Source organism: Bifidobacterium simiiventris (assembly GCF_019331715.1).
Taxonomy (GTDB): Bacteria; Actinomycetota; Actinomycetes; order Actinomycetales; family Bifidobacteriaceae; genus Bifidobacterium; species Bifidobacterium simiiventris.
On the sequence record NZ_JAHBBG010000003.1, the window covers coordinates 1 to 115,343 of the forward strand.

At 62.7% G+C, this 115,343-nt stretch carries 83 protein-coding genes, 5 tRNA genes and 2 pseudogenes; 63 read left to right on the top strand and 27 right to left on the bottom strand.

The features are described 5' to 3' along the window. On the bottom strand, positions 1–554 hold a 554-nt coding region (locus KIH76_RS04240), incomplete at its 3' end, for a single-stranded DNA-binding protein (protein ID WP_219069462.1). A gap of 49 nt (positions 555–603) precedes the next feature. Beyond that, positions 604–900 (bottom strand): 30S ribosomal protein S6, encoded by a 297-nt coding sequence (gene rpsF / locus KIH76_RS04245; protein ID WP_033496384.1) that lies wholly within the window; start codon positions 898–900, stop codon positions 604–606. A gap of 239 nt (positions 901–1,139) precedes the next feature. On the opposite strand from rpsF, the gene KIH76_RS04250 reads away from it, so the two are divergent. From KIH76_RS04250 to rlmH, 3 genes are all read left to right on the top strand, one after another. Next, on the top strand, positions 1,140–2,153 hold the full coding sequence (locus KIH76_RS04250) for a ribose-phosphate diphosphokinase (RefSeq protein WP_219069464.1): 1,014 nt from the start codon (positions 1,140–1,142) through the stop codon (positions 2,151–2,153). Positions 2,154–2,494: 341 nt separating this feature from the next. Continuing rightward, on the top strand, positions 2,495–3,673 hold the full coding sequence (gene glf / locus KIH76_RS04255) for a UDP-galactopyranose mutase (RefSeq protein WP_214372695.1): 1,179 nt from the start codon (positions 2,495–2,497) through the stop codon (positions 3,671–3,673). Between the two features lie 257 nt (positions 3,674–3,930). Continuing rightward, on the top strand, positions 3,931–4,410 hold the full coding sequence (gene rlmH, locus KIH76_RS04260; protein WP_219069466.1) for a 23S rRNA (pseudouridine(1915)-N(3))-methyltransferase RlmH: 480 nt from the start codon (positions 3,931–3,933) through the stop codon (positions 4,408–4,410). Positions 4,411–4,436: 26 nt separating this feature from the next. On the opposite strand, the gene KIH76_RS04265 is transcribed toward rlmH, so the two are convergent. Continuing rightward, positions 4,437–4,991 (bottom strand): hypothetical protein, encoded by a 555-nt coding sequence (locus KIH76_RS04265; protein ID WP_219069469.1) that lies wholly within the window; start codon positions 4,989–4,991, stop codon positions 4,437–4,439. Positions 4,992–5,402: 411 nt separating this feature from the next. On the opposite strand from KIH76_RS04265, the gene KIH76_RS04270 reads away from it, so the two are divergent. Further along, positions 5,403–5,822, top strand: a complete 420-nt coding sequence (locus KIH76_RS04270; RefSeq protein WP_219069471.1) for a glycerophosphodiester phosphodiesterase — start codon at positions 5,403–5,405, stop codon at positions 5,820–5,822. A 368-nt stretch (positions 5,823–6,190) separates the two neighbouring features. Beyond that, a tRNA-Ser gene (locus KIH76_RS04275) sits at positions 6,191–6,278 on the top strand. Positions 6,279–6,502: 224 nt separating this feature from the next. Here the strand turns inward: KIH76_RS04275 and KIH76_RS04280 are convergent. After that, positions 6,503–7,048 (bottom strand): annotated as a pseudogene (locus KIH76_RS04280) (metal ABC transporter solute-binding protein, Zn/Mn family); the annotation flags it as partial. Positions 7,049–7,216: 168 nt separating this feature from the next. Continuing rightward, on the bottom strand, positions 7,217–7,987 hold the full coding sequence (locus KIH76_RS04285) for a hypothetical protein (protein WP_219069473.1): 771 nt from the start codon (positions 7,985–7,987) through the stop codon (positions 7,217–7,219). A gap of 50 nt (positions 7,988–8,037) precedes the next feature. Between KIH76_RS04285 and rpmB the strand changes: the two genes are divergently transcribed. The 7 genes from rpmB to KIH76_RS04320 all read left to right on the top strand — a co-directional run bounded on the left by rpmB (position 8,038) and on the right by KIH76_RS04320 (position 11,368). After that, complete coding sequence (rpmB, locus tag KIH76_RS04290; protein ID WP_219069475.1) at positions 8,038–8,274, top strand: 50S ribosomal protein L28; 237 nt, start codon at positions 8,038–8,040, stop codon at positions 8,272–8,274. Between the two features lie 57 nt (positions 8,275–8,331). Next, complete coding sequence (gene rpmG, locus KIH76_RS04295) at positions 8,332–8,502, top strand: 50S ribosomal protein L33 (RefSeq protein ID WP_101625379.1); 171 nt, start codon at positions 8,332–8,334, stop codon at positions 8,500–8,502. Positions 8,503–8,515: 13 nt separating this feature from the next. Further along, positions 8,516–8,821, top strand: a complete 306-nt coding sequence (gene rpsN, locus KIH76_RS04300) for a 30S ribosomal protein S14 (RefSeq protein WP_101625380.1) — start codon at positions 8,516–8,518, stop codon at positions 8,819–8,821. Positions 8,822–8,877: 56 nt separating this feature from the next. Next, the gene (locus KIH76_RS04305) at positions 8,878–9,135 is read left to right on the top strand and encodes a type B 50S ribosomal protein L31 (RefSeq protein WP_163230094.1); all 258 of its coding nucleotides are present in this window, start codon (positions 8,878–8,880) and stop codon (positions 9,133–9,135) included. Between the two features lie 38 nt (positions 9,136–9,173). Beyond that, the gene (gene rpmJ / locus KIH76_RS04310; protein ID WP_012578244.1) at positions 9,174–9,296 is read left to right on the top strand and encodes a 50S ribosomal protein L36; all 123 of its coding nucleotides are present in this window, start codon (positions 9,174–9,176) and stop codon (positions 9,294–9,296) included. Then, a complete protein-coding gene (rpmF, locus tag KIH76_RS04315) occupies positions 9,296–9,463 on the top strand; it encodes a 50S ribosomal protein L32 (RefSeq protein WP_101625382.1) in 168 nt (55 codons plus the stop codon). Before rpmJ ends, rpmF begins: the two co-directional genes overlap by 1 nt. Positions 9,464–9,670: 207 nt before the next feature. Then, positions 9,671–11,368 (top strand): metal ABC transporter substrate-binding protein, encoded by a 1,698-nt coding sequence (locus KIH76_RS04320; protein ID WP_219069477.1) that lies wholly within the window; start codon positions 9,671–9,673, stop codon positions 11,366–11,368. A gap of 398 nt (positions 11,369–11,766) precedes the next feature. On the opposite strand, the gene KIH76_RS04325 is transcribed toward KIH76_RS04320, so the two are convergent. Beyond that, on the bottom strand, positions 11,767–12,645 hold the full coding sequence (locus KIH76_RS04325) for a LysR family transcriptional regulator (RefSeq protein ID WP_219069479.1): 879 nt from the start codon (positions 12,643–12,645) through the stop codon (positions 11,767–11,769). Positions 12,646–12,814: 169 nt separating this feature from the next. Here KIH76_RS04325 and KIH76_RS04330 point away from each other — a divergent pair, with 169 nt between their 5' ends. From KIH76_RS04330 to KIH76_RS04340, 3 genes are all read left to right on the top strand, one after another. Next, positions 12,815–13,612: an AzlC family ABC transporter permease gene (locus tag KIH76_RS04330; RefSeq protein ID WP_236036822.1), complete on the top strand. Its 798-nt coding sequence runs from the start codon at positions 12,815–12,817 to the stop codon at positions 13,610–13,612. Beyond that, positions 13,612–13,947 carry a branched-chain amino acid transporter permease gene (locus KIH76_RS04335; RefSeq protein WP_219069759.1) on the top strand — a complete coding sequence of 112 codons (336 nt, stop codon included), beginning with the start codon at positions 13,612–13,614 and terminating at the stop codon, positions 13,945–13,947. The genes KIH76_RS04330 and KIH76_RS04335 overlap by 1 nt, the downstream gene beginning before the upstream one ends. Positions 13,948–14,038: 91 nt before the next feature. Then, complete coding sequence (locus tag KIH76_RS04340) at positions 14,039–14,863, top strand: PhzF family phenazine biosynthesis protein (RefSeq protein WP_219069481.1); 825 nt, start codon at positions 14,039–14,041, stop codon at positions 14,861–14,863. A 67-nt stretch (positions 14,864–14,930) separates the two neighbouring features. On the opposite strand, the gene KIH76_RS04345 is transcribed toward KIH76_RS04340, so the two are convergent. Next, the gene (locus KIH76_RS04345) at positions 14,931–16,580 is read right to left on the bottom strand and encodes an RNA-binding domain-containing protein (RefSeq protein ID WP_219069483.1); all 1,650 of its coding nucleotides are present in this window, start codon (positions 16,578–16,580) and stop codon (positions 14,931–14,933) included. Positions 16,581–17,577: 997 nt separating this feature from the next. Here KIH76_RS04345 and KIH76_RS04350 point away from each other — a divergent pair. The 3 genes from KIH76_RS04350 (at position 17,578) to KIH76_RS04360 (ending at position 21,808) form a co-directional block, all read left to right on the top strand. Then, complete coding sequence (locus KIH76_RS04350) at positions 17,578–18,999, top strand: MFS transporter (RefSeq protein ID WP_219069485.1); 1,422 nt, start codon at positions 17,578–17,580, stop codon at positions 18,997–18,999. Positions 19,000–19,187: 188 nt separating this feature from the next. Then, a complete protein-coding gene (locus KIH76_RS04355; protein ID WP_219069487.1) occupies positions 19,188–20,708 on the top strand; it encodes an RNA-binding domain-containing protein in 1,521 nt (506 codons plus the stop codon). Between the two features lie 203 nt (positions 20,709–20,911). After that, a complete protein-coding gene (locus tag KIH76_RS04360) occupies positions 20,912–21,808 on the top strand; it encodes a hypothetical protein (protein WP_236036823.1) in 897 nt (298 codons plus the stop codon). Between the two features lie 673 nt (positions 21,809–22,481). Here KIH76_RS04360 and KIH76_RS04365 read toward each other — a convergent pair. From KIH76_RS04365 to KIH76_RS04375, 3 genes are all read right to left on the bottom strand, one after another. Then, positions 22,482–24,311 (bottom strand): DUF4012 domain-containing protein, encoded by a 1,830-nt coding sequence (locus KIH76_RS04365; RefSeq protein WP_219069489.1) that lies wholly within the window; start codon positions 24,309–24,311, stop codon positions 22,482–22,484. Positions 24,312–24,543: 232 nt separating this feature from the next. Next, positions 24,544–26,601, bottom strand: coding sequence for a PH domain-containing protein (locus tag KIH76_RS04370; RefSeq protein WP_219069491.1), 2,058 nt, complete (start codon positions 26,599–26,601; stop codon positions 24,544–24,546). Continuing rightward, complete coding sequence (locus tag KIH76_RS04375) at positions 26,601–27,212, bottom strand: PH domain-containing protein (protein ID WP_214372681.1); 612 nt, start codon at positions 27,210–27,212, stop codon at positions 26,601–26,603. Before KIH76_RS04375 ends, KIH76_RS04370 begins: the two co-directional genes overlap by 1 nt. A 175-nt stretch (positions 27,213–27,387) precedes the next feature. Between KIH76_RS04375 and KIH76_RS04380 the strand changes: the two genes are divergently transcribed. Both KIH76_RS04380 and KIH76_RS04385 read left to right on the top strand, forming a co-directional pair. Next, positions 27,388–28,926, top strand: coding sequence for a CPBP family intramembrane glutamic endopeptidase (locus KIH76_RS04380; protein WP_214372679.1), 1,539 nt, complete (start codon positions 27,388–27,390; stop codon positions 28,924–28,926). Positions 28,927–29,114: 188 nt separating this feature from the next. After that, complete coding sequence (locus tag KIH76_RS04385; protein ID WP_219069493.1) at positions 29,115–30,284, top strand: beta/alpha barrel domain-containing protein; 1,170 nt, start codon at positions 29,115–29,117, stop codon at positions 30,282–30,284. A 114-nt stretch (positions 30,285–30,398) separates the two neighbouring features. On the opposite strand, the gene KIH76_RS04390 is transcribed toward KIH76_RS04385, so the two are convergent. The 4 genes from KIH76_RS04390 to KIH76_RS04405 form a co-directional block, all read right to left on the bottom strand. Further along, the gene (locus KIH76_RS04390) at positions 30,399–33,119 is read right to left on the bottom strand and encodes a glycoside hydrolase family 2 protein (RefSeq protein ID WP_219069495.1); all 2,721 of its coding nucleotides are present in this window, start codon (positions 33,117–33,119) and stop codon (positions 30,399–30,401) included. 327 nt (positions 33,120–33,446) lie between these two features. Further along, the gene (locus KIH76_RS04395) at positions 33,447–33,941 is read right to left on the bottom strand and encodes an inorganic diphosphatase (RefSeq protein ID WP_219069497.1); all 495 of its coding nucleotides are present in this window, start codon (positions 33,939–33,941) and stop codon (positions 33,447–33,449) included. A gap of 357 nt (positions 33,942–34,298) precedes the next feature. Further along, on the bottom strand, positions 34,299–36,578 hold the full coding sequence (locus tag KIH76_RS04400) for an alpha-1,4-glucan--maltose-1-phosphate maltosyltransferase (RefSeq protein WP_219069499.1): 2,280 nt from the start codon (positions 36,576–36,578) through the stop codon (positions 34,299–34,301). Positions 36,579–37,087: 509 nt separating this feature from the next. Continuing rightward, positions 37,088–38,530, bottom strand: coding sequence for an MFS transporter (locus KIH76_RS04405; protein ID WP_219069501.1), 1,443 nt, complete (start codon positions 38,528–38,530; stop codon positions 37,088–37,090). Between the two features lie 396 nt (positions 38,531–38,926). Here KIH76_RS04405 and KIH76_RS04410 point away from each other — a divergent pair, with 396 nt between their 5' ends. After that, entirely contained in the window at positions 38,927–39,586 is a 660-nt protein-coding gene (locus KIH76_RS04410) for a histidine phosphatase family protein (RefSeq protein ID WP_219069503.1), read from the top strand. A gap of 155 nt (positions 39,587–39,741) precedes the next feature. Beyond that, a complete protein-coding gene (locus KIH76_RS04415) occupies positions 39,742–40,728 on the top strand; it encodes a hypothetical protein (RefSeq protein ID WP_219069506.1) in 987 nt (328 codons plus the stop codon). 76 nt (positions 40,729–40,804) lie between these two features. Here the strand turns inward: KIH76_RS04415 and KIH76_RS04420 are convergent, their stop codons facing one another. The 3 genes from KIH76_RS04420 to KIH76_RS04430 form a co-directional block, all read right to left on the bottom strand. Continuing rightward, positions 40,805–41,590, bottom strand: coding sequence for an ABC transporter permease (locus tag KIH76_RS04420; RefSeq protein ID WP_219069507.1), 786 nt, complete (start codon positions 41,588–41,590; stop codon positions 40,805–40,807). 95 nt (positions 41,591–41,685) lie between these two features. Continuing rightward, the gene (locus tag KIH76_RS04425) at positions 41,686–42,762 is read right to left on the bottom strand and encodes an ABC transporter substrate-binding protein (RefSeq protein WP_219069509.1); all 1,077 of its coding nucleotides are present in this window, start codon (positions 42,760–42,762) and stop codon (positions 41,686–41,688) included. Between the two features lie 795 nt (positions 42,763–43,557). Continuing rightward, positions 43,558–44,622 carry a nucleoside hydrolase gene (locus KIH76_RS04430; RefSeq protein ID WP_214372657.1) on the bottom strand — a complete coding sequence of 355 codons (1,065 nt, stop codon included), beginning with the start codon at positions 44,620–44,622 and terminating at the stop codon, positions 43,558–43,560. A 170-nt stretch (positions 44,623–44,792) separates the two neighbouring features. Between KIH76_RS04430 and KIH76_RS04435 the strand changes: the two genes are divergently transcribed. Next, on the top strand, positions 44,793–45,845 hold the full coding sequence (locus KIH76_RS04435; protein ID WP_214372655.1) for a LacI family DNA-binding transcriptional regulator: 1,053 nt from the start codon (positions 44,793–44,795) through the stop codon (positions 45,843–45,845). Here KIH76_RS04435 and KIH76_RS04440 read toward each other — a convergent pair. Both KIH76_RS04440 and KIH76_RS04445 read right to left on the bottom strand, forming a co-directional pair. Then, positions 45,842–46,393 carry a DUF6036 family nucleotidyltransferase gene (locus KIH76_RS04440; RefSeq protein ID WP_214372653.1) on the bottom strand — a complete coding sequence of 184 codons (552 nt, stop codon included), beginning with the start codon at positions 46,391–46,393 and terminating at the stop codon, positions 45,842–45,844. The two genes, KIH76_RS04435 and KIH76_RS04440, sit on opposite strands and share 4 nt — an antisense overlap. Continuing rightward, positions 46,384–46,965, bottom strand: a complete 582-nt coding sequence (locus tag KIH76_RS04445) for a helix-turn-helix domain-containing protein (protein WP_338023573.1) — start codon at positions 46,963–46,965, stop codon at positions 46,384–46,386. The genes KIH76_RS04440 and KIH76_RS04445 overlap by 10 nt, the downstream gene beginning before the upstream one ends. A gap of 179 nt (positions 46,966–47,144) precedes the next feature. Between KIH76_RS04445 and KIH76_RS04450 the strand changes: the two genes are divergently transcribed. From KIH76_RS04450 to KIH76_RS04475, 6 genes are all read left to right on the top strand, one after another. Beyond that, positions 47,145–48,167 (top strand): glycoside hydrolase family 43 protein, encoded by a 1,023-nt coding sequence (locus tag KIH76_RS04450; RefSeq protein WP_219069511.1) that lies wholly within the window; start codon positions 47,145–47,147, stop codon positions 48,165–48,167. A gap of 229 nt (positions 48,168–48,396) precedes the next feature. Continuing rightward, complete coding sequence (locus KIH76_RS04455) at positions 48,397–49,668, top strand: ABC transporter substrate-binding protein (RefSeq protein ID WP_219069513.1); 1,272 nt, start codon at positions 48,397–48,399, stop codon at positions 49,666–49,668. 166 nt (positions 49,669–49,834) lie between these two features. Then, complete coding sequence (locus KIH76_RS04460) at positions 49,835–50,710, top strand: carbohydrate ABC transporter permease (RefSeq protein WP_236036824.1); 876 nt, start codon at positions 49,835–49,837, stop codon at positions 50,708–50,710. Continuing rightward, complete coding sequence (locus KIH76_RS04465) at positions 50,710–51,570, top strand: carbohydrate ABC transporter permease (protein WP_219069517.1); 861 nt, start codon at positions 50,710–50,712, stop codon at positions 51,568–51,570. The genes KIH76_RS04460 and KIH76_RS04465 overlap by 1 nt, the downstream gene beginning before the upstream one ends. A 4-nt stretch (positions 51,571–51,574) precedes the next feature. After that, a complete protein-coding gene (locus KIH76_RS04470) occupies positions 51,575–52,822 on the top strand; it encodes a family 1 glycosylhydrolase (protein ID WP_219069519.1) in 1,248 nt (415 codons plus the stop codon). A 63-nt stretch (positions 52,823–52,885) separates the two neighbouring features. Then, positions 52,886–54,814: a family 43 glycosylhydrolase gene (locus KIH76_RS04475; protein WP_219069521.1), complete on the top strand. Its 1,929-nt coding sequence runs from the start codon at positions 52,886–52,888 to the stop codon at positions 54,812–54,814. A gap of 8 nt (positions 54,815–54,822) precedes the next feature. Here KIH76_RS04475 and KIH76_RS04480 read toward each other — a convergent pair whose 3' ends face one another. Continuing rightward, the gene (locus tag KIH76_RS04480) at positions 54,823–55,881 is read right to left on the bottom strand and encodes a LacI family DNA-binding transcriptional regulator (protein WP_219069523.1); all 1,059 of its coding nucleotides are present in this window, start codon (positions 55,879–55,881) and stop codon (positions 54,823–54,825) included. Between the two features lie 168 nt (positions 55,882–56,049). On the opposite strand from KIH76_RS04480, the gene gltX reads away from it, so the two are divergent. From gltX to rsmI, 7 genes are all read left to right on the top strand, one after another. After that, positions 56,050–57,600 carry a glutamate--tRNA ligase gene (gltX, locus tag KIH76_RS04485; protein ID WP_219069525.1) on the top strand — a complete coding sequence of 517 codons (1,551 nt, stop codon included), beginning with the start codon at positions 56,050–56,052 and terminating at the stop codon, positions 57,598–57,600. A gap of 157 nt (positions 57,601–57,757) precedes the next feature. Next, positions 57,758–57,830 (top strand) — tRNA-Glu (locus KIH76_RS04490). 86 nt (positions 57,831–57,916) lie between these two features. After that, positions 57,917–58,432: a helix-turn-helix domain-containing protein gene (locus KIH76_RS04495; protein WP_219069527.1), complete on the top strand. Its 516-nt coding sequence runs from the start codon at positions 57,917–57,919 to the stop codon at positions 58,430–58,432. Then, positions 58,432–59,286, top strand: a complete 855-nt coding sequence (locus KIH76_RS04500; RefSeq protein ID WP_219069761.1) for an IS3 family transposase — start codon at positions 58,432–58,434, stop codon at positions 59,284–59,286. Before KIH76_RS04495 ends, KIH76_RS04500 begins: the two co-directional genes overlap by 1 nt. 484 nt (positions 59,287–59,770) lie before the next feature. Beyond that, positions 59,771–59,843, top strand: a tRNA-Glu gene (locus tag KIH76_RS04505). A 38-nt stretch (positions 59,844–59,881) separates the two neighbouring features. After that, positions 59,882–59,956, top strand: a tRNA-Gln gene (locus tag KIH76_RS04510). Between the two features lie 342 nt (positions 59,957–60,298). After that, the gene (rsmI, locus tag KIH76_RS04515) at positions 60,299–61,240 is read left to right on the top strand and encodes a 16S rRNA (cytidine(1402)-2'-O)-methyltransferase (RefSeq protein ID WP_236036840.1); all 942 of its coding nucleotides are present in this window, start codon (positions 60,299–60,301) and stop codon (positions 61,238–61,240) included. Positions 61,241–61,302: 62 nt separating this feature from the next. Here rsmI and KIH76_RS11545 read toward each other — a convergent pair whose 3' ends face one another. Beyond that, positions 61,303–61,641: a variant leucine-rich repeat-containing protein gene (locus KIH76_RS11545; protein ID WP_236036825.1), complete on the bottom strand. Its 339-nt coding sequence runs from the start codon at positions 61,639–61,641 to the stop codon at positions 61,303–61,305. Next, positions 61,638–62,330, bottom strand: coding sequence for a hypothetical protein (locus KIH76_RS04525; protein ID WP_219069531.1), 693 nt, complete (start codon positions 62,328–62,330; stop codon positions 61,638–61,640). The genes KIH76_RS11545 and KIH76_RS04525 overlap by 4 nt, the downstream gene beginning before the upstream one ends. 145 nt (positions 62,331–62,475) lie before the next feature. Here KIH76_RS04525 and metG point away from each other — a divergent pair, with 145 nt between their 5' ends. The 6 genes from metG (at position 62,476) to KIH76_RS04555 (ending at position 76,937) form a co-directional block, all read left to right on the top strand. After that, on the top strand, positions 62,476–64,338 hold the full coding sequence (gene metG, locus KIH76_RS04530) for a methionine--tRNA ligase (protein WP_219069533.1): 1,863 nt from the start codon (positions 62,476–62,478) through the stop codon (positions 64,336–64,338). Positions 64,339–65,327: 989 nt separating this feature from the next. Next, positions 65,328–66,767, top strand: coding sequence for a sugar porter family MFS transporter (locus tag KIH76_RS04535; RefSeq protein WP_338023585.1), 1,440 nt, complete (start codon positions 65,328–65,330; stop codon positions 66,765–66,767). A gap of 182 nt (positions 66,768–66,949) precedes the next feature. Further along, the gene (locus tag KIH76_RS04540; protein ID WP_219069535.1) at positions 66,950–68,575 is read left to right on the top strand and encodes a C69 family dipeptidase; all 1,626 of its coding nucleotides are present in this window, start codon (positions 66,950–66,952) and stop codon (positions 68,573–68,575) included. Between the two features lie 426 nt (positions 68,576–69,001). Then, complete coding sequence (gene rplK / locus KIH76_RS04545; RefSeq protein ID WP_163230130.1) at positions 69,002–69,433, top strand: 50S ribosomal protein L11; 432 nt, start codon at positions 69,002–69,004, stop codon at positions 69,431–69,433. Positions 69,434–69,450: 17 nt separating this feature from the next. After that, positions 69,451–70,143 (top strand): 50S ribosomal protein L1, encoded by a 693-nt coding sequence (gene rplA / locus KIH76_RS04550; RefSeq protein ID WP_152357936.1) that lies wholly within the window; start codon positions 69,451–69,453, stop codon positions 70,141–70,143. Between the two features lie 407 nt (positions 70,144–70,550). Next, entirely contained in the window at positions 70,551–76,937 is a 6,387-nt protein-coding gene (locus tag KIH76_RS04555; RefSeq protein ID WP_219069537.1) for an InlB B-repeat-containing protein, read from the top strand. Between the two features lie 438 nt (positions 76,938–77,375). On the opposite strand, the gene KIH76_RS04560 is transcribed toward KIH76_RS04555, so the two are convergent. Then, entirely contained in the window at positions 77,376–78,242 is an 867-nt protein-coding gene (locus KIH76_RS04560; RefSeq protein WP_236036826.1) for a PucR family transcriptional regulator, read from the bottom strand. Between the two features lie 197 nt (positions 78,243–78,439). Between KIH76_RS04560 and dapE the strand changes: the two genes are divergently transcribed. The 6 genes from dapE to proB all read left to right on the top strand — a co-directional run bounded on the left by dapE (position 78,440) and on the right by proB (position 87,419). Further along, positions 78,440–79,690: a succinyl-diaminopimelate desuccinylase gene (dapE, locus tag KIH76_RS04565; RefSeq protein WP_219069541.1), complete on the top strand. Its 1,251-nt coding sequence runs from the start codon at positions 78,440–78,442 to the stop codon at positions 79,688–79,690. A 460-nt stretch (positions 79,691–80,150) separates the two neighbouring features. Next, positions 80,151–83,240, top strand: coding sequence for an Rne/Rng family ribonuclease (locus KIH76_RS04570; protein WP_219069543.1), 3,090 nt, complete (start codon positions 80,151–80,153; stop codon positions 83,238–83,240). Positions 83,241–83,414: 174 nt separating this feature from the next. Beyond that, positions 83,415–83,723, top strand: a complete 309-nt coding sequence (gene rplU / locus KIH76_RS04575) for a 50S ribosomal protein L21 (protein ID WP_214372636.1) — start codon at positions 83,415–83,417, stop codon at positions 83,721–83,723. Positions 83,724–83,759: 36 nt separating this feature from the next. After that, complete coding sequence (gene rpmA, locus KIH76_RS04580; protein WP_152357956.1) at positions 83,760–84,011, top strand: 50S ribosomal protein L27; 252 nt, start codon at positions 83,760–83,762, stop codon at positions 84,009–84,011. A 338-nt stretch (positions 84,012–84,349) separates the two neighbouring features. Beyond that, positions 84,350–86,029, top strand: coding sequence for a GTPase ObgE (obgE, locus tag KIH76_RS04585; RefSeq protein ID WP_219069545.1), 1,680 nt, complete (start codon positions 84,350–84,352; stop codon positions 86,027–86,029). 262 nt (positions 86,030–86,291) lie between these two features. Continuing rightward, a complete protein-coding gene (gene proB, locus KIH76_RS04590; protein ID WP_219069547.1) occupies positions 86,292–87,419 on the top strand; it encodes a glutamate 5-kinase in 1,128 nt (375 codons plus the stop codon). Positions 87,420–87,797: 378 nt separating this feature from the next. Here the strand turns inward: proB and KIH76_RS04595 are convergent, their stop codons facing one another. After that, positions 87,798–89,018: a polysaccharide deacetylase family protein gene (locus tag KIH76_RS04595; protein WP_214372630.1), complete on the bottom strand. Its 1,221-nt coding sequence runs from the start codon at positions 89,016–89,018 to the stop codon at positions 87,798–87,800. Positions 89,019–89,159: 141 nt separating this feature from the next. On the opposite strand from KIH76_RS04595, the gene KIH76_RS04600 reads away from it, so the two are divergent. The 4 genes and pseudogenes from KIH76_RS04600 to nusG form a co-directional block, all read left to right on the top strand. Beyond that, positions 89,160–90,368: a pyridoxal phosphate-dependent aminotransferase gene (locus KIH76_RS04600; RefSeq protein WP_214372628.1), complete on the top strand. Its 1,209-nt coding sequence runs from the start codon at positions 89,160–89,162 to the stop codon at positions 90,366–90,368. 279 nt (positions 90,369–90,647) lie between these two features. Continuing rightward, positions 90,648–90,723 (top strand) — tRNA-Trp (locus tag KIH76_RS04605). A 35-nt stretch (positions 90,724–90,758) separates the two neighbouring features. Beyond that, a complete protein-coding gene (gene secE / locus KIH76_RS04610) occupies positions 90,759–90,986 on the top strand; it encodes a preprotein translocase subunit SecE (protein ID WP_214372626.1) in 228 nt (75 codons plus the stop codon). Positions 90,987–91,236: 250 nt separating this feature from the next. Further along, a pseudogene (gene nusG, locus KIH76_RS04615) lies at positions 91,237–91,866 on the top strand (transcription termination/antitermination protein NusG); the annotation flags it as partial. Between the two features lie 675 nt (positions 91,867–92,541). Here nusG and KIH76_RS04620 read toward each other — a convergent pair. Then, positions 92,542–94,044, bottom strand: a complete 1,503-nt coding sequence (locus tag KIH76_RS04620) for a C1 family peptidase (RefSeq protein ID WP_219069549.1) — start codon at positions 94,042–94,044, stop codon at positions 92,542–92,544. A 298-nt stretch (positions 94,045–94,342) separates the two neighbouring features. Between KIH76_RS04620 and KIH76_RS04625 the strand changes: the two genes are divergently transcribed. From KIH76_RS04625 to KIH76_RS04660, 8 genes are all read left to right on the top strand, one after another. Then, entirely contained in the window at positions 94,343–95,326 is a 984-nt protein-coding gene (locus KIH76_RS04625; protein ID WP_219069551.1) for an ABC transporter permease, read from the top strand. Positions 95,327–95,371: 45 nt separating this feature from the next. Next, positions 95,372–96,367 (top strand): ABC transporter permease, encoded by a 996-nt coding sequence (locus KIH76_RS04630; protein WP_219069553.1) that lies wholly within the window; start codon positions 95,372–95,374, stop codon positions 96,365–96,367. 21 nt (positions 96,368–96,388) lie between these two features. Next, a complete protein-coding gene (locus KIH76_RS04635) occupies positions 96,389–98,521 on the top strand; it encodes a dipeptide ABC transporter ATP-binding protein (RefSeq protein WP_236036827.1) in 2,133 nt (710 codons plus the stop codon). Positions 98,522–98,577: 56 nt separating this feature from the next. After that, on the top strand, positions 98,578–100,320 hold the full coding sequence (locus KIH76_RS04640; RefSeq protein WP_219069557.1) for an ABC transporter family substrate-binding protein: 1,743 nt from the start codon (positions 98,578–98,580) through the stop codon (positions 100,318–100,320). Positions 100,321–100,737: 417 nt separating this feature from the next. Beyond that, on the top strand, positions 100,738–101,715 hold the full coding sequence (locus tag KIH76_RS04645) for an aldo/keto reductase family protein (RefSeq protein WP_214372616.1): 978 nt from the start codon (positions 100,738–100,740) through the stop codon (positions 101,713–101,715). 507 nt (positions 101,716–102,222) lie between these two features. Beyond that, positions 102,223–104,064 carry an ABC transporter ATP-binding protein gene (locus tag KIH76_RS04650; protein WP_219069767.1) on the top strand — a complete coding sequence of 614 codons (1,842 nt, stop codon included), beginning with the start codon at positions 102,223–102,225 and terminating at the stop codon, positions 104,062–104,064. A 162-nt stretch (positions 104,065–104,226) separates the two neighbouring features. After that, positions 104,227–106,038 carry an ABC transporter ATP-binding protein gene (locus tag KIH76_RS04655; RefSeq protein WP_219069559.1) on the top strand — a complete coding sequence of 604 codons (1,812 nt, stop codon included), beginning with the start codon at positions 104,227–104,229 and terminating at the stop codon, positions 106,036–106,038. A gap of 342 nt (positions 106,039–106,380) precedes the next feature. Next, positions 106,381–108,660, top strand: coding sequence for an alpha-galactosidase (locus KIH76_RS04660; RefSeq protein WP_219069561.1), 2,280 nt, complete (start codon positions 106,381–106,383; stop codon positions 108,658–108,660). 90 nt (positions 108,661–108,750) lie between these two features. Here KIH76_RS04660 and KIH76_RS04665 read toward each other — a convergent pair whose 3' ends face one another. After that, complete coding sequence (locus KIH76_RS04665; RefSeq protein ID WP_219069563.1) at positions 108,751–109,767, bottom strand: LacI family DNA-binding transcriptional regulator; 1,017 nt, start codon at positions 109,765–109,767, stop codon at positions 108,751–108,753. Between the two features lie 301 nt (positions 109,768–110,068). Continuing rightward, positions 110,069–111,166, bottom strand: coding sequence for a LacI family DNA-binding transcriptional regulator (locus KIH76_RS04670; RefSeq protein ID WP_219069565.1), 1,098 nt, complete (start codon positions 111,164–111,166; stop codon positions 110,069–110,071). 294 nt (positions 111,167–111,460) lie between these two features. On the opposite strand from KIH76_RS04670, the gene KIH76_RS04675 reads away from it, so the two are divergent. From KIH76_RS04675 to KIH76_RS04685, 3 genes are all read left to right on the top strand, one after another. Further along, positions 111,461–113,053: a type 2 periplasmic-binding domain-containing protein gene (locus KIH76_RS04675; protein WP_219069567.1), complete on the top strand. Its 1,593-nt coding sequence runs from the start codon at positions 111,461–111,463 to the stop codon at positions 113,051–113,053. Positions 113,054–113,370: 317 nt separating this feature from the next. After that, positions 113,371–114,363: an ABC transporter permease gene (locus KIH76_RS04680; RefSeq protein ID WP_338023575.1), complete on the top strand. Its 993-nt coding sequence runs from the start codon at positions 113,371–113,373 to the stop codon at positions 114,361–114,363. An 18-nt stretch (positions 114,364–114,381) separates the two neighbouring features. Then, on the top strand, positions 114,382–115,335 hold the full coding sequence (locus KIH76_RS04685) for a carbohydrate ABC transporter permease (protein WP_219069569.1): 954 nt from the start codon (positions 114,382–114,384) through the stop codon (positions 115,333–115,335). Positions 115,336–115,343: the final 8 nt, after the last annotated feature.

The following is a 115,343-nucleotide window of genomic DNA, read 5'->3' on the forward strand; positions in this document are numbered from 1 at the left end:
GGTTGTGCGGGAGCGGGGGTCGGGGCGCCGTTGTTGTACGCGGCACCGCCCTGGTATCCACCGTTGCCGCCGGCATATCCGGCACCGCCGGAATAGCCGTTGCCGGCACCGTACCCACCGGCGTTGCCGGCGTTCTGGCCACCGTTGAATCCGCCCTGCGCGCGGCCGGCGAATCCGCCCTGGCCGTTGCCAGACATGCGGGTCACCTGAGCGGTGGCGTACCGCAGCGACGGGCCGATCTCGTCCACGGTCATCTCGACCACGGTACGGTTCGTGCCGTCCTGTGCCTGATACGAGCGCTGGGACAGACGGCCCTGGGCGATCACGCGCATGCCCTTAGACAGGGTCTGGGCGCAATGGTCGGCCAGGTCACGCCAGGCGGAGCAGCGCATGAACAACGCCGGGCCGTCCTCAAACTGGCCGGACTGGCGGTTGTACGTGCGCGGCGTCGAGGCGATGGTGAAGCTCGCGACGGTCGCGCCGGAGCCAATGGTACGCAACTCGGGATCGGCCGTAAGATTGCCGACCACGGTGATGATCGTTTCGCCTGCCATGACGTTACCTTCTTACTTACTCACGGTTCAGCTATTGCTGAGGGAAGCTTTACTTGGCGTCCTTACGAAGGATCTTCGTACGGATCACGGATTCGTTGAGGTTCAGCACACGATCGAGCTCGTCGCTGACGGCAGGCTCGCAGGTGTAGTTGACCACGACGTAGTTGCCTTCGGTCTTGCCGGCGATCTCGTAAGCGAGCTTGCGGCGTCCCCAAATATCGGTGTTCTCAACGGAACCACCTTCCTTGGTGACGAGTTCCAGATACTGCTCGGTCAGCTTCTTCAGACCGCGCTCATCCAGCTCGGGATCGGCAATGAACATCAGTTCGTACTTATGCGCAGACATCACCCACCTCCTTCGGACTATTCGGCCACGGACTTTCCGCGGCAGGAGTGTGTATACGCGTCATCCGCACCTGGGTGCGGGCAACCTGTATAGAATATCGTCACCGCGAGACAGTCCGCGACGACCCGCGTGCGTCCCGCGGCACGTCGGATACAGTGCCGTTGTTATATTGGAAGGTGGCTATTTTTCGACCGTCCGGCTGCGGCCGTGCGGTGACTGACGATTGTGGAAGGCGGATCATGTCGGCGATTCTCGAAGGCACACCGGATAAGCGACTCGTGCTGGTGACGGGTCGCGCGTACCCCGAACTGGCCCACGAAGTGGCGCGGTGCATGGGAATCGACGTCCTCGAAACCACGGCGTACGATTTCGCGAACGGCGAGATGTACGTGCGCTACACCGAACCGGTGCGTGGCGCGGACGCGTTCGTGCTGCAGTGCCATACCGATCCGATCAACAAGTGGATCATGGAGCAGCTCATCATGATCGACGCGATGAAGCGCGCGTCGGCTCGCTCCGTCACCGTGGTCGCGCCGTTCCTCGGCTACTCGCGCCAGGACAAGAAGCACCTCGGCCGCGAGCCCATCACCGCCCGCCTGATCTTCGACCTGTTCCGCGCCGCCGGCGCCGACCGCATGATGACGATCGACCTGCACGCCGCGCAGGAGCAGGGCTTCTTCAACGGCCCGGTCGATCACCTGACCGCGACGCCGGTGCTGCTCGACTACGTGCGCAACAACGTGCCGATGGAGCACGCCACGATCGTCTCCCCGGACGCCGGCCGCATCAAGGTGTCCGAGCAGTGGGCCGCCAAGCTCGGCAACCTGCCGCTCGCGTTCATCCACAAGACGCGCGACACGACGCGTCCGAACCATGCGACCGCGCACGGCATCATCGGCGAGGTCGCCGGCCGTGACTGCGTGGTCGTCGACGACATGATCGACACCGCCGGCACGATCTGCGAGGCCGTGCGCACGCTGCGCGACGCCGGTGCGGCGTCCGTCACGCTGGTCGCCACGCACGGCCTGCTGTCCGGTCCGGCCATCGAGCGTCTGCGCGACTGCGGCGCGCGCGAGATCATCGTCACGAACACCGTGCCGGTGCCGGAGGAGAAGCGCCTGTCGAACATGACCGTGCTGTCGGTCGCGCCGCTGCTGGCCGCGGGCATCCGTTCCGTGTTCGAGTCGCGTTCGGTCATGCACCTGCTGGAAGGCCTGCCGGCGGACATGCGGCCGCGCAATATTTATGCGTGAGTCGTGTGCGCGGTTGCATGGTGCGGGTTTGCGCCGGGCTGCGTGACATGTGCGACCTGTACGGCATGAGTTGCGTCGGACTGCGTGAGCTGGGCGGTTGCTGCTGGGCTGACTGGCATGGCCGATCCGACTTGCGGATTCGCTGATTGTCGCTGATTGCTGACGAGACTCCCCTGACTGTGGTCGGGGGAGTTTTTCATATGCGAACGTGTGCGGCCGTGCGAACGTGTGCGACGATGCGAACGTGTGCGGTGGCGGGCGGCTGGGAGAAAACGCGTTCGATAGCCCCCATACGATAAACTGCTGGGGAAACGAACATCCTGTATGGAAGGTTGTGAGATATGGCGGAAAACGTGCAGTATCCGGATTTGGTGATCGTCGGCGCGGGCCTGTTCGGCCTGACGGTGGCGCAGCAGGCGGTCGAACGTGCCGGCGCGCGCGTGCACATCATCGACGTGCGCGACCACATCGGCGGCAACGCGTACTCGTATTTCGATGAGGAGACGGGCGCGGAGATCCACAAGTACGGCGCCCACCTGTTCCACACGTCCAACAAGCGCGTGTGGGAGTACGTGAACCGCTTCACCGAGTTCACGAACTACGTGCACCGCGTCTACGCGACGCACGACGGCGTGGTCTACCCGCTGCCGATCAACCTGGGCACGATCAACCAGTTCTTCGGCGCGTCCTACACGCCGGACGAGGCACGCAAACTCATCGAGGAGCAGGCGGGCGAGCTGGCCGGCACCGACCCGCAGAACCTCAACGACAAGGGCATCCAGCTGATCGGCCGCCCGCTGTACGAGGCGTTCATCAAGAACTACACCGGCAAGCAGTGGCAGACCGACCCGGCCGACCTGCCGGCCGACATCATCAAGCGTCTGCCGGTGCGCTTCAACTACGACAACCGCTACTTCAAGGACACGTGGGAGGGCCTGCCGAAGGACGGCTACACCGCGTGGATGGAGCGCATGATCGACGACCCGCGCATCACGGTCGAGCTGGGCGTGGACTTCTTCGACGAGTCGCAGCCGTACAACAAGAAAGCGCTGCTCGCCGCGGGCGTGCCGGTCGTGTACACCGGCCCGGTGGACCGCTACTTCGACTACGAGCTGGGTGATCTCAAGTGGCGCACGGTCGACTTCAAGGAAGTGCGCTACGACGAGGACGACCACTTCGGCTGCCCGGTGATGAACTACTCCGACGCGGACGTGCCGTACACCCGCGCGATCGAGTTCAAGAACTTCAACCCGGAGCGCTACGACTCGCAGAACCACGAAAAGACCGTGGTGTGGGAGGAGTACTCGCGCTTCGCGGAGCGCGGCGACGAGCCGTACTACCCGATCAACACGGACGAGGACAAGGCGCTGTATGCGAAGTACGCCGAGAAGGCCGCGGCCGAGCCGAAGGTCGTGTTCGGCGGCCGCCTGGGCACGTACAAGTACTACGACATGCACAACGTGATCGACACCGCGCTCACCGCGTTCGACGAGCAGGTGCTCCCGCTCATCGCGAAGTGACCCGTGTCGTCCCGTTCCTTGTGTCATTTCGACCGAGCGCCAGCGAGCGGAGAAATCTTACGGATGCAACAAACGCCTGAAGATTTCTCCGCTCGGCTTCGCCTCGGTCGAAATGACAGGTAGGTGGGCTGTCTCGGTCGAAATGACAGGTAGGTAGGTTGTCTCGACTGAAATGACCAATAGGCAAGGACGCCTCGGCTGTGCCATACGCGAAGGCATGATGTAATAATCGAGTATCGGATCGAGAGGGGAGCATCATGCAGATCGACATCATCGCCGTCGGCAAGGTCAAGGAATCGTACCTGCGCGACGCCATCGCCGAATACAGCAAGCGGCTGGGTCGCTACTGCAAGCTCGATATCATCGAGGTTGCGGACGAGAAGACCCCCGAGCATGCGAGCGAGGGCGTCGAACGGCAGATCAAAGCCAAGGAAGGCGAACGGATCGCGCGTCATCTGCGCGACAGTGCATACGTTATCGCTCTTGCCATCGATGGCAAGATGCTCACGTCGGAAGGTCTTGCGAACGAAATCAACCAGCTGGGACTGCGTGGCGTGAGCCACATCCAGCTCGTCATCGGTGGTTCGATCGGACTGGACGACGCGATCCTGCGTCGCGCCGACTACAAACTGAGCTTCTCGAAAATGACGTTCCCGCACCAGCTCATGCGGGTCATCCTGCTCGAACAGATCTACCGCGCTTACAAGATCAACGCGCACGAGCCGTACCACAAGTGAGCGTGCGGCTGACTTGTTGCCGGCTGTCAGTCGCGTGGATGCAGCGCGCGATATTGTAGCGAATAGCTGATGCGCGGTGCGCGGGCCGGCGTCTGATCGACTGCGGATGGTTCCTGTGAACCGGCCACGTCGGTCGATGAGGCCGTGCCGGCTGATGCAACGGGATCGGCCGAATCGGAGCGCATGGTCCGGGCCAGCGAATCGGACGTGTTCGCGGCCGCCGATGCTGTGCGGGATGTGACGGAACTGAACGGGGCGGTCCGTGGGGTGTTGGCGTGGACGGCGCGTGCCGGTTGGGTTGCGGCCGGTGCCGCGATGGCGGGCGATGATGTGGCGGGGCGCGCGACGATGATCGGGCGCATGCGGCCGGTGTTGGTGGGGAAGAAGCTCGGCGGAAGCGGCTGCGGGGGAGCGGCGGGGCCTTGCGGTTCTTCGGTTTCGGGTGTTGCGGGGGATTTGTCCGAGACGTCCGAGAGGTCGAATCCTTCATCCTCGAGATCGGAAAGCGGGATCAGGCGGGTCTGCATCGATGTGTCGCGTATATCGTCCACGCGCCATCGCTGGTCTTCAGATTCGGCCATACTCGTCTCCCTACTTTCACACGACTGCACCGAGCGTATCGCGTTGTTCGCTACCGGTCGGTAAGAAACGGCGTATGTACGCAACTTCGCCACCTTATATCCATGTGAATATCACATCCGACACGCCGACGCACAAGAAAAACGAACATGCAGGTTGTGAGATACTGTGCAAGCGAACATGGCTTGATATGGCATACATATCAACGGGTTGACATGTGGCGTGCTGATGTCCGGCAAGTAAAACCGCACAATTATAAGGGTTTTCGCACATGCGATCGGCGGTATCGTAAGAGTTGTCGCGCAAGGCGACATCATAATCGCAGTGATCAGCCGAATGATTTACGTGTTATATATAACATGTTCATGTTCGGTTTACGTAACGGGTATGCCATTCAAGCAAGGGGAATCATCATGGCAAACGATCAAGTGATCGTCGTGAACGAGTCGATGTTCGGGCAGGACGCGGCCGCGAAGACCGCCGAGGCCAACAAGGTGGCCAAGAAATTCGGCATCGGCGACAAGGCGCTGGCCGCCGTCGAGGACTTCAAGCAGGCGCTGACCGACAACAACGCATGGGATCTGCCGTTCATGGGGTACGTGAACGAGGATGGCTACGGCTATGCGTATGTGCCGGACCGCGCGGTCTCGCCGACGACCGGCTGGGACGCGCACAAGGCGTTCAAGGAGCTGCCCGAGGATGTGCAGACCGCGTTCGCGATCCGCATGCTGTTCACGCACCGCGATGTGGATCGGTACGGCGCGGATATGTTCCTGCACTACGAGCGCGGTTTCGTGGTGCGCTTCGAGGGCCCGGGCTCGAACAATTACTGATCGATGGGTCGGATGGCTGCCGTCGGCTGGATGGCTGTCCTCGGTCGGTCGGTTCTCGTTGGTCGTGCGATCTGACGGCCGTGGCTGCCGGCGGCGTGCGGTGTGATTGACGATCTGGCTGACGGTATGGTCTTCGCGGTGTCTTGCGACACGCCGAAGGCCATTTTTGTATGATGGGGGAGATTGGCGGTTATATTGCCTTATAATCGTTGGAAAAACGCGGTTTTTATGGCTGCTGGCTGCTGGTGCCGGGGTGGTTCGGCGAGTTCGAATCTCTTATCCTCCGCCAAATCGATTTGGCGATTTCGAATATCGTGCTAATATATCCAAATTGTGTGCTGACGCGTTCGCGCCGAGGCAACACGAATGGAGGATTCGCCTAGTGGTCTATGGCGCACGCTTGGAAAGCGTGTTGGTGTAACAGCCTCACGAGTTCGAATCTCGTATCCTCCGCCATCGCCGGAACCCTTGATTTTCAAAGGGTTCCGGTTTTTTTCATGTCTCTCCCACGGGCGCTGGTGTCGTTATAGGGTGCTCGTTCTGGGAGCGCCGTAGTCCATCACCATGTCATGCTCCCTCTGCACGGCTCACTCACCGAGCCGGTCATCCCCTTGCTGGGTTATTCCGCAGGGGCACCGCAGCGCCCAGGAGCCCGCATCCGCACTGTCAAATAGAATTGGGCGATCCTCCTTGGCGTGCCAATCCTTGTTGAGCTTGGCGTAGTCATCCTTGTGGCTCGGGTCGGCCTTCTGGTAGGCGGCGGTGATGGCGTCGGCGGTGTTGGAGCGCACCTTGGCGGAGAACCAGACGTGCGGGTTGTCACCTTCCTTGATGCCGGCGGTTTCGGCTGCGGTGACCAGTGTGGCCTTGGTGGACTGTGCGGCCTTGGTGGCCCACGGGTCGTAGTCGGCACCGTTGACCACGGCCACCTTGGCGGTGCCGAACTTGGCGATGTCCTGGCTGGTGGGCTCGTAGTCGTGGGCCTCCACGTTGGTCTTGGTCATGATATTGGCGACTTCGACGTTGCTGCCACCGAGGTCTTCGGCCACGGAACCCCACTGGTTGATGGAGGCCACGACTTCGATCTTGCCGGAGGATGCCGCGGCGGAAGAGCCGGACTTGGCGGAGCCGGCGGCGTTGCTGGAGCCGCAGGCGGCCATCGAGAACAGGGTTGCCGCGGCGGCTGCAACGGCGAGCGCGCGCTTGGCGTTGGACATGATGGACATGATTGGATTCCCCCTCTAATTAGCTGAACGGCCGGGCGATGTTGCTGTTGCTGCATCATCGCCCGGCCACCAACACGACAGAATAATACGTATTGAGAATTATTATCATTTACATTTACGTCGGCGTGTTGCATATGGACGCACACGCCGCACACGCCGAAACCACCATCACAGCGGCGAAACAACGCCGGACGGCTCCCTCACCACATCGGCAAGCCCCACGGTGTGGGCATCCTCGCAGATCAGCGCATCGGCCGAGGCGATCGCCCGGATGATGTCGCGGCATTTGCATTCGCCGTCCGCGTCCAGATGGCGAGCCAGGCAACCGGCACCGACCACCGGCAATTCGAGCACGCACGAGGCCTCACGAATCAAACGGGAAACCACCGCGCCGGTGGATCGCTCGTCATAGACGCCATCCGCCTCACCCATGCCGTAGAGGCACAGCCGGTCGTCGTCAAAGAAGCGCTCCTCGAATTCGTCAAGACCCACGGCATTGGCGATGGCACCCACGAACATCGACTCGCCCCACTCATTGATGCGGAAGGAATCGGCCAGGTACTGCGCGATCGGCGCCGCTTCAAGACCCACCGGCAACGAGACTAGGAATACGCCCGCCTGCCCGCACAGCGACTCCAGCACCCGCTCGAGATCATGCTTGACGGTGCAGCTCAGGCAACACTCCTCGAGCCCGAATGAGTCGGACTCGCCGAACACCACCCCGCTCGCCTGCGGACGCACGATGTTGCGGATGATGTCGAGCCCCGACTCCGCGGCACCATTCGGACGCACGTCATAGGAAATCGAACACACAGACGGGCATGAGTCGACAAGCGAGAACGCCACCGAGTCGGTGCTGAGCCGATCGGCGCCAGTAAGCAGCACCACGGGAGTGCTCCCCTCCGCGTTTCCCTGTGATTGCAATGTCGGATGAATCATGACAGCCTTTCTGATTTGATAATGATTATCATTATGATATAGTCGCAGGCATGTCCAAAACATGTCAAATTCTGGGAACGCGCGCCGGGGTCGGCAACAGCGTCTCCCACTCGCACAGGAAAACACGCCGAACGTTCGCCCCGAACCTGCAATCCAAGCGGTACTGGGTGCCGTCCCTGCAGCGCCACGTCACCCTTACCGTGAGCGCCCGGGGCATAAAGACCATCGACCGCATCGGCATCAAGGCGGCCCTCGCGCGCATTCAGCGCAATCAGGAACTCAACTGACGCGCGCAAGACGCGATCCGCACTCCATACCCTGACACCCGATAGAAAGCACCAATCATGGCAAGCAAATCCGCCGCAGTACGTCCGGTCATCACTTTGCGATCCACCGCAGGCACCGGCTTCACCTACACCACCACCAAGAATCGCCGCAACACACCGGATCGCCTCGAACTCATCAAGTTCGACCCGGTGGTCCGCAAACGGGTGCCGTTCCGGGAAACCCGCTGAGAAGGAGCCAGACATGGCCAAAACCAGTAAGATCAACCGGCAATTGCAGCGCGAACGCATGGTCGCCAAATACGCCGAACGCCGCGCCGAGTACAAGCGCGACAGCGTCAACCCGCATCTGAGTGCCGAAGAACGCGCCGAGGCGATGCGCAAACTGCAGGCACTCCCCCGCGACGCCAGTCCCACCCGCCTGCGCAACCGCGATTCCATCGACGGCCGCCCGCGTGCCTACAACCGCAAGTTTGGACTCTCGCGCATCAACCTGCGTGAGAAGGCGCACAAGGGCGAGCTGCCCGGCGTGGTGAAGTCCAGCTGGTGATTCACCGGCGCGGCCGCAATCCAATAACCATCAATCACAACCAAAGGTCCATAACCATGCAAGAAGGCATCCACCCCGAATACGGCCCCGTGGTCTTCTATGACCGCTCCGCCGACAAGTACTTCCTGACCAAATCCACACTGGTTTCCAAGGCCAACAGTCTGCCGACCATCGACTGGGAGGACGGCAACACCTACCCGCTCGTCAACGTGGAGGTGTCCAGTTACAGCCACCCGTTCTATACCGGCAAGAACGTGGTGCTCGACACCGCCGGCCAGGTGCAGAAGTTCAACGCCCGATACGGCAGGAAGTAGTCCGAACCCACCCCATCCGCAACAAGAAAGGAACGGATATGAAAGTCAAAGCATCAGTCCGCTCACTGGCTCGCAAAGACGGTTCCTATGTTGTCCGTCGGCGCGGCCACCTGTACGTGATCAACAAGAAGAATCCCCACTGGAAGGCAAGGCAAGGCTGATGGCACTGCCCAAATACAAGACGTCCCGAGCCAACACGCATTCTCGCCGAGCCAATTGGAAGGCCAAAGTACCCCAGTTGGCCACGGTCAGAACGCCCGAAGGCGAAGTGGCTCAGGTTCCGCAGAATCTGGCCGCCGCCGTACGAAAGGGGTATATGAAACCATAACCACCATCGATGGATTCCACATCCACCAAGTCTCGCAACAACATGACAGCGGCGGTTCCGCCCCGAATAGTCACGGCACGTGTTCTTCTCCTATTTCCTCCACATGCCGCCGTTCACGAGCGCGAACCGCCGCTACCATATCGACCGACCATCCGCATATATCCACACGCATTTTCGAGAGAAAAACATTAGGTAGAAAGTCAGAGCATGACTGATCCAAATACCAGCCAGCCCTCAACCAACCACTCCAAGAACCATCAGACCGACAGCCCGATTGGCGGCAGTGCATCCGATAGCACCGCGCGCAGCAGCAATGCATCCGCTGTCACAACCACCGTCTCCAAACGCAACACCATCATCGGCATTGTCGTCGCTTTCGTTATCGGCGCCGTACTAGGCGTCTTGATTCTCGGCGCATTCACCTTCCTCAAGCCAAACGGCTCGACTTCATCAACCGTAGGCAACACCGCGAGCCCAGCCGCAGACGCCACCAATGACTCCTGCGACACCACCTTCACCGTGGTCGCCTCAGTCAACCAATGGGGATCCTTGGCCCAACAGCTCGGCGGCTCCTGCGCCACAGTGACTTCGCTCATCAACTCGACCTCCGCCGACCCACACGATTACGAGGCCACCGCATCCGACCTGGCCAAACTCGCCAAGGCGGACATCGTGGTGCTCAACGGCGCAGGCTATGACGGCTGGGCTGAGAAAGCACAGCTTGATACCAAGCGTCAGGCCGTTGTGAACGTGGGCGATCTCATGGGCATCACCGCCACCGAGGAGCACGAGCATGACCACGACCACGCCGACGGCGAGGAAGGACATCATCATCACCACGGTTCCACGAACCCGCACCTGTGGTTCAGCCCCGAAGCCGTGCTGAAAGCCGCCGAGGCCATCAACGCCGCCTATACGGACAAGGCCGGCGCGAGTTCCGCCACCGCCGCCACCACTCAGCGTCACTTCAACGAGTGGAATGGCGAGTACGCCGACTTCGTGACCCTGGTGAACAAGGCCCGCTCCACCGACGTGCAGCGCCGCTATGTGGCCACCGAATCCATCATCAGCTATCTGCTGGAATACATCGGTGCAATCGACAAGACTCCCGCAACTTACACGAACGCGATGAACAGCGAAGCCGAGCCCTCCGCGGCGGACCTCAAGAACGCCATGGACATCGTCTCCGGCAATGACGTGGACCTGCTCGTCGTCAATCCGCAGGAAATGAACGGCTTCGCCAAGAAACTCAACGAGGCCGCGCAATCCAGCAACAAGACGATCATCTCCGTAACCGAACAGCTGCCGGAGAACCAGAAGACGCTGCTTGGCTGGCTCACGCTGATCGCCAACCAGGCTCTGGCCACCGACACCACCAACGGTTACTTCCTGACCCAAGACGTCAAGGACCGCAGCCTGTCCGACTACGAGGGCGAGTGGCAGTCCGTCTACCCGCTGCTCCAGGACGGCACACTCGACAAGGTGATGGAGGCCAAGGCCAAGAAGGGCGACATGACCGCAGCCGAATACACGAAATACTACGACGCCGGCTATAAGACCGATGTGGAAAGGATCGCCATCAAGGGCGATCAGATGAGCTTCACCCGAGGCGGCAAGACGGCCACCGCCACCTATGAGTACAACGGCTTCAAAATCCTCGACTACGCCAAGGGCAATCGCGGCGTGCGCTATCTGTTCACCGCCACCGGCGACGCGCCCGAAGGTGCACCGAAGATCGTGCAGTTCTCGGATCACGGCATCGCGCCAACCAAGGCCGCGCACTTCCACATCTTCATGGGCAATGATTCCCAAGAAGAGACCTTGAAGGAAATGGACAACTGGCCCACGTATTACCCGGCGTCCATGAGCAAGGAGGAAGTAGCCACCGAGATGCTGGCTCACTGATTCCTTCCCTGACCCGCGATGCCGCCTTCTGCCCCGGCAGATACCGGTATCGCACCATGCAATACGGGGATACTTGCGTATGCGCAGGTATCCCCGTTGCCATATTCATCCCGCCGCCAGCATTTGATCCTCAAAGTACATGCTCACACGAAGTACCAGATACCATCCGCATTTCATATGACAATAACTTTGTGTCTGCTGGAATGCACATTCACTGTTTTTGCAGTGGCGTGGCATGACACATATTCCAAGATTACCGAATTCCCACGATTTTCGTGCCACGCGAATGTATAAAGTCCGAAAATGCGATTACGCGGCACAATTGAATGCCACTCCAGTGCGAATCAGACGATTTTACGTTCGTGTGCACACGTGCAACACATCGCTCTCAGATCAGTTCAGGGTAACGTGTCGATGTTATCGCGCAGGTGCTCGATGAACCGTCTGGCCGCCAGTGGAAGCCTTTCGCGATCGGCGTAGGCGATGGCGATGGTGCGTTGCACGGGCGGGTCAGTGGGGCGTAAGGCGAGCTTGTAGTTGGTGCTGGTACGGTGGAGGATGAGTTCGGCGAGGATGCTGAAACCCAATTCGGCCTCGACCATGGTCATGATCGAGTAGTCGTCGTGGATGCGCAGCCGCACGTTCGGTTTGAGCCCGACCGACGCGAATGCCTCCAACGGCTCGGAATAATGTCCCTCCTCCAGCAGGATCATGGGTTCCTCGGCGAGCGCGGCCAGCGGCACCCGATCGAGTGCGGCGAGCGGATGGCCTTGCGGCAGGACGGCAAGCATGGCACCCCGTTTGATAGTGATGGTCCGCACGTCGCGCGCGGCGGCGGGGTTGATGAATCCGAAGTCGATGGTGCCGTTGTGAATCCATTCCTGGATGGTGGTGTAGTCACCTTGATGCAGGACGAACCGCACATTCGGGTGACGTTGCTGGAATCCACTGATGAGTCCGGGCAGCCAGTGGGCGGAGATGCTGGCGATGGTGCCCATGCGGATCACGCCGGTGTCGAGGCCGAGGATTTCGTCGGTCCGTTCTCGGATGCGCAGACCATCCTCCACGTAGCGTTCGATGAGCGGGTAGAGCTGGCGTCCCTCCTCGGTGAGCGTGCATCCGCCGCGTTGCCGGTTGAGCAGGGTGACGTCGAGTTCCTTCTCCAGCGAGGCGATCATCTGGCTGACGGCCGACTGGCTGCATCGCAGTTCGTCGGCGGCCGCGGAGAAGCTGCCGTATTCGACGATGTGCCGCAGAGCGAGATACCGGTTGTCCATGATTGCCCATCATAGGTGATGCATAAGCAACACTTATGCATCCATTAGTAGATTTGATTGTACTTATCACATATACCCGTCATACGATGACCGCTATCGGACACGTCCCGCGCAGTCGGATCGTTCGACACATGCACGGGAACATCAATGAACGAAAGGATCTCCCGATATGGCGTTGTTGCGTACGGCGTTCCGCGCCGCGTTACCGCCCACGCTGCCGATCGCCGCCGGATTCCTGTTTTTCGGCGGATCCTACGGACTGCTCATGCATGCCAAGGGATTCCCGATCGTGTACCCGCTGGCCATGGGCTACGTCATCTTCGCCGGGTCGATGGAATTCGTCACCGTGAATCTGCTGTTGTCCCCGTTCGCCCCGTGGTCCGCGTTCATGTTGGCGATCATGGTCAACGCGCGTCATCTGTTCTATGGCCTGTCGATGCTGGACACATTCCGCGGCCTGGGCTGGAGAAAGCCGTATCTGATCTTCACGATGATCGACGAGACGTTCGCTATCGATTCCAGCATGCATATTCCGGCACTGGTCGACCGGGGATGGTTCATGGTGTTCGTCTCCGCTCTCTGCCGCTCCTACTGGTTCGGCGGCATAGCGTTGGGCTGGCTGGCCGGCGGCGTGCTTCCGTTCGACACTAAGGGCATCGAGTTCGTGCTCGCCGCCTTATTCCTGTCGATTCTCCTCGAACAGTGGGATGACGACCGAAACCGGAAGGAGGGCGACGGCAGTGGCCTGCGCCCACACCCGGCGATCGCGAATCTCGCGGATTCGGCTCGGCCTCATGCGCCTGCGCTGGTCGGGCTGTCGGCCTCCACGATCTGTCTGGCGCTGTTCGGCCCGAGCCGGTTCATGATTCCGTCCATGGCGCTGATGCTGGTGGCGTTCCTGATATTGCGTACGAGATTGGAATCCGCGGACGACGAGCACGGCACCCGAACCGGGGAGGAACAATGATGACCATGACCACATGGCAGGCCGTTGTGACCATCGCGGCGGTCTCGTTGGGCACCATACTCACCCGCTTCCTGCCGTTCACGCTGTTTCCCGATTCACGCCGACCGCCCAGAACCGTGACCTACCTCGGCAGGGTTCTGCCACATGCAATGACCGGCCTGCTAGTGGTGTACGCGCTCAAGGACGTATCTCCGTTCTTCGGATCCCATGGAGCGCCCGAGGCGATCGCGGTCCTCGTCATCGTGCTGTTGCATCGGTGGCGCCACAGCATGCTGGTGTCCGTCGCCGGCGGAACCATCGTGTACATGATGCTCGTCCAGCTGGTGTTTGTGTGACGGTTTTACGGCCTTCCGCCTCGTTTTTTGGGAGGGAGATTCATGGCGACGGACATCCGACGGTAGACAACGAAAGCAATGGGAGATAGGTATGACTATGCGACAGTATGTGGTGGATGCGTTCACGGACAGGGTGTTCAAAGGTAATCCGGCGGCGGTGTGCCTGCCGGAGTCGTGGCCCTCGGACGAGCTGATGGCGGACATTGCGATGGAGAACCGGTTCTCCGAGACCGCGTTCATCGTGCGTGAGCCGTCGGGATGGCATCTGCGCTGGTTCACGCCGGGCGGCGAGATCGACCTGTGCGGGCATGCGACGCTCGCCTCCGCGTATGTGGTGCTGCGGTTCGTGGAGCCGGACGCCGATGTGGTGCGGTTCCGCACGATGAGCGGCGTGCTGACCGTGACCCGGCGGCGGGGCGACGGGCGTGATGGCGACGACCAGGCCGGCGACGTGTTCACCATGGATTTCCCCGCCTTCGACCTGAAGCCCACCCCGGTCACCGACGCGATGGAGCAGGCGTTGGGCGCCCGTCCGGTTGAGGCGTGGCTCGGCCGCGACCTGCTGTGCGTGATGCCCGACGGGCGGACCGTGCGTAATCTCAATCCCGACCAGGGGCTGCTTAAGGGCCTGCCCGGTCTGCTGACCGACGTCACGGCAACCGGAGACGCGGGTTCGGGCTTCGACTGTGTATCCCGCTCGTTCGCGCCGAAGCTCAATGTCCCCGAGGACCCGGTTTGCGGTTCCGGCCACTGCCATATCCTGCCGTACTGGAGCAATCGCCTCGGCAAGAACGCGCTCACCGCGTATCAGGCCTCGGCGCGCGGCGGCGTCATCCACGCCACGGTCGGCGACGGCCGCGTCAGCCTCGGCGGCAGCGCGGCGCTGTTCTCCATCGGCGCCATCCTGCCCGACTGATGGCCGATATGACACTCGCCGCGTTGGCGGCGATGACGAGCTACCGCATTGACGCCAACCGGCACCGCTACACGCCTGTATAACGCACCCACCGGCCACGGCCGACGACTTTCAGACTTCCGGCCTTAACGAGCTTGGACAACTGGTAGTACGCCTGATTGGCGTCGATATGCAGCAGCTCCATGACATCCGCACGCGTGATGCCATGCTGTTCCGCAGCCAATTTCATGATGAGTTCCGGCCACCTCACACGGTCGATGTCCGTCTGACGCACGTATTCGATCGTCTTGCCCGTGCGCCTGTACACCTTGGAGCCCAAGGTGTAGGCACGACGGGAGCCGCTGCCGGACCCCTCAATCAGTCCCGATTCCGTAAGCTGACCAAGCATGGCGCGCAGACGCTGCTCGCTCATATCGAGTTCCCTGCGCATGGTTTCGAAGGTGCAACGCCGCTCGTTCTTGAGCATGTTCAGAATCAGCAAACCATTAACCGGCATCGTCTTACCCGTGCACTCCTGCTCTTCGGCCAGCATCCGCACGAATTCGACGTCGGGCGCGCTACGCTGCAGATACACGGACACGTTGCGCTCGTTCGACGCCGTGTAATCGGGCAATGGGCGGCCGTAATGCAGCGATCCTTCGTAGATACGGTCGATGCCGCGTCCCGCACGCTCGGCCAGCCCCGTGCGCTTGAGCGTGTCCATCAGACAGGGGTTACGCCCGTGAGGCTCGGCGGTAAGCAGGTTGTGGATGTTGATGCCCTCCACGAATCCGCCGGGGTTGGCGATGGTCAGTCCGGCATCGTCCAATTGCACGCGCACACGCCCAAGTAGGGTGTAGTCACGATGGCCGAACGCATTCACCAGCGCCTCACGGAACGCCCTATGGTCAAACTCCGGCACCATCGTGGAGAACAGCCCGACGGATAGCTCGACGCTCGGATTCCAAGGGGAGAACATATCGTTGATCTGCTCAATGGTTTTCAACAACGGCCCGTTGCAGTCCTGATTGACCTTGATGTCCGTACCGGACATGACCTGGAAGGAAGCCCGATGGGTCGGAACGAAACGTTTCAACGATTCCTCCTTGCCCAACAGCAACAGTCCGGTCAGCGTCGGCATGGCTTTGCCATCGACGGTCACCGTCAACTGCAGGGCTTGCTCCAACTCCTCATCAGTAAGCTCCAGCAGATTACGGTCGCTGGACTGGTAAGTACCGATGATTCGGCGCAAGCGTTCACGTTCGAGGGGATCGAAGTCGTCGCGGGTCGCGTCCGGCACCGGCTGCGCCGAGAAATCCAAACGGCCCAAATAGGACAAGCGCGTCGCAATCTCATACGGATACATCGGCACGCTTTCCGGCGTGCTGTCCGCCTTCATGCGACGACGCAACACCTTGCCCGATTTAGTGGAGACCACACTACGCGATTTCGGCACATCGATCTGCATCACCGGCACTTCCGAGGCCCCGACAATCTGAGTGCGAGCGGAGACCGGAGGAACCGTGCGATTGGCGATCATCGCCGCCAGACCGACCGCATCCCGGTGCTCCTTATTGAGTCCGGTCGGGGTGCCATCATCCTCGACGCCCAGATATACCGTGCCGCCATCCGAGTTCGCCAGCGCCACAACCGCATCAAGCAGGTCATCATCAGGCAGGCGCTTCAGATCGCTCTTGAATTCCAACGACAACGTCTCTTTGCCGTATTCATGCGCCATAGCGAGCTCCAATCCGCCAAAATGTTCTCGATACGCTGAATACACTGAATTCAGTGTTGAATAACTGAATTCAGTGTATTCAGCGTAGAATTCAGCGAAAGCGATGCCGCAACACGGCCATCGGCGCAGCGAGTTCACGCGCATCCCACGCCCTGCAGCACCGTAAAAGCCCGTCACGACACGCCGTGGACGTGGTAACGGAGGTGGCGAGGCGAGCGCATGAATCCCGCAAACCCCAAGCGGCAGTAAGGCGGAGCCGGCCTGAAGGTTGAGGTCTCGTATCCTCCGCCATCAGGGTTTTCAGAGCAATCTGAACCCCCTTTTTCGTTTCCGACGGATCCCGAAGTAGCGGTCTCCGATTCGGGATGCATCGGTAAGCGTCCGTTTCCTACCAGAACAATAAGGATAGTAAGGATAAACGGTCTCGTATTGGGTCGGAGGCGTCCGTTTTCTGCTAGGACATGAGAATTACTGGAAGCAAATGGACGCGCGCTGGGGCAGAAGCGTCCGATTCCGGATAGGACAGGAGCCGTTCTGGGGGAAAACGGACGCTTATGGGGCGCCGGGGCGCAAAGGCGGGGATCGCGAAGACCGAGTCCGTATATCGGGTGCCGCGCATGACCGATGGCGGTGGGCTGGTACGGTGGCCCGCATGAGATGTTGCATGATGATTCTGTCATGCGCGATGACGAGGGTTCAGTTTCGTCCGCGCGTGACCGGCGAGCGCGCGTAGCGCGGCTCGCAGTATCTTCTTTTTTACCGCTCCGTGATCAGTTGTGATCCTGCGTTGGTATACGCGGATGATGCATCATGTCCGAACGGTTTTGAGTGATCCTATGTGGGCCGTATTCGCGCGCTGTCCGTCGTTATTATCGGAACTCCCGTTCGTCAGTAAACGGCAGTGAATCAATCGTCTGCGTCGTCGCGGCATATCGCGTGACGTATGCGACGTTACCCGTCGCTGCATCGCGGGAGCTGGATACATCCAAGGATCATCATGTCAACCAATACCTTAACCAATACGTCAGCTGATACGTCATCATCGAAATCTCCCAATCCAACCGTTCCCCATCCCAAGCCGGCAGCATCGGCACAAGACCCATCCTGGAAGCAGCGGATCGCGCTGCTGCTGACCGGTCAGACGCTCTCGCTGCTGGGATCGTCGGTGGTGCAGTACGCGATCTTCTGGCATCTGGTCATGCGGTCGGACTCCGGTTCGGTCATGGCTTCGGCCGTGATCCTCACCTGCCTGCCGCAGGCCGTGGTGTCCATGTTCGGCGGCATCTGGGCCGACCGGTGGAATCGCAAGCTGCTCATCATGCTTCCCGACGCCGTGATCGCGTGCCTTACCGTCCTGCTGGCCGCGGCGTTCGCGACCGGTTGGGCGAGCCTCTCGCTCATCATGCTGGTACTTGCCCTGCGGTCCGCAGGCGCTGGCGTGCAGACGCCCGCCGTGCAGTCGTTCATCCCGCAGATCACGCCCGAATCCAAACTGATGCGGGTCAACTCGGTCAACGGCACCCTGCAGTCCGCCAATCAGATCGTTGCGCCCGCGCTGTCCGCCGTACTGGTCACCATGCTGCCGTTGTGGGCGATTCTGTTCGTCGACGTGACCACGGCCGTCGTCGGCATCGGATTCACGCTGTGCATACGCGTTCCCGAATCGGCCGGCGTGCGGCAGAGCAGCGGTGCGACGATCGACGAAACGGTCAACAGTGCGGCCGCGGAAACATCGGAAGATCGCGACGGTGCCATTGCGCGCATCATCCGCGAGCTGAGGGAGGGATTCGCGTACGCGTGGCAGTCGCGCCGCATCCGCAGCATCATTCTTGGCAATGCGATGGTCTGCTTCATCAACGTGGCGCCGATGAACCTCACGCTGCTGCTCATCAACCGCGAGTACCGGCACGACGATCTGAACCTCGGATTCGAGGTGCTCACTAGCACGTCGGACAAGCTGGCCGCCAACGAGCTGGCATGGAGCATCGGCATGATTCTCGGCGGGCTGCTCATGTCGTCGGTCGGTGCCAAGCGCATCCACGACTGTCTGCGCGCGGTGGCCGTCGGGTTCGTGCTGATCGGCATCACCACGGCGGGACTTGGTTTCGCGCCGACGCTGCTCGTGTTCCTGATCATCGATTTCCTGACCGGACTGGCCACGCCGCTGGCCGCGTCGCCGGCGTTCACGATGCTGCAGCAGGAGTCGGCGGAGGATATGCAGGGGCGCGTGTTCGGACTGTTGAACGCGTTCTCGACCTTCGGCACGCCGTTGGGCATGCTGGTGTTCGGACCGCTGGCCGACATGATCGACGTGCGGCTCATCTTCATCATCGGCGGCGCGCTCACCATCCCGCTGGGATGCTGGCTGGCTCACGTCGGCGCCGTCACGCGGCAGGCGGATGCGGCGGGAAAGAGGTGATGCTGGCTCAGTAGGGTAGCTGACGGCTACTTGGTGTGCTCCTTGTTGTTCCGGTCAACGGCAGGAGCACACGTCAAGCGCCGGTACTTACGCATCACCGGCGAATGAGTCATCTCAGATTCCGCATTTCGAGTTGCCTAGTTTGATCTGCGTTACACTGGACAAACAAATGATTCGGGGGAGGCGACATGAACGCTACGGAACTTTCCGCCGTGCTTGAGCGCGGCGAGAACATCTCAGTCGAGTTCAAGCGCTGTGGCGTCCAGCCGGAGACGGATACATTCGAGACGGTATGTTCGTTCAACAATCGATTCGGTGGCTCGATTTACCTTGGGGTGCTGAATGACGGTACTGTTGAAGGTGTCGATCGTGAACAGGCTATCGCCATCGAACGTAATCTCGTGAACGTGATTGGCAATCCCAAACTGTTCAATGTCGCGCCGGCTATCGAGACTGAACGCATCGAATATGACGGCAAGCTCGTAATCCGCGTCTGGGTTCCCGCCGGCCCATCCGTCGTGAGTTTTAAACATGTGATCTACGATCGGGTTGCCGACGTGGATCGGCGCATCACCAGCGAGACGCAGATCGCGCAGATGCACATCCGCAAGCAGAACCATTTCAGTGAACAGCGCGTGTACCGGTATCTTAAGCTATCCGATTTTCGGCTCGACTTGCTGCCGCGTGTACGCAAGATGGCGGCTTTGAAGACGCCCGGCCATCCGTGGGCCGAGATGGATGACATGGAGCTGATGCGCAGCGCCGACCTGTACGGCGTGAACTACGACACCGGCGAGGAGGGCTTCAACCTCGCCGCGGTTATGCTGCTCGGCAAGGATGAGGTTATCTCGCGCATCGCGCCTGCCTACAAGACCGACGTGATCGTGCGCCGCCAGAATTTGGACCGTTACGACGACCGGCTTATCGTGACTACGAACCTAATCGAGGCGCAATCGCGGATCTCCGAATTCGCGAAACGATATTTGCCCGACCGATTCATGCTGGAAGGCGACCAGACCGTCAGCCCTCGCGACATCATCATCCGCGAGCTGGTCTCGAACCTGATGATCCACCGCGAGTTCGTCAGCCCGTACCCGGCCAAGTTCCTCATCCTGAACGACGGCATCCACACGGAGAACGCCTCCAAGGCGATTTTTCAGGGGCAGCTTGCCATCACGAGTTTCAAGCCGGTGTCCAAGAATCCATTCATTGCGAAGTTCTTCCGCAACATCGGCCTTGCCGACGAGCTTGGCAGTGGCATGCGCAACCTGTACAAGTACTCGAAGCCATATTCCGGCAAGGACCCTGTGCTCGACGACGGCGACGTGTTCGAGGCGTTCGTGCCGGTGCGCTGGGTGGAAGGCGATGTTGCCGGGGATGGTTTACCTGCTCATGATGAGGTTGGGCGCGACTCGAATGGAACTGATGAGCAGGCAACTGACCCAGATGGGACTGTAAATGGGACTGTAAATGGGACTGTAAATGGGACTGTAAATGGGTTGACGGAAAGGGAACAGCGTCTTCTGGACCTGATTCGGGACAATCCGTCGCTCACTTACCGGCAAGCAGCATCCGCGCTGGGCGTGTCTTATAACACGGTATGGCGAGCTTTCCAGACGATGAGGAAAAACGGGCTCATCATTCGCACAGGCTCTGACAAGCGCGGCACATGGCGCATTCTCTTCTGTAGTGATGCGTTTGACGAGTGATGGAATCGTATGTAGGGCGTCTTAACGAGCTGAGCCGTTTGATCTTGTGCGGCATCGTTGTAGGGTCTGGCGTCCTATCGACCGATTCTCGTTGGGACAAAAAGAGACCGACTTTCCTGAGTCTTCATTACGACGAGACTTCATGTCACCAAGAATCGTTGTTACCATTAAAAGTTGTGACGTGTATTCGAGAAGGGGCGAATATGGCAACACTGGATACTGATGAGCTGGCAAAGAAGACGATGGAAACCATCACGGTGCTTGCAAAACTTCCAGTGGTGCGTGTGGATAGGGAGGCTTTTCTGCGCAGGCAGTTTGCGAAGTCTCCTTATCTTGATCAGATACTCGAAAATGGTCCGCAGAGCGTGTATACGCCTGATTCTCTGAGAAGAAAAGCAGACAAGGTCATCGCGGCCAGCACCAATAGCACGTCGTTAACCTCATTTATTGCCGGGCTCCCAAGCAATCCAGTCACCATGGTTGCTGCCGGTGGCGGTGACATTGTGCAGTATTTCGGTTTTGCTCTTAACACGGCGCAAAAATTGGCGTATCTCTTCGGAGACGATGATCTGTTTTCGAATGATATCGATGAGTTGTCCGAGACTACGCAGGCTCGTGTGATTGCATATCTGGGTGCCATGCTTGGAGTTAGCGGTTCTGCTGCGCTGATTCTCGCGGTTTCTAAAAAAGCAAGTGCAAATGTCGGGAAGAAAGTCGCCGGAATGGCTTTGACGAAGACCTTCTGGTACCTTCCCATGAAAAAGGTCGCTGCCCTTATCGGAAGCAAAATCACCAAGCAGACCATTCAGTCCGCAGTGACACATGCTGTTCCGGTTATTGGCGGCTTTGTGTCTGGCAGCATCACCTATTTCACGTTCAAGCCGATGGGCAAACGTTTCGCAGACATGCTCGTTCGTAGAGCTAAGGGTGAATTGACCGATGAGGATGATCTTGAGCTCAATCCTGAGTTCAAGGAACGCCTGCAGCAGGAAGATCCCGATTGTCGCTTCGAAGATGGTAAGTCCGTATCTGTGTTGGGGATAACAGTGGATGAACAAGATCTTACGGATTCGGAGCCTAGTCCAGAGACAGCTGAATAAGATTTTGAGGTTGCCTGTTCGACGACGATCATGAAGCGTAAAGCCGCCTCCCAAACATGTCTGGGAGGCGGCTTTACGAACTGGGCAACGTCCAGCTTTATCACGAAACAGCCTACCGTAAATCTGCTTTCTGGGACAACTTGTCTGTGGTTTGCAACCGGGGCCGTTTTGTGGATAAACCCTTGTGTCGTGCCGAGATCATGGATGATCGATAACGGCTACTTGCGCAATCGATGCATTTTCGCGTCGTGGGCGCGCGGGCTTGGGCCTGTGACAGTACTGGCGGCTTGCCGGGCGCAGGATGCCTTGCGTTTCGGCAAGCCGCCAATGCGGGGAAGGCTTCGGGCGTCAGCGCTCGATGCCGTATTCGGCGTACATGTAGGCGTCGTACTGATCATCGCTGTGATGTGCGTTGCCGTGGTGTATGTTCTGGTGATTGTTTTGTGCTTGCATGATCATTCCTTTGCTCAACCTCTATCCATAACAGCATCCGGTTTACCGCATCCGTGTTTCCGAATGATGTGTGGCAGGCCACGCGCAGGTGAACTTGCCTCGGCGTGCAGTTGAACGCCGGCGTATTCCGCGCGAAACCGGTTCATAAACAACAGTGCCCTCCTCCCAACGGGAAGAGGGCACTTGACTTGGTCTGCCGCCGGTCACTGCCGGAGCTGGATCACTTGCTGATCGTGCACGCCGCGGTGTCGGTGGTGATGCCGGAGTCGGTCCAGCCCATCGGCGTCTGGTCGATGGTCAGATCGGAAACGGCCTTGGTGGACGTGGTCACGTCGAACGAGTAGGTGACGGTCTCGCCGGGGTTCAGCGTGGCGAGGGAGACGTACACCGTTTTGCCGTTGAGCGATTCCTGCTGGCTGTCGGTCACCGAACCTTCGCCCGAGGTCTGCAGGTTCGTCAGCGTGCCGCCGGCCGGCGCGTAGATCAGCATCTTCTCCACGCCCTTGCCGTGCTGATCCGCGTTCATGCCGCGGATGTAATCGGGCAGCGACCAGACGAGGCTGCTGTCGATCGTATTCGTCAGCGTGTACTGCACGTGGTAGGTCTGCGAGCCGTCGCCGTTGCACGACGCGCGCGTGATCTTCGACGTGCGGTGAATGTACCAGCCCATCTTCGACGGGCTCTGCTCGTTCACGTACACGCCGACCGCCGGATGCTCCTCGCTGCTCGGGGTGGACGCGGTGAATCCGGCGTTGCTGATGGACTGTTGCACGGTTTCGTCGAACGAGTACATGGAGAAGTGTCGGCCGGAAGCCATCGTGCCCATCATCTGCGCGACCTTGGTGAGCTTGATCAGGTCGAGGTTCGAGAACATGTTGCCGATCGTCTGTTCGGCCACCTGTTCGAAGTACCAGTCCGTCTCCGAGATCGGATAGTCGATGTACACCGTGTTCAGCAGGAACTCGGCAGTGTTGTCGCCGGTGAGCACGCGGCCGTCGGACAAGGTGATGTCGCCGTTGATTTTGACCAGTTCCTGCAGGAACACCGGGTCGATCATCATCACGCCGTCCAGCTGGGTCGCGCTGCCCCACGGCGTGCGCTGCCAGATCGCCTGCATGCCTTCGGCGACGCGGGACGTGTCCGGGTAGACGGCCAGATCCTGCATCGCGAACGACATGTGCAGCGGTCCCCATGTGTTGAAGATGCGGTACTCGTCGTTGGTCGGATCGCCCTTGCCGTACGAGATGTACTCGGTGTTCGCGCGGAAGTCGCCGACGCTGATCTTGCCGTTGTCGGTGGTCACCACGCCTACGGAGCCGACCAGGCCGCCGGACGAGCGCTCCTCGGACGTGGTCATGGCCATCAGCGCGTAAGTGCGCGGCTCGTCCGCACCCAGGAAGTCGGGGAGGATCTGGAAGGTGCTGGCCAGCTGGTCGACCTTGTCGGCCATCTTGACGAGCTGCGTGTTGCCCGAATCGTAGGCGCTTCTGATCTGGGCGATATGTGCCTCGGGCAGCTGCTGGTACTTCTTCACCTGCTGCTGCAGCGACTTGCTTGCGGACGTGATGCTCTTCTGTGCGTCCAGGATCGGCTGGATGTTCAGCTGGCCGTCGCCGGTGCTGAGGTTCGCGCTCTTCAGCGTGGTCAGCACGCTCATGAACTGCGGCACCGAATCGTTGACCAGCGTGTCCACCACCGCGGTCATGCCTTGCACGGTGGTGATGTCGTCGCCGTATGTCGGGATGTTCGAGGCCAGATTCCACAGTGCGCCGTGGGTGATGACGTTGGCGGCCGAGGTCTCGGCCTGGGCCTGGGTGACCTTCTGGTTGACCTCGTCGATGTTGTTGAGGTTGCTCAGGTCGGCGATGTTGCCGAGCAGCTGGATCGCCTGCTCCTCGTGGGCCTTGACCTGCTGGGCCTCGGTGTACAGCTTCCAGCCGCAGGCGCCGGCCGCAAGAACCGGCAGCAACACCACCAGCAGCACCACCCACGGCCAGACATGCCGAGTACGCACTTCCGTCGTAGTGTGTTTCGCCCTGTGTTTGCTCATGAGTGTCCCTGCTTCCGAATCGCACGGTCATATTCGTTCTCTCGCGTCGCGCGCGTGCCGATCGCATGATCGAGGCTGCCGGGCCGACGCATCAAACGACTATTATGCCTCGGCGGTCGGAACAGCGGTGCCGGGCCGCCGCCTTCTGCACATACTGCACATACCTGCGTGGTCGTTCGGGATCGCGGAGGCATGTTTCATGTGGAACTGTTTCACGTGAAACGATGTGCGGTTATCTTTGCGGATCGCCTTCGGTCCATGCGGCGATGCGGTCAGCGTCGGCTTGTCGGATGAACTGAAACCGCAGTTCGTCGGACCCGGTGGTGACGAACAGCGGCATCAGTAGCGTTTCAACGCCGCGCGATTCGCGCCACAACGCCGATTTTCGGATGATCGACTGTACGCGCGATCGACGGGTGACCAGCGTGAGTCGTGTCAGTCCGGTCGCGCCGGTCACCGCGATGCGGTGGGAACAGAGAGCGGCGGATGCCGGGACATGATGGCCGCCGCCCATATCTGCTGCGCTTGTATCGTCGGGCGAGGTGCCGCGTCCGTCTTCCGACGGGGCCGGCGCGTCCGCGGTGCCCATCGTGCCCATTGCGTTCGGCGCATCCAACAGCGCATAGCCGTCGACCTGTGAGCGCAGCCATCGACTGGCGGCCCACCGCGCAAACATCAACGCCACCGCAATCACCGCCAGCCAGGCCCACCATCGCCCAACCCAATCCATCGCCAACATTATCGCGATCGTCGCGGCGATCGCAGCCAGACCGGACACGATCGGCAGCGTCACGTAATATCTGGTCAATCCGCGGCCCGTATGCCGGATCGGACGATCAGCGGCGTCGCGCACGTCCCACTCCGGCAGCATCGCGCGCAGGATCGCGGTCACCCGGCGCGTGCTCACGACCGGCAGTATGTTCGACGAATCGTTGTTCTCCTTCGCGTCGTCACTGCTGCCGGCCGCCGCGGAACTCAGGCCGAGTGTGACCGAACACAGCCCGAACGGCCGGCGCAGCAGCGACTGCCGGACGGCGATCGTTTGGATGCGACTGACCGGCAGCGTGACGGTGCGGCGCGTGAACAGGCCGCGCACGACGACCAGATCGTCGCCGCGACGCCACACCTCGAACCCGTAGAACCGCAGCAAGGCGGACGCGATGCTGACGATCATGAGCACGATCACGCACGCCAGTATCAGCAGGATGATCGAGAGGACGCCCTGCGCGACGACCGCATCGACAGACTGCGTGGCCGTGCGCATCCACGCGCGCGGGATGAGATCGCTGACCCGATCGAAGGCCGCGTAGACCGCCAGCGCGGCGGCGAGGAAGCCGAGATCGGTGATGGCGAACAGGAGGATGTCGCGGATGGAAGCGCGGAAAACCGGGTGGTCGGCGGTTGACTGCGGGGTTGCGGGTGGTGATACCGGTGCGGGGGCGGCGGCTGGGCTGGTTGACTGTGTGATGCAGGGTTGCGGGGGAGAGATCTCTCCGCTCGCTGCGCTCGGTCGAGATGACAGATTGGCGGTGTTCGGCTGGGATGACAAAGAGGGGGCGCTTGACTGGGATGCGCCGTCTAGCTGAGACGACAAGTCGACGACGTTCGGCGAGGACGGCCGAAGATCGTCGGTACCGCGGTTCGCGCCATCCGCGCTGGTCGGACGCGTGACCGCGGAATCGGCATCGCGCGCGGCGCAGCTGGCGGCGCGCAGCTTCTCCAGTTCGAGTTGCAGCGCGACCGGCACCGCGTCGAGCGTGATGTCGGCGTCCGATCCGGCGGCCGTGATCGTCAATCGCACCACGCCGAACGGCTGAAAGTATACCGGCGACGCGCTGTTGATCGCATGAATCGCACCGTATCCGATCGTGCGGTGTTTGCGCGAGAACAGTCCCGTGCGAAACTCCAGCGAATCCGCACCCAGACGGTAGCGCGTGGTCAGCCATTGCATGGCCGGCGGCACGACCGCGAGCGTCAGGATGAGCGCGGCGGCGCCGACGAGGATCCACTGCGACCATCCGTCACGGATGATGCGGTAGCCGACGATGGCAAGAAGGATGCCGATCGTCGATTTGAGCGATCGGATCACGCCGACGATCAGCGCGGCCGGATGCAGCATGCGCCAGTCGTCGCCGCGATGCCGATCATCGGGGTCGTGCGTATCGCGGCTGCCGGAATCATGTCGGTACTGATCGCGCTGGTCGTTCCGCTGGGTGGCCGGCAGCGCGTCGTCCTGAGCCGTCACCGTGCCGTCCGGCGGTTGCAGCTGTGCGGTGTTCGTCTCGCCCATCACAGGTCCTCCTTCGCGACGGCGACTCGTTCGGTGATCAGCGTCGTCACGTGTTCGGCCTCGGCCGAATCCAGCGAGGCGATCTCGTGTGCGGTCGCGGCCGTGTGGATCACGATCGTCGTCAGATCGAACTTGCGCAGCAACGGTCCCTGCTTCGTATCCACGTGCTGCACGCGGTTGTACGGTACCGTGACGGTCGAGCGGAACAGCCATCCCGTGCGGACGCGCAGGAACCGGTCGCCGATCATGAACCGGTGGAACGCGTATTTATAGCGCGTCTGCAACGGCTGCGACGCGAAATCGAGTACGTTGACCGCGGCGATCAAGGCGATGATGACCGGCTGCCAACGCCACCAACCGTTCATCCAGCAGATCACGGCCGCGGCTGCGCATCCGGCAAGCCAGAGGGCGCATTGCAGCGCTTCGCCCGCCAGCCACATGCGTTGGATGCGTTCCGGATACGGCTGCCATGCGGCGGATGTGCGGGGTTCCGTGTCGGGCGGGCTGATTGGACTGGCCGGGCTTGTTGCGGCGACGGCTTCGGTCGGATTGGGCGCCCCGGCCGCGCCGGCCGGTTCGGCGTGAGACGTGTCGGTCTGCGAGTCGTTCATGGTGGTCCCCTTCGTTGGCGTACGTATCACTGTATGCGATGGGGCGCATCGCCGGCGCGACCGGTACGCGCGTGTTGGCCGGCGGCGGCGTGGGCTGAGCGAATCGGCCGATTTCTCGTCAATATCTGTGGGCATAGTCACGAATCGTTCAGCAAACACGGTTAGGCTGAGCCGCATGAGCATCAACGAACCTCAACCGCAGGACGACCTGCCGGCAAGCACGCAATCCGAAACGCCATCGCAGGCGTCGACGGAACCGACCTCATCTTCCACGACGGCGACGTCCGAACATTCGGCCGATACCTCGCAGACCCAACCCGCATCGCCATCGTCTTCGGCCGCATCGTCGCCTGAGCAACTGGCCGATATCTCGCAACCCCAGCCGGCATCGCAGCCTCTGGCTCCGGAACAACCGGCCCAATCCACTCCGCAACAGCCGCAACCCGGCCAATATTATCCGCCGCAACCGCTGCCGCAGGGCGCGTATCCGCAGTATCAGGCGGGCGTGTACCAGCAAGCTCCGCAATCGCAGTATCAGCCGCAGTCATTCCCGTATCCACCCCAGCCATCGCCGTACCAGCAGTACCAGCCGTATCAGCAGAACGGTCAGTATCCGCCGCGGCCGGGTCAGCCGCAATATCAGCCGCAATACCAGCCGTACCCCTACGCGCCCTACCCGCAGGCCACGCCCGAGCAGATCCGCCGCCGCACCCTGCGCAAGGCCGTCGGTCGCCCGGCCGGCCTGATCCTCGCCTATCAGGCGGTCTTCACCGGTGCGAGCATCGTCGCCGGCATGATCATGGGCGTGATCGCCACGATCGAACGCGTTGCCGGATCGCGCCTCGCGAACACGCCGTCTGCCGAGAACTTCCGGCAGATCGAGCAGGAACTCGCGCAGAATAGCGTGCAGTGGGTCGGCGTGCTGAGCCTGATCTCGGTCGCGGTCGGCTTCCTGTTCATGCTGCTCATGCGCCACCGCACGATCCTCACGCGTGCGTTCTGGCTTGGCGATCCGACCGCCCCGGCCGGCCTCAACCCGAACGAACCCCGCGCGCACATGCGTCCCGCATGGTTCGCCGCGTTCGTCGCCCTCATCATTGGCATTCAGGGCGTGCTGCAACTCATCCAGATCGCGTTCGCCGCGCTCGGCATCACCCTCGCCTCGCCCACGTCCGACAGCATCGACGAGTCGGCCGTCACCATCAGCATGTGGCTGTACATCGGCCTGATCGGCCCGATCGTGGAGGAGACGGTGTTCCGCGGCGTGCTCATGCGCGAGCTTCAGCCGCTCGGCCGGAACTTCGCGATCGTCACGTCGTCGCTCATGTTTGCGCTGTTCCACGACGACGTGGTGCAGGGCACGTTTGCGTTCTTCTGCGGTCTCGTGTTCGCGTTCGTGGCGATGGAATACTCGCTGATCTGGTCGATCGCGCTGCACATTTTCAACAACGCGATCCTCGGCGGCGTGCTGTCCGAGTTCGCGGCGAGCTTCGGCGACACGGGCAACATGGTGTACGGCGTGGCGCTGCTGGTCGTCGGCATTGGCGGCCTGATCTATGTGCTCGTGAAATACGGATGGGGACTGCGCGAGTACCGGCGCGTGAACCGGTCCGCGCCCGGCACGTACTGGGGCTGGACGTCAGGCTGGTTCCTCACGTTCGTGATCCTCAACGGGCTGTTCGCGCTCGTCTCGTTCGCGGTGGCGATGGCGTAGCCTCGTTGGAATGCGGTGCATGATACGGGCCGGTGCCGGTTGGTGCCGGCCCACTTGCGTTGCGAGGCCGGTTATGCAGGCTCATGCCGATCGATGGCCGGCTGCGCCGCGTGTACGTTGCGGCCGTGTTTTACAGTGGAAACTAACCGTTTTGATATCCCTGCCGATTGCGACCGTTGGAGAGAACCATGACTGATTTCGAGCCGTTCTATGACGTCAACCTGAGCTACGACGACAACTATGCGAAAGGTCCGTTCGGCGCGTTCGCCGCGGCGCTGGCCGATGGCGGCGCCGGTGATTCGGCCAACGATGCCGAGGCCCAGGCCGCCGCCGGCACCGTCGACTTCCTCGGACATCAGGTCAACCTGCCGTTCGGCATCCCGGCCGGCCCGCTGCTCAACTCGCGCTTCACCACGGCCGCGTTCCGCATGGGCTTCGACCTCGCCACCTACAAGACCGTGCGCTCGCGCGCGTGGGGGTGCAACCCGTTCCCGAACGTGCTCGCCGTGCACCCGAAGGCCGCCGACGGCTCGCTCACGCCGGGCAGTGCCGAACTCGACGAGGGCGTGCTCGCCGACACCCGTTATGAGCAGCCGATTTCCATCTCCAACTCGTTCGGCGTGCCCTCGCGCGACCCGGACGAATGGCAGCCCGATATGCGCCGCGCCATCAAGGCCGCCGGCCCCGGCCAGCTGCTCATCCCGAGCTTCCAGGGCTCGCGCACGGAAGGCATGACCACCGACGACTACATCGCCGACCACGTCGCCACCGCGCGGCTCGTCACCGAAACCGGCGCCGACCTGATGGTCATGAACACGAGCTGCCCGAACGAGGGCCACAACCGACTGCTGTGCCACGATCCGGCGCTGGTCGGGCGCATCACCGAGGCCGTGAAGAACGAGATCGGCGACCGCGCGCTCGCGATCAAGCTCGCGTACATCCCGCCGACCGAAGTGACCGGCGGCTGGGGGCCGGATCGCACGATCGTCGATGATTCCGCGCTCGAGTTCATGGTGCGTGAGACGGCCGCGCGCGGCTCGGTGCAGGCGTTCTCCGCGATCAACACGATTTCCGCGCGACTGGTCGATGCCGCCGGACGGCAGGCGTTGCCGGGCGCGGGTCGCGACCGCAGCGGCGTGTGCGGCCGCGCGATCCGCCACGCCGGCCTCGACATGGTGGCGCGTCTGGCCACGATCCGTGAGAAGCTCGGGCTGGACTACACGATCATCGGCCTTGGCGGCGTGGTCTCGCCCGAGGATTACGCCGCGTACCGCGCGGCCGGCGCCGACGCGGTGATGAGCGCCACCGGCGCGATGTGGGACGCCGATCTCGCCCGCAAGATCAAGGCCGCCCGCTGACTAGATACGCTACCTATAGCGGTTCGCGTGGCCGACGCGTCATAGTGTGACTCATGGCAGAAAGCGCTCGCTGGATTGTTTCCAGCGAGCGCTTGCTGCCTTCAGGGGATGCCGTTACCCCTGCACCACCGTAAACACGGTCTGCGTGCCGTCCGCGGCGGTGACGACGGCCGTATCGGACGGAGTCAGACCGGTGGGCAGCGTCGCGTAGAAGTCGATCGTGCCGGAACCGTTGAACGAGAACGCCGCCCGCCACTGTTCGGGCGTGATCTCGGGCAGCGGACGATGCGCGATCATCCGGTGCCCATCGCGATCCAGCGAGAATCCGCTGTCCGGCCGCGCCCACAGTGACCACGGAACCTGCGCGCCATTCGCGAGCCGCGCGCGTCCGTCGTCGGAATCGACACTTTCGACATCATCAGCAGAGCCGACAATCCGCCCGCCGGTCGTCCGATCGCCGTCCGCCAGCCGCGTCCAGATCACCTGATCGGCGTACACGTTCGTTTCGTCGCCGTCACGCTCTCCGTACGCCCAGATCGTGTACACGCCTGGCTCGTCCAGCAGCCCGTCGACTGTGAACACGCCGTTGCCGCACGCCCGCGCGTCGTAGCGCACCGCCGCCGCACCGTCGTGCGCGACCCGTAGCCACACGCGGTCGAGATTCGAATACACGCGCACCGTGCTCGGCCCTTCCTCGCGCGCCACGTACCGCCGCGACGCGATGTACACGAACGGGTCGAGCCGGTTCCAGTTCGCCTTGTGCAGGTAGAACGCGTCCTTTTTCACGTGCCGGTCCCACGTCACGAGGCCCTTGTTGTTGATCTCGAACCGTCCCGCCTCGCTCGGCCGGTGATCCACGCCGAAATCGAACATGTTCCACAGCGACGTCGACCACAGCCAGTCGTGCGCGTTGATGTACGCCAGCGCCTCCTCATGCTGCAGCGACTGGTATTCCTCGGGCTGCCAGTAGCTGTTCGGGCGGGTCTTGTGTGCGTTCGGATGCAGCTCATGCTGGTCGATGCTCGCGCCCGTGCCGTACTCCGACAGGCCGAGCGGGCGGCTTTCGATCGAACGCTTCTGCTCGATGAGCGCGCCGAAGCCGGGCTGCGAATACCAGCCGGGGTACATGTTCCACGAGATGATGTCGCTCGCCCAGTTGCCGCGCGAGCTGGCCGTTTCGTCCTGGTCGGCGGCCTGCGTGGTGTAGCGGGTCGGGTCCTCGGCGTGCGCGAGATCGTCGAGTTCGCGCGACAGTTGCGGCATCGCGATCCACCGGTTCGCGGTGTTGTGGTTGCCGACCTCGTTCTGCAGGCCCCAGAAGCAGATCGACGGGCGGTTGCCCTGCTGGCGGATCAGTTCTGTCAGCTGTTCTTTCGTGACGTCCGCGAACCGTTCGTCCTCGCCGACCCAGTCGATGAACGGGATCTCCGCCCACACGACCACGCCGTTCGCGTCGCACAGGTCGTAGAAGTAGTTCGCGTGCGGATAGTGCGCGAGACGCAGGTAGTTCACGCCCATCTCGAGTATGAGTGTGAAGTCCTCGAGGTGCTGCGCGTCGTGCAGCGCGTTGCCGAGCCCCTCGCGGTCCTGATGCCGCGTGACGCCGCGCAACGGGTGCGATTTGCCGTTGATGAAGAAGCCGTGGTTGTGGCTTACGTGGAACCAGCGGTAGCCGACTTTGTCGGTGACCGAGTCGAGCGGCGCGGCGGCTTGGTCGGCGGCCGTTTGCGGTTCCGTACGGTGCTCCGACGAATCGCAGTCGATCAGTTCCATGCGAACGTTGTACTGATACGCGACGTCATCGTTCGTCGCGCCGCGCGAGTAGTCGATCGGCTGCCACAGATGAGGATCGGCGACTTCCAGCGTGACCTTGACGTGACGGCGTTCGCGCGGTGCGAGCGTAATGTCGGTGACATCGTTGGCGACGGTCGTGACGGACGTATCCGTTGCGTTGCCCGACGTGACGATCGTCGTGCGGGCGGACACATGACGCTCTTGATCGGCGTCGTTGACGATATCCGCGTGGACTTCGGTCAGGCCGAGATGATCGGGCCGGTCGATCGACTCGCGGCGTCCGGCGTTCGGCGTGACGACGCGCAGTCCGGACGAGCCGTGATCGTCGAGCGCGAGATGCGCGTCGGCGGTCTGCACGAGCCGCGCCGGACGGTATATGCCGCCGTAGAAGTTGAAGTCGGCGAACAGCGGGGCGACGCGCAGGTCGCGACGGTTATCGACGCGCACGGCGATCACGTTATCGCCCGCATGCAGCGCGTCGGTCAGATCGAACCGGAACATCGCGTATCCGCCGAGATGCGCCGGGTCGCCGGTGTCGCGGGCCGTGTCCCGCGGATCGGAACCAAGCGGGGTGAGCGCGCGGCCGTTCACGTACAGCGATGTGATCGAGTTCACGCCGTCGAACTCGAGATATGTGCGCCTGCCGGGGGAGACGGTGAGTGTTCCGGGCTCGGCGGTTGCTGTCCTGTGGGCGTTCGTGTCGTTGTCGGCGACGACGTGCAGGTGCGTGCGATACCAGCCGACCGTGCGGTTCATGTTGCCGCGCACGCCGTCGTTCGTGTCGCACGCGTTCCAGGTGTGCGGCAGGATGACCGGCTCCCATCCGGCTGCGCCCGAATCGTCGCAGTCGGGCGCAGCCGCGGTGGTCGGATCGAGGATATCGTCGTCGCCGTGGCCGCAGGCGAACCGCCAGCCGAGACCGGCGAGATCGACGACCGTACGCTCGGGGCCGTGGTTGAGCGCGGCGGTGCCGCCGGCGGCACGGACATGATAATGGCTGGCTTCGGTCTGTGCGAGTGGGATGATACGTGGATGCGTCATTGGATTGCCCCCGGTATGTGTATCGATAATCCACGTCGATTCTACGCCGGAAGCGGATACAAAAAGGCTCCCTCGCCGATAGACGAGGAAGCCTTCATGCCATCTTGACCCCTCGGCTGAGGGGGCTGTCAGCAAAGCTGACCGGGGATCGTCAAGACAGGGAAATCACTTCTGCGAAGCGGCGAGACGCTCGCGCGCCTCCTTGATTTCCTTTTCGGCGACGATCCTGCAATTACGGACAGCCTTCGGCTGGCTCATTGTTGGCTCGGATGCTGTCGCATCCTCGCACGTGGCCGCGGACAGTTCACTGAACTGTCCTGACGGAAATCACTTCGCCGCGTTCGCGAGACGCTCGCGCGCTTCGACGATTTCCTTTTCGGCCACGTCCGCGCCGGTCCAGTAGTCGCCCGGCTTGACTTCCTTGCCCGGCTCGAGGGCCTTGTACTGCTCGAAGAAGTGCTTGATCTCGGCGAGGTGATACTCGTTGACGTCCTTGACGTCCTTGACGCCGTCGTAACGAACGTCGGCCGGCACGCACAGCACCTTGTCGTCGCCGCCCTCTTCGTCCTCCATGTGGTACAGACCGACGGCGCGGCACTCGATGACGCAGCCCGGGAACACGGAGTTGGTCACCATCACGAGCGCGTCCAGCGGATCGCCGTCCTCGCCCAGCGTGCCCTCGATGTAGCCGTAGTCATCCGGGTAACCCATAGCGGTGAACAGCTCGCGGTCGAGGAAGACGCGGCCGGTCTCCTGGTCCACTTCGTACTTGTTCTTGGAACCGCGCGGAATCTCGACCACGACGTTGAAGGTTTCTGCCATGTTGTTCTCCTTGAGAATCGACAGTTGTATTGACATGCACCACAATACCGCGTTCCGTGTATTGCGAAAACGGCCGGCTGATCGCCATGAGCGACGGTGTTTTGGAGGGAAACGGGCGCTGGGGATGCAAAGAGAGTCCGGTTTCTGATAGAACGTGCGGTTCCCTGGCGGGAAACGGACACTGAAGATGTGAAAAGCGTCCGTTTCCCGCCAAGATCTGTTGGATTCTAGTGGGAAACGGACGCCGTTGCTGCCGGGGGAGGCATGCCGGTTGCGGATGCTCCGGGGATGGCTACCTAACCGGTTTCGCAGGTTTCGCGGGCGGGAATAATCCCCTGGAGCCGACTCACCGCCGAATTAGCGCACGACGGTGAAGACGTGCGCGACGTCGGCCCACGGGGCCAGCGAGACGAAGTTGTCCCAGTGCCACTCGAACTCGCGGCCGGTCAGCTCGTCGCGCAGATGCGCGCCCTGCGCCGGATCGACGCCGAAGTCGGTCATCTCGAAGTGCACCTCGTCCTGATGCGCGTTGTGGCCGTCGAGGTTCACCACGACGATCAGCGTCTCCGCCTTGCCGGTGCCGGTCAGCTCGGCCGGCGTGTGGCGCGCGAACGCGAGGATGTTCTCGTCGTGCGTGCGCAGCAGGCTCAGGTTGTGGTAGCTGAACGCGGCGGCGTGCTCGCGGCGGATGCGGTTGAGCGAGGTCAACAACTCGGCGATGCCGTACTTGTCGGCCTGCGCCCAGTCGCGCACCTTGACCTCGTACTTCTCGTTGTCGATCTGCTCCTCGAAGCCCGGACGCTGCTTGTTCTCGATCAGCTCGAAGCCGTTGTAGATGCCCCAGCTCGGCGAGCCCATCGCGGCGAGCACCGCGCGCACCGCGTGGCCGGCGATGCCGTTGTCGCGCACGTAGGCGGTGAGGATGTCCGGCGTGGTCGGCCAGAACGTGTTGTGCTGGTAGTAGCCGTCGTCGCCGTTCGTCTCGAGCAGGTACTCGGACAGCTCCTCCTTGGTGTTGCGCCACGGGAAGTAGCAGTGCGACTGCGTGAAGCCGACGTAGCTCAGCGCGCGCATCATGCCCGGGCGGGTGAACGCCTCGGCCAGGAACAGCACCTCCGGGTGCTTCTTGGTCACGGCCGCGATCACGTCCTGCCAGAAGCGGACCGGCTTGGTGTGCGGGTTGTCGACGCGGAAGATCGTCACGCCCGCGGCGATCCACAGATCCATGATCCGCTCGACTTCCTTCTCGATGCCTTCCATGTCGGCGTTGAAGTCGATCGGGTAGATGTCCTGATACTTCTTCGGCGGGTTCTCGGCGAACGCGATCGTGCCGTCAGGCTTGGTGCGGAACCAGTTCGGATGCGCCTTGACCCACGGGTGGTCGGGCGAGCACTGCAGCGCGAAGTCGAGCGCGATCTCGAGGCCGAGCTCATGGGCCTTCGCGCACAGCGCCTTGAAGTCGTCCATCGTGCCGAGCAGCGGGTCGACGGTGTCGTGACCGCCGAGCTCCGAGCCGATGCCAAACGGCGAACCCGGGTCGTCCGGGCCGGCGATCAGCGAGTTGTTGCGGCCCTTGCGGTTGGTTTCGCCGATCGGGAAGATCGGTGGCAGGTACACGATGTCGAAGCCTTCGGCCTTCGCGCGTTCGAGGCCGGACACGGAAGTCTTCAGCGTGCCCTGCACGATCTTGCCGGTCGTCTGGTCGACGTACGCGCCTTCGGAGCGGGGGAAGAACTGGTACCATGCGGCGAAGCTGGAGGCCGGACGCTCGACCTTGAAGCGCTGAGGCGCGCTCGGCGAGATGCCGTCGCGCAGCGGGTTGGACTCGTGCAGCGCCTCGATCTGAGCGTTGTCGGCGGCGGCGAGACGGTCGGCGGGCGCAAGCGTGCGGTCGGCCGCGGTCTTGGCAGCCTCCTTGAGCAGCTTGCGCTGTTCGGCGTCGAGGCGCGCGTCCTTGGTCACGGCCCAGCGGGCGAGCAGTTCGGCGCCGGAATCGAGCGCGTTCTCCACATCGTCGTTCACTTCGACCTTGATGCGGGCGTCACGCAGCCACGAGGCGTACGTGTCCTCCCAGCCTTCGATCGTGACGGTCCATTCGCCCAGCTGGCGCTTGACCGCGGCGAAGTCGGGATCCCACGGCTTGACATCGGAACGCTCGCCGCAGGTCAGCTCGACTTCCCAGCGGTCGAGGCCAGGGTTGGTGCAGGTCATCGGCACGCGGGCCATCTCCTTGCCGCGCGGCCCACGCACGACGGCGGTTGCGCCGACCTTGGTGCGTCCCTCAATGAACACCTGCGCGGTGACCTTGAACGCCTCGCCCAGTTCGACGCGCGCCGGGAAGATGCCGCGCTCCTCGGCGGGGGTGATGTCCATGACGTTGATGCGGCCGAACTGGCCCGGCTCGGTCACCGGGATCGACTGCGCCGGGGTCTCGCCCACGAGGCCCGGGATGGCCGCCTTCTGTGCGGCGGTCTTGGTGGTGGATTTGCGCGTCGTCCTGCGCGTGGTGGTCTTGGCGGCGGCGGTCTTGCCGCTGGCGGTGCGCCGCGTGGTCTTGCGTGCGGGCTTGCCCGCCTTGTCTGCGTCGACCTGTTCGGTCTTGGTTTCGGCCGTGGGATTGCTCGTTACTTCAGTCATATTCAATCTCATTCTCTATAACAAGTGGCCGTAGTGATGTACTGCCATACCTGACATTGTATGACCGGCATGGAACGGCGCAATATCGCGGTTTTGCGTTATGGATAATCGGTTGCGCGACGGTTGCGAACGGATTACGTAACGTTGACGACTACGTACTATTGAGATAGATATACTCGAAATATGATCAATATGACTGACGTATGCTGACATCTACGGTGATGTCAGCATACGTTTGTGATGGCTGATCGATGACTGATGTATATATCATTTCGACCGAGCGCAGCACATTCCCGTATTTCGACCGAGGCGAGGTTTACTCCCGTCATTTCGACCGAGGCGAGGTTTACTCCCGTCATTTCGACCGAGGCGAAGCCGAGTGGAGAAATCTTCCGAAGGCGTTGTCCGGTAAAAGATTTCTCCGCTCGCTGCGCTCGGTCGAAATGACAAAATATGCGCTCGGTCGAAATGACACGGTGGGTGGTGCGCTCGGTCGGGATGTCCGTCGATCACACGCTCACGGTGGTGAGCGTCGGCGTCTCGGTGCTCGACTTGATCTGCCTAAAACCGATGAACGCGATCGCCAACGACGCCAATGCCAACGTGGTCACCACGAGGAAGCCGCCGTGCGATCCCATCCGGTCGATGAACTGGCCGGCGATCGCCGAACCGACCGAGCCGCCGATCGAATTCATCGCACCCATCCACGCCATGCCTTCGGTGAACCGCGTCGGCGGCACCAGATGCAGCATCAGCTGGTTGCCGTTCACCCACGTCGGCGCCTGGCACACGCCGATCAGCAGGTAGATGATCATGATCACCCACAAGTGACGTGCGAACATGAAGCAGCCGATGCCGAGGTTGACCACGGTCAGGCAGAAGTAGAACCGCTTCCACAGTGGGATCGTCCAGTTCTTCGCGCCGTAAACGAGCGCGCCGACCAGCGAGCTGATCGAGAAGCACGCGAACACGAACCCGGTGTACTGCTTGAGATTCGACTCGGTGGCGAACGCGACGATCGAAATGCCGGCCGCCGACTGGAACGCGCCCAGACCGAACCACGTCACGCACACCGCGATCAGGCCCGGTCCCCAGATCGACTCCTTGTGTCCGGCGAGCGCATCGGCCTGCGCCTGCTCGACCGCCGCACGCACCTCGGCGTCCGACAGTCCCTGCGCGACCGCGCGGTCGCGGGCGGCCTCCACGACCGCCTCCGCCTGCACGGCCTTCGCGCGCGCCGCCTCGCGCTCGCGGTACTGCTTGCGGGTCATGCCGGCCTCGCGCGCGAGCACGGTCTGCGACTTCGGCTCGGTCGTCAGTTCCGTCAGGAACATCAGCGCGCCGACGAGCACACACACGCCGGTCACCGAGAACGCGAGCAGGCCGGAGATCACGGCCAGCGTCGAGGCGAGCGGGTTGCCGACTACCCACATGCACTCGTCGAACACGCCCGACAGGCTCAGCGCGCGGTTCGTGCGCTCGCGGTCGCCCTTAAGCAGCGTCGTCCAGCGTTGACGGCTCATCGCGCCCCACGGCGGGATCGCGGCCATGAACGGCACGATGCAGTACAGAATCCACTCGGGCACGCGGTTGGTGATGCACGTCACGAGCGCGGTCGACGCGATCATCCACACGATGATCGTCGGGATCGACACCTGCCGCTGGCCGAACTTGTCGACCAGTTTGCCGAGCACGGGGGAGAAGATTGCCAGCGCGATCGCCTGCACGGCCGTGAGCGCGCCGGCCAGCGAATAGTTGCCGTAGTACTGCTGCACGGAGATCGTGATCGTCATGCCGACCATCGGGAACGGCATGCATGCGATGACCGAGCCGACGGCGAACCGGGCGGTGTGGGGTATGCGGAGCAGCTCCGCATACCCGCCGAAGAGTTTGTGGTTGATGTCTCTGATCGCGTTCACGATCTGGTTCGGATGGTGATTGGCGGTTGCCATAGCCGCTCCTTTCTGCTCACGGGTGGGTACTGGGGCCGATCGCCGTTTTGCGTCGCGGCGGCCGGTCGTGGTCGGCTTCCTGTCGGTCGTTGATGTGCGGGCGCACGCCGGCGCAGCGTTGATTACCGCTTGGTAGATTGAAAGGACTCGGCTTCCCCGTCTCCCCGCGGCAGGTCACTGCGTCATGTTGCCGTGCCTTGGGTCAGCCGTGCGAATGCATGCGTTTTGCTGTTCACTTATGCAGTCATGGATACTCTAGAAGTTCGCCTGCCGCGACACGCGGCGTCCCCGATCATTCATGTTGAATAATTGATGGAGAACCGCACTCGCGCTGCGACCGATCGTCCCACGAACCGCCGCGCCGCAGCCAGCCAGTCAACCCGAAGGAGCCGCCCGATGACCGCCACCACCATCCACTTCGTCCGTCACGGCAAGGTCTACAATCCCGGCCATCTGCTGTACGAACGGCTCGCCGGCTTCCACCTGTCCGACCGCGGCCGGCGCATGGCCGAGGCCACCGCGCACTATCTCGCCAACAACCCGCAGACCAACACGATTGCCGCGGTCTATTCGTCGCCGCTCGAACGCACGCGCGAAACCGCCGGTGCGATCATCGACGCGCTCAATGCCGTGCGCGCCGACCGCGGCCAGTCCCCGCTCGAACTGCACACCGACCCGCGCGTGATCGAGGCGGGCAACGAATTCCGAGGAAAGCGCATCGGCCACGGCGAGGGCGCGCTGTGGAAGAACGGCAACTGGAAACTCGTGCTCAACCTGTACCGGCCGAGCTGGGGCGAGTCGTACCGTTCGATCGCCGCACGCGTGGGCGAGTTCGCGCGCGAGAAGGTGCGTGAGCATCCCGGCGAGCAGATCGTCGTCGTCAGCCACGAATCGCCGATCTGGTCGTACCGGCACCTGCTCGAGACCGGACATCCCGAACACTGGATGTTCCTGCGGCACACCGCGCTCGCGTCCGTCACGTCGATCACCTACGACTGCGAAAGCGGCAAGGTGATGTCGATCACATACGCCGACCCCGCGGCCGACGTGCAGTAGCGCGATAATGAGGATGATGACTGTTGCACGCCCCTCGAATTACAGGGCGGGCATTTCCCTCCCCTGATGGGGAAGGGTGGCAGCCGAAGGCTGACGGGTTGGGGGAACGCACCCCGCCGATTGGCACGATACCGTGCATATGCAAAGGAGCGAATATGACTGTTTCCCTTGATTCCGCCGCGGTCGCGCGCGTCGCCGCGCTGCCTGCCGTGCGCGAGGCGGCCGAGGCCGGGGCGCAACTGGTCGCGCTGTGGCCGCTGACCGACGCCAAGCAGATGGACAACGACGCGAAATACGCGGAGAACCTGCAGGTGCGGCTTACGCGCATGATCGCACGGATCGTGACCGGTGAGGACGTGACCGTGCCCGACGCCGAGTTCGTGTACGAAGGCGCGGACGAGATTCCGGGGCGCCCGCAGTCGATCGTGGACGCGCTGCTCGTCGCGAACGACGCGTACGACACGATGATCGACTACCGCGACGCGCATGATCCCGACGTGCTGTTCGACGCGGTTCGCGCGATGGGCGTCGATTGGCCGGAGACGACCGAGGCCGCGGTGCGCGAAGCGTTGCCGATGATCGAGCGGGCGGTTGCGGAGGAGCATGGCGATGCGGATGCAACGATCGATGTGCCTGACGTGCCGGAATCGAATGCTGGGGCCGGTGATGCGACGAGCGACGTCGCCGACAAACTGGTCGGTGCATTGACCGATAGTCTGGCACATCGATTCGCCGAGTCGCTAGTGATCTGCGATGGACTGCTGTCGATCATCGCGAGGACGGTCGAGGATGCCGGCGATGCCGGGGATACGGCGGCCGCGCAACTGCCGGTCATCCTGTTCGTCAACGAACTGCGCGAGCAGACCGCGGTGCCGCGGCTGTGCCTGAGCGACGACCAGTATCGCGCACTGCTCGATGCGCGCGCGGGTGCGGCGGATGACGGGACGTTGGACGCGACTGTCGACGTGATCGCACCGATCGCCGCCGCCGAGTGGAAACGCCACTACGACGACGTGACGTGGGACCCGGAAGAAGCCAAGCGCCGCGCCAAGGAGGAGGACGAGCGCAAGAACAAGGAGGCGCTCGCCGCCAAGTTCGCCCACGTCAAGGACGACCCCACCAAGCCCGAAGTGGAGCTGTAGGCCGCTGATAATACGACGGTGCCCCGCACAGGAATCGTGCGGGGCACCGTCATATAGAGCGATCGACCGGTTGCCGTCACTCGCCTTCGGAGTTGTCGTAGACGGTGTCGTCCTCGCCGAGCGCGAGCCATTCGATCAGCGAGATCAGGCCGAGCAGCACGGCCGTCTCGACGATCACGACCACGGTGGCCGAGAAGATCAACGGCGTGCGGAACGAGTTGAACGCGGCCTGCAGCCAGATGCCGAGACCGTTCATCGCGCCGAGATATTCGGCGGTCGCCGCCGTGCCGAAGATGTACGCGGCGGCGATGCGCACGCCGCCGAAGATCTGGCGCGCGGCCACACGCATCTTCACATGCCACAGCGCCCATGCGCGGGTCGCGCCGCACGTGAGCGCCACATCCTCATAGAACTGCGGCACCGCGGCCAGTCCGCGCGCGGTCTGCACGGCGATCGGGAAGACGCCGAACACGGCGACGATCACGATCTTGCCGAGCGGCTCGAACCCGAACCAGATCATGAACAGCGGCGCGACGGTGATGAGCGGAATCGTCTGCGCGGCGACCAGCAGCGGGAACACCGCGCGGTGCAGCGTCTTCGACAGGTACAGTCCGATGCCGATGACGATGCCGGCGACGATCGCGACCGCGAAACCGACCAGTCCCTCGTACGTCGTGATCGCGGCGGCCGTCATCAGATCGGGCCAGGTGCGAATCATCGACGCGACGATCTGACTGGGCGCGGCGAGCACGCGCTCGGAGACATGCCCGAGCCGCACCGCCAGCTCCCAGACGATCAGCAGGCCACCGACCGTGATGGCCGGCGGCGCGATGACTCCAAGCCAATGCCTGAGATTACGCATTCGATTCCTCTTGCTTGCCATTGTCGTAAGAGCAGGTCTGCCTCGTGATCGTCGAACTTGGGACTGGCCGGCGGACCTTACCGCTTGCGGGCGACTCAGGCCACGTATTCGTTGGTGGCGAGGTCCTTGGCCTGCGGGGCTTCGGCCGGGTCGTTGCCGTCGGCGTCCTTGTAGGTGCCGGCCTTGTACTGGAAGTCGAGGTACGGCTGGGCCTCGTCGAAGTTCACGGTACCGGGCATCGACTTCGGGTCATCGGTGGTCCAGATGTTCTGGTCGACGATCAGCTTCATGGACGCCTTGGCGAGCTTCGGATCGATCTGGGCCTCCTTGGCCGAGTCGACCAGGATATCGGCGGCGTCGTCCGGGTGGGCCAGCGCGTAGTCGTAGCCCTTCTTGGTGGCGGCGAGGAACTTCTTGAGCGCGTCGGCGTTCTTGGAGTCCTTGAGCCAGGAATCCTTCACCGCGAAGCCGAGCTGGTCCGGGTTGCCCGGCACGCCCCAGTCGGAGGCGACGAAGCAGTTGAGGGCCGGGCCGTTGAGCTCGCTCTCCACGCCTTCCCATGTCGCGTAGAAGCCGGCGAAATCGCCCTTGCCGCTGGTCAGCGTCTCGAACGTGTTCGTGCCGGCCGTCGCGGTCTTGAACTCGCCGGTGCCACCCGCGTACTTGATCATCTGCGAGACGACGGCGCTCTGCTCGGCCGAACCGAAGCTCACGAACGTCTTGCCCGACAGGTCCTTCGGGGTCTTGATGTCGGTGCGCGAGGCGAGCGCGCACCAGCGGGCCACCTGCTTCTGCGTCAGATCGAACACGAACTTGAGGCTCGAACCCTGCGCGTTGAACGCGGCCACATTGCTCAGCGTGGTGAAGCCGACGTTCGCGACGCCGTTCTCCACGCTGGATTCCGCACCGGCCTGCGCGGTCGGCAGGATCTTCACGTTCACGCCGGCGTCCTTGTAGTAGCCGAGCTTCTGCGCCACGTACAGGCCGATGTGGTTCGTGTTCGGTGTCCAGTCGAGCATGAACGAGACGGTCGGCGTCTCGGCAGAGTTGCCGTTCTTGGTGGTATCGGAGACGTCGTTCGAGCTGCCGCACGCCGCCATCGTGAATCCGAGCGCCACGGCCGCGGCTGCCGCCACGATCGAACGCATGCCCTTCTTGATCTCAATCCTCATCTTGTCACCTTGCCTTTCGCGCGGCGTTCCGCGCTTTCGTTGCGGTCTGGCGCGCGCCGCGGGAAGGTGAGGAGCCCGCGCGAGACATCAGACCGTCGCATCGACGTCACCGGGCCGCCATGTTTGATGAACACGAGAAACGACCCCGGAAATGGGTTATACGGACGATGCTGTTTTCGTATGATGCAGGCGCGATTGCTGCCACCAATCGCGCGAACGACCCCAAGTATAGGCGAGGTGCTCGATCGGCCCGGCCGGTGCTGGGATGCGTTGGATTTTGTTCCGTGACCGCTTGCCGTTGGCGAACGGGGCCGCTGGTATTTGGGATGGTTGGCTTGTGCCGATGGCGGTCGGATGGGGCTGTTGATCGGTGTCGGTGGTCGGTTTGAACGACGATTGCCGATGCGTTGGCGCGGGATGCTTACTGTATGGCTGATATCGGTTGACCGTTCGTGAAGAGTTTGTGAGAGCGCTCACATTTTTCGTGTCGAATGTTGGTTCGAGTTGCGCAAATGTGATGTTTTGTGATAGTTTTATTCCAGTTACCGATAATCTCCCGATGAGGTGAGTGAATCGGTTAATATAAGTCAAGACATACGATGGCGTACGATTAAGGAGCAACACCATGAACAACGAACCGAACAACCGCGATGCACGTGACGACGAGTCCCAGGACTGGAGCGCACTGTTCGCCGGACTGTCTGCCTGAGTCCCGTATGAACACGGGGCGCGCAGGAAACACGAGGGCCGCACATCCACCGTCGGATGTGCGGCCCTCGTCATAGTTGATGCTTGTCAGTCCCACCCCTGCCAGCGGCGGAACAAGGCCAGCTTTGCGAACAGGTCTCCGAACAGCAGCCGGTTGTCGACCTGCGTGATCACGTGGATGCCGCGCCCGGCCAGCGCATCCGCCTCGCTCACCGGCTCCACGCCGACCGGCCGATCGTCGTCGTCCAGCGTCGGACGCGCGATCGTGATCCACTGGCTTGACGCCGGTTCCCGATCCCACGGCGTCAGCAGGGCGGTCAGGCTCACCAGCGGCGAGTCGCCGAGGCAGTACGCGCCGGTCGGCCGCGTCCAATACCGCTCGCCGTGCAGCCGGATGTTGTCGATCTCGCCGCACAGATACCTGCCCAGTTCACCGCACGGCAGTACGTGCGCGGCCAACTCCGCGGTCGAGACGAGGCACTGCCGGTACGCGTTGCGCGGCACCTGCCACAGCGGGAACGCGCAGTTCGTGAGCAGCATCCGAGCCGCGATCGGGTCGATCTGCGCGTTGTATTCCTTGGCGAGCCGGCCCAGCGGCGCCTCGCCGTACCCCGGATACTCCTGTCCGCCGATCCACACGACCGTCATGCGCTCGGCGATGCGCGGTTCGGTCAGATACGCGCTGATCAGATCGGTCACGCCGCCGCCGGCCACGTAGAACAGCGGCAGATCGGTGTCGTCGCGCATCGCCTCGCGGATGATCGCGTCGCGCGCGGCGCTCGGCCGCGGCGTGTGGTCGTCGGCCAGCGGCAGCTCGGAACCGGCGACGAGCGCATCGTCATAACCGGTTAAGCCCAGCAATCCGAACAGTTTGCGCACGCGGGCCGTGCCGTGCGCGACCGTGTCGCCGGATGGGTCGATGAAGTCGCCGTTGCACAGGTGCGAGACGACGATCAGCCGGATGTCAACCGTCTCGCACAGCACATGGTGCGTCAGCTGGAACAGATCGTCCGGATCGCCGGCGAAATCATTATCGATGATCACGCGGCAGGCCTTGGGGCGTTGCGTCGTGCCGCCGTCCGTGCCGGTCTCGCCGCCCAGCCACGGACTCGTATTCAATGCCCACGTCTTCGTTGGCCGTTCGTCTGCCATAATGATCGCTCCTTTATGCAACACGTTTCCCGTATCCGTTTTGTACAACGATGTAACTACGAGTATAGTGGTAATCCAGTTGACTACGCGGAATGTGTGAAACATTTGCGTTCCAACTTGTGGCGATGGCGCCGTGACCTTGACATTGAACGGACGAGATTGGAGAGTAAATGGTAACTCGGTCTTCCACCAGTGATCATGTCGTTACGATGCGTGATGTCGCCAAAGTGGCTGGCGTGTCGATTAAGACGGTTTCGAACGTCGTCAATAACTATGAGTTCGTTTCCGATGCGACGCGAACGAAAGTGCATAAAGCCATCGACGACCTCGGTTATGTGGTGAACGTGTCTGCCCGCAACCTGCGCCGCGGCCGCACCGGTATCATCGGACTGGCGATTCCCGATCTGCAGATGCCGTATTTCGCGCAGCTGTCGTCGCTGGTGATCGAGGAGGCGAAGAAGGTCGGTCTGCGCGTGATCGTGGAGCCGACGCTGTACTCGCGCGAGGGCGAATTCGATGCGCTGCTCGGCTCGCAGCAGACCATGATGGACGGTTTGATCTACAGCCCGCTGGAACTTGGGCTTGATGATGTGCAGGATCTGACTCTCGACTATCCGATGGTGCTGATCGGAGAACGGATTTTCACGGAACGATTTGACCACATCGCCACGGAGAACGTGGAGGGCGCCAAGCGCGCCACCCAGTATCTGCTGCAGACGGGTTGCCGTCGTGTCGCCGTGATCGGAACTCATCCCGGGGAGACGATTGGATCGGCTGGGTTGAGATTGCGCGGATATCGGGAGGCCTTGGAAGAGGCCGGTGTGGAATATGACGCAAGGCTTGAGTCGCCGTCGCTGATGTGGCACCGAAACAATGGCGTCGAGGCAATGGATAAGCTGCTGGACTCCGGCGTGCGGCCGGACGGCGTCGTGGCGCTTAACGACATGCTCGCCTCCGGCGCGATGCATGCGATCCAGATGCGTGGACTGCGCATCCCCGAGGATATTTCGGTGGTCGGCTTCGACAATTCCGATGATTCGCAGTATCTGTCGCCGGCGCTGACCTCGATCGCACCCGGGCTTGAGGCGGTGGCGCGGCTGTCGGTACGCGTGCTCAACGAGCGCATCGCCGGTCAGAACCCGCTCGGCAATCCAACCGACGCTCCGGTCTTCCGCAAGGTCTCCTCCAGCCTGGTCGTCCGCCAGTCCACCCGCTCGCTCTAGCTTGTCGCTGTTTGGCGAGCCAGTTCCGCCGCCCGATCTTCGATATCCTCCATGAACAGCTCTTGTGATCCGGCTGACCCACCGCCGAAATACTGGTGCACGATGTTGTCGATATCCATCCAGTTCCTGAGATGCAACGCATTGAATAGTACTGCGGCGTCGTCCAGATCCTTCTGGCTGCGTCGGTCACTCATGGCTTTCATGGCGAGCAGATACCGTTGTGAGGCGAATCGGATGGTGAAACCGGCGCGGTCGAAATATGTCACTGGAGCATCGTCTGCATGGATTGGCAGCACATCTCGAACCTGCATGTTCAACCATTGGCGGTCTACGCCGGCATGATGCGATGCGATGGATTCCGCCAACTCCTTTATCTGGCGGTAAGGTTGGAAGACCGAATCCACGTCATGGGTCGCTCGCAGATCAGGGTGGTGGAACATCATCGCGCATCCGCCGTATATCGTCATGGTCCCCGAAATGCCGTGCGCCACGCAGGATTCCGCCAGCTCGTCGATCAGGGACATGAGTTCGCCGCGGGTCATTTCCATTGAAGTTCTCCTTGCGGTAGATAGACGTTGTATGCGAGGAAGTCCGGGTCGGGTTGTGTGGCGGAGCGGTAGATCTTGCGCAGGGGAGTCCATTGAACGGGGAGCCTCAGGTCTGATTCGGCGAGTCCGTGCGCGTTGGGCCAGTGCTGTTGGCGGTAGAGGCCGGCCATAAAGGCTCGCCATTCCTTGTTCGGCAAACGTTTGAGCACGGTTGAAAGATCTTCGAGTGCGTGTGCGGGACTGGCTGAGGAAGATTCCAACAACTCCCTCATGCTGGCCGATATCGGCGGCCAGGAGTCGGCATTGTCTCGACCGGCATAGGAATTGATCGTCTTGATAAGGTCTTCCATGCGCAGCCCGCACATGTCGAGCGTGACCTGTTCCAATGGGCTGAGCGTGATCTGGTAGCCCAGATGCTCCGCAGCGGTCGTGATCTTGCCGAACGCCGGGTCGATGCGTCCGTTCAAGGCGCGTGAGATCAGTGATTCGCTGAGTCCGGTGGCGTGAGCCAATTGCGCCGCGTTCATGCCGCTGCGTTGCATGAGCTGTCGAAGAATCTCAGATGATTGCATATATGCAAGAATATCATATGGCGGCGTTTTGCCAAGACGGCCGCGTTCGCGGAGATGCGGGCGGGGCGGTGGCTCCTCGCTGTGTTTGCGAAGGGAAACGCCGGGTTGTTACATCGTTGTAAGTTTGGTATATTCAACGATGTACATCAACTCACCGTTGAATTGACAAAGGATAAACAATGATTGTTTACCATAATCCAGTCGTGCTGCAGCGCGCGGATCCGTGGGTGCTCAAGGTCGACGGCACCTATTGGTTCACCGCGTCTGATCCGGAGTACGACAAGATCGCCATCCGTCGCGCCCGGACGATCAACGACCTGCAGAAGGCCCCGGAGACCGTGGTCTGGCGCAAACATGAGTCCGGCGTGTGCAGCAAGTACATCTGGGCACCCGAACTGCACCGCATCAACGGCGCATGGTACATCTACTTCGCCGGCGCGGAGCATGAGTTCGAGCCGAGCGGCATGCCGACGCACCGCATGTTCGTGCTCGAGAACACCGACGCCGACCCGACGACTGACAACTGGGTCGAGAAGGGTCAGATCATCACGCCGCTCGACTCGTTCTCGCTCGACGCCACCACCGAGGTGATCGACGGCGTGCAGTACCTCGTTTGGGCGCAGCACGACCCGGCCATCCCCGGCAACTCCAACCTGTACATCGCCCCAATGGCGAACCCGTGGACGCTGGCCGACGACCCGGTCATGCTGTCCAAGCCCGAATACGACTGGGAGTGCGTCGATTTTCTCGTCAACGAAGGCCCGGCATTCCTGTTCCACGACGACAGGATCTTCATCACGTACTCCGCGTCCGGCACCGGCGTGCCGTATGCGGTCGGCCTGCTGAGCGCCGAACGCGGCTCCGATCTCATGGACCCGGCGAGCTGGACCAAGAGTCCGGTACCGGTGTTCAAGACGTGCGCCGAAAACGGCCAGTACGGTCCCGGCCATAACTCGTTCACCAAGTCCGAGGACGGCGCGCAGGATCTGATGATCTACCACGCCCGCAACTACACCGATATCAAGGGCGATCCGCTGTTCGACCCGAATCGTCACGCCCGCGTCGGCGTGGTGCGCTGGAGCGACGACGGCATGCCGGACTTCGGCGTGCCCGAGCCTGACGACCGGTGGACGCCGACGACGACCGACGTGCTGCCGCCGGACGGGGGTCCGCTAGCCGGTCGGTCTGCTTCGGGAAAATAATGCAACATCCGATTTGTACAACGATAGAAAAAGTGCTATTATCAATTCCAACGTTGTAAACGAGCATTGAAGCTCAAACGGTGGGCGGACTGCATAAAGGTGTCATACCGCTCACCGCCGGTCGGAGTCCAACGCCTTTTCGGAGACGAGTTGCCGCGTGTTGCAACGACATCATTCTTGGGAAACCAGGAGAAAATCAAGGAGGAAAACCATGAACCACAGTCAAGCAATGAAGCTGACCGCGCTGACACTGGCGGGAGCGATGACGCTTTCTCTCGGTGCCTGCGGTGAAAGTTCTTCCAATGGGGGCGGTGCTGACGGCGGCACCACGGAAATCAGCGTGTGGAGCGGCTTCACTGAGAATGACGGCAAGGTCGTGCAGGCGATCGCCGATGAGTTCAACAAGTCTCAAGACAAGTACAAAGTGACGATCGAGCAGAACCCGTGGAACGTCATCAACGACAAGCTGCTCTCCGCGATTTCGGCCAAGAACGGCCCTGATGTGCTCACCTACGGTCCGGACACCGCCAAGGGATTCATCGACCAGGGCGCCTTCGTCTCCGTCGATGATTTCTATGCCGATTCCTCCAACGAAACCGATGTATATCGTGAGAATGTCGTTGAAGGCGGAGAGGTTGACGGAACCCACTACGGCGTACCGATGGGACACGCACCGTATTCCGTCTATTTCAACAAGGCCATTTTCGATAAGGCCGGCATCACCGAAGATCAGTATCCCAAGACGTGGGAGGATTTGGCTGAGTTGGCGGCAAAGCTGACCGTAGATGAGAACGGTGACGGCACTCCGGAACAGTACGGCATTGCGCTGGCGGATAAGGATGCCGGCTATTTGCCGACGTTCCTGCAGGCGGCCGGCACTGATCTCGTGGTCGACGGCAAGGCGAACCTCGACTCCGACGTGGCGAAGGAGACCCTGACCTGGATTCGCGACAACTTCTACGCCAAGAAGAGCTCCCCGACCAACCTTTCGCTGGTCGACGGCCAGAGCCTGTTCATTTCAGGTAAAGCCGCGATGTTCTGGATCGGACCGTGGATTGTCAACACCGCCAAGGAGAAGGGCATTGAGACCGGCACGTTTGAAATGCCGAAGGGCCCGAAGGAGCAGGTCACTCAGGCTGCGTCCACTTACTGGTACGCCACTTCGCAGATCGATGGCGACGAAGCCAAGACCGCTGCCGCCTATGCGTGGATGAAGTACTTCAACTCCAAGGACAACCAGATCAAGTGGGCGCTCGAGGCGAACTATCCGGCCAACCGTACCGACATCACCGAGGACGAGATCAAGGACAATGCACTGATTGCCCAGATCAATCCTTACATGGACAAGACGAAGCTCATGCTGGGCAGCGTCCCGACCGGTTTCGCCGATGTGCAATCCGAACTCAACGCGCTGGGGCCGAAGCTGTCTGCCTCCACTGGTGATATCTCCGCCATGCTCAAGGCATCCAACGACAAGATCCAGGGATATATCGAGCAGTAGATCGGTGCGATGACAGTTCCCGATCTGTGAAATAGATGGGCGGCGACTGGCAACGGCCGTCGCCCATCGCAACGTCGGAAGGACGACAATGAGTAGCGCAAATTCCTCCTCTTACAAACCGCCTCGTTCTATTGTTACCGTCGACTCGCCGCGCCGGGTAAACGGTATGAAGCGAGCACAGACTCGCGTCGGCTGGCTGTTTTCTGCGGCGGCGATTGTGATTATCGGCATGTTCGTGTTCTATCCGGCGTTCTACGCGCTGTATATGAGCTTCACCAATGCGACTGGCTTCAACAAGCCAAAATTCATCGGTCTTCAGAATTACGTGAAGCTCTTCACCAATGCGGATGCCATGCGTGCGCTCGCCAACACCGCCATCTACACGGTGATGTATATGCCGTTGCTCATCATCGTCGCGCTTGCCGTCGCCATGCTGCTGAACCGTGATGATCTGCCGCTACGTGGTTTCTTCCGTTCCGCGATCTTCCTGCCGTTCGTCATCTCGATGGCCGTGGCCGCGATGGCATGGCAGTTCATCCTCGACCCGAATCTCGGCTTCCTGCCGTATTGGCTGTCCAAGATCGGCATTCGCATGGGCGACGTACTCGGCAGCACGACATGGGCGCTGCCCACGGTCACCATCGTCGGCATCTGGAAGAACTTCGGCTACTTCATGGTCATTTTTCTGGCTGGCCTTCAAGGAGTCTCTCACGAACTGTATGAGGCGGCAGAACTTGATGGATGCGGTCCGTGGCGCAAGTTCACTGCGGTCACATTGCCCGGTCTGCGTTCCACGATGACCTATGTCATCATCATGGCACTCATCCAGTCGTTCCAGGCATTCGACCAGATCTACGTGATGACTTCCGGCGGTCCGGATCATATGACCGAAACCGTCGTCTACCGCATCTACACCGAAGGCTTCCGCAACTTCCACCTTGGTTCCGCTTCGGCGTTGAGCTATGTGCTGCTCATCGTCACGTTCATCGTGGGCGTGATCCAGCTGGTCATCAACAATCGTCATGAGAAGGAGGATCTGTGATGTCCGTACAGAGCCGTTACCTGAGCCCGAAGGTCATTGTCGAACGTATCGGCGTGTATGCTCTGTTGATCCTGACCTCGTTGATCACCATCTTTCCGTTCTTCGTGTGCCTGATCACTTCGTTCGCGCCGAACAAGGACATCAATGTCTGGCCGCCGAAACTGATTCCTTCGTCGTTCACGCTCGACAATTACGTCCAGCTGTTTGCTCGTATTCCGGTTGGGCGTCAGTTCCTCAATTCGATCCTATTCGCGGGTGGTGTGACGCTGTTTTCGGTGATCTTCGACTCGCTCGCCGCCTATGCATTGTCTCGATTGGATTTCCGCGGTCGTAACGCGTTGCTGTTCACGCTCATCGCCAGCATGATGATCCCGTATCAGGCGCTGCTCATTCCGACCTATCGCATGCTGTCGGCAGCTGGCCTTGTCGGTTCGTACAACATGGTCGCCATGATCATCCCCCGCATGGCGGATGTGGCGGGCATCTTCCTGCTGCGCCAGTTCTTCATTTCGCTGCCGCGTGATCTTGACAATGCGGCCCGAATCGACGGCGCCGGTGAATTGCGTGTGTTCTGGTCGGTGGTGTTGCCGAACGCGAAGCAGGGGCTGTTCACGCTTGCTTTGTTCAATTTCATGAACAACTGGAACGATCTGTTGTGGCCGCTGATCATGACCTCGAAGACGGAGGACCGTACGCTAATCGCCGGCCTGTCGCTGCTCAACGGTTCGGTTGGCGGTGCGATTCCGTACGGCATCATGATGGCCGGTTCCGTAATCGCCGCCGTGCCTCTGGTGATCGTGTTCGCGTTCGTGCAGAAGCAGTTCGTCGAAGGCGTCGCCATGAGCGGCATGAAGGGGTAATCCGATGACCAAATGGTTTGAACATGGCGAGAGGCTCAACTTTTCCTTGGGCATTGAAGATACGTTCATTCCCCAAACCCGACCGGGAATGCGCGCCTTGGACGAATATGAGCTGACGGGCCATTATGAGCACTGGCACGAGGATCTCGGCTTGATCTCCGAAACCGGTGCCAACCAGGTGCGCTGGGGCATTCCGTGGTATCTGGTCAATCCCGAACCGGGCGTATTCCGATTCGATTGGCTCGACCAGGTTGTGGATCGTTTTGAGGAGCTCGGCGTCGACGTGATCGTCGATCTCATGCATTACGGCACGCCTCTATGGATGGATAACAGTTTCATCAACCATGATTACCCGCAGTACGTCGCTGAGTATGCGGCGACGGTCGCCGAACGGTACCGTGGTCGGCTGAATATCTGGACGCCGCTCAATGAGCCGCTGTTGAACATGATGTACTGTGGCCAGTATGGCTACTGGCCCCCATATCTGACCGGTGACGACGGATTTGTCAAGCTGTTCCGGCAGATCACACGGGGCATGATCCTCACGCAGAACGCCATCGCCGACGTGGATCCGGAAGCCAGTTTCGTCAACGTCGAAGCGTCGTTCCGCTTCGGTGGCGACCGTGACGCGTACCGTGACGAAATCGAGTTTCTTGAGCATCGTCGGTTCCTCGTCGAAGATACGATCATGGGCCGTGTGGATGATTCGCATCCACTGGCGGGTTGGCTTGCTCGTCATGGTCTGAGCGATGATGATCTGCAATGGTATCGTGATCATGCGGTTATGCCTGATGTGATCGGGGTGAATTATTATCCGCAGGTTTCCACGGTGAATTACGTTGCCGGGGATCCTCATGACGGTTCGCCGTATGACCCGATGCCATTCCGCAACGATGGCGTTGAAGGGTTGAAGGAAGTACTTACGCTGTTTTCGCAACGGTATGGGTTGCCTGTGTACCTGACCGAAACCTGTTCTCCGGGACCGGTGGAGGAGCGTATTCGCTGGTTGCATGAATCGGTGGCTGCCGTCGATGGGCTGCGGTCGGAAGGCATGAACCTCATCGGGTACACATGGTGGTCGTTGTTCGACATGATGTACTGGGTGTACCGGGACGAGAACAAGCCCGCGGAACACTATCTGGCCCAAATGGGATTATGGGACCTGCGCGCCAATGACCGTCACTCGTTTGATCGCGTACGGACGGCGGCGGTTGATGTATATCGGCAACTGGCTGACGCGCATCGAGCTTGATCGTAAACCATACGGCAACCGGATATGTTCTGATTGCACCCCACCTATTGAGGATAAAGTCATATGACGGCATACACATTGCTGGCTTATACGGTCGCGGGTGAGCCGCGGTATGAGAATCCGGCTTATCCGGGATTGTCCGGTCTCAATTGCGATCTGGATGATTCTATTCACCTGGCGATCAGCCGCGATGGGAACCCTGCCGAACCGCTGCACGATGGCACGGGAGTGGTTTTTGCGAAGGCCGACTATACGACAGACGATCCCCGTGCGGTGACCAAGACGCTGATCGATCCGTGGTTGTTCCGAACGGCGGATGGTTCATTGGCCTGCTGTGCGGTACAGCGCAACGAGAATGCTCCCGATCCGGCAAGCAAGGGTTGCGTGATGATCATCCGTACCAACGGTTCCATTGCCGATTTCGGGGATCCGGAAGCGTTGCGTGTGGGTGTGAGCGACATCCGGCACCCTGCTTGCTGGTGGGACGCCGGCCTTTCCCGATACGTGCTGTCATGGGAAGAATGCGGTACCCTGCGTCAGGGTCATAGCCGCGAGCTTGCTGAAGTCGACGGTATCGAGACGGCACAACCTGAGACGCTGGAACGTCGGCGAGCAGCGCTGGCTGAGGCTGGTTCGGTTGCGCCAGCGCTCAGGCCGTCGGTGTCTCCGGTTGCTACCGGCGTACCGCGTGCCATCGTTGGCAACATGCTGTCGATTGAGACCGATGAAGCCGTTAATCTGGAACGTCGGCTCAACCACGTTCGGCATGTGTCGGTCGATGAGCCCGTGCTGGAAGTCCCGGTTGCCGTGGGCGACGGCGAGCCTGCGATCGCGTTCGACGAACTTCCAAAGGCGACATGTCGATACAGTGATGGTTCCATCCACGCGAAGCCTGTTGCATGGAGCCGTGACCAGTTCTCGGCCATTGATTGGTCGGTTCCCGGCAAGTATCGCATTGATGGTGTTATCCGGCGGACGATCTATCCATTCCCATTCATGGATGAGATGATCTCCGATCCGTATGTGTATCACATCGGTGATCGGTATGTCATGTGCTGCACCCAGATGCATGATGTGGCATTTCGTGTCAGCGACACGATTGATGACCTACGCGAATCCCCGTGGGTTCCCGTGTTTCACATGGATGGCGGTGATTATGATGGACTGGCTAATCTGTGGGCGCAGGAATTACACGTGGTCGACGGCGTGCCTTGTGTGTTCACCACCATCGGTCTGAATGGCTGGAGTTCCGTGCAGTGCCAGGTGTTCCGGTGCCTTGGTGATTTGCTTGATCCTCAGTCGTGGGAGGGGCCTCATCCTGTAGTCCGCCCGAACGGACTGCCGCTGTCCGGCGACAATGGCATTGGTCTTGACATGACGTATTTCGAAGTGGACGGCGTGCACTACGTCATGTGGTCGGGACGTGATTTTCTGGATAAAACACCCGGGCGGGAAGTCATGGATCCCGCGGCCCTGTACATCGCGACTGTCAATCCCGACAGGCCGTGGCAGCTGACCAGCGAGCCGCAGCTGGTAATCAGACCGGAATACGGCTGGGACCGTTGCGAGAGCGAGGTGGACGAGGGACCATATTTGCTGCGCCACGGCGACGATCTGTTTGTCACGTTCTCAGGGGCGAGCACGGCATTGCCGGATCTGTACTGTCTAGGGTTGCTACGCGCGAAAGCCGGGGATAACTTGCTTGATCCTGCTTCATGGCAGTGCCTTGGATATCCTGTGCTGACCAAAGAAAGCGTTCCGGGAGAATATGGGCCGGGACATAACATGTTCGTCCGTGACGCCAAGACAGGTGATGATCTGATGGTGTTCCACGCGGTGCCGCGTGATGCGAACGGTCATTCGCTTGATCGACGTATGGGGATCCGTCGTGTGCATTGGAAGTCGGACGGCACCCCAGACCTGGCGATGACTCCTGAGCGAGACCTGAATGAGCAACTTAGGACGGTGATATTGACCATCTCGGTGCGATGAACAAAGAGTCAGCGTGAAGAGTCACGCTCGACAAGCTCGCAGGGAACCATGGCGGTGATGAATCCGGAAGTGTCAACTGTGACCGCATGCTCCGAGGGATCGACGGAACGTAGCGGGTCTGTTCCGTCAATACGTGCGCAGAGCAAAGCAATCGCCGTACGCGCGACTGATCGCAGTCTTGGATTCACTGAGCTGAGCGATGGCGCGAAGTACTGTGCGTCGATCGAATCGTCGTATCCTACGACCTTCACGTCGTCGGGGACGAGTACGCCGCGCCGGCGCAGCTCCTGCATCACGCCCATTGCCAACAGATCGTTCATGCACACGATGCCGTCGACCTGCAGCCCATTGCGAAACAGCGTACCTGCCGCGGAGGCTCCGGCCGGTTGATTCCAGATGTCGGCCGGAATTTCCATCGATATGTCTACGGTGATGCCCGCATCATTCAATGCACGGCGGTATCCGTTGAGTCGCAAGGGCTCGGATGCGGTTCCTCTGCCTCCGACGCCGACGATTGCGACGCGACGACATCCTTTCTTTATCAATGATGTCGTCGCGAGGTAAATGCCTCGCTCATTCTCAGTGGTCACGCGGTCGCGTGTGTCGAGGCGCATCTGCTCGCCGATCAGCACAATCGGATAGTCAACGTCCAGCATGTCGGCGTCATTGTTGGTCAGGTGGCATGGCGAAAGCAGCAAGCCGTCGATCAATGATGCAAACGACCCGTGCAGTAGCTCGATTTCGTCCGCGCGATTCGTTCCGGCATCGGCGAAGATCACGCGGCGGCCGGCGGTACGCGCCTCCTCGGCCAGGCAGGAGTACAGCTCCGCGAAATACGGCAGCCGCATGTTCGGCAGCGAAATGCCGATGACGTTGCTGCGTCCTTCGCGCAGACTTTTTGCCACCACGTTCACCGAATACCCAAGTTCATCGATTGCGGTGAGAACTTTGCGCCGTGTGGAGTCCTTGACAAACCGGTATCCGTTTACCACGTTAGAAACTGTTTTCAACGAAACTCCCGCGCGCTTCGCCACATCGTTCATCGTTACGTGTCGCTGCGCCGCCATATCGGCCTCCGTCATCTGTTCATCGTTGTCAGTCCAGTGTATCGCCGACGTTTGCGATGTACGCCAATGCCGTAAGTCGAACTCGACGATCATCACATTTGCACGCCGGCCATCACGTTCTGCCGGTGCCGTTCCTCACGTCCCGCTTGCGCGGCAGAATAAGGGATTATGACTGAAGCTGAAACCAATTCCGCAACCACTGACAACACGAAGGACGGCAAGCCCGCCCTGCCGAAGGACGTGCGTGTGCGCTTCTGCCCGTCACCGACCGGCACGCCGCACGTCGGCATGGTCCGCACCGCCCTGTTCAACTGGGCCGAAGCCCGCGCCACCGGTGGCAAGCTGATCTTCCGCATCGAGGACACCGACGCGGCCCGCGACTCCGAGGAAAGCTACAACCAGATCCTCGAGGCCCTGCGCTGGCTCGGCATCGACTGGGACGAGGGCATCGACGTCGGCGGCCCCCACGGTCCGTACCGCCAGTCCGAGCGCGGCGACATCTACCGCGACGTGGCAGCCAAGCTGCTCGAGGCCGGCTACGCGTACGAGTCCTTCTCCACGCCCGAGGAGATCGAGGCGCGCAACGTCGCCGCCGGTCGTCCGAAGGAGTTCGGCTACGACGGCTACGACCGCAACCTGACCGAGGAGCAGAAGGCCGCGTTCCGCGCCGAGGGCCGCAAGCCCGCGCTGCGCCTGCGCATGCCGGACGAGGACATCGCGTTCGACGACCTGATCCGCGGCACCATCGAGTTCAAGGCCGGTTCCGTGCCGGACTACGTGATCGTGCGTCCGAACGGCGACCCGCTGTACACGCTCACCAACCCGGTCGACGATGCGATGATGGACATCAACGTCGTGCTGCGCGGCGAGGACCTGCTCAGCTCCACCCCGCGTCAGATCGTGCTCTACCGTTACCTCGAGGAACTCGGCATCGCCAAGACCACCCCGCTGTTCGGTCACATGCCGTACGTGATGGGCCAGGGCAACAAGAAGCTCTCCAAGCGCGACCCGGAGTCCAACCTGTTCAACCACCGCGACGCCGGCTTCATCCGCGAGGGCCTGCTCAACTACCTCGCGCTGCTCGGCTGGTCGATCGCTCCGGACCGCGATGTGTTCTCGATGGAGGAGATGATCGCCAAGTTCGACGTGCGCGACGTGAAGGCCAACCCGGCCCGCTTCGATCTCGACAAGGCGATCTCGATCAACGCCGAGCACATCCGCATGCTTGATCCTGCCGATTTCCTGCGTCGCTCGGTGCCGTACCTGCACCGCGACGGTGTGGTGTCCGCTGATTCCTGGGACGAGCTGACCGACCGCGAGCGTGAGATCCTGACCGCCGCCGCGCCGCTCGTGCAGCCGCGCGTGCGTCTGCTCGGCGAGGTTTCCGGCATGGTCGGTTCGCTGCTGTCGACTGAGGGCTACCTCGAGCCGGCGGACGACGCGAAGAAGCAACTCAAGGATTCCTCCGCTGCCGTGCTTGATCTGGCGATCGCGGCGCTTGAGGGCGTGTCCGAGGCTGACTGGAAGACCGATCTGCTGCACGAGACGCTGAACAAGGCGCTCGTGGAGGACGGCGGCTACAAGCCGCGCCTGGCGTTCGGCCCGGTGCGCGTGGCTATGTCCGGCCGTCGCGTCTCGCCGCCGCTGTTCGAGTCGATGGAGATCGTCGGCCGCGAAGTGTCGCTGGCGCGTCTGAAGGGTCTGCGCGAGCACCTGTGACCTGTATCTTTATGCTGAAATGGGCGAAATCGGGTTCGATTTCGCCCATTTCAGCATGGCGCGACACGCCCGGGGTTGCGGTAATGGATCATGTTCCCGTATATTCATGAATTCGTCGCGGTTCGCTGTGACGCGGCGGAAACGCCGGATAACTTAAGCCCCCATCGTCTAGCGGTCTAGGACTACGCCCTCTCACGGCGCCAACACCGGTTCAAATCCGGTTGGGGGTACGGATCACAAGGCCTCGGGTTCTGAACCGCACCCCGATTGTTGGACTGGAATAATTCAGATTCGATGATCGGAGGTGCGGTTTCTCATGTCCGGGGATCGCAGACGTCATTACGACGATGATTTCATGCGGGTCGTTGCCGGTTTGATCCGGGATGGCGCTGGCAGGGGTCTTCTTGCCCGCCGGCTTGGCGTGCCCTACAGCACCGCGAGAAAATGGGTGTTGTCATACCGGTTCGGCGGGGAGGCGGCGCTCATGGGAGAACGCAAGGGCAACAAGGTCTACGATTACGAGACGAAGCTTTCGGCGGTGCTCGACCATGTGGAGCATGGCCTGACGAAGGCCGAGGTCATGGCCAGGTACGGGATCGCCAGCCTCGCCCCGTTGGAGCGCTGGTGCCGGGAGTATCGTACGGGAGGCGCGGACGCGCTGCGCCCGAGGCCCAAGGGCAGACCGAAGGGCGCGAAGTCCAAACCGAAGCCGTCTCCCACGCGCGAGCAGCTCCTCGAGGAGGAGAACGCGTACCTCAGGGCGAGGGTCGCGTACCTGGAAAAAGCCCGCGCCCTGCCGGCGTCGAGGTCACCAACCGGGACAAGTCGGTGATCGTGTCGGCGTTGGCGGGGCTGGGACATGGGCTCGCGCACCTGTTGAAGGCGGCGGGGCTGGCGCGGAGCACCTACTACCATCTCCTGTCCCGTCCCGGACGGGTGACCCGGCCGGACATCGAGCCGATGGTCGCCGAGGTCTTCGCCCGCACGCCCAACGGGTGCGGGCACCGGCAGGTGCGCATGTGCCTCGTACGCGAGTTCAAGGTGCGCGTGAGCCACAAGAGCGTGCTGAAGGTCATGCGCCGCATGGGATTGAAATGCGCCATACGCCGTCCGAACCCGTACCGCAGGTACAGTTCCTACAAAGGCGAGACGGGCGCCAAGGTACCGAACCTGCTGGAACGCGACTTCGCGGCCGGCCGGCCCTGGGTGAAGCTGGGCACGGACGTCACCGAGTTCAGGGTCGCCGGCGGCAAGGCGTACCTCGCGCCCGTGTACGACATGGGCTCCAAGGAGATCCTGGCCTGGGACGTCAGCCGGCATCCCGACCTGGCCCAGCAGCAACGCCTGCTCGCCATGCTCGAGGCCCGCCTGCCCGCCGGCGCCGGTCCCATACTCCACTCCGATATGGGATGGCAGTACCAGCACGAATGGTGGCGCAACAGGCTCACCGGGTTGAACATCCGCCAGTCCATGAGCAGGAAGGGCAACTGCATCGACAACGCCGCGACCGAGCAGGTGTTCGGCCATCTCAAGGACGAGTTCTACACCGGGCGTGAATTCCCGTCCTTCGAGGAGTTCAAGGCCGGGTTGGACGCGTACATCGTGCACTGGAACACCAAACGACGCCAGATACGACTGGAGGGACACACCCCGGAGGAATTCCGGGACATGTCCCTCACAGCCTGATCAGGTACCCTTAATAAACCACGTCCAACTTACGGGGCGCAGTTCATTCGCCCGGGGCCTTGTTTCGTTTCATCGTCGTGTCTCGTCCAGCCGGCGGAGCCGCGTCCGGCGATTCCTTGAATTCTTCCCGGGCATACGGCCGGCTGCGGCCTGTGAAACGGCCGTATGCCCGGGCGGTACGGTGTGTTGCGGCGTGTGTTCCCGGGCATACGGTCGGTTTGGTGCCTGCAACCGGCCGTATGCCCGGGGTTGTACAGGGCGCGGATCGCCACGCAGGAGGAGCTGTGTGGCGGGAGTCATGCTCGCGGGGTGCGGACTGTGGAGTGCCGGAGTACGGACTGCGGGGTGTGATCGATCTGAAGCAGGGTGCCGGTGGATGCCAAAACTGTTGGAAAATGGCTCGACACGCCGTAAGTTGCGCAAAGGTGGACTCTCGCGTATATTAATCACTCGTTGCACAGTTCGCTGCACAACGAAAACTGAAGCCCCCATCGTCTAGCGGTCTAGGACTACGCCCTCTCACGGCGCCAACACCGGTTCAAATCCGGTTGGGGGTACGACGGCTGACTCTTCGGAGTTGGTACGCCAGCCAAATTGGGATGTGGTGTAATTGGCAACACAGCTGATTCTGGTTCAGCCATTCTTGGTTCGAGTCCAGGCATCCCAGCCAATGAGCCCTCGCGAAATGCGAGGGTTTTTTGTTTTCCCGGACAATCCCAGTGTTCTAATCGAAAGTGGACGCTGAGCCGGCCTTGGGCGTCCGTTTTCCGCCAGAAAGCCGTTGTTCTGGGCGGAAACGTCCTCGATATGTCGTTGCAGCGTCCGTTTTCCGCTAGAAGGAGCTGCTCGTTGATCGAAAGCCCCGTCGGACGCGGTGCCGAGGATGAGAGATATGGAGTGACGGTACCTAGTGTGCGGAATACTGGGAGCCATGACATATGTGAATGAAGGGCAGTCCGGAACCACTCTCGATCCCGCGCCGGTCGACGGTGCGGCGGACGCGACGGGCGATATGGGGGTGCCGGGCGCGTCGCCGATCGCCGGTGCGCAGGAACCGGAATCGGTCATCACGATCCCGCGCGGCACCGTCGTGCTGGCGGCCACGCCGATCGGCAACGTCGGTGACGCGTCGGCCCGGCTGCGCGCGCTGCTCGCCGACGCCGATATCGTCGCGGCCGAGGATACGCGCCGGCTGTATGATCTCGCCAACCGGCTCGGCGTGCATGTGAACGGCACCGTCGTCGCGTATCACGACCATAACGAGCGCAACAAGGCCGATGGTCTGCTCGACCGCGTGGAAACCGGCGCGACCGTGCTCGTCGTCTCCGACGCAGGCATGCCGACGATCAACGATCCGGGACTGGCGATCGTGCGCCGCGCGATCGAACGGGGGCTTCCGGTCACCTGCGCGCCTGGTCCTTCGGCCGTGCTCGACGCGCTCGCGCTGTCCGGCCTGCCGACCGACCGCTTCTGCTACGAGGGATTCCTGCCGCGCAAGCACTCCGAGCGCGTGCAGCATCTGCGTATGCTGCTCTCCGAACGCCGCACGATCGTGTTCTACGAGACGCCGCACCGCATCGCCGAGTCGATGGACGACCTGCTTGACGGGTTCGGACCGAACCGTCCGATGGCGCTGTGCCGCGAGCTGACCAAGGATTACGAGGAGATCCGCCGCGGAACGGTGGCCGAGATCCGTCAGGGCGTGATCGACGATCCGCCGCGCGGCGAGATCGTGCTTGTGATCGGCGGCGCGTCCGACGAGGAGGCCGCGGCCGCCGCGCCCGCCTCGCTGAGTGTCGAGGAGCTGGCCGTGCTCGCGATCGATCGCGCGCTCGACGACGGGCTGCGCATCAAGGACGCGATCGCGCAGGTCGCCCAGGAGCATCCGCTGCCGGACGGCTCGCTGCCCAACCGCAAGCAGATCTACGCCGAAGTGCTCAAGATCAAGGGCTGATCCGGACGGTTCGCCCTGGCCGGTGCATGACGGGCCGAGTCGGACGGGCCGGTGACCGTCGCTCACCCGTCGAGCAGGATGGTGAGCGCCTCGCGTACTCCGGGGCCGCCGGCCTGCGCCACGTATTCGAGCAGCGCCGCATCCGCGCGCGGGTTCGCCACGAGCCAGCGGCGCAGTTCCGGCGCCTCGCGGGCGATATGCCACAGGATGTCCGTGTCGGTGGCCGGATCGCATGCGACCAGCGGGGTGAGCAGCAGCGGCGGCTGCGGGGGAGACAGTGCCTCGTCTCCGTCCGATCCGCCGTCGTGCCGCCCGTCGGGATCCGTCCGCGGCAGTCGTCGCAGTCTGCCGACGCGCGGGTCGAGACGGCGTCGCGCGGCATGCTTCCGGCGGCCGATCATGGCCGTCTCATGTCCTCGAACAGGACGCGCGCGGCCGAGGCTCGCGGCCAGAACGGGTTGCGGTCGAGAATGTGCAGGCAATCGTCCGCCGTCACACGGTATTCGGTCATCAGGTCGGAGATGGTTGCGCCGCAGTCGGGCTCGTCGACCGGCAGCAGCGACAGATCGCAGACCGTGCGCGCCGGCGTCGTCACGCGCGTCTCTCCGATCTGGATCAGATGTTCGGGCGGGCTTTTGCGGTTGAACACACGTATCTTGCGGCTGTGCGCCGCCGCCCGGTAATGCGATCGCGAGATCACGTCGACGGTGTTCGGGAACGTGCCGCCCAGCCACACCCATGCCGCGGTCAGCGCGCACACGGTGGCGTTGCGCGGCACCATGTCGGCCAGGATCGTGGCGCGGCCGTACAAGGTCGTCGCGTGGGATCGCTGGTAGCCGCTGGACGAATCCAGCCGGGAGAGGGAGCCGTTGGCGATCAGCATGTTGAGACTGAGCGGGCCGGGAAGGTCGCGCTCGGTCAGCAGCGGCTTGTCTTCGCGCGCGGTGTGCGGAGACGTCGACGATGGTGTGGATGACGGTGCGGACGATGCCGCGGGCGGCGTGGCCGGGCCGGGTGATCCGGCGGGCAGGTGTGGAGCGGATGGCGCGGCCGGTGCGTCGGCGGCAGGTGCGGTGATCGTATCGTTCATACCGACCGACCGTAACGGTTCGATGCGGCGCGCGCCAGCGACGGCCTCGCGGATGTGGATAAGTCTGTGGATAACTGTGAGTAAATGTGGATAACCGTGTGGATAATTTCCGGCCTGTCCTCGCTGAGCCTGATAATTTGGCCTTATGAGTCATATTCTGGTGAATGTTGCATGGCCGTACGCGAACGGCCCCCGTCATATCGGCCACGTCGCCGGCTTTGGTGTGCCGTCCGATGTCTACGCGCGCTACGAGCGCATGAAGGGCAACGACGTCCTGATGGTGTCCGGCACCGACGAGCACGGCACCCCGATCCTCGTCGAAGCCGAAAAGGAAGGCGTGACCGCGCAGGAGCTCGCCAACCGCTACAATCGCGTGATCGCCAAGGACCTGTGCGACCTCGGCCTGAGCTACGACCTGTTCACCCGCACCACCACCGGCAACCACGAGCACGTGGTGCAGGAGCTGTTCAAGCAGTGCCTCAAGAACGGCTACATCTACAAGGGCACGCAGAAGGTCGCGATCTCGCCGTCCACCGGCCGCACCCTGCCCGATCGCTACATCGAGGGCGAGTGCCCGATCTGCCACGCCGAGGGCGCGCGCGGCGACCAGTGTGACGCCTGCGGCAACGAGCTCGATCCGGACGAGCTCATCAACCCCGTCTCCAAGATCAACGGCGAAACCCCGCGTTTCGAAGAGACCGAACACTACTTCCTCGACCTGCCGGCGCTCGCCGACGCGAATCTCGCGTGGCTCAAGACCCGCACCGGCTGGCGCACGAACGTCATCAACTTCTCCATCGGCCTGTTCAAGGAGGTCAAGCCGCGCGCGATCACGCGCGACATCGACTGGGGCATCCCGGTTCCGGTCGCGGGCTGGATCGACAACCCGAACAAGAAGCTGTACGTGTGGTTCGACGCGGTGATCGGCTACCTGTCGGCGTCGATCGAATGGGCGCGCCGCCAGGGCGACCCGGAGGCGTGGCGCAAGTGGTGGAACGACCCAGGCTGCCCGGCCTACTACTTCATGGGCAAGGACAACATCACGTTCCACTCCCAGATCTGGCCGTCCGAGATGCTCGCGTACAACGGCCAGGGCTCCAAGGGCGGCGAGACGGGCGAATACGGCCCGCTCAACATGCCGGAGCAGGTCGTGGCCTCCGAGTTCATGACGATGGAAGGCAAGAAGTTCTCCTCCTCGCGCGGCATCGTCATCTACGTCAAGGACATCCTCTCGCGTTACCCGGTGGACGCGGTGCGCTACTACATCTCCGTGGCCGGTCCGGAATCCTCCGACTCCGACTTCACGTGGGCCGAGTTCGTGCGTCACAACAACGAAGAGCTCGCCTCGAGCTGGGGCAACCTGGTCAACCGCGTCGCGAACCTGATCAACAAGAACTTCGGCGAGATCCCGGCGCTCGACGAGGCGTCGCTGACCGACGAGGACCGCGCGCTGCTCGACGAGACGAACGCCGCGTTCGCCACGGTCGGCGGACTGATCGAGCACCACCGCCAGAAGGGCGCGCTCAACGAGGCCATGAAGATCGTCGGCGACATCAACAAGTACATCTCCGCCACCGAACCGTGGAAGATCAAGGACGACCCGGCCCGTCTCGGCACCGTGCTGCACGTGGCCGCGCAGGCCGTGTCGGACGCGAACCACCTGCTTGCGCCGTTCCTGCCGCACTCCGCGCAGAAGGTGTGGGAGGCGCTCGGCGGCACCGGCACCTTCTCGCCGCTGCCACGCATCGAGGAGGTCGAGGATCTCGACAAGCCGGGATTCCACTACCCGATCATCACGGGCGACTACAAGATGGGCGAGACCGTGCACCCGTGGAAGCGCGAGGAGATCGTGCCGGGCACCCCGGTGGCCAAGCCCTCGCCGATCTTCGCGAAGATCCCGCAGGAGGCCGTGGCCGAGGAGCTGGCCCGCTTCGACGCCGAGCTGGCCGCCCGCCGTGAGGCCGAAGCCAAGCGGCTGGCCGAGGCGAAGGCCGAACTGAACAAGTAAGGTTCTTCCGGCTTGCGCCGGCCATGCGCATTCATGACGCCCGTGCCTGACCGCACGGGCGTTTTTTCGTGGCGTATGCTTCTCGGCACCCCCGATGCCCCCTATTGCACAATCCCGCCACATGGTTCTCAGGGTTTTGTAAGGAACATGCATCGTTCCTCCAAGAAAGCGGCGGTTATATAGACCATGTCAACGGTTACGGCCGATGGCGAGGTTCCGCAAGAACCCCATAACTGAACCCTTCTTCTCTCTTCTCTCTCACCCGGCGGCTCTCCCCGCCGGGTTTCTTCTTCTCTGGGGTTTCCCGGTGGTTTCCCGGGCCGTCTGTGTGTTTTCCTTTGTGTTCTTCCCCAGGCTTTCCACGCGGTTTCTCCCGGGCTTACGGCCGTTTCCGCTCCCCGAAACGGCCGTAAGCCCGGGAGGCTGAGCTGGTTACTTGGGAGGGTTGGCTTGGTTCCCGGGCATACGGCCGGTTTCAGTCCTTGAAACGGCCGTAAGCCCGGGAGGCTGAGCTGGTTACTTGGGAGAGTCGGCTTGGTTCCCGGGCATACGGCCGGTTTGGGGGTTAAAACTGGCAGTATGCCCGGGGAGAATGATGGTGTGGCTGGACTTTCCCGGGCATACTGCCGGTTTCGCACCTGGAACCGGGCGTATGCCCGGGAGGGGTGTGCGTACGGAGGGGGTGGGACCGGCCACGTCGGAGTGTCGTGGCCCGACATCGCATATACTGCTATACACACATACACGTTGTAGCAGGGTTGTTACTCGTACGAGGCAAGACCTGGAAGCGTTCGGAAGCCATATTCCGATCGTTTCCGGGTCTTTTTTGTTGCCCGCACCGCGCCCGCCGCAACGCGATGAGGCAGCCGGCGCAGGCGTGGCCGCCCGCCCGGCAGACCGAATCAATGGAGATGGAAGGAACACACATGACAGAAGCAATGACCCCCGCGTCCGCCACGACCGAAGCGGCGGCCGGTGCGGCATCCGTGATGCACGAGGAATCCGTCAAATCCACCGTGGAGTCGGCGATCGAAGCGGTGGAAACCGCCGAATCGCGCGGATTCTCGTCACGATTCCCGCTCAACAGCGGGTTCATCTTCACGTTCGGCGCGCTCGGCGGCATGCTGTTCGGCTTCGACACCGGCATCATCTCCGGCGCGTCGCCGCTCATCGAATCCGACTTCGGCCTGACCGTCTCGCAGACCGGCTTCATCACCTCGTCCGTGCTCATCGGCTCGTGCGTCGGCGCGCTGTCGATCGGCACGCTGTCCGACCGGTTCGGCCGCAAGAAGCTGCTCATCGTCTCCGCGATCCTGTTCCTGCTTGGCTCGGGCCTGTGCGCCACGTCCACCGGCTTCCTCATGATGGTCGCCGCCCGCATCATCCTCGGCCTCGCGGTCGGCGCCGCCTCCGCGCTTACCCCCGCCTACCTCGCCGAACTCGCGCCGAAGGAACGCCGCGGCTCGCTGTCCACGCTGTTCCAGCTCATGATCACGTTCGGCATCCTGCTCGCCTACGCCTCGAACCTCGGCTTCCTCAACCACGACCTGCTCGGCTTCGCCGACTGGCGCTGGATGCTCGGTTCGGCGCTCGTGCCCGCCGCGCTGCTGCTCATCGGCGGCCTGCTGCTGCCCGAATCGCCGCGCTACCTCGTGAACAAGGGCGACGAGCGCAACGCGTTCAAGGTGCTCACCCTCATCCGCAAGGACGTCGACCAGGCGCAGGTCCAGCTCGAGCTCGATGAGATCAAGGCCGTCGCCGCACAGGACACCAAGGGCGGCGTGCGCGAACTGTTCCGCACCGCCCGCCCGGCGCTCGTCGCGGCCGTCGGCATCATGCTCTTCCAGCAGCTCGTCGGCATCAACTCGGTCATCTACTTCCTGCCGCAGGTCTTCATCAAGGGCTTCGGCTTCCCCGAAGGCGACGCGATCTGGGTGTCGGTCGGCATCGGCGTCGTCAACTTCGTCTCCACGATCGTCGCGACGATGATCATGGACCGCTTCGGCCGCAAGCAGCTGCTCATCTTCGGTTCCGTCGTGATGACCGTCGCGCTCGCCATCCTCGCCGTGATGAACTTCGTGGGCGACGTGTCCGCGCTCGCCGTGCCGACGATGATCCTGATCGCGTTCTACATCCTCGGCTTCGCGATCTCGTGGGGCCCGATCGCGTGGGTGCTCATCGGCGAGATCTTCCCGCTGTCGGTGCGCGGCATCGGCTCGTCGTTCGGCTCGGCCGCGAACTGGCTCGGCAACTTCATCGTCTCGCAGTTCTTCCTCATGCTGCTCGACGCGTTCGGCAACAACGTGGGCGGCCCGTTCGCGATCTTCGGCGTGTTCGCCGCGCTGTCGATCCCGTTCGTGCTGCGGTTCGTGCCCGAGACGAAGGGCAAGTCGCTCGAGCAGATCGAGGAGGAGATGACCCGCCGCTAGCTCGCTGCTGGCCGACCGCTGACCGGTTGGCCTGTTGGCTGACCGGTCGGCCCGCTGTCCGGCCGGCCCGCTGTCCGGCCGATCTATCGTCCGGTTGACTCACGGCCGGCGGTTCCGTTATGGTTGTTCTCGCCCGTCGAACGTGTGCACTGCGTTCGACGGGCGTTCCTATAGTGGGTGCCATGTCATGCACCACTCTGCTTGTTGGCAAGAATGCCAGTTACGACGGCTCGACCATCATCGCCCGCGACGACGATTCCGGTTCCGGCCGTTACGATCCGAAACGTTTCGTCGCGGTCGCCCCGGCCGACCAGCCGCGCCACTACCGCAGCGTGCTCAGCCACGTCGAGATCGACCTGCCGGACGATCCGTGCCGGTATTCGATCGTGCCGAACGTGCTGCCGAACCGCGGCGTGCTGGCCGAGGCCGGCGCGAACGAATACAACGTCGCGATGAGCGCGACCGAGACGATCGCCGTCAACGAGCGCGTCGCCGCGGCCGACCCATTCGTCGAGCTCGTGCCCGCGACCAGTGAGCCGGGGGATGCCGGTTACGAGCCGGAACAGCCGGGCGGCATCGGCGAGGAGGACATCATCACGCTGGTGATCCCGTACGTGAAGACCGCGCGCGAGGGCGTCCGCCGGCTCGGCGAACTGCTGGAGACGTACGGCACGTACGAGTCGAACGGCATTATCATTTCGGACGTGGACGAGATCTGGTACGTCGAGACGATCGGCGGCCACCACTGGATCGCGCGGCGCGTGCCGGACGACTGCTATGCGACGATCCCGAACCAACTCGGCATCGACGACTTCGATCTGACCGACGCGTTCGGCGAGCAGCGTGAATACCTATGCAGCGCCGATCTGCGCGAGTTCATCGCGGAACATCACCTCGACCGCACGATGCGAACGATGGCAGGCAACGGCTCGTCGCGCATCGGCTTCGCGGCGGACGGTTCCGTCTCGCAGTCCGACCGCTTCAACCCGCGCACGGTGTTCGGCGACAGCACGCCGAAGGACCACATCTACAACACGCCGCGCGCATGGTACATGCAGCGCCACCTCAACCCGAGCGAGGACTGGGATTCGCCGGCGGCCCGCTACACGCCGATCTCCGACGATATCCCGTGGTGCCGCGTGCCCGAGAACAAGGTGACGATCGAGGACGTCGACTTCCTGCTCGGCTCGCACTTCGAAGACACCCCGTACGATCCGTACGGCACGCTCGGCACCCCTGAATCGCGTCACCGCTACCGTCCGATCGGCGTGAACCGCACCGGCCACATGGTCGCCATCCAGCTGCGACCGTATGCACCCGCGTGCAGCCGCGCGGTCATGTGGATCTCGTACGGCTCCGGTCCGTTCACCACGGCCGCGCCGTTCTATGCGAACGTTACTGACACGCCAGCGTACCTGCGTGACACCACGCCGCAGGTCTCCACCGACAACCTGTACTGGACGAACCGACTGATCGCGGTGATCGCGGACGCGCACTGGTTCGAAACGAACCGGCTGATCGGCGGCTATGTCGAGAAGGTTCGCACGTTCGGGCATCGTCTGGTTGAGGAGACCGACGCGGCGATCGAAAGCGGACGGTTCGACGACGGCGCGGACGGCAACGGCGACGGTCGTCTCGACGGCGACGGATCGCTTGACGGCCGGCCGGTGACCGCGGTGCTCGGCGAGGCGAACGATCGCATGGCCGAGTTCCTGCGCGAGCGCGCCACCACGCTGCTCGACCGCGTGCTGTACGAGGGCAGCAACCATATGCGCAACAGCTTCGCCATGTCCGATCGCTGGAACTGATTCCTCATCCTCGGCCCCCTCTGCTGAGGGGGCTGTCAGCAAAGCTGACTGGGGGAGAGTCCGGCGTCTGACGCTTGACTTGTCTTTTCGACCGAGCGCGCCACTTACCTGTCATTTCGACCGAGCGCAGCGAGTGGAGAAATCTTCCAGGCGCAATGGTTCCAATAAGATTTCTCGACTCGGCTGCGCCTCGCTCGAAATGACAATAGATGGCTTCTGCTTGAAATGGCGTGAACGGCGTAATGGGGTTGTCGCCCACATGCGGCATAATGAGATGGTTTGTGTCTGGAGGGCCTACGGACCGCGCGAGAAGCGCCCGCGAGCCTGCTAGCACAGCACAGCAATCATACGGTTGCGGGAGGAGTTCGCCGCGGGAAACCAAGGCGTTCGCCACTATCACCGCTTCATAGAAAGAAGAACCATACAATGGCTCCTAAAAAGAAGGTCACGGCGCTGATCAAGCTCCAGATCCAGGCCGGCAAGGCCAACCCGGCCCCGCCGCTGGGCCCGGCCCTGGGTTCGCATGGCGTGAACATCATGGACTTCTGCAAGGCGTACAACGCCCAGACGCAGGACAAGATGGGTCAGGTCATCCCGGTCGAGATCACCGTCTTCGAAGACCGTTCCTTCACCTTCGTCCTCAAGACCCCGCCGGCTGCGGCTCTGCTGAAGAAGGCCGCCGGCGTCGAGAAGGGCACCGAGAACCCGCTGACCCACAAGGTCGGCTCCGTCACCAAGGCTCAGGTCCGCGAGATCGCCGAGATCAAGATGGCCGATCTGTCCGCCCGTGACATCGAAGCCGGCATGAAGATCATCGAGGGCACCGCTCGCTCGATGGGCATCACGGTCACCGACTGAGAAGAGGAGAAGGACTAATGGTACAGCGTTCCAAGAAGTATCGCGAGGCGGCCGAGAAGGTCGATCGCAACAACCTCTACACCGCCAACGAGGCCATCGCTCTCCTCAAGAGCATGCCGGAGTACAAGTTTGACCAGACCGTGGAAGCGGTGCTGCGCCTGAACGTGGATCCGCGCAAGGCCGACCAGCTGGTTCGTGGCTCCGTCCTGCTGCCTCACGGCACCGGTAAGACCGCCAAGGTCCTCGTGTTCGCCCGTGGCCCGAAGGCCACCGAGGCCACCGAGGCCGGCGCCGACATCGTCGGTGATGACGACCTGATCGCGAAGGTCGCCGACGGCTTCCTCGACTTCGACGCCGTCGTCGCCACCCCGGACATGATGGGCAAGGTCGGCCGCCTCGGCCGTGTGCTCGGTCCGCGTGGCCTCATGCCGAACCCGAAGACCGGCACCGTCACCATGGACGTGACCAAGGCCGTCAACGAGATCAAGGGCGGCAAGGTCGATTTCCGCGTCGACAAGCACGGCAACCTCTCCTTCCTCATCGGCAAGATGAGCTTCGACGAGGCCGCTCTGGACGAGAACTTCAAGGCCGTGGCCGACGAAGTCAAGCGTCTCAAGCCGTCCACCGTGAAGGGCCGTTACGTCACCAAGGCGACCATCACCTCCACGATGAACCCGGGCGTCCCGGTCGACCCGATGACCGTTGCCTGATTCCGTTTCGTCTCGCTACGAACCGAATCACACGGTCACGGTAAGTGACTGATCAAGACCCGCGTTGCGATTTCCGCAGCGCGGGTCTTGTCGTATCTGCGTCAGTAATCCCGTAGGTGGGTAAATCTGGATCGACAATTCGATAGGTGGGTAAATCTGTACTGGTTAGGCTCGATCCGACGGCCTAACTAGTTGAGATTTACCCACCTATGAGATCTTGTGTCCGGTTCTACCCACCTTTCGTGTTGAATGACGGATGTCGGACTGCGGATCGTCGGCAATCCATCCGGTGATATTGGGCTGTGTGACTGGGCGGTATCGTCTCGGGTGGGGGGTAGCGTTCGAGTCAAGGCAATGAGGTTTCGCCTTCAATCACAAACGCATTTGAAGAGAAGAGGGCAGTGCCTATGGCACCAACCAATCGATTCGGGCAATGGCTGGCAGTTGGTGCGGCGGGGGTTGTGGCCGCAGCGATGATGCTGACCGGCGTGGGTTTCACGGCAACCGCGAACGCCATCGAGCCCGACAATACCAATGATTCCGCCGCAACATCCACCGTGCCGTCGCTGGATACGAAGACCAAGACGACCGGCGCGCCGACCGCATCCACGGCGACGTTCCCGGCGAAGACGTCGGACATCGCCGTCGCCGACAAGGTGACGGAGATCACCGAGATCACCAAGGACACGGAGATCAAACCGAGCGATGGCGTGGTCGTGTTCAAGGCCACGGAGATTCCCGTCGACGTGATGGTGCAGATCGATCCTGGTTCCGTCGTGAAATTCGATCGAACGGAGGTCGTTGTTCACGGTAGCCTGCAGGTGAATGACGCGACGCTTACCGCGCTTACCGATGATTCGGTCGGCGGCGATACCGACGGCGTGCCGATGGAGTCGGTGCAGGCTCAGGCCTCCGGCAAATGGAAACTGACCGTCGATGGCGGATACCTGTCGGTGCGGGGTTCCACCGTGAAGTACATAGGCGCCGATAGCGATTTCGGCATCAAGGCTACGAATCCGGCCCAGTTGGTGCTGGCCGACAACACGATCACGTCTGTCGGGGCGTTGCTCGGTGTCGATCAATCCGCGGTCCAGCCGTGGATCACCACCAATAGGATCCATGTGCTGCCGAGTCATTACGGCTCCGTTTTCAGCGGTTCCATCGACTCTTCGTACATCAATGCCGTGATCGATCTGAACGGTCTCGCCTTTGGCGCCGATCCGACGGTCTCCAGCAACACCTTCTCGTATGAGAACCCGTTCGACAACAGCCTGCGGCCGATGATCGACACGTATGTGCGCGTCAACAGCGACACATGCCTGCCTGACACGGCGGTAGAGGGCAACACCTTCACCGGTGCCGTCCGCAATGTCGTAAGAATCGATGGCATCCAATGTTTCGACGCGGACAAGCTGGCCGGCAATCACGTGAGCAACGCCGAAACCAACGGCGGCATCTACATCGGCACCACACTCTCCAAATCAACCACCCTGCCGTGGCTGACCGGCAACGCCGTACCGGAATTTTCATATTTAAACGGTCAAAACACCAATGAGAACGGCGGCCTTGTAGGTGACGGCATCACACTGACGCTGAATCCCGGCTCATACCGAGGCGGCATTTCCGTCGGTCAGGGCGGCAATGTCATGATGAACGGCACGCAATCCGACCCGGTCGAAATCGATCCGTACTGGTATGCCCATCAGGATGACGGCAATACCGACGTTCTCAACGACAACGGCGCGATGAGGGCGAAAGACAAGATGTATCCGGCACTATCCGTGATCAAGGGAGGCACCGTCGATCTCAACCATGTGATCATGCGCGGCGTGCAAGGCGTTGCGGACTTCGGATTGTCGGGATACTACAGCATCCCTACTGTGCAGATTTCGGCGGATACGGTTCGGGTGAAGAACAGCGTATTCGAGTCGTCCGTGCTGAATGTCAGCGAAAACGCGGCCCAGACTCCGGTGATCACCGGCAACCAGTTCATCAACGGCAGTCATGTAGGCGTTCCTGCGGTATCGGTCGCCTCCAGCCTGATCGATCTGAACGATCTGGCCGGCAACACCGTCAAAGGCAACAGCAACAAGCAGTTGTATATTCGAGGCAACGCCGCCGGCGGCGAAGCTACGCTGACCTCCAGTGTGGAACTGCCGTTGGAGGGCAATCTGATACCGACGGTGTACAGCGAACTGACCATTCCCGAAGACAAGACGATGCAGTTGAACAAGGGCGCGGTCGTCAAGTTCGATAATAGTTACGGTCAGGGGCTGATCGTCAAAGGCAGTCTGCTCGCGCAAGGCGACGAGAAGAACCCCGTCGTCTTCACGTCGAGCGACGACAGCGCGATCGGCAACGACTTCGGCGGTCAGATTCCCGAACAGCGCACCAATCGCGAGGTGACGGTCGCGGCCGGAGCGCGGGCAGAACTCGACCACGTGGTGTTCAAGAACGCCGATACCGGCCTGTTCACACGCAACCATGCCGCGGCGACGGTGGTGAACAGCAAGTTCATCAACACCACGAAGGCATTGGACGCCGAAGCGTTCGGCGCGAACGAGGAAGCCTCGAAGCTTGACCAGTACTATCACGGCATCTTCCGTGCCGCGTATGAGAAGTTCTCGCCGCTCAACTGCGAACCGCCGTACACCTCCACCATTTTCGTGGCGAACAACTGGTACGGCGACAGCGGCATCCCCGGCGGCGAACCGGATTGGGAATCCAGTGAAGGCGGCGACTCCAAGGACGTCGCCAAGAAAATCTGGGACGGACTCAACAAGTTCACGTTCCCCGCGCTAGACGTGTGGAATGGCGGGCCTGCCGGAAAGACGGGCAAGGAACTCCAGGAGTTCCTTGACAGTTACAGCACGGCCAAGAAGGAAGCGCAGGACTTCTACGACAAGGACATGCAGGCCGCCTACAAGGGTATCGACTCGCTGTTCGACGAGCAGCAGTACAGCAAGCAGATCGAAGCGGCCGGCAAGACCAACACCATCCCGTACGCCACATGGGAATGCAGCATCAAAGCGGCCCGATTCACCGGCGACGACGTCAAGGATATGAAATGGTCCGAACCATACACGCCCGTGGTGAATCTGGAGCAGCCGCAGGTCGTGCAGCTGTTCAAGAAGTACATGTTGCGTGACGATACGGGTGTCAAGTACGACCGTCTGTCGTACAAGCCGTCTTCGGAATGGCTGGCCAAGGCACCGTATCAGGACACGATGGCCAAGGCCGACGCCAACGCCGATCTGGGATATCTCAGCGTGTACTGGCAGAAGCAGCATCTTCAGTATAATTACAGCGCATGGCACGGTGACCTGCTGGGGAAGACGTTCGACCCGGACACGACCACATACACCCTGACGGCACCGTATTCGGTCTCCGAGGTCTATGTGACGCCGTGGACGGCGGATTACAAGGCGACGGTCATATCTTCCGCGTATGTTCCCACCATCGATGGATACCAGCAACAGCTCAACGTCGGATCCAACACCGTGCTGTTCCAAGTGACCGCACGTGACGGCAAGACGAAGAAGACGTACCGCATCATCATCAACCGGCAGAAGCCAAGCGCCGACGCCAGCCTTGCCAACCTCGAAGTCGGCATCGGCTCGCTGACCCCGAAGTTCACCAGCAAGGACACCGACTACGAGTGGCACGTGCCGTACGACATGGTGAATGGCGGAGCCGTGCATCTGACGGCGGTCACGGTGCCTGGCGCACGTGTGGACAACAACTGGATCAGTGATCCGTACTACTACAGCACCAGCGCATACGTGTACGCGAGCGATGACGACAATGTCGATGACTCGGCTCGCTACATCAAGCTCACCGTCATCGCCGAAGACGGCCACACCACCAAGGACTATTCGATCAAGGTGATCACCGATCCGGCCCCGCCGGTGACCTACACGGTCGCGTTCGACGCGAATGGCGGCTCCGCTGTCGCCACGCAACGCGTTGAAAAAGGCAAGACCGCGAGCAAGCCGGACGACCCCAAGCGTGACGGCTATACGTTCGACGGCTGGTACACCGACAAGGACGGCGGTGAATCCGTCGACTTCACGGCCAAGATAACCGGCAATGTGACCTATTACGCGCACTGGACGGCCAAGCCGGTCGCCCCCGCGTCCATCGCCATCACCGGCGACGGGGTCAAGGACGGCAAGGCGGCGCTCCTCAAGGGTGCATCGCTCAAGCTCGCCGCGACCGTCGCGCCGGACGATGCGGCCGACAAGTCCGTCACATGGTCGTCGAGCAACGACACGGTCGCCTCGGTCGACGAGGACGGCAACGTCACCGCGCTGGCCGCCGGCACCGCGACCGTCACGGCCACGGCGAACGGCGACAAGAAGATCACGGCAAGCGTCACCGTCACGGTCACCGTGCAATACCGCACCGTCGCGTTCGACGCGAACGGCGGCACGGCCACGGCGGACAGGCAGCAGGTCGAAGACGGCCAACCGGTCGCCAAGCCGGCCGACCCGACGCGCGACGGCTACAAGTTCACCGGTTGGACGACCGATCGCGACGGCAAGAACGCCTACGACTTCGCGGCCCCGGTGACCGGCGACCTGACCCTGTTCGCACAGTGGCAGGACAGCCAGGCCCCAACCATCACGGGCGGCGGCGACGTGACCATCCAGCAGGGCGCGGCGTTCGATCCGATGGCCGGCATCACCGCAACCGACAACGCGGACGGCGACCTGACCAAGTCGGTCAAGCTCACAGTCACCGATGCGAACGGCAACGCGATCGCCTCGATCGACACCGCCCACCCCGGCACCTACACGCTGACCTACGCGGTGAGCGACCAGGCCGGCAACGCGGCCAAGCCGCTCGTGCGCAAGCTCACCATCGCTCCGATCATTCGCACCATCACGTTCGATGCGAACGGTGGATCGGCGGTTGCCACGCAGCAGGTCGCCGACGGCGGCACGGTCAACGAGCCGGCCGCGCCAACCCGCGCAGGCTACGCGTTCGACGGCTGGTACACGGCCAAGGACGGCGGCGACCGCGTCGTCTTCCCGGTCGTCGTGACCGCCGACGCGACCTACTTCGCGCATTGGACGAAGCTCGCCGAGATCAAGCCGGTGTCGATCGACGACGTCACGGCCGCGATCATCCAAGGCCAGACACCCGACCTGCCGAAGACCGTGACCGTGCGGTACTCGGACGGCACCAGCAAGGCCGTGGGCGTGACGTGGAACGAGCCTGACTGGGCGAACGCCAAGCCCGGCGACGTGACCGTCGACGGTACGGTCGACGGCGTGACCGGCCTGACCGCCAAGGCCGTGGTCACGGTTGCCGCCGACACGAGCGCGCCGGTCATCGACGTTCCGCAGGATCAGCGCGACGTGACCATCAAGACCGGCGAGAAGTTCGATCCGATGGCCGGCATCACGGCTTCCGACAACGCGCTCGGCGACGTGACCGGCCGCATCAAGGCCGCGATCACCGATGAGTCCGGCAAGGCGGTCGATGCGATCGACACCGCCAAGCCCGGCGCGTACACGATCACCTACACCGTCGCGGACGCGGCCGGCAACACGGTCACGTTTGTGCGCATCCTAGTCGTCGAGGCGATCACACGTACGGTCACGTTCGATGCGAACGGCGGCAGCACGGTCGCGGCGGCGACGGTCGAGGACGGCAAGCCGGTCGCGGCACCGGCCGATCCGACGCGCGACGGCTACACGTTCGCCGGCTGGACGACCGACCGCGACGGCAAGACCGCATACGATTTCACCAAGCCGGTGACCGGCGACCTGACGCTGTTCGCGCAGTGGAAGGCGAAGGAATCCGGCAACGAGCCGGGCGACAACGGCGGTGAGCAGCCAGGCAATCCGGAGGAACCGAACAAGCCGGGAACCGATCAGCCGGGCAAGCCGGGGGAGAACGGCAACCAGCCGGGCAACGGCGGTTCCGAGCAGCCTGGTGACAACGGCGGCAACACGCCGAACCAGCCTGGTGACAACGGTAACAACGGCAATAACGACTCCGGCAGCAACGGTTCTGGCAACAATGGTTCCGAGCAGCCGGGCAACGGCAACAACCAGACTGGCGATCATACGACCGACAACCCGGGCAGCAACGGTTCCGGCAACGGTTCCGGCAACGGTTCCGCCGATAACGGTTCCGAGCAGCCGGGAACCAACAAGCCGGACGAGAACTGGACGCCGCTGCCGGGCGACCAGCTCACCGACGCCAACCGCGGCTCGATCTCCGTCAGCAGCGGCAACGCGACGGCCGGCAAGACCTACCGGCTCTACGTGACCGGTCTGACCGACTGCTTCGCGCAGGTCGACGCCGGCAAGACATGCACGCTCGTCGCGTACATCTACTCCGACCCGGTGCGGCTGCTCGCCGCCGACGGCAAGGCCAACACCCTCGCCGTGCAGAAGGACGGACGCGACTACTACGTCGAGGTCACGGTCCCGGCCGGATACTCGGGCGACCACCGGATCGCGCTGTACGACGGCCAGGGCGATCTCATCGGATGGTCGCCGGTGCGCGTGGCCAAGCAAGGCGAACAGCCGAACGGCGGTTCCGTCTCGACGAACGACCAGGGGCAGCAGAACGCCGGCAACGGCGGATCCCAGAACGGCCAGAACGGCGCTCAGGGTTCGCGGGGTAACGCGGGCGCTCAGTCGAAGAGCAACGGTGCCGCGGCATCGCAGGTCAAGCAGCTGACATCCACCGGTTCGGCGGTCAATGTGATCGCGGGCGTGGTCGTGCTCCTGCTGACGGCTGCGGGCGCGGTGCTCCTGGCGCGCAAGCGGCGCTGACCGGACGGATCCGGGACTGACCGGTGTCCGTTGGCCTGACGGGGCGCAGAAGGTTTCGGCCTTCTGCGCCCCGTCTCGTATGTGCTTATGGGCCGTGTCGGATCGGGGACTGGTGACGGGGTGACCCGATAGGTGGGTAAATTCGGATCGGGAATCCCGTAGGTGGTTATATCTGGATCGACAATTCGATAGGTGGATGAAATCGGACAGGAAATCTCGTAGGTGGGTAAATCTGGACTAGTTAGACTCGATCTGACGGTCTAACTGGTACGGATTTACCCACCTATGGAATCTTGTGTCCGGTTCTACCCACCTATTGAGGTGACTGATCCTGATGTATCCACCTATCGGAGTGGGGACGTCAGGTTCTGCCCACTTACTCAATATGATGTCTGGATATGCTCACTTACTGAGGTGAGTGATCGTGATTGGCCACAGTTAGTTCCGCATCATCCGGCCCAATGTGATGGCGGTGCGCAGCACGTAGGCCTCGCGCGGATCGGCCGCATCCCATCCGGTGGTGTCGGCCGCGCGCTTGAGCCGGTATCGCACGGTGTTCGGATGCACGTTCAACGCCTTCGCGGTCGTCTCCAACGATCCGCCTGACAACACGAACGTCGACACGGTCTCCAAGGTGGGATCATCCGGTCCGGCGGCGGTCAGGCTGCCGTACACGGCCTCGATCAGCTCGCGTCGTGCGTCCTCGTCGCCGAGCAGCGCGCGTTCGGGCAGGGCGTCCTCGGCGCGGATCAGCCGGAAAGACCGCGCCGGCGGCACCGTTCTCCCATTGCCGGCCATCGTCAACGCGGCGGCATCGCGCAACGCGGGCGCCGCCTCGATCGTCGACAACGCCGCGCGGATCGTCGCCGAAGCCCCGTCCACGCCGTGCCGCAGCGGTCCCAACGCCACCGGTCGTTCGACGTCGAACACCCCCATCATCGCGGTGCAGGTTACTTCGGGCGTCGCCGCGGCTTGCGCCGCGACCAACACCGCGCACATGCCGTGATGCAGACCGGCAATCGATAACGCGCCGCCCAGATCATGGGCCGTCTCGCGCAGTTTCGTCAACGTGTGCAGCGTTCTCGTTGCGGAGCCGGAGCCAGCTCCGGTCTGCGGCGCGAACCCGGCCACCGCGAAGCAGCGTATGTCATCCGGCCAGCCCAGTATGTGCAGCATCGATTCGACCCGTTGATCAGCCAATCCGTTCGCCAGGCATTCGAACGTCACGGCTTCCACGTTGCCGCCATGAGCCGTCACCATATCCAGAAAATCGCCGTGCGCGTACGATGCATCATTCCCGACCATGCCTTTCAGCATAGACCATGCGAGACTGCGGCGAACAGTGTTATGCAAATATGTGCATAGCTTTGCAGTGGTGGGGGCTTGCCGTCTGGAAAGAGAAGACGCGGGCGTCCGTAACGGCATCGGTGACGCGCGGCGCCGGCATTCGAAACATGGTACGCGACTCCTGCCGCGGCATGCGGATTCGGTAGGATGGCGGCATGACGAACGAATTGGCACAGCAGACGGTGACGGAACTCGGATTCGACGCGGACGCGACGCGCGAGCAGGCGCTTGCGACGTTGCTCGAGCAGGTCATGGGCGCGTATTCGGTGAGCGACGATGAAGGCCCGCTCGCGGACGCGGTGGAGGCGTTCCTGCGCAAGCAATCACATCTGACCGTGCGTCGCCACGGCGACACGGTCGTCGCGAGCGCCGATTTCGGCAAACCGCAGCGCGTGATCCTCGCCGGCCACATCGACACGGTGCCGGTGATCGACAATTTCCCGCCGCGCTGGCTCGAGCCGGGCGATCCGCTGATCCGTGAGGACGTGGCCGCCGCACATCCGGGGGAGCGTGTGTTGTGGGGGCGTGGCGCGACCGACATGAAGGCGTCGGATGCGGTGCTGCTGTACCTGGCCGCGGTGCTGAACGGCCGTGCCGAAGACGGCGGCATTGACCCGAAATACGATCTGACGTACGTGTTCTACGACCACGAGGAGGTCGCTGCGGAGAAGAACGGCCTGCGCAAGGTGGTCGAAGCGCATCCGGACTGGATCGCCGGCGACTTCGCGATCATCGGCGAGCCGACCGACTGCGGCATCGAGGGCGGCTGCAACGGCACGATCCGCTTCGACGTGATCACGCACGGCGTGGCCGCGCATTCGGCGCGCGCGTGGATGGGGGAGAACGCGATCCACAAGGCGGCCGAGATCCTGAACCGTCTGGCCGCGTACCAGCCGGCCGACGTGCCGGTGGACGGGCTCGTGTACCGCGAGGGCGTCAACGCGACGCTGATCTCCGGCGGCAAGGGCACGAACGTGATCCCCGACGAATGCCGCGTCCATGTGAACTACCGGTTCGCGCCTGACAAGACGATCGCCGAGGCCAAGGCGCTCATGATGGGCGCGGATTGCGGGGCCGGACTGGGCAACGGCGAGCATGTGGCGACCGGCGGCATGTTCGAGGGATTCGGCATCGAAATGGCCGACGAATCGCCGAGCGCCCGGCCTGGCATGGATTCGCCGCTGGCGGTCTCGCTGGCGCATCTGGTGCGCGAACGCACCGGACGCGATCCTCTTGCCAAGCTCGGTTGGACCGACGTGGCTCGCTTTGCGATCCTCGGCATTCCCGCCGTGAACCTCGGCGCCGGCAGCCCGTTGCTCGCTCACAAGCACGACGAGCAGCTCCCCGAATCCGAACTCACCCTCCTTGCGGATATCCTTCAGGAATGGCTAACCCGCGCCGAATAGGTAGCGTCGGCTGAGACATAGCCATATGCTGCGTGCAACCGTCACTATGTTCGAGCGATTGACGTGCCGACTCGAACATAGTGACGGTTTGGACTGTCGTTTTGTCACTATGTTCGCGGTATGGCGTCGATAGCTCGAACAGAGTGACGGTTGCACCGGGCAAGCACCCCGTGAACGGCCCGCGACTCGCGCGTGGCCGCATGATTCCGCCGTTGTTCACTGGCCGTCAATTTTTGTGTCATACTTAAAGGCGGCGGTTCTGCAAGCCGCCGAGCATCCGATGGCGTCGATCCCCTCGCGTGTGAATTCCGCGGGGCCGGTGTCCGCCGTCGCAGCATTGACTTTTTGACCGGTGCTTCATATGGCGCAATAGATGCGCGGCCGCGGTGAGAGCGCGGTGTGACGACCGTATGAGGCTTGACATAGGCGTTGCGATTGCAGCGCGGCGCCGAGGAGCATCGTGCCCAGTGTGAACCATGAGGGCTTTGGCGAAGCCGAAGCCGTTGACCAGAATTCAACCCAGAACAACGCGGATCAGGCCGTTCCGACGGCCGATGCTGCATCGCAGCCTGTAGTTTCCGCTCCGGCAGCCGCATCGTCCGCGACGACGTCCGGTTCGTCCGTGTCCGTCAACCCCACCCCGCGCCGTCGTCGTGGCGGCCGTCGCGTGGTGCGCGGCGCGGGTGCGGCAGGCGCCGCGCTCGAACTGACCGTGCAGGAGCACGCCGCGCCGCTGTTCGAGGAGCCGCGCGTCGCCGATATCGAGGCCGCGGAGGCCGCGCAGCGCAAGGACTCCGAGTCGTCGGCCGTTGTTCCGGCGGCCGGTTCGGACACCGATTCGCCGCGTCGATCGTCGCGTTCCGGCGCTCGTCGCCATTCGCTCGTGAACGACGACCAGTCCAATGACTTGCGTGCCGCGGCCGTGCATGATGATCGCGACGACCAGTCCGACGACGACCGTTCGTCGCGTCGCACCCGTTCGCGCCGTCGCCGTTCGTCCTACGACGACGATTACGACACTCGCTACGACGACGACCAGCCGTCCGGCCGTTCGCGCCGGCGTGGCCCAGTGTCGGATTACGAGCCGTTCAGCGACGATCGTCACGACGATCGTGCCAGCTCGCGCCGCAGCCGTTCTCATGACGACTACGGCGAGGAATCCAGCGATGAGCGTGCGTTCGACGCGCTTGACCTGCTGCCGATCGATTCATCGCCGCGCTCCGGTCGTCCGATGACCTCGTTGCTGTTCCAGGAGCCGGTGTTGCCGTCGACGACCGGACGTGCGGATCATCGTGACGATGATCGTACCGATGTCGTTGATGATCGTGGCTCGCGCCGTTCGGCTCGTGAAGATCGTGTGCGTGATGATGATCACGACGAATCGGAATCGAGCAATGCTGATCGCGACGCTGAGTCCGGCCGTTCGTCGCGCCGTTCCCGCCGTCGTCGCGGCACCAGCACCGAACTGACGGTCGTGCCGCAGGACACTGCAATCGATCGCAGCGCGAACGCCGACGATACGAACGCCGATCAGAACGCGAGCGACAACGACTCCGCGCAGGCCGACGGATCGTCCGCGTCCGGCCGCTCGCGCCGTTCCCGCCGTCTGAACGCGCAGGAGCGCCGCGCCGCCGCCGAGGTCGAACAGATCGAGGAGGATCTCGAGTTCGACGACATCACGTATGCGCCGATCACCGAAGAGGATCTGTCGGAAGGCCCGACCCGTTCCCGCCGTCGCCGTCGCCGCGGCAACCGCGACACGGAACGCGAGACGAACGCCGCCGAGGAGAGCGCGACTGCAAACGTTGACGACTCCGACTCCGACGACCGTGACGAGTCTCCGCGTCGCCGCCGCGAGGACGAGGAATCCGAGGATTCGACCGTCACGCGCCGCCGTCGCCGCCGTCGTTCCAAGTCGGGCGAGGAGGCCGTCGAGGATCTCGTGCCGCGCCGCTCGCGCAAGCAGCAGTACATCGACGAGATCACCGACATTGAAGGCTCTACGCGACTCGAGGCCAAGAAGCAGCGTCGCCGCGACAACCGTCGCGAACGTTCGCGCCAGTCCACGATCCTCGAGCAGGATTTCCTTGCGCGCCGCGAGAACGTCGAGCGTCTGATGGTGGTGCGCGAACGCGGTCGCCACACGCAGATCTCGGTGATCGAGGACAACGTGCTCGTCGAGCATTACGTGTCCGATATCCAGGAAGTTGCGACCGTTGGCAACGTGTATCTCGGCCGCGTGCAGAACGTGCTGCCGAGCATGGAGGCCGCGTTCGTCGACATCGGACAGGCGCGCAACGGCGTGCTGTACGCGGGCGAGGTCAACTGGGACGCGGCGCGTCTCGACGGCCAGCCGCGACGCATCGAACTCGCGTTCAAGTCGGGCGATCCGGTGCTCGTGCAGGTCACCAAGGACCCGATCGGCCACAAGGGCGCGCGACTCACTTCGCAGGTCACGCTGGCCGGCCGCTTCCTCGTGCTCGTGCCGTCCGGCGGCATGACCGGCGTGAGCCGCAAGCTCAGCGACCGCGAACGTTCGCGTCTGAAGAACATCGTCTCGAAGATCGCGCCGAAGGACATGGGCGTGATCATCCGCACGGCCGCCGAAGGCGCGTCCGAAGAGGCGATTGTGAAGGATTTGGAAAGCCTGGTGCGCCAGTGGGAACGCATCACCGCCAAGCGCGACGAGTTCCTGCACGGCCGCCGTCCCAAGCTCCTGCAGGGCGAGCCGGATGTGGCGATCCGCGTGGTGCGTGACATCTTCAACGACGACTTCAAGCAGATGATCGTCGAAGGCGACAAGGTGTACGAGCGCATCGAGGAATACCTCGAGACGATGGCCCCCGACCTGCGCGACAAGCTCGTCAAGTGGGACCCGGCCGAGCACAACGGCAAGGACGTGTTCGACAAGTGGCAGATCGACTCGCAGCTTCGCAAGGGCATGGAACGTCAGGTGTACCTGCCGTCCGGCGGCTCGATCGTCATCGACCGCACCGAGGCCATGACCACGATCGACGTGAACACTGGTCGCTTCATTGGCCGTGGCAAGTCGCTCGAGGAGACGGTGACCCGGTGCAACCTCGAGGCTGCGGAGGAGATCGCGCGCCAGCTGCGGCTGCGCGACATCGGCGGCATGGTGATGATCGACTTCGTCGACATGGTCATGCCCGCGAACCGCGACCTCGTGCTGCGCCGGCTGGTCGAATGCCTGGCGCGCGACCGCACCAAGCACCAGGTGGCGGAGGTCACCTCGCTCGGCCTCGTGCAGATGACGCGCAAGCGCATCGGCCAGGGCCTGGTGGAGGCGTTCTCCGAGGAATGCCCGACCTGCAAGGGCCGCGGCTTCATCCTCCACGACGAGCCGACCGTGAACGCCGACTATGACGATCCGTACGCGCTCAAGGGCGGCGACCCGTTCATCAAGACGAACAAGCACGGCCGCGGCACGGATGTGCAGGTTCCGCAAGGATCCTCCCCGGACGTGAAGGCCAAGCTCGCCGCGATCGCTGCGGCCGCCGTCGCCGCGAACAACGCCGACAGCGAGGAGTGACCGTCTCCTGTCTGACACCATAATTTAAGATATTCCGGGCGTGTCGAGTTTGACACGCCCGGAATTCAACTTGCGTTAGTACAGGGGTCGGTGTACGTTAGACAGTCGGTGTCTGACCAGCGGCTTGCGTGCGTCAGGCAAGTAGCTTTATAACACCATAGCAAGGAACGAAGAATGTACGCGATTGTGAAGGCCGGTGGCCATCAGGAAAAGGTCGAGGTCGGTGACGTGATCCTCGTGAACCGTCTCGACGCCAAGAAGGGCGATGCCGTGGAGTTCCCGGCTGCCCTCGTTGTCGACGGTGCCAAGGTCACCCTGGCCGCCGCTGATCTGGCGAAGGTGTCCGTCAAGGCCGAAGTTGTTGACGATGAGGCCAAGGGCCCCAAGATCAACATCATGAAGTACAAGAACAAGACCGGCGTTGCCCGTCGCAAGGGTCACCGCCAGAAGCTGACCGCCGTCAAGATCACGGCGATCGCCTGATTTCAGGCTTGGGCTTAGGACCGAAAGGAACAGATCATGGCACACAAGAAGGGCGCTTCCAGCTCGCGCAACGGTCGCGATTCTAACGCGCAATACCTCGGCGTGAAGAAGTTCGGCGGCGAAGCCGTCGTGGCCGGCAACATCATCATCCGCCAGCGTGGCACCAAGTTCCACCCGGGCGAGAACGTCGGCATGGGCAAGGATCACACCCTGTTCGCCCTCACCGACGGTAGCGTGAAGTTCGGCGTTCGCCGCGACCGCAAGGTCGTCGACGTGATCGCCGCCTGAGCACGCCATCCCAAGCGTTAAAGCCGCGCCCCACCGGACGCGGCTTTTTCTATATCCCCTCCCTCCACGCGATCCACAAACACACCCCCTTCTGGATCGTAAAGTATCCCGTCTCTGCGTACTCTACGCAACCCATCACTGCATTCCGGAACATTCCGCACATACGTAGCGGGGGATCGGGATATGTATTGCCAGACCGTAAGACTTGGCCGAGCGGCCTGGAGCGTGTCTGGCAATACATATCCCGATCCCGCGCGGTAGGGTCACCAACATAACGTCGAGTATCGGCACAGTCAGCAACGCAGAACCAAGACCAACGGCAACGATAAGGTAAGCACATGAGTGATTTTGTGGATCGCGTAACCGTCCATGTCAAGGGCGGCGACGGCGGCAACGGCTCCGCCGGCATCCGACGTGAAAAGTACAAGCCGCTCGCCGGCCCGAACGGCGGTAACGGCGGCGACGGCGGCTCCGTCATCTTCGAGGCGACGCGCAACGCGAACAGCCTGCTCGACTACCGTTTCGTGCCGCACCGCGCGGCCGGCAACGGCACGATGGGCCTGGGCGACACGAAGGACGGCTCCAAGGGCGACGATCTGATCCTGCCGGTTCCGGTCGGCACGGTCGTCTTCGAGGCCAAGGGCGCGGCCGGTCAGTCGAAGCGTCCCGGCGAGCAGCTCGCCGACCTGCGCCACGAGGGTGATCGTTTCGTCGCCGCGTATGGCGGTGCCGGCGGTCTTGGCAATGCGGCTCTCGCGAATCGTACGCGCCGCGCCCCGGGCTTCGCGCTGCTCGGCGAGCTGGGCGAGGAGCGCGATGTGATCCTCGAACTCAAGTCGATCGCCGATGTCGCGCTGGTCGGCTTCCCGTCGGCCGGCAAGTCCAGTCTGATCGCCGCGATGAGTTCGGCCAAGCCGAAGATCGCGGATTATCCGTTCACCACGCTCGTGCCGAACCTCGGCGTGGTCATGGCCGGCGACTCGCGCTATACGATCGCCGACGTGCCGGGTCTGATTCCGGGCGCGTCCGAGGGCAAGGGCCTTGGCCTTGAGTTCCTGCGCCACATCGAGCGCACGGAGATCATTGCGCATGTGATCGACTGCGCCACGCTCGAGCCGGACCGTGACCCGATGAGCGACTATCAGGCGCTTGAGCACGAGCTGGCCGAGTACGCCGACAAGCTCGAACTGCCGTTGGGCGCGATTCCGATTCCGGACCGCCCGCGCATCATCATCCTCAACAAGATCGACGTGCCGGAGGCCAAGGAACTGGCCGATTTCGTGCGTCCGGACTTCGAGAAGCTCGGCTTCAAGGTCTTCGAGGTGTCCACCGCCTCGCATGCCGGTTTGAAGGAACTTGGCTTCGCGCTGGCCGCGATGGTCGCGGACATGCGGGCCGAGGTGGCCAAGCGCGAGCAGGCCGAGGAGGAGGCCCGCGTGGTCATCAAGCCGCTCGAGCAGGGCGGTCGCCGCCGTCGCCGCGCCGACGAGGGCGGCAGCGCGCTCGACTTCACGGTGGAGCGTCGCGAAAGCGCGGACGGCTCGCAGTTCTGGTTCGAGGTGCGCGGCACCAAGCCGGAGCGCTGGGTCATGCAGACGAACTTCGACAACGACGAGGCCGTCGGCTATCTCGCCGACCGCCTGGCCAAGCTGGGCGTGGAGGACGAGTTGCGCCGGCAGGGCGCGAAGCCGGGCGACGAAGTGCGTATCGGCCGTGGCCCGCGCGCGGTCGAGTTCGACTGGGATCCGACGATCGCGGCCGGCGCGGAGATGCTGGACGGCGCGCAGCTGGGCGCCCGCGGCAAGGATCTGCGCCTGGAGACCGAGGAGCCGGGCGGCCGTCGCCGTACGAACTCCGAACGTCGCCGCCAGTACCACGAGATGATGGACGCGCGTGCGGCCGTGCGCGAGGCGATGGCCGCGGAACGTGCGGCCGGCCACTGGGCCGACCCGTCCGTCGACGACGACCGTCACGACGAGACGAGCCTGTTCGGCCGCGGCGACACGGACGAGGAGTGATCATACTCTTGGCCCCCTCGGTTGGGGCCGAGCCGTGAAGCAAACGCCGGCGGCGTTTGTAGGCGAGGTGCGAGCGACAGCGAGCCAGCAGAGCGCGGCCGTAGGCCGTCCGCAGTTGCAGGACGCTGTCAGCGCAGCTGACTGGGGGAGCGTCAACGCAATGGAACGTTCTAAACCTCCTGACTACCCCTCAGTCATGCGTAGCATGACAGCTCCCCTGACAAGGGGAGCCGAGGATGGGTGAGGACTAGAGGGGGCAAGCATGCTTACGGAGGCCGAGGTGCGCCGCGCGATCGCGGCCGCGCAGACCGTCGTCGTCAAGGTCGGATCGAGTTCGCTGACCAAGCCGTCCGGTCATCTGGATGCCGGCAAACTCGGCGCGCTGGTCGCCGCGCTGTCGGCGGCCGTGCGGCAGGGCGCGCGCGTCGTGCTTGTCTCGTCCGGCGCGATCGCGGCCGGTTTCGGCCCGCTCGGCTTCGACTCCCGACCGACTGACGTCGCCACGCAGCAGGCGACCGCCGCAGTCGGTCAGGGACTGCTTATGGCCCAGTATGAGGCCGCGTTCGGCCGGTTCGGCGTACGTGTCGGGCAGATTCTGATCACCGCGGAGGATACGATCAGACCGCAGCAGTACCGCAACGTGCAGCGCACGCTCGGTCGTCTGCTCGATCTCGGTGTCGTGCCGATCGTCAACGAGAACGATTCGCTGGCGAGCAACGAGATTCGCTTCGGCGACAACGACCGACTGTCGGCGCTGGTGGCGAATCTCGTGCGGGCCGACGCGCTCGTGCTGCTCACGGACGTGGACGCGCTGTACACCGCGCCGCCGTCCGAACCGGGATCGCGAAAGATTTCGTTTGTACCGAATGTGGTCGAGACGCTTGACAACGTGCGCATCGGCGGGTCGACGTCCGGCGTGGGCACGGGCGGCATGGTGACCAAGCTGGAGGCGGCGCGCGTGGCCGCGGCGTCCGGCATCCCGACCGTGATGACATGTGCCCGGTTCGCGGGGCCGGCCCTGATGGGCGACCCGGTGGGCACGGCGTTCGCACCGGTCAAGCAGCGTGGATCGTCACGCCGGCTGTGGATCGGGTTCGCGGCGAATCCGCGCGGGGTGTTGGTGGCCGACGCGGGCGCGGCTTCGGCGGTGCGCGGCGGGCGTGCGAGCCTGTTGGCCGCGGGCGTACTCGAGGTGCATGGCGAGTTCTCGGCCGGCGACCCGGTGTGGATCGATGACGAGGCCGGCACGCATCTGGCGCGCGGGTTGGCGGGCTTCGACTCCGAGGAGATCCCGCAGATGCTCGGCCGCACCACCACGCAGCTCAAGCGCTTCCTCGGCGAGGAATACGCCCATCCGCTCGTCCACCGCGACAACCTCGTGCTGGTATAGAGTCTGGTCCCGGCTGATCGATCTGGGCCGACCTGGACAGTCGATGGGGCTGTGGCCATACCGGTTTGGCGGCCGGTTCGGATCCAAGATCGGTCTGACCGAATCGGCCGGGGAAAGTCGGTCTATCTTTCGGATTCTCCGTCAAAAGTGGGTATTTCCGGATCCACGAATCCATAGGTGGGTATTTCCGGACCATTAACCGATCGAAATCAGCTCCAAGTAGTTGAGAAATACCCACCTTTCGTCTTCTGGCCATTTTCGGGTCCGGATTTACCCACTTATGATCAAGTCGGTCTGCGCCGGGGTCCGGATTTACCCACCTATAACCGAGTCAGGATTCGAATCCACCCGTTATCGGGAACCCGCCGTCCGGGCGCGTCACTGAATCGCGGCAGCGAACGCATCCAGCGTGCCGTCTCCCTGAATCCGCACGCGCGGCAGCAGCGTCGGATCGTCACCGACCATCGCCCATCCGTACGCCGTCGTGAACGCGAGCGGCACGCCGGCCTCGGCCACCGCGGCCTGCGCGTCCGGGGTCGTGTCACCGAACGGATACGCGAACGCCTGCATCGACCCGGTCACCAACGCGGACTGTTTGAGATCGGCTACGATCTCGTCCTTCGTCATCGCGCTGATCCGCCCGCCATGACCGACCGTGCCGCCCGCACGATGCATGTCGAACGAATGCGACTCATACTCCAGATACGGCGACGCGTGCTGCTTCATCTTGTTCAGCGCGTCGCCGTCCGACCCGATGACGAACGACGTGGCCGGCACCCGGTACTTGGTCAGCATCGGCTCGCCGTAGCGGAAGAAGCGCGGCTCGCCGTCGTCGAACGTGAGTACGACGCTGCGCGCGGGCAGGGAATGCGTGCCGTCAATGAACGCGCTCACCTCGGCCCACGACGGGAAGTAGAAATCGTGCTCGGTGAGGTACGTGAGCTGCTGTTCGAGCGACGTGACCGGGATGAAGTTCGCGTTGAGATCGGCGGGCGGGTCGGCTGGATCGTACACGTAGTGGTACATGAGCACAGGGATGCCGGCGGACTGCGTGTCCATCGACTCGACGACCTTGACCGTGCGCGTGACGGTCGCGGCGTGGCCCTGCGAGTCGCGCACGGCGTACCGGATGCCGTAGTCGCCGGGCGTGGCCGTGTCGACCGTGCCGCTGACGGTGATCTTCGACGTGAGCACGCCGTCGGTCGGCTCGATCGCGTGCGCGCCGCCCTCGACGTATTGCTCGCCCTTGAGCACGTAGGTGACGGCGGAACCGTTCAGGCCGATCGTGATGTCGCCGGGGTCGGGTTCGGGCGCGGAACGGCGGCTGAGCGGATCGTGCGTGGGGTTGGTTGTGGTTCCGTTGACGTCGCCGCCGGACGACTGGCCGGTGACGTTGGTACGGACGAAGTAGCGCGGGACGGCGTATGCGACAGCGAACACGATCGCGAAGACGGACAGCGCGGCCACCGCGTTGCGTAATCCGACAAGTGCGACGCCGATCCAGCGACGGTGCGCGGTGACCTGTGCATGCGAACGATCGCTGACGTGCTGGCCGAGACGTTCGCCGTCGTGGCGCGAAGGATGGCTGGAACCGGTCATGGCAACTCCTTCGTAATATCTTCTCGTAGCACCATTGCACCATACGTCGTATCCAATCGGTCTGGCTGATCATGCCGTGCGATCGGCGACGCGACACGCTTCCATACATCGTGCGCCGGGGCTATCTTAGAAGCCATGACTATGGCTGACTGGCAGACTCTTTCCGACCGTATCAACAACGTGGCACCCAGCGCGACGCTGGCCGTCGATGCCAAGGCGAAGGCGATGAAGGCCGCCGGGCTCGATGTGATCGGCTTCGGCGCGGGAGAGCCGAACTTCCCGACCCCCGACTATGTGGTCGACGCGGCCGCCGCGGCGTGCCGTGACCCGAAGAACTACAAGTACACGCCGACGCCGGGCCTGCCCGAGCTGCGCGAGGCGATCGCGGCGAAGACCCTGCGCGACTCCGGCTACGAGGTGAGCGCCGACCAGGTCGTGGTGACCAACGGCGGCAAGCAGGCCGTGTATTCGACGTTCCAAGTGCTGCTCAACGACGGCGACGAGGTCATCATCCCGACCCCGTACTGGACGAGCTACCCGGAGGCCGTCAAGCTCGCCGGCGGCAAGCCGGTGCTGGTGTTCGCGGGCGGCGAGCGCGGTTTCGAGCCGGATCTTGACGCGCTGGAGGCGGCGCGCACCGAACGCACGAAGGCGATCATCGTCAACTCGCCGAACAACCCGACCGGCGCGTTGTGGTCGGCCGAGACGATTCGCGGCATTGCGAAGTGGGCCATCGAGCACCACATCTGGATCATCTCCGACGAGATCTACGAACATCTCAACTACGACGGCGCGAAGACCACGTACATCGGCGCGGCCGTGCCGGAATGCCGCGACCAGCTCATCGTGCTCAACGGCGTGGCGAAGACGTACGCGATGCCGGGCTGGCGCGTCGGCTGGCTGATCGCGCCGCTGCCGGTCGCCAAGGCCGCGTCCAAGCTGCAGGGCCATATGACGTCGAACGTGGCGAACGTGTCGCAGCGCGCGGCGCTGGCGGCCGTGTCCGGTCCGCTCGACGTGGTGTATGCGATGCGTGAGGCGTTCGACGCGCGACGCAAGGCGATCGTCGCCGCGTTGAACGACATCGACGGCGTGATCTGCCCGACGCCGACCGGCGCGTTCTACGCGTTCGCCGACGTGAGCGGACTGCTGAACCGTCCGCTGGGGGAGCGGGGCACCGTGTGCGCGACTTCCTCCGAACTGGCCGCCGCGCTGCTCGAGGAGGCCCATGTGGCCGCCGTGCCGGGCGAGGCGTTCGGCGCCCCCGGATACCTGCGCTTCTCCTACGCGCTCGCCGACGACCAGCTCGCCGAAGGCATGCGCCGGTTCAAGGAGTGGGCGAGCCGTTAAACGAACAGCCCAGTGGGCTGTTCGTAGGTGAGCCCTGAGCGAGGCCGATAGGCTGAGCGAAGGCAGACTTGAGTCCGAGCGTAGCGAGGTCGGCTGTTGCCGGTTGGCGTGATTCCACATCGAGACATGCCGTAAAAACGTTGAAATCCCGTGGTTTTTCCACGGGATTTTTCGTATGATTGGACGAAATCGAAGCCATGCGCTACTATTCCATCTTGGCGGTTTTGCCGGGCGCAAGCGTCCTGTCTGACAGGTTCGCTAGCATGGCAGAGTTCACCTAGGGAAGTGGCGCAATTGGTAGCGCAACGGTCTCCAAAACCGTAGGTTGTGGGTTCGAGTCCCGCCTTCCCTGCCAAGTCTCTTGATGAATATGTGATCGTAAGGATGGTTATGGCGAAGGCAAGCAAGGCCGTCTCGGCAAAGAAACCTAATGTCTTTATGCAGATCGGCTTGTTCATCAAGCAGATCATCGACGAACTTCGCAAGGTCGTTACTCCCACCGCCAAGGAACTGTTCTTCTGGTCTCTGGCCGTTTTTCTTTTCGTGCTGTTCCTCATGGCGCTCGTCACGGGCATGGACTTCGGTCTGGGCAAGCTCGTGCTGTGGATTTTCGGCTGATTTTCGAACCAACCTGAAGGTGAATTGACGCATGAATGATGAAGTGAATCTCGAAAATCTCGATGCCCTGCCGGACATCACGCCGGATGACGAGGCACAGCAGCCTGAAGTGAACCTCGACGCCCTGCCGGTTGACGACGAGAATGACGAGACCGCCTCTGACGTCGCTGCCGAATCCACTCCGGCCGATGCCGTCACTGAACCGGCTGATGAGGATACGTCTGCGTCCGACGAATCCTCCGAACCGTCCGCCGAAGCGCAGGACGCCGGCGCCCAGGCAGTCGAGGAATTCTCCAAGTCGTTGCGCAATCTCGAAGGCAAGTGGTACGTGCTGCACACGTACTCCGGCTACGAGAAGCGCGTGAAGACCAACGTCGAGTCCCGTATCGTCAGCTTCGGTCTCGAAGACAAGATCTTCCAGGTCGAAGTGCCGATGGAGGAAGTCGAGAAGCACACTGACAAGGGCAAGAAGGTCATCACCCGCGTGCGTGTGCCGGGCTATGTGCTCATCCGCATGTGGCCGGATGAGGACGCTCGTCGCATCGTGCGCGAAACCGAGGGTGTGACCGGCTTCGTCGGTCCGACTAAGGATCCGGCGCCGCTGTCGCGCAAGGAAGTCGTCCAGATGATGGCCCCGATGATCGCCTCCGAGGCGCTCAAGAAGGCCGGCGACAAGCCTGCCGCCGCCAAGAAGCGCACCGTCGAGGTCTCCTATGCGGTCGGCGACCAGGTCACCGTCACCGACGGTCCGTTCACCACTATGGCCGCCGTCGTCTCCGACGTCGAGCCCACCACCCAGAAGCTCACCGTGCTCGTGTCCATCTTCGGCCGCGATACGCCGGTGGAGCTGGGCTTCAACCAAGTCGAAAAGCTGCAGTAAACATACGCACACAGGTAAGGCTTCCTTCGGAATTCCGAAGGAAGCCTTTTTGTTGTCGTGACGGTTTCGTCTCCCGGGCTTACGGCCGTTCCGTCCCCTCCAACCGGCCGTAAGCCCGGGAGGGGTGTGCGTATGTCTGGGTGTGATGTGCTGTTTCCCGGGCATACGGTCGGTTTGGTGTCCCGAAACGGCCGTATGCCCGGGAGGTGAGGCCGGGGTGGGGGTGGTTCCCGGGCTTACGGCCGATTGGATACCTCGAAACGGGCGTAAGCCCGGGAAGAGGGTGGCTACACGCGCGGGAAGGAGGCCATAAGCCTCGGAGGTGTTATAGCGGGGCTGGTTCCCGGGCTTACTGCCGTTCTGACCTTTCGAAACGGCAGTAAGCCCGGGAGGTGAGACCGGGGTAGGTGTGGTTCCCGGGCATACGGCCGGTTCAGCCCTGTGAAACGGCCGTAAGCCCGGGAGGGGTGTGCGTATGTCTGGGCGTGGTGTGCTGTTTCCCGGGCATACGGTCGGTTTGGTGCCCCGAAACGGGCGTAAGCCCGGGAGGTGAGGCCGGGGTGGGGGTGGTTCTCGGGCTGTGGTTCTCGGGCTGTGGTTCCCGGGCTTACGGCCGTTCTGACTCCTTGAAACGGGCGTATGCCCGGGAGGAGAGAGACGGGCTCAGGAGACGGGTCAGCGGCAGGGCTGGGTGAGGGGCTGCCAGGGGTCGAGCTGGACCGGCTCGGCGGTGAGCAGCGCACGCGTCGCCTCGTCAAGGAAGTCCTTGCGGATGATGATCTCGGTCACGAAGCGGTCGAACCACGCGTCGGACATCACGTAGTAGCCGTCCACGCCGTTGTCCTTGCCCCAGCTGTTCTCGACCTTCCAGCGGTTCGGCTTGCCGTCCTCGTCGAGGTTCACGCCGGTGAACGTCATCGCATGGTTGCTCGGGCTGTCGCCGTACTCGAGACCGTCGGCCTTGTCGAGCGGGAATTCGGTGCCGAACAGCCGGTCCACGCGCACGACGGACTGGTCGAAGAAGCCAGCGTCGCGCAGCGCGAACTGCATGCAGTCGCACGCGAACCAGATCGGGTGTCCGGCCGTGAGCTGGTCGATCGCGGCCTTCTTGAAGACGTCGAGCGGCACGTTGACGAACTCCATGTCGCCGGCCTCGGCCACGTTCGCGGAGAAGCGGATGCGGTAGCGCTTGCCGAACGGCGTGCGTTCCATCGGCGAGTTGCACAGCGTCGCGAAGTCGTTGACGTCGACCGGAACGTACTTCTTATAGAACTCGAGCGGCGTGATGCCGGTCTCGCGGATGACCGGACGGTCGTCGATGCCGGAGTGCTTGCCGCAGCCGCAGGACTTGCCGGACTCGCACTTGCAGCCGTCGCCGCACTTGCAGGACTTGGCCTCGTCGGCCGAATCCTTGCAGCAGCCCTCGGCCTTCTTGCCGCCGTCCTTGCAACCGCCCTTCGCATCGTCGTCGCCCTTGGTGCGGGCGATCCAGTCGAACTTCGCCGGCGGCTCGCCGAGCGAGATCGCGCAGATGCGGTACACGACCGACATCTCCTCGTCTTTCGCCGCGCGCAGCTCCTCGACGGATGCGCCGGCCGCGTGACGGCGGCGCAGCTCGGCCGCGAAGCCGTGCAGCCTCGAGTTGAGGTACTGCTTGAACGCGGAGGAATCGGTGGAGTTGGCCGACTCCGGGTAGGCGCTCTTGGGCACGAGGCCGTACTTGTTCACCAGCGCGGCGAACATCTGCCACCAGCCGCCGTCGTCGGACGGACCGTAGTTGATGGCTTCGAAGACGCGGCTGTCGGTCGGCTCGTCGAGCGTGGCGAGCACGTTCTCGAGGTACGTGTTGGACTTCTCCATCGCGTCCCAGAAGAACAGGTACGTCTCGGAGAACTCGAAGTCCTCGAGGTTCCAGCGGTGCATGAGCTCGTAGCGCAGCGTGTTGAGCGAGGCGAACATCCAGCAGCGGCCGGAGTGCTTCTGGTTGGTGATCGAACCCTGCTTGAGTTCGACCGAGAAGTCGCGCGGCAGCTCGCGCACGCCGCGGTAGTCGGTGGCGGCCTTGAGCACGCCGGACGAGACGGCGGCGTCGGCGGCGACGAGGTTGGCGCGGTCGGCGTTGAAGTCGGCGGCGTACTTGGCGAGCAGTTCCGGTTTGATGGCTGCGTTGCTTGGCATTGGTTGGTTCCTTTGGATTGACGATGGATGGCTGATGCCGCGGGCGTGATTGCCCTGGGCCGCGTGACGGCGAGGCGGCAACTGAAAATCCGCAGACATTGTACTGCGTGTTCGCTGTACGAACTCGAAACGCAAAATTAACAAACGGGTTTGAATTGCACCGGTTACCGCTAACTAAAACGGTTTTTGCAATACCCCCAAAGCGGACATCCGTCAATACCCCATCTCATATATTGGATTGAATTTTGCATGTTCACCTTATAGGGATAAACCTGTCGAGGCTTACAGGAGGTGAAGGGTGCTCAAGTACATCATCAAGCGCATCGGCAACTACATCATCATGCTGTTCGTGGCAGTGTCGATGACGTATTTCCTCGCGAGCGCGTTCATGGACCCGCGTTCGAACTACATGTCGCGCAATCCGCGCCCGCCGATGGCGTCCATCGACCGTTCGCTGGACATGGCGAACATCAACGACAAGACACCCGTCATCATTCGCTACGGCCGTTGGCTCAAAGGCATCGTGACCCGCTGGGACTGGGGCTTAAGCCCTGACCAGTCGCCGGTCGGTCCGGCCATCGCCTCGCGTATCGCCGCGTCGCTGCAGCTCGTGACCCTCGCCACGATCCTCGCGATCATCTTCGGCGTGAGCATCGGCGTGTACACGGCCATCCGCCAGTACAAGTGGCAGGATCGCGTGCTCAACTCGGTCGCCACGTTCTTCCTGGTCATCCCGGCCGCCGTCATGGGCCTGATGGTCGTGCTCATCGCCATCAACTTCAACAACCTCGTCGGCACCCGCGCGTTCTACGTGACCGGTCTGCACTCGTACCAGGGCAACAACCCGGTCCTGTGGGTGCTTGACTACCTGCAGCACCTGATCCTGCCGACCATCGTCATGACGATCCCCGGCACGGTGAGCTACCACCTCACCCAGCGCACGTACCTGCTCGACACGATGAACGCCGACTACGTGCGCACCGCCCGCGCGAAGGGCCTGCCGCTCAACATCGCAATCCGCCGCCACGCGCTGCGCACGAGCCTGATCCCGACCGCCGTGGACGTCGCGTTCTCGATCGCCGGCGTGTTCACCGGCGCGGTCATCACCGAGAACGTGTTCGCGATCAACGGCCTGGGCATGTACTTCACGCAGACGATCGCGCAGAACGACATCAACGGCGCGGTCGCCGTGGCCGCGTTCGGCGGCGTGTGCACGCTGACCGGCGCGTTGCTGGCCGACATCTTCTCCGCGTGGCTCGACCCGCGCATCCGACTGAGCTGAGACGCCCGATCCCGATACGTGGAACGTGAGTAAAGGACGATCGATATGATGAACGATTCCGAGAACATGGTCGCCGACGCGGACGCGACCGACGAGGTGCGCGACGAGCAGAACGGCGACAGCCAGACGGTCGCCGTGACCGCCGACGGCAAGTCCGGCAAGCACGACGACTTCAAGCGCACCGGCCGCATGATGCTGTACGTGCGCCGCTTCTGCCGCCGCCCGTCCGCGGTGGTCGGCCTGATCGTGCTGCTGATCCTGATCTTCTTCGCCGCGTTCGGCGCGCGTTTCTCGCAGTGGAGCTACGACGAGCCGGACTTCGCCGCGCTCGCCGCGCCGCCGTCCTCCGAACATTGGCTCGGCACGACCGTCGGCGGCTCCGACCTGTACGCGATGATCGTGCGCGGCCTCGGCCGTTCGCTCACGATCGGCATCCTCTCCTCGATCTGCATCACGATCATCGCCGCGCTCGTCGGTACCGCGGTCGCGTTCTTCGAGGGCTGGTTCGAGAAGGTCGGCATGTGGCTGCTCGACATGCTGCTCGTCGTCCCGTCGTTCCTGCTCATCGCGTTGATCGTCGGCATGGCCAAGGGCGGCAGCGACTGGATCTGGCTGGCGATCGGTCTGACCGCGTTCGGCTGGATCGGCTACGCGCGAACCCTGCGCACGCTGACCCTCTCGCTGCGCGACCGCGAGTACGTGCGCGCGGCGAAGTTCATGGGCGTGCCGTCGTTCACGATCATCGTGCGCCACCTCGTGCCGAACCTCGGCTCCGTGCTCGTCATCAACACCGTGCTCGGCGTCATCGGCGCGGTCAACAGCGAAACCTCGCTGAGCTTCCTGGGCCTGGGCATCAAGGCCCCCGACACGTCGCTCGGCACGCTGCTCAACGCCGGCCAGTCGGTCGTGCAGACCTCCCCGTGGGTGCTGGTCTTCCCGTCGATCATGCTGATCATCCTGACCTTCTCCGTGCAGCTGATCGGCGACGGCCTGCGCGACGCGATCGACCCGTACTCCCGTTCCGGCGGCAAGGCCGAGTAACCGAATCGGATGGCGACCATCATGAACGACAAGAACGCAACGACTACGAACGCAACAGGAGCAACCGTGAACGACACCGCGAACGAGAACGAGCAGCCGGTCATCAGCGTGCGCGACCTCACCGTCAGCTTCGCCTCCGAAGCCGGCACGGTGCACGCGGTGCGCGGCATGAACTTCGACCTGTATCGCGGCCGCACGCTCGGCATCGTCGGCGAGTCCGGCTCGGGCAAGTCCGTCACGTCGATGGCCATCATGGGCCTGCTCGACAAGAACGCGAAGGTGACCGGCTCGATCACGTACCACGGCGACGAACTGCTCACCAAGTCCGATCTCGAGATGAGCAAGATTCGTGGGCGTGGCATCGCGATGGTGTTCCAGGACCCGCTGTCGGCCCTGACCCCGGTGTTCTCGATCGGCGACCAGATCAAGGAAGCGCTGGTCACCCACAACCCGAAGATGACCGAGGAGCAGATCCACGACCGTTCGATCGAGCTGATGAACCTCGTCGGTATCCCGGACCCCGAGGATCGTTTGAAGTCGTTCCCGCACGAGTTCTCCGGCGGCATGCGCCAGCGCGTCATGATCGCCATGGCCATCGCCAACGACCCCGACGTCATCATCGCCGACGAGCCGACCACCGCGCTTGACGTGACCATTCAGGCGCAGGTCTTGGAAGTCCTGCGCAAGGCGCAGCGCGAAACCGGCGCGGCCGTCATCTTCATCACCCACGACCTCGGCGTGATCGCCGGCATCGCCGACGACATCGTCGTCATGTACGCCGGCCGTCCGGTCGAAAAATCCGACGTCGACACGATCTTCTCCAAACCGGCCATGCCGTACACGATGGGTCTGCTCGGCGCCGTGCCGCGCTCCGACCGCGAGCGCTCCAGCCGACTCGTGCCGATCCCCGGCTCGCCGATGAACCTCGTGAACATGCCCAAGGGCTGCCCGTTCTCTCCGCGCTGCCCGCTCGCGACCGACGTGTGCCGCCAGAGCGAGCCGGCCATGCAGCCGGTGCCGGGCCGCGAAGGCCAGTTCGTCGCCTGCCACCGTACCGCCGAGATCGTGGGTAAGGGACTCACGTTCCGCGACGTGTACAGCGTGGGCGAGGCCGTCAAGTCGAAGTTCGAAGGCGTGCCGCGCGAGCAGCGCAAGACCGTGCTCGACGTGCAGCACATGCGCAAGACCTTCCCGCTGACCGGCGGCGGATTCCTGCGTCGCAAGATCGGCGAGGTGCGCGCGGTCGACGACGTGACGCTCAACGTGCGCGAGGGCGAGACCGTCGCGCTCGTCGGCGAGTCCGGCTCGGGCAAGTCCACGACGCTCATGGAGATCATGGAGTTCGCCAAGCCGCAGGAAGGCGAGATCGAGATGTTCGGCACCAAGCTCGAGCGCAAGATGCCGCGCGAGCAGCGCCGCGAGCTGCGTTCCGCCGTGCAGTACGTCTTCCAGGACCCGATGAGCTCGCTCGACCCGCGTCTGCCGATCTACGACATCCTCGCCGAGCCGATGAAGGTGCAGCACTACTCGAAGGAGCAGATCCGCGAACGCATCGCCGAACTCATGCGGCTCGTCGAACTGAACCCCGATCAGGTCGACCGCTTCCCGACGCAGTTCTCCGGCGGCCAGCGCCAGCGCATCGCGATCGCGCGCGCCCTCGCCGTCAACCCCAAGCTCGTGCTGCTCGACGAACCGGTGTCCGCGCTCGACGTGTCCATTCAGGCCGGCGTGATCAACCTGCTCGAGGATTTGCAGAACAAGCTCGGCGTGGCCTACCTGTTCGTGGCGCACAACCTGTCGGTCGTCCGCCACATCTCCAGCCAGGTCGCCGTCATGTACCTGGGCCGCATCGTCGAATCCGGCGAGACCGAGGACGTGTTCGAGCATCCGCTGCACCCGTACACGCAGGCGCTCATCAGCGCCGTGCCCGTGCCCGATCCGGCCGCCGAGCGCACGCGCAAGCGCATCGTGCTCGAAGGCGAAGTGCCCAGCCCGACCGAATCGTTCAAGGGCTGCCCGTTCGCCGGCCGTTGCCCGCTCATGCCCACGCTGAGCGTCGACCAGCAGGCCCGTTGCCGCGGCGAAAAGCCGATGCTGCGTGCCGCCAATGCTTCCCGACCGAGCGGCCATCAGGTCGCATGCCATTTCGCATGACAGGTCGGACCCTGCGCGGGGGAATCTCGCGCAGGTTTATTAGAGAGGAAACAACCATGAAGAACATGCGCAAGATGACCGCCGTCGCGGCATCCGTCGCTGCCTTCGCCATGCTGCTCGCGGGCTGCGGCAGCACGGGCAATGGCAACGGCTCCAACGGAGCCGCCACCGCGACCGAGGAACCGGCCGCCGGCTTCGATTCGTCGTACACCGGCACGCTGCCGATGCCGAAGGCCGACCAGCGTTACGACAACCACATGGACCGTGACAAGGTCAAGGACGGCGGCACGCTGACCCTGCCGATCTCCGAGATCACCTCCAACTGGAACTACCTGTCCACCGACGGCAACACCGGCTACATGTCCGAGCTGTGGGGCTGGTACCAGCCGCAGCTGCTCATGACCGACGAGGTCGGCGGCGACCCGATCGAGGTCAACCCGGACTACCTGACCGACATGAAGCTCGTCAGCTCCGACCCGATGGTCGTGCAGTACGACATCAACCCGAAGGCCAAGTGGAACGACGGCAAGGACATCGACTGGACCGCGTTCGAGGCGACCTGGAAGGCCCTCAACGGCAAGGATTCCAACTACAACCCGCCGAGCACCGACGGCTTCGACCGCATCGCCAGCGTCAAGCAGGGCGACAACGCCAAGCAGGTCATCGTGACCTACTCCGAGCCGTACTACCCGTGGCAGCTCGTGTTCTCCGCGCTGGTCAACCCGGAGGCCGGCGACGCCAAGACCTTCACCCAGGGCTGGGTCAAGAACCCGCACAACGAGTGGGCGGCCGGCCCGTACAAGGTCGACTCCTTCAACGACAACGGCGTGACCTTCGTGCCGAACGAGAAGTGGTGGGGCGACAAGCCGAAGCTCGACAAGGTCGTCTACAAGGTGATGTCCTCGACCGCCGAGATCAACGCGTTCCAGAACGGTGAGATCGACGCCTCCACGTCCATCTCCACCAAGGACAACCTGAAGGCCGTGCGTTCCGTCAAGGACGCCCAGCTGCGCTACGGCTACAGCCTCAAGACCCGCGTGCTCGAGTACAACGGCAAGTCCAAGCCGCTCGACGACCTTGAGGTGCGTAAGGCCTTGACCCAAGCCTTCGACGCCGACACCTACAACAAGATCCAGTTCCAGGGCATGGACTGGGACGCCAAGCGCCCGGGCTCCGAGATGCTGCTGCCGTTCCAGAAGGGCTATGAGGACAACATGCCCGCCGAGTCCAAGTTCAGCACCGACAACGCCAAGAAGACCCTCGAGGCCGACGGCTACAAGATGGGCGACGACGGCTACTACGCCAAGGACGGCAAGACCCTCGAGGTCTCCTTCACGTTCTTCGGCGACGACGCCACCCAGCAGGCCCTCGCCAACGCCTATCAGGCGATGATGAAGAAGGCCGGCATCAAGATCAAGGTCGTGAACGTGGCCGAGTCCAAGTTCTCCGACACCGTCATGAACGGCGACTACCAGGTGCTGCCGATGGCTTGGCAGGCCGGCGCGGCCCTTGGCTTCGTGACCTCCGCCCCGCAGCTGTACACCTCCGACGGCCCGTCCAACTTCACCTACGTCGGTTCCGACGAGGTCGACAAGCTCGTCAAGGCAGCCGGCGCCCACGAGAAGTACGACGACCAGGTCAAGGCCATGAACGAGGCCGAGAAGGCCGCGCTCAAGCTCTACGGCACCGTCCCGGTCTCCAACCCGGGCCAGTACGTGGCCGTCAAGAAGGGCCTCGCCAACTACGGTCCGTCCGGCTTCGCCGGCAACCTGCCGCAGAACATCGGCTGGGAGAAGTGAGCCTTCTTCTCGCATAACTGAATTTCCCACCTTGCCCGAGTCGGGAACACTCGGGCTTGGGCGGGCATGATCGCCTTCGTGCGCGTCTTAACTTCTCCTTATTCTGCGCGCACGACCGCGATCGGACGTGGCCTCCTCGCGGCGTACCTTTCCGGTGCGTTGCGGGGAGGCTTTTTCGTGTCCGGCTGTTCGGGGTTTGGCTCATGCGATGGCATGTGGCTGATAAATTCCGTCCCATGGCTAGGAGGTATCGGCGTTTCGCGATTTGCGTTCAAGTGGGGTTGAACCTTTAGGGTTGTTAGCGTAAACATCGGATACGGTTCCGGGTGAGATCGATGGCACGGCTGCTGCGATCGCGTTTGGTGAATCGATTCGATCTGCAACGGACGCTGTACGACATAAAAATAAGGAGCAACCATGAAGTACCGCAACGTGGGCAAGGCCGGCATCAAGGTGAGCGAGATCGCGCTCGGCAGCTGGATGACCCGGCTCGAGGACACCGCCGCCGTCGACAACGCGATGGCCATCGCCGACGCCGCGTTCGACGCCGGCATCAACTTCTACGACTGCGCGGATGCGTATTCGGGCGGTGACGCCGAACGCTTCCTCGGCCGGTTCATCGCCAAGCACGAGCGCGAGGACCTCGTCATCTCCAGCAAGGTATTCTTCGGCACCGGCAAGAGCGTCAACGGCCGGGGCCTGAGCCGCAAGCATATCTTCAACAACTGCGAGCGCAGCCTCAAGAACCTTGGCACCGACTACATCGACCTCTACTACTGCCATCGCTTCGACACGACCACGCCGCTCGAGGAGACGCTGCAGGCCCTGAGCGACCTCGTCGACCAGGGCAAGATCCTGTACTACGGCGTGTCCGAGGAGTGGAGCGCCGCGCGTCTCGAGCGCGCCGAGCGCATCATCTCCGAGCGCGGCCTGCACCCGCTGACCGTCGTCCAGCCGCAGTACAACATGGTCGACCGCTACATCGAGCACGAGATCGTCGAGACCTGCGAGCGCTACGGCATCGGCATCACGCCGTTCTCCCCGCTCGCGCAGGGCCTGTTGACCGGCAAGTACCGCAAGGGCCAGCCGCTGCCGGCTGGCTCGCGCGCGACCTGGCAGTCCGACCACCAGATCAACGCCCTGCTCACCGACGAGAACCTCGACAAGGTCGAGCAGCTGAGCAAGATCGCCGACGAACTGGGCATCAAGATGCCGGTGCTGGCGCTCGCGTGGATCCTGCGCCTGCCGGTCATCAGCTCCGTGATCGTCGGCGCGAGCAAGCCGAGCCAGCTCGAGTCCAACATCGCCGCCTCCGGCGTGGAACTGCCCGCCGACGCCCTCGAGCAGATCGACCGCATCCTCAGCTTCAAGCGCTTCGAGCGGCATGTCGGCTGACGCGTAAACGCGAAGCCCGGTGGGCTTCGCGTAGCGTCAGCCTGAGCGAGCCGGTAGGTGAGCGAAGGTCGGATTGAGTCCGAGCGTAGCGAGGTCCGTAATTGCAGCGCCGCAGGCGACGCGTCAAGACGTCCCTGCGCTCCCTCGCTCTTTCCAGTGGCAGTTTTTCTCGCCGGGCAATCCTCGACGAGAAAACCGCCACATGCGTAAAACGGCGGCGAACGATAATTTCGCAACGAGCCGAAAACTTCGGCGAATCACCGCAAACCGTTGGAATATCAAGGCAACACGCACACAGGCGTAAGGTTGAAACGTAATCTCGTTCGACTAACCTAGTTCACGTTTGCGAATCCGAACAGGGGTTTCGGCCGGCGATGGAGAGCGCCGGTTGCGGGACGCTCGAAACACGACGGTCGTGAATCGTGGCGGCAGCGAATGTCGCGTGCGGCGGGGAGAACGCCGCACCATACCACAAGCAAACAATCAAGAATGCGGGGATTTCCTCACATGTACGTCGATCCGACGAAAAACCAAGACAAGGGCAACCTGCGCTGGATTCTGCCCTACTGCAAGCCCGATCTGCCGCGCGTGGCCGGCGCGATGCTGCTGTTCTGCGCCAACAACACGATGGCCCTGACCATCCCGCTGATCACCGGCATGATCGTCGACCAGGTCATCACCCAAGGCCACACCGAGCGGCTGCTGCACTTCTGCATGCTCATGATCGTCATGACGGTCATCCGCGTCGCCTCGCGATACGGATACCAGATGTGGATGGAACGCTTCGGCCAGAACTCCATCTACCGGCTCGTGTGCGACGAATACGAGAAGCTGCACGAGCTCGACTTCACCTACTTCAACCACACGCGCACCGGCGACATCATGAGCCGCATGACCTCCGACACCGACGCGCTGCGCCACATGCTCAGCTGGGTCAGCTACCAGATCGCCGACTGCGTGGTCATGTTCATCGGCGCGCTGTGCGTCATGTTCTCGATCGACTGGCGACTGGCGCTCGCGCTCGCCTGCGTCACGCCGTTCATCTTCGTGCTCACGCGCAGCCTCTCCACGCATGCGCATCCGCTGTTCTTCGCGATCCGCAACTCGCTCGCAAGCCTCAACTCGATGGTCGAGGAGAACATCGAAGGCAACCGCGTTGTCAAGGCGTTCGTGCGCGAACCGTACGAGACGCAGAAGTTCGACGAGCACAACGAGGACTACATGCAGCGCAACATGGCGCTCGCCTACAACTCGCGCAAGTACATGCCCTGGCTCGACGGCCTCGGCTTCAGCCTGCAGCTCATCACGCTCGGCCTCGGCGGCTTCCTCGTCATCAAGGGTGACATGACGCTCGGCAACCTCGTGAGCTTCAACTCGTTCCTGTGGATGATCGACGGCCCGGTGCGCGCCTCCGGCTGGCTCATCAACGACTGGCAGCGCTTCAACGCCAGCTGCATCAAGATCCGCCGCCTGCTCACCGAACAGCCGCGCATCACCGAAAAGCCCGACGCGAAGGAGACCGTCAAACAGGCCGTCGCCATCGCCGAGCAGGTCGGCGCGCCGCATCCGACCACCCCCGACCGCATCAGCGGCGAAATCCGCTTCGACCACGTCAGCTTCGCCTTCCCCGACGATCCGGAGACCCCGATCCTCAAGGACATCGACTTCTCCATCCCGGCCGGCGCGAAACTCGGCATCCTCGGCGAAACCGGCGCGGGCAAGTCCACGCTCGTCAGCCTCATCTCGCGCTTCTACGACCCGACCGTCGGCCACGTGCTCATCGACGGCATCGACGCGCGCGACTGGCCGCTGACCACCCTGCGCTCGCAGGTGTGCATCGTCGCGCAGGACACGTTCCTGTTCTCCGACACGATCGGCGGCAACATCGGCTTCGGCGCCGGCTCCGACACCGACGACTGCTACATCCACAAGATGGCGCAGATCGCCGGCGCGGACAACTTCATCAAGGCCATGCCGCAAGGCTACGACACGGTCGTCGGCGAACGCGGCGTCGGCCTGTCCGGCGGCCAGAAGCAGCGTCTGTCGCTGGCCCGCGCGCTCGCGGACAACCCGAGCATCCTCATCATGGACGACACCACGTCGGCCGTCGACATGGAGACGGAAGCCGAGATCCAGAAGCACCTGCGCGAGATGGACGGCAACAAGACGATCGTGACGATCGCGCACCGCATCTCGTCGGTCAAGGACTCCGACCTGATCCTCGTGCTCGAGCACGGCCGCATCGTCGAACGCGGCACGCACGCCGAACTCGTCGCGCAGCACGGCCGCTACTGGGACATCTACCACAAGCAGCTCGGCATGCAGTCCGGCGCTTCGCAAGGCTTCTGATCATTATGCGTGCGTTGTCATTTCGACTGAGCGTAAGCGAGCGGAGAAATCTTTCGTGCGGCAATGATCCGGCAAGATTTCTCGACTCCGCTTCGCGTCGCTCGAAATGACAACGTGAGTGGGCAACGACATCCGTATCAAGGACTTGTACAAGGACTTTTCATGGCACAACGCAATACCTATCGCGAGGATGAGGAACTCGAGGAGACCATCAACTTCCATGACATCCTGCGCGTCGGCAACTATCTCAAACCGTATCTGCCCAAGGTGGCCCGCATCCTTGCGGTCGTCATCTCGATGAGCTGCATCGTCGTCACCGTACCGTATCTGACCAAGATCATGATCGACGACGCGATCCCGAACAAGGATCTCGGCAAACTCGGCCTGCTCGCGGCCGGCCTGTTCTGTCTGATCGTGATCTACGAGCTCGCGCTGCGCTACCGCACGGTGGCGATCACGCGCGTCGGCCAGCTCATGCTCAAGGACATGCGCCGCGACCTGTTCACGCACATCCAGACCTTGCCGTTCAGCTACTTCGACTCGCGACCGCATGGCAAGATCCTGATCCGCGTGGTCAACTACGTGAACACGTTGTCGGATACGCTCTCGTCCGGCCTGATCAGCGTGTTCGCGGACGTGTTCACGTTCTTCGTCACGCTCATCGTGATGTTCGCGATCGACTGGCGGCTCGCGCTGTGGAGCCTGCTGCTGTTCCCCGTGCTCATCATCTGGGTGCGCGGTCTGCAGTACTTCCAGCGCAAGGCCTACCAGAAGCTGTCCAACAAGCAGAGCAACCTGAACGCGTTCATCCACGAGTCGATCGCCGGCGTGAAAACGACGCAGACGTTCGCGCGCGAGAAGAAGCAGTTCGAGATCTTCCAGCAGCAGCAGGACGACGTGCGTACCGCGTGGATGCACGCCAAGCACATCGAATTCCTCATGTGGCCGGGCGTGCAGACCATCTCCGTGATGACCATCGCGTTCATCTACTTCGTGGGCATCACCGGCTTCGGCGGCGTGAACGTGACCACCGGCATGCTGATCGCGTTCGTCGGCTACGCGAACAACTTCTGGAACCCGGTCATCAACATCGGCAATTTCTACAACCAGCTCGTCACCTGCTCGGCGTACCTCGAGCGCATCTTCGAAACGCTCGACGTCAAGCCCGAGATCGCCGACAAGCCGAACGCGGCCGACCTGCCGCAGATCCGCGGGCGCGTCGACTTCAACGACGTGGTGTTCCGCTACGAGGACGACGGCCGCAACATCCTCAACCTCGTGGACTTCCACGTCGAGCCCGGCCAGACGATCGCGCTGGTCGGGCCGACCGGCGCCGGCAAGACGACGATCGTGAGCCTGCTGTCGCGCTTCTACGACGTGTCGGAAGGGTCCGTGACGATCGACGGTTATGACGTGCGCGATGTGACGCTCGAGTCGCTGCGCCGGCAGATGGGCGTGATGCTGCAGGACACGTTCATCTTCTCGGGCAACGTGCGCGAGAACATCCGCTACGGCAAGCTCGACGCGACCGACGAGGAGATCGAGGCGGCGGCGAAGGCCGTGCATGCGCACGAGTTCATCATGGAGCTGCCCGACGGGTACGACACGGTGGTGGAGGAGCGCGGTTCGACCCTGTCGGCCGGCCAGCGCCAGCTCATCGCATTCGCGCGCGTGCTGCTCGCCGACCCGCGCATCCTGATCCTCGATGAGGCGACGTCGAACATCGACACGCGTACCGAGGAGGCGCTGCAGGCCGGCTTGCAGCATCTGCTCAAGGGGCGCACGAGCTTCATCATCGCGCACCGCCTGTCGACGATCGAGAACGCGGACGAGATCTTCTACATCGACCACGGGCAGATCATGGAGCACGGTTCGCATGCGGAGCTGCTCGCCAAGAAGGGCGCGTACTACCGCCTGTACGAGTCGCAGTACGCGATGATTCGCGTGGCGACTGGCGCCGCGGCGAACGAATGATGCGTGTCAGTGCCTGTTCTGCGGGGCTTGGCCTCTGCGGGACGGGCACTTCGACGATCGAGAGGCTGATTTTCGCATGTGACGAGGTCGGTTTGACGATCGAGAGGCTGATCCGCCGGACGATACCCGTCAGATCCAATACAACACGGTCGGTTAGGGGGTGCTGGCGTCCGTGGCGGCCAGCAACACAGCCTCTCGATCGTCAAACCGACCTGTGCAGGGGCGAAAATCAGCCTCTCGATGTGCAAACTGCCGACGGTCCGCCAGCATTGTGGCGTGTGCGCACGGCGGCAGCTGGCATAATGGCATACAAAACACACCACCACAATCGAGGGATTCCTCATGACCATCATCGTTAACGATAATCTTCAGCAGTTTCATCTGACCAACGGACAGGTCAGCTTGATCCTCAAGGTGGTTGACGGCAAGCTCGTCAACCTGTACACCGGCGCGGCGGTGCCGGACGCGGGACTCGACGCGGCGGCCAACGGCACCACGGCTCCGGCGGGCGAAGCGGTCGAATCGACCGATTTCGGCTACCTCATCGACGACCACTTCCGCGTGCAGTCCGCCACCGAGCGCGACGAGGACGGCCAGCGCTTCCCCGAACACCAGCGCTTCGAATACCCGGAATTCGGCCACGGCGACTACCGTCACCCGGCCATCGAAGTGGCGCAGCCCAACGGCTCGCACATCACCGACCTGCGCTTCGCCGGCTACCGGGTCGCGCCCGGCAAGCCGGCCCTGCCCGGTCTGCCCGCCACGTTCCCCGAAGCTCTCGACGGCAAGGTCCTCGAAGACTCGCCGGCCGCCGAAACCCTCACCATCGACCTCGTCGACGAACCGACCGGTCTCGCGGTGACGCTCAGCTACACGCTATTCCGCGACGAGGCGGTCATCGCCCGCTCCGCCAGCATCGCCAACCACGGCACCGAGCCGCTCACCCTCACCCGCGCGGCCAGCTTCAACCTCGACCTACCGGATACCGACTACGACATGATCGAGTTCACCGGCGCATGGGCGCGCGAACGCACGCCGCAGCGCCAGCCCCTGCACCCAGGAATCCAGCAGATCGAATCCCTGCGCGGTGCGTCCGGCCCGTACTTCAGCCCGGCCGCCGTGTTCGCCCGCCCCGCCACCACCGAGGACGCGGGCGAGGCGTTCGGCCTGACCTTCGTCTACTCCGGCAACTTCGACCTGCACGCCGAAGTCGACACCTACGGCGCCACGCGCCTACAACTGGGCATCAACCCGTTTGGCTTCGCGTGGCGGCTCGAGCCCGGCGAATCGTTCCAGACCCCGGAGGCACTGCTCGGCTACAGCGCCAACGGCCTGAACGCCCTGAGCCAGACCTTCCACCGCATCGTGCTCGACCACCTGCAGCGCCCGGCTTGGGCGCGCCGCGAACGCCCGGTGCTCATCAACAACTGGGAGGCCACGTACTTCGACTTCACCGAAGACAAGCTGCTCGACCTCGCGCGGCTCGCCAAGAACGCCGGCATCGAGCTGTTCGTGCTCGACGACGGCTGGTTCGGCGCCCGCACCTCCGACCGCTCCGGCCTGGGCGACTGGACCGCCAACCCCGACCGCCTGCCCGAGGGCATCGCCGGCATCGCCCGCAAGATCAACGAGATCGGCATGCGGTTCGGCCTGTGGTTCGAGCCGGAGATGGTCAACAAGGACTCCGACCTGTACCGAGCCCACCCCGACTGGGTCATCGCCACGCCGGGCCGCAGCCAGTCCGTGTACCGCCACCAGTACGTGCTCGACTTCGCCAACCCGGCCGTGGTCGACAACATCTACGCGCAGATGTACGCGATCCTGAGCACCGCGAACGTCGCCTACATCAAGTGGGACATGAACCGCTTCATCACCGAGGCGTTCGACGCGACGCGCGGCGCCGAGCGGCAGGGCGAGCTCATGCACCGCTACATCCTCGGCGTATACGACCTGTACGAGCGCCTGTTCGCCGCGTTCCCCGACCTCATCATCGAGGGCTGCGCGTCGGGCGGCAGCCGTTTCGACTACGGTATCCTCGCGTACTCGCCGCAGGCGTGGACCAGCGACGACACCGACGCGGTCGAACGCATGTCGATCCAGTACGGCACGAGCTTCTTCTTCCCGGTCGCCACGATGGGCGCGCATGTCTCGATCACGCCGAACCACCAGACCGGCCGTAACGAGCCGCTCTCGACCCGTGCGAACGTTGCCATGTTCGGCACGTTCGGCTACGAGATGGACCTGACCTCGACTTCGGCCGATGACCTGGCCGAAATCGCCGGGCAGGTCGCGTTCTTCAAGGAACACGCGCCGCTGCTGCACAACGGCGACCTGTACCGGCTCGTCGCCCCGTACGACCACCGTCGCATGGCGTGGATGAGCGTGGCCGCGGACCGTGCGCACGCGATCGTCGGCGACTACGTGATCCTCGGCGTGCCGAACAAGCCGAAGTCGCGGCTGCGGCTGCGCGGCCTGGACGAGACGGCTCGCTACCACGTCGTCTCCGCGGACGGCCGGTTCGACGCGGTGCGTTCCGGCGGCGAGCTCATGCGCATCGGCATTGACGACACCGATCTCGGCCCGGACTTCGCCTCCCGCATCTACCTGCTCGACCGCGTGTGAGGCCGGCCTGAGACGACAACGGCCGTAACCGAGTCCCCGTTTCCGGATGATGACTCGGTTACGGCCGCTTGTGAATGAATTACGTGACGATCACCGCGTGGATTCGCGTACGACGAGGCGGGAGACGGCGGTCATCTCGCGCGGCGGGTCGCCGGCCCCGTTGATGCGGTCGATGAGCGTGTCGACGGTCTGCTTCGCGAAATCGTCGAAATCCATCGCGATAGTGGTGAGCGAAGGCGTGTAGAACTTGCCCTCCTCGATGCCGTCGAGCCCGGTCACCGACACATCCTCGGGGATGCGCACGCCGCAGTCGAGCAGCCCGCGCATCACGCCGATCGCCGACTCGTCGTTCACGCACACCACGCCGTCGAAATCAAGCCCCGAACGCACGACCTCGATGATCGCCTCGCGCGACGCCTCGCGGCTCCACGAATGGTTGCGCACGAAGTTCCACGGCTGCGGCTCGATGCCGTTGCGCCACAGCGCCCGCTGGAATCCGGCCACGCGCTGCCAGCCGGAATCCCACGCGTTCTTGATGTCGTCGTATTCGCGGAAGTCCGCGCACGAGAACAGCAGCCGCTTGCACCCGCGCGAGAGCAGATACGAGGTCGCCGTGAACGCGCCCTGCTCGCAGGCGACGTTCATCATGTCGTAGCCGGCGTGCTGCTCGAGCGGGTTGAGCATGACCGTCGGCTTGCCGCCCAGCCGCGTGCGCACCTCGGCAAGACTGAGCTTGGTCGGGCTGAAGATCACGCCGTCGCAGATCTCGCTGGAGATGTGCCGCAGGACGGACACTTCGTTTTCGGTGGCGTACATGGTCTGCTGGATGAGCGTCTGATAGCCGCGCGAGAGCGCATACTGCGAGATCGCGTCGGAAATGTGCATCGAGTACGGGTTGTGCAGCTCCTGCAAGACGAGCGCGATGGCGTTCGATCTGCCGGAACGCAGCATGCGGGCTGAGATGTTGACCGTGTAGTGCAGTTCCTCGGCGACCTTGAGGACCTTGGCGCGCGTGGCGGGGGAGATGCTCGGGTCTGCGTGCAGCGCGTACGAGACGGTGGCCTGGGAGACGCCGGCCTTGGCGGCGATGTCGCGCATGGTGACCATGACCGGGCTCCTTTCGGTGGGGAATGATGCTGTGTATCAAGTGTAGTGACTGGGGCGTGATTACCGCGAGTCGTTGCGGATCATGACTTTGTCATGTCGACCGAGCGACAAGTACTGACTCTGTCATTTCGACCGAGCGTAGCGAGTGGAGAAATCTTGCGTGATGGGATGGGAAGATTTCTCCACTCCGGCTTCGCCTCCGGTCGAAATGACAGGGGGTCGGTTTCGCCTCCGGTCGAAATGACAGGTAGGACGTGCACTTCGCTTCTGATCGGGGTGACGAGGAAGCCGAAAAACGCAGTTACCGTGTGGACTCGCGCACGATGAGGCGGTATTTGGCGATGAGCCGCTTGGGGGCGGCGGCCGACGCGGCGGATGAACCGCCGGCGCGCGCGTTGTCGGCCGCGCTCGCGGACGGACTGACGGTCTGTCCGTCGCCGTCCGCATCGTCGTCGTTGAGCTGTGCGAGGATCGTGTCGATCGCCTGCTTGGCCATGTCGTCGAAGTCGAATGCGATCGTGCTCAGCGACGGGTTGCTGGTCGTCGCTTCGACCACGCCGTCGAATCCGATCACCGACACGTCGTCGGGGATGCGCAGTCCGTGGTCCTGTACGCCGCGCAGTGCGCCGAGCGCGAGCGCGTCGTTCGCGCACACGATTCCGTCGAATTCGATCCCGCGGTCGATCGTGTTCTCGATCGCCCACCGTCCGTACGACGAATTCCACTTGCTGTCGATGAACCGTTCCGGCTCCAGCGGCAGCCCGTTGCGCATCAGCGCCTGCTGGAAGCCGGCCATGCGCTGTGTTCCGGTGTTCGGACTGACCGAGGTCACCTCGTACGGCTGGAACGGTTTGCCGAGGAACAGCAGTCGCCGACAGCCGGTCGACAGCAGGTACGACGTGGCCGTGAACGCGCCCTCCTGGCATGGCGTCACGATCGCGTCGAGTTCGGGCGCGGCGTCGGAGGGGGAGAGCAGCACGGCCGGTTTGCCGGCGAGCTGCTGTTTGATGCGCGAGCTGGAGATGATGGTCGGGCTGAAGATGACCGCGTCGCAGAACGCGCTCGTGACGTGTTCGAGGATCGACGTCTCGTTTTCCTGTTGGTACAGCGTCTGCTGGATGACGATCTGCATGTCGTGTTTGAGCGCGTATTTGGAGAACGCGTCGGCGACGCATACCGAATATGGGTTGCCGAGATCCTGCAGCACGAGTCCGATGGCGCCGCTGCGGCCTGATTTGAGGCTGCGTGCGGACAGGTTGGTCGAGTAGTTGAGTTCGCGGGCCGCGTCGAGGACCTTGCGGCGGGTCTTTTCGGAGATGCTGGGGTCACCGCGCAGGGCGTACGATACTGTCGCCTGCGACACGCCGACCTTGGCCGCTACGTCGCGCATGGTAACCATAACCACTCCTCGTTGATGAAGGCTTGAAAATACTGAAACGAATAAGCCGTTCTGATTAGTTAACTTATACCAATCACAAGATTTTTTCAAATTACCGATATCGTTAATTTGACACGAATAAGAACGGGCGCTATATTGTTTCTTGTCATCAACTGATACGTATCAGTGAACGACTGGGAGGTCGGTCACCGAACGGCTAAGCGAGGCGCGGAGACGCGCCAAGCCGAGGAGCGATGTTGCCGCGCGTGTCAGCTTTGACGGAGCAAAAAAGGAAGGTTCCAAAGGTAGGTTCCCATGAATTCAACGATGAAGAAGGCATGCACCGCGTTCGCACTGGTCGGCGCGATGTCGATGGCCCTCGCCGGCTGCGGCAAGTCCAATGCCTCCGGCGAAGTCGACGCCAACGGCAATCCGATCATCAATGTCCTCGTCCAGTACGACGGCACCGGCCGCAAGAAGGTCGACACCAACCCGTGGATCAAGGATCTTGAGAAGGACTGCGGCTGCACCATCAAGTGGACCGTCGTCCAGCAGGACGCCTGGGCGCAGCAGAAGGCCGGCATGCTGGCCTCCAGCGAGGTCCCGCAGGTCGCCATCCGCGCCTTCGGCCCGGACGACACGCTGAAGTACCCGTACTTCGAGGAGATCTCCCAGCACCTCGACAAGCTGCCGAACGTGCAGGCGTTCTTCAAGGAGAACCCGGAGGCCCGCCGTATGGTCGCCGACCTCGACGGCAAGTTCTCCGTCATCTCCGCCGGCTTCCCGATGGGCGCCAACTCCCAGCACTGGATGATCAACAAGACCTGGCTCGACAAGCTCGGCCTGCAGATGCCGAAGACTTGGGACGAGCTGGAGAAGGTCCTCATCGCGTTCAAGACGCAGGACCCGAACGGCAACGGCAAGGCCGATGAGATCCCGTTCAACCTCAACGCCATCGGCACCGGCGGCTACGGCTGGTGGACCCCGATGCTGGCCCTGAACTCGACCGGTTCCGTCACGCAGGCCCAGGGCGGCCCGTGGCAGAACGGCATCACCATCAAGGACGGCAAGGTCGGCTCCTGGATGACCTCCGACAACCTGCGTCAGGTCATCGAATGGTACTCCAAGCTGTTCGGTGAGGGCCTGATCCCGTCCGACGCGCTGACCAACGACGTCGACGAGCTGCCGGGCACCGAGTCCGCCCCGACCGTCGGCCTCGCGTTCACCTACCAGAAGGCCGCGTTCGGCTCCTGGAAGGACCAGTACGTCTCCATGCCGACCCCGAAGGCCACCGCGAGCATGTCCGACAAGGACGTGGTCTGGGACGCTTCCGGCGACTACGGCAAGTACGAGAACTACCACCTGACGATCAAGAAGGACGCCCCGAACATGGACACCGTCTTGAAGCTCGTCAACCTGCTGTACTCCACCAAGTACTCCATCCAGCAGTACTACGGCGACATCCCGGATCTGGTCACCGATGACGGCAACAACACCTACACCCTGTCCGACAAGCTCTACGCCGACACCACCGTGCAGTACAGCTTCGGCCAGTGCTTCGCCGGCTGGTTCCCGAAGGACGTCACCATCAAGGGCGACGTGAACGCCGACGCCATCGCCGAGGCCGAGAAGCCGTACGAGGCCGACTACGCCAACTACGACAAGAACTCCGACGCGATGCCGATCTGGGTCAAGCCCGATCAGACCGACCAGGTGACCATCTCCAACAACAACACCAACATCCTCAACTACGCGAACCCGCAGATCGCCAAGTGGATGAAGGGCACCGACAAGATCACCGACGATTCGTGGAACGCGTTCGTCGAGAAGGTCAACAAGCTCGGCATGACGCAGAACATCGAGCTGTGGCAGAAGTGGTACGACAAGTACCAGGAGCAGAAGTACTGATCCGGATTCGAACTGAACGAATCTGATCAATACTGATCGACTGAACAATACAGCGCGTTGCGAGTCTCTCGCATTCTCGGCCCCCTCAGCTGAGGGGGGCTGTCAGCGAAGCTGACTGGGGGAGCGTCAAAGCCAGGCGTTCCAAAACGTCGGACTACCCCTCAGTCAGTCTTCGACTGACAGCTCCCCCAGCAAGGGGAGCCGAGATGACTTGTGTTTCGCAACGCGCTTTCCATGTCTTACGGTCTGTTTGACTTCACCGAATCAGCACAACGACACATAGGTGCGCACGATTCGGTCACAAAAAAGGAGAAAATGTGTCATCCGCAACGAAAGAGGCTCCGGTGACCAGCGGCAAGACCGCCTCGGTCGCGGCGAAGAAGCCCGCCGGAACCGTTCAGGAAAACAACGCCACCTTCGGCGCGAAATTCAAGCGTCAGATGCAGCGCAACTGGGTGCTGTACCTCATGCTGCTGCCCGCAGTGATCTTCGTCGGCCTGTTCGCCTACGTGCCGATGTATGGTCTGCAGCTCGCCTTCCGCGACTTCGACCCGCTGGCCGGCCTGACCGGCGGCAAGTTCGTCGGACTCAAATACTTCCAGCAGTTCTTCGAAACCCCGCAGTTCTGGGACATCATGCGCAACACCGTCGTGATCGCACTCGGAACGCTGATCCTCGGCTTCATCGCCCCGATCATCCTCGCCCTGCTCATCAACCAGATCGGCTCCAAGGGCGTCAAGGGCTTCGTGCAGACCATCACCTACATGCCGCACTTCATCTCGACGGTCGTCATGGTCTCGCTCATCAACATCTTCCTCGACCCGAACACCGGCATGATCGGCAAGATGTTCCACGGCCAGATCCTCATGGAATCCACCAAGGCGTTCGCCCCGATCTACTGGCTGACCGAAGTCTGGCAGCACTGCGGATGGAACGCCATCATCTACCTCGCGGCCCTCTCCGCGGTTGACACCTCGCTGTACGAGGCCGCCAAGATGGATGGCGCCGGCCGACTCCAGCTCATCAAGTACGTCGACATCCCGACCATCATGCCGACCTGCATCGTCCTGCTCATCATGAACATGGGCTCCGTGCTCGCCGTCGGCTTCGAAAAGGTCTGGCTGATGCAGAACGCCATGAACCTGCCGGTCTCCGAGGTCATCTCGACCTTCACCTACCGCATCGGCATCATCGGCTTCCAGTTCAGCTACGGTACCGCAATCGGCCTGTTCAACACCATCGTCAACTTCATCTTCGTCGTCGCCGCGAACTTCATCTCGAAGCGCGTCAGCGAAACGAGCATCTTCTAAGGCAGGGAGGGAACCATTATGAGCGCAACAACAGCAATGCCTGCCAAGCTTGACGGCGGACAGATCCCGTGGAACAAGCACAAGATGCAGACCAAGGGCGTATCCGACTGGGTCGTCGACATCATCATGTGGGTCATCATCGCGGCTGTCATCGTCGCGGTCATCTACCCGCTGTGGTTCATCGTCATCGCGTCGTTCTCGAACCCGCAGATGGTCAGCGACGGCGAGGTGACGCTTTTGCCGAAGGGCATCACGTTCAAGGGCTACGAGCGAGTCTTCGCCGACGACCGTATCTGGCAGGGCTACCTGAACACGATCATCTACTCCGTGGTCGGCACCGCCGTCAACCTGATCGTGACCATCCCGGCCGCGTTCGCCCTGTCCCGCAAGGACCTGTGGGGACGCCGCGTGATCATGTTCCTGTTCACGTTCACCATGTACTTCGCCGGTGGCATGATCCCGAACTACCTGCTGTACAAGGATCTCGGCCTGCTCAACTCGATGTGGGTGTTCATCCTGCCCGGCGCGGTCTCCGTGTGGAACCTCATCATCGCGCGTTCGTTCTTCGACACCTCGATTCCTGAGGACCTGCATGACGCCGCGCAGATCGACGGCATCGGCTACTTCGGCTACTTCATGAAGATCGTCCTGCCGCTGAGCTCCGCGATCATCGCCGTGCTGGCGCTGTACTACTTCGTCGGCCACTGGAACGACTACTTCACCGGCTTGATCTACGTGAACAAGGAAGAGAAGTACCCGTTGCAGAACGTACTGCAGTCGATCCTGCTCGGCGCGCAGACCGCCGCCACCGGTTCGACCGGTTCCGGCGTGAGTGCCGTCGCCCAGCAGCAGATCGCCGACCAGATCAAGTACGGCGTGATCATCGTCTCCACGCTCCCGCTGCTGATCCTCTACCCCTTCCTCCAGAAGTACTTCAACAAGGGCGTCATGATCGGAGCGGTGAAGGGCTGACGCGTTAA

Coding starts and splice junctions, on each gene's coding strand:
- KIH76_RS04395 (WP_219069497.1), bottom strand. CDS start 33,941: ATGGCAGAAACCTTCAACGTCGTGGTCGAGATTCCGCGCGGTTCCAAG.
- glf (WP_214372695.1), top strand. CDS start 2,495: ATGGCGGAAAACGTGCAGTATCCGGATTTGGTGATCGTCGGCGCGGGC.
- rplK (WP_163230130.1), top strand. CDS start 69,002: ATGGCTCCTAAAAAGAAGGTCACGGCGCTGATCAAGCTCCAGATCCAG.
- KIH76_RS04480 (WP_219069523.1), bottom strand. CDS start 55,881: ATGGCGGCGCAGCGACACGTAACGATGAACGATGTGGCGAAGCGCGCG.
- KIH76_RS04400 (WP_219069499.1), bottom strand. CDS start 36,578: ATGACTGAAGTAACGAGCAATCCCACGGCCGAAACCAAGACCGAACAG.
- KIH76_RS04250 (WP_219069464.1), top strand. CDS start 1,140: ATGTCGGCGATTCTCGAAGGCACACCGGATAAGCGACTCGTGCTGGTG.
- KIH76_RS04460 (WP_236036824.1), top strand. CDS start 49,835: ATGAAGCGAGCACAGACTCGCGTCGGCTGGCTGTTTTCTGCGGCGGCG.
- KIH76_RS04630 (WP_219069553.1), top strand. CDS start 95,372: ATGATGAACGATTCCGAGAACATGGTCGCCGACGCGGACGCGACCGAC.
- KIH76_RS04640 (WP_219069557.1), top strand. CDS start 98,578: ATGAAGAACATGCGCAAGATGACCGCCGTCGCGGCATCCGTCGCTGCC.
- KIH76_RS04660 (WP_219069561.1), top strand. CDS start 106,381: ATGACCATCATCGTTAACGATAATCTTCAGCAGTTTCATCTGACCAAC.
- rpmA (WP_152357956.1), top strand. CDS start 83,760: ATGGCACACAAGAAGGGCGCTTCCAGCTCGCGCAACGGTCGCGATTCT.
- KIH76_RS04445 (WP_338023573.1), bottom strand. CDS start 46,965: ATGCAATCATCTGAGATTCTTCGACAGCTCATGCAACGCAGCGGCATG.
- KIH76_RS04595 (WP_214372630.1), bottom strand. CDS start 89,018: ATGACCGGTTCCAGCCATCCTTCGCGCCACGACGGCGAACGTCTCGGC.
- KIH76_RS04675 (WP_219069567.1), top strand. CDS start 111,461: ATGAATTCAACGATGAAGAAGGCATGCACCGCGTTCGCACTGGTCGGC.
- KIH76_RS04285 (WP_219069473.1), bottom strand. CDS start 7,987: ATGATTCATCCGACATTGCAATCACAGGGAAACGCGGAGGGGAGCACT.
- KIH76_RS04305 (WP_163230094.1), top strand. CDS start 8,878: ATGCAAGAAGGCATCCACCCCGAATACGGCCCCGTGGTCTTCTATGAC.
- KIH76_RS04620 (WP_219069549.1), bottom strand. CDS start 94,044: ATGCCAAGCAACGCAGCCATCAAACCGGAACTGCTCGCCAAGTACGCC.
- rpmJ (WP_012578244.1), top strand. CDS start 9,174: ATGAAAGTCAAAGCATCAGTCCGCTCACTGGCTCGCAAAGACGGTTCC.
- KIH76_RS04465 (WP_219069517.1), top strand. CDS start 50,710: ATGTCCGTACAGAGCCGTTACCTGAGCCCGAAGGTCATTGTCGAACGT.
- rplU (WP_214372636.1), top strand. CDS start 83,415: ATGTACGCGATTGTGAAGGCCGGTGGCCATCAGGAAAAGGTCGAGGTC.
- KIH76_RS04685 (WP_219069569.1), top strand. CDS start 114,382: ATGAGCGCAACAACAGCAATGCCTGCCAAGCTTGACGGCGGACAGATC.
- KIH76_RS04385 (WP_219069493.1), top strand. CDS start 29,115: ATGACTGATTTCGAGCCGTTCTATGACGTCAACCTGAGCTACGACGAC.
- KIH76_RS04665 (WP_219069563.1), bottom strand. CDS start 109,767: ATGGTCACCATGCGCGACATCGCCGCCAAGGCCGGCGTCTCCCAGGCC.
- rlmH (WP_219069466.1), top strand. CDS start 3,931: ATGCAGATCGACATCATCGCCGTCGGCAAGGTCAAGGAATCGTACCTG.
- KIH76_RS04375 (WP_214372681.1), bottom strand. CDS start 27,212: ATGAACGACTCGCAGACCGACACGTCTCACGCCGAACCGGCCGGCGCG.
- KIH76_RS04435 (WP_214372655.1), top strand. CDS start 44,793: ATGGTAACTCGGTCTTCCACCAGTGATCATGTCGTTACGATGCGTGAT.
- KIH76_RS04365 (WP_219069489.1), bottom strand. CDS start 24,311: ATGAGCAAACACAGGGCGAAACACACTACGACGGAAGTGCGTACTCGG.
- KIH76_RS04360 (WP_236036823.1), top strand. CDS start 20,912: ATGGCAACACTGGATACTGATGAGCTGGCAAAGAAGACGATGGAAACC.
- KIH76_RS04540 (WP_219069535.1), top strand. CDS start 66,950: ATGTCATGCACCACTCTGCTTGTTGGCAAGAATGCCAGTTACGACGGC.
- KIH76_RS04535 (WP_338023585.1), top strand. CDS start 65,328: ATGCACGAGGAATCCGTCAAATCCACCGTGGAGTCGGCGATCGAAGCG.
- KIH76_RS04410 (WP_219069503.1), top strand. CDS start 38,927: ATGACCGCCACCACCATCCACTTCGTCCGTCACGGCAAGGTCTACAAT.
- KIH76_RS04440 (WP_214372653.1), bottom strand. CDS start 46,393: ATGGAAATGACCCGCGGCGAACTCATGTCCCTGATCGACGAGCTGGCG.
- KIH76_RS04470 (WP_219069519.1), top strand. CDS start 51,575: ATGACCAAATGGTTTGAACATGGCGAGAGGCTCAACTTTTCCTTGGGC.
- KIH76_RS04555 (WP_219069537.1), top strand. CDS start 70,551: ATGGCACCAACCAATCGATTCGGGCAATGGCTGGCAGTTGGTGCGGCG.
- KIH76_RS04350 (WP_219069485.1), top strand. CDS start 17,578: ATGTCAACCAATACCTTAACCAATACGTCAGCTGATACGTCATCATCG.
- KIH76_RS11545 (WP_236036825.1), bottom strand. CDS start 61,641: ATGATCGGCCGCCGGAAGCATGCCGCGCGACGCCGTCTCGACCCGCGC.
- KIH76_RS04330 (WP_236036822.1), top strand. CDS start 12,815: ATGGCGTTGTTGCGTACGGCGTTCCGCGCCGCGTTACCGCCCACGCTG.
- obgE (WP_219069545.1), top strand. CDS start 84,350: ATGAGTGATTTTGTGGATCGCGTAACCGTCCATGTCAAGGGCGGCGAC.
- KIH76_RS04600 (WP_214372628.1), top strand. CDS start 89,160: ATGGCTGACTGGCAGACTCTTTCCGACCGTATCAACAACGTGGCACCC.
- KIH76_RS04415 (WP_219069506.1), top strand. CDS start 39,742: ATGACTGTTTCCCTTGATTCCGCCGCGGTCGCGCGCGTCGCCGCGCTG.
- KIH76_RS04450 (WP_219069511.1), top strand. CDS start 47,145: ATGATTGTTTACCATAATCCAGTCGTGCTGCAGCGCGCGGATCCGTGG.
- KIH76_RS04370 (WP_219069491.1), bottom strand. CDS start 26,601: ATGGGCGAGACGAACACCGCACAGCTGCAACCGCCGGACGGCACGGTG.
- KIH76_RS04265 (WP_219069469.1), bottom strand. CDS start 4,991: ATGGCCGAATCTGAAGACCAGCGATGGCGCGTGGACGATATACGCGAC.
- KIH76_RS04380 (WP_214372679.1), top strand. CDS start 27,388: ATGAGCATCAACGAACCTCAACCGCAGGACGACCTGCCGGCAAGCACG.
- KIH76_RS04390 (WP_219069495.1), bottom strand. CDS start 33,119: ATGACGCATCCACGTATCATCCCACTCGCACAGACCGAAGCCAGCCAT.
- KIH76_RS04340 (WP_219069481.1), top strand. CDS start 14,039: ATGACTATGCGACAGTATGTGGTGGATGCGTTCACGGACAGGGTGTTC.
- KIH76_RS04425 (WP_219069509.1), bottom strand. CDS start 42,762: ATGAGGATTGAGATCAAGAAGGGCATGCGTTCGATCGTGGCGGCAGCC.
- KIH76_RS04420 (WP_219069507.1), bottom strand. CDS start 41,590: ATGCGTAATCTCAGGCATTGGCTTGGAGTCATCGCGCCGCCGGCCATC.
- KIH76_RS04270 (WP_219069471.1), top strand. CDS start 5,403: ATGGCAAACGATCAAGTGATCGTCGTGAACGAGTCGATGTTCGGGCAG.
- KIH76_RS04345 (WP_219069483.1), bottom strand. CDS start 16,580: ATGGCGCATGAATACGGCAAAGAGACGTTGTCGTTGGAATTCAAGAGC.
- secE (WP_214372626.1), top strand. CDS start 90,759: ATGGCGAAGGCAAGCAAGGCCGTCTCGGCAAAGAAACCTAATGTCTTT.
- KIH76_RS04635 (WP_236036827.1), top strand. CDS start 96,389: ATGAACGACAAGAACGCAACGACTACGAACGCAACAGGAGCAACCGTG.
- KIH76_RS04335 (WP_219069759.1), top strand. CDS start 13,612: ATGACCATGACCACATGGCAGGCCGTTGTGACCATCGCGGCGGTCTCG.
- rsmI (WP_236036840.1), top strand. CDS start 60,299: ATGGGGGTGCCGGGCGCGTCGCCGATCGCCGGTGCGCAGGAACCGGAA.
- KIH76_RS04655 (WP_219069559.1), top strand. CDS start 104,227: ATGGCACAACGCAATACCTATCGCGAGGATGAGGAACTCGAGGAGACC.
- KIH76_RS04560 (WP_236036826.1), bottom strand. CDS start 78,242: ATGGTCGGGAATGATGCATCGTACGCGCACGGCGATTTTCTGGATATG.
- KIH76_RS04430 (WP_214372657.1), bottom strand. CDS start 44,622: ATGGCAGACGAACGGCCAACGAAGACGTGGGCATTGAATACGAGTCCG.
- KIH76_RS04320 (WP_219069477.1), top strand. CDS start 9,671: ATGACTGATCCAAATACCAGCCAGCCCTCAACCAACCACTCCAAGAAC.
- rpsN (WP_101625380.1), top strand. CDS start 8,516: ATGGCCAAAACCAGTAAGATCAACCGGCAATTGCAGCGCGAACGCATG.
- KIH76_RS04455 (WP_219069513.1), top strand. CDS start 48,397: ATGAAGCTGACCGCGCTGACACTGGCGGGAGCGATGACGCTTTCTCTC.
- rpmF (WP_101625382.1), top strand. CDS start 9,296: ATGGCACTGCCCAAATACAAGACGTCCCGAGCCAACACGCATTCTCGC.
- KIH76_RS04670 (WP_219069565.1), bottom strand. CDS start 111,166: ATGGTTACCATGCGCGACGTAGCGGCCAAGGTCGGCGTGTCGCAGGCG.
- KIH76_RS04475 (WP_219069521.1), top strand. CDS start 52,886: ATGACGGCATACACATTGCTGGCTTATACGGTCGCGGGTGAGCCGCGG.
- KIH76_RS04325 (WP_219069479.1), bottom strand. CDS start 12,645: ATGGACAACCGGTATCTCGCTCTGCGGCACATCGTCGAATACGGCAGC.
- rpmG (WP_101625379.1), top strand. CDS start 8,332: ATGGCAAGCAAATCCGCCGCAGTACGTCCGGTCATCACTTTGCGATCC.
- KIH76_RS04525 (WP_219069531.1), bottom strand. CDS start 62,330: ATGAACGATACGATCACCGCACCTGCCGCCGACGCACCGGCCGCGCCA.
- metG (WP_219069533.1), top strand. CDS start 62,476: ATGAGTCATATTCTGGTGAATGTTGCATGGCCGTACGCGAACGGCCCC.
- KIH76_RS04405 (WP_219069501.1), bottom strand. CDS start 38,530: ATGGCAACCGCCAATCACCATCCGAACCAGATCGTGAACGCGATCAGA.
- KIH76_RS04495 (WP_219069527.1), top strand. CDS start 57,917: ATGTCCGGGGATCGCAGACGTCATTACGACGATGATTTCATGCGGGTC.
- proB (WP_219069547.1), top strand. CDS start 86,292: ATGCTTACGGAGGCCGAGGTGCGCCGCGCGATCGCGGCCGCGCAGACC.
- rpsF (WP_033496384.1), bottom strand. CDS start 900: ATGTCTGCGCATAAGTACGAACTGATGTTCATTGCCGATCCCGAGCTG.
- KIH76_RS04650 (WP_219069767.1), top strand. CDS start 102,223: ATGTACGTCGATCCGACGAAAAACCAAGACAAGGGCAACCTGCGCTGG.
- rpmB (WP_219069475.1), top strand. CDS start 8,038: ATGTCCAAAACATGTCAAATTCTGGGAACGCGCGCCGGGGTCGGCAAC.
- dapE (WP_219069541.1), top strand. CDS start 78,440: ATGACGAACGAATTGGCACAGCAGACGGTGACGGAACTCGGATTCGAC.
- KIH76_RS04645 (WP_214372616.1), top strand. CDS start 100,738: ATGAAGTACCGCAACGTGGGCAAGGCCGGCATCAAGGTGAGCGAGATC.
- rplA (WP_152357936.1), top strand. CDS start 69,451: ATGGTACAGCGTTCCAAGAAGTATCGCGAGGCGGCCGAGAAGGTCGAT.
- KIH76_RS04355 (WP_219069487.1), top strand. CDS start 19,188: ATGAACGCTACGGAACTTTCCGCCGTGCTTGAGCGCGGCGAGAACATC.
- gltX (WP_219069525.1), top strand. CDS start 56,050: ATGACTGAAGCTGAAACCAATTCCGCAACCACTGACAACACGAAGGAC.